Raw genomic sequence first — 112,268 nt, 5'->3', positions numbered from 1 at the left:
TGCCGCCACGCCACACGCGAAACACGTCAGTCGAGTCTGGCCCCTGGTAAGCGGTTTTGTCGCGTTGGGCCTGGTGATCGCGTTGGGGGCCCTGATCGTTGTGCGCGACCATGGGATGCCACTCTCCATCGATACCCAGTGGATGACGGAGCTGATCGAGAATCGGGCGCCGGTCTGGGGGTTCCTGGCGCTCGTCATGAACTACCTGGGCGGGGGCGTGATCGCCACCTTCATCGTGCCTGTCGCCAGCACCGTCATATTGCTCCTGGTGAAGCGCCCGTGGGCTGCCCTGTACTTCGTTGTGGCCACCGTGGTGACCGGTGGCGCCGTGCAGCTTCTCAAACACCTGTTCGGGCGCGCACGGCCAGAGACCATCCTGGTCACCGTGGATTTCGGTTCTTTTCCGTCCGGACACGTCGCCAATGCGGCGACCATGGCCCTTATCCTGTCCATTGTGTTTCCCCGGTTGTGGGTGTGGATTGCCGGTGCTGTCTATACCGGGGTGATGATGGTCAGCCGCACCTATTTGGGGGCCCACTGGCTGACCGACACTTTCGGCGCGTTGTTGCTCGGAGTGGGCGTCGCAATCGTCGTGTGGGCGCCATTGGCCGCGAAACTCGACGGTGAGCGCCGAATCCGTGGTGGGCTCACTAGCCGAGGTTGGCGACGTTCACAGTCGAGCGCGCCAGGCCCTGACGAAACAATATAGCCCGTAGGCGATCAGGCCGATCCCGATCACGGTGAGGATGGCGACACCGAAGGGAAGAGCAGCCAGAGTCCTCAATGCCCCATCGAGCCCGGTGGACTTGCTGGCGTCGTGGGTGAGCGCGGCGGCAACGACGAGGATCCCCACAACACTTATGGCTATCCCTTTTGAGACGTACCCCGCAACGCCGAGGGCGAGCACGAACTTCCGGGCCGGCTCGCCGGGCAGGGAGATATCGTCGGTGAATTTCTGGGCCACGCCCTTGCGCACGAAATAGGCGCCGATGGCGAGAACAATGACACCGGCGACAATCAGCACGAAGACACCGCCGGGGGATGATAACAACGTCGCGCTGGCATCGCTCGTGCTGCTTGCCGAACTCGCCGTGCCGCCGAGTGCAAACGTCACCGCTGTCGCTCCGATTGCGAAATAGGCCGCTGCCTTGGCGACTTCTGTGCCGCGGCGGGTCCACTTGCGTTTGGGATCCGTACCCCGCATCAGGAACGCGGAGATGAGCAACCACAAACCGAGGGCGAACATGCCGATGACGACCGTCCAGAGGAGGAACACTCCGCCCGGGTTGGAGGCCAGTTGCCCGAACGCGCCGGATTGGTCCGCCGCGCCGCTCCCACCGCCTGCCGCGACAGCGATGGCCAACGAGCCGATGAGGATATGCACCAGGCCGTTGACGGCGAAGCCCAACCGGGCCAGGCCCCGAAGCGGGGCACTGTCCTGCGCATTGCGGGCAGCGCCCGTCACTGAGGCATCATTCATGAGACATGAGTGTATGCGAGTCGCCTAACGAGATACCATCACCTATGCCAAAGACAGTGTGGTCGGAAGCGCCCAGTGAGATCCATCGGGTGGATACGGGTTTCCAGCTGAAAGTGGTCGACCCGGCGGCGATTCCCGGAATCGACGCCTCGAAGGGCACGGGCACGGCCATCCTTCTAAACCAGAGTCGAATGCTCGACGAGTCGCAGGGCAAACTTTTCGCCGACAGCACGGTCGGGGGGACCGGATCCTTGGTGATCGTCTTGCAGGGGATCGACACCTCCGGTAAGGGAGAGATCGTCACCCACGTCCTCGCTGGAATGAGTCCTTCGGGCATCATCGTGCACCGATTCACAGCGCCCACGGCGAAGGGGCAAGCGCCCCGGCATGTCATCCCGGCCGACCACAAGTGGTATGCCCGACTGGCGGTGCAGCAGATCGTCCTTATGAAACTACGCGAGGTGAAACTGGACTGGCCACGACCCAACTACGGTTTGAAAAAGGAACTCAGACGGGTCGTCGGAGCATGAGCGGCCCAGCGCCCGAGCCGAGCAAGACCCCCAGAACGAAGGTGTATGAGAGGCTCTTCGTGGAGGATCGAATCGTCCCGGCCGCGACGAGGTTGAGGCTGTACGTGATCGCGGGGTCCCTCATCCTTCTTGGTCTTGCCAGTCTCCTGGTGCTCCTGTGGGAGGTTCTTCACCTCGACGTCGTCTCCACGATGGACACCACGATCCAGACGTGGCTCAATGGAAGCCGAACGGAGACCCTGACTCCGATCATGGTGGCCCTCACGGTTCTTTTCGGGCCAGTGGTCCTTCCCATCGTCGTGCTGGTGGTCACGCTGGCCTGGGGTATCTTCGGCACGCATGCCTGGCGGCCGCTTCTCCTCGGTGCCGGCACTCTCACCGGGGTGGTGGTCGTGCAGATCATCACCCGCATCGTCGGGCGAAGCCGACCACCAGTGGACCTGATGTTGAATGGCCCGGACACGACGTTCTCCTTCCCGTCCGGTCATGTTCTCGGCGCCTGCGACTTCCTCCTCATTCTGACCTTTGTGGTGTTCTCCCGACTGAGCAGCCCCCGCATGGCCGTGGCAGCATACGTTGTGGCGGCGCTGCTCATCGTCGCCACCGCTTTGAGCCGGCTCTATCTGGGCTACCACTGGGCCAGCGACGTCCTGGCCTCGATGGCGCTCTCACTGGTCATTCTCGGCACGGTGATCGCTGTTGACACCCATCGGACGGCGCGGGTCACTCTCGGTGCGCCCGGGAGTGTGCCGTAGCACGCGCCCGCGCGGGATTCTCGGTCGGGACAGGGCAACGAGGCGGATGCGGGCGGGGGTGTCGGCTGCCATGGTCACGCCCCGTCATCGGGACTGATCGGGCGTATGTGATTCCGTGACCTGTCGTACCTACCACCTGGTCATCTGTGCGGTGATTTTGGAGGTCCACGTGGCCACGACGTGGGCGGTGCGCCGGGCCAGGCGGTGTGAGGGGCGCTCGAGCGCCTGGTGGAATCCCCATGCGGCGAGGAGGGACAGGGGGATCGTGAGCAGAGCTACCAGCCACCATTTATCGTCACCTAGCAGAAAGGCCAGGGTAGCCAAGATGGGGACGTGAATGAGGTAGAGGCTGAAAGACATTCGCCCGAGCCACTGGCTGGGGCGTGAGTCCAACGCCCGGCGCAGGAAAGGCACGCCGATTGCGGCTAGGACGAGGCCGGCGGCGCCGAGCACGGCCAGCTGGGTGAGAATGCTGCCGGGAAGGGTTCCCGGTGCCGCGATCGGCCTGGCCAACCAGTGCAAGACCAGTAAAACGAGCGAGCCGACGACCAGGGCGATTCCAAAGCGACGCGCGTGTGGTCGCCGGATGCGTCGCCTCGTCCACTCCTGGATGGAGTCCAATCGGACGGCCATGACTGTTCCGATGAAGAACACAGGAAGGTAGCGGAGTGCGTCGATATTGCTGAGCAGCCCCAGTAGGCTCAGGGCGAACGCGGCGGCCACGCTGAGCAGCCAGCGGCGTCGAACCAAGACAGCCACGGCCGCGAACAGGGGAAGCAGAACCGAGAACGCCAGTTCCCATCGCAGGGACCAGAGCACATTGTTGATGTCATACGATGCGGTTGTGAGGCTCACCTGGTTGAGCAGCGTTGTCACCGTGGTTGACGTTGCGTTTGAGCTGGCAACCCAGGAGCCGGGTGTCACCGCGGCAAGGTCGCGGGGGAGGAGCCAGATGAGCGCGGTGCCGATCGTCAGGGAGGCCCACACCGGCAGATAGATCCGGGCGAGTCTGCCGCTCAGGAACCCTGACCAGGAAAACCGGGACGTGCGCAGCGCGGGCAGGGCAACCACGAGTCCGCTCAGCACAAAGAAGACGAGGACGGCTTCTGAGCCTGCGGTGAGGATCTTGAGGGGTGTCTCGGACATCCACCAGTAGAGGCTTCCCGGCGCGGATCCGCCGCCGCGCCGGAGAGACGGCACCGCGACCAGGTACACGTGGTGGAACATGACGACAAGGGCCGCGATGCCCCGCAGGCCGTCCAGGGCGGTCAGGCGTTTCGTCGGCGCGGGCATTGGCGCGGGCAGTGTTGACGCCGGTCGAAGGGCTGCGGTCTGTAAGGTCACTTGTTTGAGGGTATTGCCAATTTCTGGGCGTTCCGTGGAGAGCGCACAAAAGAACGGCGATCGTTTCGGGGCGGATGTCGTCAGATGCGCCTTGAGCGTCAGAGTTCGTGTGCGATTTCGCTCAGTCGTGAGGGCGATTGCCGAAGACCACGTCGACACGGTGTTTGCGGCCCATTTCGGTATCGCCGGCGAGGACTTTCAGACCAACCTGAGCCATCGACGCTTCTGCCGAGTGGCCCCTGGCCCTGTGACGGCCTGCGGAGAGGAGCGAGAACCCGCCGCGGCCCAGGCTAGCGGGGATCTCGGCGCTGGCGAATCCGGTCAATGATTTCGATCGCCAGGCAGCCAGGGACCGCCGCGCCCAGGCAGACCAGAAGGAGGTCGGCGCTCGGAAGTTCGAAGTCAAAAAAGTCCCGGACGGGAGGCACGATCAGGCAGCCGAGGAGCCCCAGGTACATTCCCGTGAGGATCAGGCGACGCTTTCCATTCAGCGGTCGGCAGAGGACAAGGAGCACCCACAGGCCCACGATTGAGACCGCGAGTGCCGTCGCAGTCTGGGCGGCGTCCTGGTTGTTGCCGACACTGAAGCGGGCGGATGCATCAACCGCCAGGATCACGACGGCGATGACTGCGCCGGCCGGGACCGCGAAGCCGAGTGCGCGCCGGAGGAACCCGGGCACGTACCGGTGCTGATTGGGCAGCAGGGCGAGGAAGAACGCAGGGATTCCGATCGTGAGACCGTCAACGGCGGACAGTTGGCGGGGAAGGAAAGGAAATTCCCACAGCAGTCCGCCGAAAGCCAGCGCCAGCAGGATGGCGTAGGCCGTCTTGGTGAGGAAGAGCTTGGACACGAGTTCGATATTGGCGATCACGCGGCGACCCTCGGCCACGACGTCGGGCAGGTGCGAGAATTTGCCGTCGAGCAGAACCAGTCGTGATACCGCCTTGGTGACGTCGGATCCGGATCCCATCGCAACGCCGATGTCGGCCTGTTTGAGAGCCAGCGCGTCATTGACCCCGTCGCCGGTCATGGCAACGACGTGGCCGCGCTGCTGCAGGGCACGGACCATGTCCCTCTTCTGGGTTGGAGTCACCCGTCCAAAGACGTGCTGATCTTCCAGGATCGCTCCCAGCAGGTCAATGTTCGCGGGCAGGTCTCGGGCGTCATACCCGTCGCCCTCGAAGTCGAAGCCCACCTGGCGGGCGACCGCTGCGACCGTGTCTGGATTGTCTCCCGAGATCACGCGGAGCCCAACCCCCTGCTCACGGAAATAGGTCAGGGTCTGCAGCGCGTCCGCACGGATATGTTCACGAAAGGTAACCAGAACGACGGAGCGCAGGCCTGTGGGCAGTTGTTCCTGGGCGGCTTGTTCCGGAGTCATCGTGTGCGCGGCGTGTGCGAGAACGACGGTCCTGAGCCCGGAGCGTGCCAGCTCCGACGCACGCGCGAGGGTTTCGACGTCGTCACTGCTGCCGTGGCCCAGGACCATTTCCGGGGCGCCGAGAACCCAGGACCCTGAGGCCGCGTCCGGGCCAAAGGTGACAGCGCTCCATTTTCTGGCCGACGAGAACGGCACGATCGATAACGGTCGGAGCCGGTCTGATGACGCAAATTGCGTGCGCAGGGAGCGGGCGGTGGCATTGGCGTCGGCGTCCGCCCCGAACCAGCCCAGGACCTCACGCCACTCCGGGGTATCCTCGGCCGCGGTTTCGTGTGTCGCATCGAATGCAATGTCGCCCTCGGTGAGGGTGCCGGTCTTGTCCAGGCAGATCACATCGACTCGGGCAAGGCCCTCGACCGCCGGGAGTTCCTGGATGAGAACCTGGTTTCGGGCCAGCTTCACCGCCGAAAGTGCGAAGGCAACACTGGTGATGAGCACTAGCCCCTGGGGAATCATGCTGACTGTGCTCGCCACCGCACTGACGATGCCCTGTCGCCAGGATCCGGATTCGATGGCAGTGGTCCATCCGCCCAGGGCCTTCATCTGACCATTGAGGACGAGCGCCATCAGGGGAATCAGCGCCCAGGTGATCCACCGAACGATGCGGTTGAGAGCGTTGCGCAGTTCCGAGTTCACCAGTGAGAAACGCCGTGCCTCCGACGTCACCTGGTGCGCGAATGAGTTCGCGCCGACCCGGATCACTCGGGCCGTGCCGCTCCCGGCGACGACGCCAGACCCGGACAACGTCTGGTCTCCGGGCCGCTTCACAACAGCCTCGACTTCGCCGGTCAGCAGCGACTCGTCGATTTCGAGTCTGCTGGCCTCCAGAATGGTGGCATCGGCGGGTATCTGATCCCCTGCGCGAAGTACGAGAATATCGTCCATCACAACGTTCGCCACGGCAATGTCAGCGGGGGAGCCCGACCTCAGAACCCGAGCCGTGGGCGAGTGTACGACAGTGAGCCTGTCGAGGGCGCGTTTCGCCCGGAATTCCTGCACGACGCCGATCAGTACGTTCGCGATGACGGCGAAACCGAACACTGCGTCCTTCCACTGCCCGAGTGCAAGCAGCAGGAGAAAGCATCCGCCGACAACCGTATTGAAAAGTGTGAAGAGATTGCCGCGAAGGATTTGTCCCAGGGTTCGGCTCGACTTGCCGGGAGGCGGATTGTCCAGACCGGCCAGGACCCGATTTCGCACGTCCTCCAGGCTGAGGCCGACCGGCTGCGTCGCACCCGAGGCGGGCAGTGCCCGGTCGTCGTCCGGTGTCGTCGCCCCGAAGTCCGATCCGTGTCCAGTCATCCTGTCCGCCCGTCAGTGCATTCGATACCGTTCAATCTGCCACTGATTCGTTGGGGGCCTGCCTCCAATCGGACGACATTCCGGCCGTCCGTCCACCACGCCACGATCGCCTAGCGATCGCCCGCAGTGACAGGACTCTGGGGCAGGCGCATGGTGATCGTCGTGCCTGACCCCGGGGGTGACTCGGCCTCAACGGTTCCGCCGTGACTGATGACGATCTCGCGCACCACGGCAAGACCGATGCCGGACCCCGCGACGTGCGCGGCCGCGCGGCCGCGCCAGAGCCGGTCAAAGATATGCGGGAGCTCGCCGGGCGGGACGCCGGGACCGGAATCAGCCACGCGGAGTATCGCTTTGCCGGTCTCGCTGCAAACGGTCAGGGCGACGGTGTCACCTGGCCGACAGTATCGGGCCGTGTTGGCGAGCAGGTTGCCAACGGCCTGGTGCAAACGGTCGGCGTCGGCGCGCACGAACACAGGGCCGGCAAGCGCCGCGGTGACGTCCAGTCCTGCGGCCCGTAGTTGGGGTTCTCGTTGCGACAAAGCATCCCGGGCGACCTGTGCGAGATCGACCGTTGACGGGTGCACGGATAGTCCGGTCCTCTCGACCGCCGACAGTTCGGCCAGGTCGGCTACGATGCGTCCGAGTCTCAAGGACTGGTCATGCAGGGCGGCGAGGCCTTCCGGTGTCGGTTCTTCGAGGCCGTCGCGAAGCTCCTCCAGGCCGGCCTGGAGCGCGGCGAGGGGGGTGCGCAGCTCATGCGCAACGTCGGCGGTGAGGTTGCGTCGATCTCGGTCAGAGCCAACCACTGCGTCTGCCATTCCGTTGAAGGCGTCAGCCAGTTCGCCGAGCTCGCCGGGCGCTCGCCCTGTGGCGCGCGCCTGCCGGTCACCATTAGTGAATGAGCGGGCGGCATCCGTCATCGAACGGATCGGCCGGACGAGCAGCTGGGTGACGAGCCAGCTCGCGCCGATGGCTACGATGAGCGCGACGATGGCTGCAACAGCAATCCACAACCAAGCGACGTCGCGCACGCTGGTGCCGGTCATGGCGAAGAATTTCATCCTGATCGTCCCGACTCGGCTCCCGTCGACGTCGACCGACGCGGTGACAACGGTCTGGCTCATGCCAGAGCCAGATCCGGACCCCATGCCCATGCCTTGCTCGTCTGTATTTCCCATGCGCATGCCGCCGGTGCTCAGTGTCGTTCCGTTGGCATCCAGAACAGTCAGCGTGGCCGACGCGGCGTCCCCGATCGCCAAGGTGCGACCCAGGTCGGCCGCCGGCCATCCGCCGGCCGTGCGGTAGGCGTCCGCCGCCGCCGCCGCGGCGGCGCTCGCGATCTGCGCACGTTCGGCCTGCTGCGACGCCTGCATGCCGCGATCCACGCCGATCAGTGCCGCCCCGCTGAGCACGAGCACCGAGCTGATGGCGACCAGCACGAAGGCGAGTAGAAGGCGCCGCCCGAGCGGGCCGAGGCTGAGCCGGTTCACTGCGGGCCATCCTGGCGAAGCCCGAGCCGGTAGCCGACGCCGAGCACGGTTTCCACGACGTCAGCGCCGCCCGTGCCGAGCTTACGTCGAAGGTTTCTGATGTGGGAATCGATGGTGCGCTCATAGCCCGCGTATTCGTAGCCGCGCACTCGATTGACGAGCTCGTAACGCGAGTACACCCGCCCCGGCGATGCGGCGACGGCGGCGAGGAGCCCCCACTCGGTGGGGGTCAGATCGAGCACGGTGTCATCGAGCCAGGCCTGGTGCGCGCCCTCATCGATCCGCAGCCGGCCCTGGCCGTAGCTGACCGGGCCGCTCTCGGCCGGCAGGTCGCCGTAGCGGTGAAGCACCGCCTGGACACGCAGCACGACTTCGTGGGGGCTGAAGGGTTTGGTCACGTAGTCGTCGGCCCCTAGTTCGAGGCCGCGGATCCGCTCGTCGGTCGACGTGCGGGCGGTCAGCACGATGACGGGAAGGGCTCCCAGCGCATGGATCTCGCGTAGGACATCCGCACCGTCGATGTCGGGCAGTCCGAGATCCAGGATCACCAGGTCGCTAGCGGACAGCAAACGGAGCGCCTCGATACCCGACGCGGTGGTCAGCACGGAGAAGCCGGCCCGTTCCAGATACCGGCGCAACAAGTCTCGAATATCGCGCTCGTCCTCGACGACCAACACCGTGGGCATACTTCACCCTAGCTCCGGCCGGCCCGGGCAGGAGGCGTCGGCTCGGGATCTTCACACGAACTGCACACGCCCGGCAGAGAGCCTGCACACCGAAGCGACACAGTGGGGAGCATCAATCAATCGTGGGAGGAACACACCATGCGCAGGAAAACAACCATCGCCACCGCAATTGTCAGCGGGGTCGTGGCCGTCGTCGGTCTCACCGGCCTCTCGGTCAGCGCCCTGACAAGTGACCCGACGGGTGGGGGAATTCGTTCCGCCGTTTCGAGCAACTCGCCGCAGCTACCCGGAACGGTGGTGAACGTGGCCCTGATGGACATGGGAGGAAACATGATGGGCGGCGGCGGCAACGGGATGATGGGCGGCGGCGGCAACGGGATGATGGGCGGCGGTGGCAACGGGATGATGGGCGGCGGCGGCAACGGGATGATGGGCGGCGGCGGCGCGGGGACGAACTCCGGTGCAGCCATGGGCCTGCGCCTTGACCGTGCGACTGCAGGAAAGGGGACAGTGTCGTTTCTGGCCCTCAACCGTGGCAGCATCAGTCATGAACTCGTCGTTCTGCCCCTGTCCGATACCCAGACAGTGGGCACGCGACCCGGCGGCGGCGATAACAAGGTCGACGAGACCGGCAGCCTCGGCGAAGCATCCACTACCAACGGGAAGGGCACCGGTGAGGGCATCGCCCCCGGGGCATCCAGCTGGGTGACGATGGATCTGGCACCCGGACGATACGAGGTGCTCTGTAACCTTCCCGGCCACTACGCGGCAGGAATGTACAGCGAACTGACCGTCTCCTAGGCGCGGACCGAAATATTTGATCGAGGGCATCGGCGTCCCACCAGGTGCACCAGCCCAGATCTAATTACCCCGTGGGGTATGGGAGTAGCGTTGATACAGCTTGGTCGGGCGTCGCCCGATCGGACAGAGAAGGAGAAAGCAATGATGTGGGGAAATGGATACAACATGGGGTGGGGATGGGGTTGGCCGGTCGGTCTGCTCCTACTCATCGGCATTGTTCTGTTGGTGATCTGGGCTGTCCGAGCCGGAGCGGCTAACCGCGACGGTCGGCGCGATGATTCGATGGCCGATTCGCGTCCGCCGGGACCGAGCACGGCGCGCCAGGTTCTCGATGAACGCTTTGCAAAAGGCGAGTTGGACGCTGATGAATACCGCCAACGGTTGACAGTGCTGGGCGAGAAGGGCAAGTAAACGCCCCTCACCCGGCGGACCACGCCGGTCCGGGCCGGCATCGGCGTGGCCGATGTCGGCGGCGGGGGGATCGGTCTGGGCTAAAGCGCCGGCATCCACGGATCCGCCGAGGACATGTCTGATGCGCGCGACAGGAAGCGTGACGGCCCCGCAGGCGCGTTGGTGCTTCTGTAGTCATCACCTCGCCGCTGAATGACGGAAAAATAGTCTGTAGATCCACGACCCGAGACACCAATGGGTGGTGGTGAGGATTGTGCCTCCTATCGCGACCGCTCCTCCCAGGATGATTCCCAACGCTGACAGCCCGTAAGAGAACGACAGGGCAGAGCCCGTGATCAGCACGGTGGACAGTAGGTACGAAAACCGTCGTGGTGTCGGTGTGGGCGGAAGCGCCGGCCCATGAAACAGGTGTCGAATGCCCAAATTGTAAACCAGATCGAGAATCATCCCGCGGGGGAACAGAGCCCCGCTGAGTGGAACGATTGCCCCAATTCCAAGAAAAGTGGGCGACTGCAGAGTCAATCCGACAACGATGAGGACGGTTCCCACTCCGGGCGTGAATCGCAGGGGCCACGCATAGCAAGACTTGGCGTCGTCATCAAGATTTCCAAATCCTTGCTTATCCAGATTGTTCTGTGTGCGTGCACTGATTGCTGCCATTTTCGGTTTCCTTATGGTGGATGGAGAATTCAGTGGATCCGACGTGGATGTCTGGCTGCGTCGGTTGGTTCTCCTGGCGGGAGGCTCGAGTAATCCGGTCGACAGGTCAGTTCAGCCTCCCGGGTCCGTCGATGCCTCCGGTGCAGGGCGCGCCCGGTTCCGGCGCGGTGGAGGCACCCCGGTACTTGGCCAGGAATGCGGCAAGTCGAGGATCATCTGGAGTGCTGACGTCGAGCTGGACGCCCCACGCGGATGCGACGATCGGAGACGGTAGTCCCGGGAACGGTGACAGCAGCGCATAGGTGGACGGGATGTCCTTCCTCAGGGCGGAAAGCTGGTCTCCGGTCACGGCGGCAGCATCGTAGGTGACCCACACTGCTCCGTGTTCGAGGGAATGCACCGCATTCTCATTGGGGACATCCTTGGAGTAGACACCGCAGTTCAGGACGGCGGCCGAGTGGTCGCCGCTCACCGGTGGCAGTTGCGAGTATTTCACGGTGCCCGTGACGTGCTGCGAGGTATTATTCGGGAAGGTCTGCACCCCATCAACGGCCGCGGGCGCCGCAGTATTCTTGGACGTTCCGTTGGTGGTCACGACGAGGATGACGATCAGGAGAATAACCGCGACGCCAGACCACGCGGCCGTGATTCCGATGGTTCGGTTTCGGCGGGCCCTGGATTGTTCACGTTTCATCGCGGCGACCTTGACTGCTCGGCGGGCCGTTCGCTGCTCTTTGACGGTGGGATCAGGGGCGTTGGATTCTCGGGCCATTCTCGTTGTCCTTCGGATTGGGGTCTGCACGCTTTATCGGGGCGGACGGTGTGCGCCCACAAACGGAGCACACCGAACCAGCTTAGGTGAGTGTGGCGTCGCTGGTGGTGGGCGCGGCGGTTCGAAGTTCCGCCAATTCGGCGTGGGTGCGGCGAAGTTCGTCCTGAATGTCTGGAGCCTGGGGCGCGCAGCAACGGGCTCCGCCTGTCGTGGTTCGGCTGCGCAACATCGGGAGCATGCAGAATCGCCAGGTAAGGGTTCCGACAGCCACCGTGCCCCCGAGGGTTATCAGGATCGGGATCATGCCGAGGGTCCCGTGCCGGGATGGCGCTCGTCGAATGCTGCGTTCGCGGGTCGTAGCGCCGCGACCTCGGCGCGCAGACGCGCAAGCTCCAGTTCGGCCGATCCGTCGTCTGCCGTGTTGTGGCCGCGGCCGCGCATCATGAACCACATCATCAGGCCCATGCCGAGGGGGCAGATCAGTGCCGGGATGAGATAGAGGAACTGTTGCATGTTAGGACCTTTCTGGACCCGTTGAGGTGATGATCTTGGTGAATTGGCGGCGGAGGGCGCGTTTGGACAAGCGTCCGTGGGCGATGAGTTGGCCGTTGGCGATGAGGCCGGGGGTGAACGCCAGACGTTGCGCCAGGGCAAGGGCGCGACCGCTTTCACTGCCCAGGTCCACCTCCTCGACGTGAAGGGGAAACTCGGCGGCCAACTCGGTCAGGACCCGCTTGCCCGCCACGCACGAGGGACAATCGGCCTGAGTCAGAAGGGTGAGGGCGATCATGACTTCGTATCGGTTTTCAGATCGAGGAGCAGCTGATCGACCGGCACGAACATTGTGTATTCGGGTGCACCGCCGTAGTCGGCGCGCCACTTGATGGTGCCATCGGGGCCCACCAGGATGAAGCTGTGTCCGTCGGTGCTGGTGCCCATCATGCCGAACTCATTGGCCTGATACTTCTTCGAAGTGGCCAGGTCGGGATCGGACAGGACCCGGGTCGTAAGGCCCATGTCGGTGGTTTTCCGCGCGATCTGCTCGGCCGGATCCGTGGTGATGGAGACGACAGCGTCGATTCCCGCTGCCTGGAGCCTGGCGGCATCCGTCTCCAGGCTCGTGATCTGGGTCCAGCACGGCTCACAGGCCAGGCCCTCCTGGAAGAACAGCAGCACGTTCTTGCCGGAATAGTCGGTCAGTGAGACGTTCCCGCCGGCGTTGTCGGTGAGGGTGAAGGCAGGTGCACGCTGCCCGATGCCCGGTGTTCCCACGTCGTAGGAGGACTGTTGGGTGGCATCCCCCGCGGCGGGTTTCGGCGCGTTGGCGGTGGCGAAGACGCTGTACAAGCCGGCCAGGACGATTCCGGCGATCACCAGACCGGTGATCCAGCCGAACCAGCCCGGTCGTCGGGATTGTGACTGTGCGGAATTCATGTGGTGGCTTCCTCTTCTGCGCGTTCGGTCGTTTCGGTCGACGATGGGGTACAACAGTTCGGGTCGGCGTCGGCGTCGGCGTCGGTGTTGGCGTTGGCGTTGGAGTCGCGATGTCGGGTGGCGCGCCAGACGAAGTATCCGAGGCCGGCCAGAAGGAGGATGGCCACGGGCCAGCCGGGCAGCCAGGCCAGGGCCTTGGTCGCGATCGAGACACTGTGCTGCAGATCCGCGCCGAATTGCGCGAGCCATCCACCTGACGTCATACCGGGACCGACCGCGGCCTGAATGTAGGTGAGGATGGCCATCGCGATGAGCAGGAAGGCGGACGCGGCGCTTCCGATGGCCAGGGTGCGGCTGAGCCGGCCGAGCCGCAGCGTGACCTGACGGCCCTGCAACCACTTGCTCGCGCCCCAATCCTTACGGTCCCAGACCAGGGCCAGGACCGCAAGAGGCGCGACCATGCCGGCAACGTAGGTGAGGCCCACGGCCAGCGCCGCGGGGAACGAGGCCGTGGCCCCGGAGAGCACCGCCACCCCGATCAATACGGGGGCGCAGCACGAGCTCGCCGCTCCGGAGAAGACGCCCAGTCCGTAGACCGACCCGAGGCCGTGCCCAGCGGGGACGCGCCGGGCGAGCATGGGCAGTTGAAGCTTCCAACCGAGCAGCATCGCAACTCCACCGGTCAGCATTGCCGTGGCGGCGATCGTGAAGACGATTGCGTGCTGGCCGGAGATCAATCCGATCAGGGCGGTCGCACCCAATCCGATCGGCACGATGATGGTGGCGACCCCGGCCGCGAAGACGAGGGTCGCGCCGACGATGCCGGACCTGCGGCGCATCCCCGACGCGAGGTAGGCGGGCAGCATCACGGACACGCAGCAGGGCGCGAGCAAAGCGACCAGCCCGCCGAGGAACGCGGCGAGCAGGGTGCCGCCGAACAAAAGATTCTCCATTGTGCTTCGCCTTCACCTCGGCCGCGACTCGCGGACACGTTCACCTATTCTCCTAAGGAGATTAGGTGATAGGGAGGTGTTTGTCCAATGAGTGAGCCGAAGCTGGCAGTCAGCTGGTGAAGCGGGCCTCGTCCATGCCGTCGACGGCACAGGGGACGTGGTTCTCCGGGTTGCTCGGAACGGGTTTCTGAGCCCCGAACCTCGCGCCTACCGAGACGGGAACGGCAGAGCAGAGCGCATGATCGCCGGTCGTCGCGGCGGGCACTCCGAGAACCACAGCGGGAGCGGCGAGAAGGAGGCCGACGCCCAGCGACAGGACGATGAGCGAGAACCGTCCGACCGGCTTGCCGGGTGGCAGGAGCCGACGAACACGAGCGGCGGCACCCTCCCCGCCGGCGCCGAGGGACGCAGCAGGCGCTGTACGCGGGCCTGCGGATACGACGGCGAGCAGCGCTGCCGCGACGGTCAACCGGTGGGTGCGCGCGGCGGCGACGTCGTCCGCGCGCAGTTCGACCAGGCGTGCGGTCTCTGCCGCTGCGGTACGGAACGGGGGCAACCCAAGAAAAGCGACGCATAGGGCCACAGAGAAGGCCAGGGCCAGGTCGTGGCGTTCTGTGAGGTGAGCGCGTTCGTGAGCCAGGACAGCGGCAAGTTCCTCGTCGCTCAACGCGTGCAGGGCGGCCGTTGTCACGACCGTGCGCCGGTGCAGTCCGGGCATGCAGTACACGGCGGCACGTGCCGAGTCCAGAATGACAATTCCTCGTTCGGGATCGGGGCGACCGATCAGGTCGAGAACCCGGCGGTGCGCGTTTCTTTCCCGAGTCATCTTTGAGCCCGTGGCGCCCAGGCACCAGAGGCACCGTGTCACGACGAGAACCGCGATCAGTGCGCCGCCAAACCCGATCGCCGCTCCGATCGGCGTGGAGTACTGCTGGCGGAGTGCCATCGCACACGCGGCGAGCAGTTCGCCGATCCCCTTGCCTTTGAGCCCGGCAATCGGGAGCGCCCAGGCCACTCCGGCCAGGGCGAGGGAGCCGACGACCGCGACGCTCAGGGCCTGCCATGTCGCGATGGCGAGGCGGGGCGCCCGATCCACCCACGCGGCGCGGCCAAGCAGCGGCGGCACGGCCAGCGAGAGTGCGAGCGCGTACGCGGCAAGGATCAGAGCAATGGTCACGGAGTGTTGCCTTCCGCGCGCGCCTGGGCGAGCAGCTGGTGGAGTTCGTTCGCTTCGTCGCTCGGCATGCTCTCGACAAATCCCACGAGGGCAGCCGCACGATCGTCAGAGAAGGAGAGTGCCTCTTGGATGAGGCCAGCCACGTAGTTGCTCTGTGTTGCCGCGGCCGCGTAGCGGAAGGCGCGCCCGTCGCGTTCTTTCTCAAGCCAGCCCTTGCGGCTGAGGATCTCGGTCACAGTCTGGACCGTGTTGTACGCCAGGCCACGGTCCAGGCGATCGAGAATCTCGCGCACGAGTAGGGGACCTTCGGCCTGCCAGACCTCCGTCATAATCGCACTTTCCAGATCACCGAACTTCGGCATGGTCGATCCCCTCCTCGCGAAGTCGATCCTGTCGCCTGCGCGCCGCCGTCAGGTAGCGGTGCGGAACAGTCACCGCCCAAGCTTAGTCACCTAAGACCATTAGGTGAAACGAGGCGTTCCTGCCCCCACCGAGCGGGGAGTGCAGTCCAGCTGGCCCGCTGCACTCCCTCGATGGGCAGTGAGCGCTACAGGGTGGCGAGGATGGCCTGCATTTCCGCGATCTGCGCGGTCTGGTCGGCACTGATCTTGGTGGCGAGATCTCGGGCGTCGGGGTTCTGGCCGGACTTCAGCTCGACGGTGGCCATAGCAATGGCTCCCTGGTGATGCTGGATCATCTGCTGCAGGAAGAGCTTGTCGGCGGCCGGGCCGGTCGCGGAGTCGAGTGCGGCCATATCAGCGTCGGACATCGAGCCCGTGCTCATGTCCATTCCCGACATGTTGTCTTTCGTCGCGCCCCAGGCGGCGACCCACGAGTCCATCATGGTGATTTCGGGTGCCTGGGCGGCCTTGATCTTCTGGGCGAGGCTGGTGACCCGAGGGTCGACCCCGGTTTTGGCGAGCATGGTCTCGGCCATGGTGATGGCCTGCTTGTGGTGGTCGACCATCGGCATGGCAAAGGAAACGTCGGTGTCATTGAAGACTGCGGTCGACGCCGCCGGGGCGGATGCCGTGGGCGGTGTCCCGGTCGTGGAGCCGGTTGAGCAGGCGGAGAGAACCAGTGCGGCGGCGATGACGCCGGTAGTGGCGAGGGGGAGGCGCAGTGAAAACATGAGAGAAATCCATTCGGTTGACGTGGAAAGCGGAACTGAGCGGGATGAGCGATCGACGGGATGAGCGATCAGGAAGGGGAATGCCAGCGCGCGCGTGAATGCACCAGTGTCGCGTCGCGGTTCGTGTGATCAGACTCGGCTGATGGACAGAGCCGTGAGCGATGGTGGCCTGGCGGGAGGCGGAGTTCGTGCGGCTGTGTCAACGTCAAGCAGGGCGGCAACGGGTGGAGTGGAGAGTGTGGGGGTCGCGTTCGCCGTCGATGTTCCAGAGAGGGTGCCGGGCTCGACGGTGCAGCTTGTTCCCAGAGCGCATCCTGTGGGGCAGATGGCGCCGCAATTCGGATGAATCGGTCCGTCGGCGCTGTCGGCTGACGGAATCGACTCGGAAGGCTCCGGGGTATCCGTCAGGTGGACCGCCATCGTGACGACCGTCACCTCGGAATGGGGAGCAGCACCGAAGGGAGCAAGCATCGCTGCATGGGCACTCGTCAACCCGCTCACTGCGACGATGAATATCAGCGACGCGAAGACCAACCGCGCCAGGGTCGATGGGCGGAGGTGGGACGTCGTTGGTGTCATCAGGGCCCTCTCTCGCTCGAGTCGGACTTTCACGACCTTGGAATCCTGAGTGTAAATGGCGGCCCTCGCAATTCGCTGGGAAGATACCCGGAGGGGGTATACAGTGGAAGTGTCGGTGTCGCTGCGGCATCCGATGGACAGGGGAGAGTTCCTATGAGCCAGACAATGGAAACCACGATTTTCGAAGTGAAGGGCGTTCGCTGGGCGTCGTCGAAATCCGTCGCGGACGCGATGTTATCCCGTCGACCGGGCGTGCTCAGTGTGGACACGAACGCTGTTTCTCAGACGGCCACGATCACGTTTGACCCGGCGCAGACGTCCATTGCCGACCTCACGGATTGGGTTCGGGAATGTGGCTATCATTGCGCGGGCCGCTCGGTGCCCGACCACGTCTGTGACCCGATGGAATCCAGCGGCAGGTCGGACGCTCCTGCCGACCGCACGGTGCAGGACGCGATGAGGCCCGGTAGCTCACCGGACCATGGACACAATATGGGTCACGGCGGATCGGCGACCGGGGCGCCTGCCGCCCGGACGATGCAGGACGCGATGGGGCACGGCGGCTCACACGGAGCGATGTCGATGGCAGGCATGATCCGGGACATGCGGAACCGGTTCATTGTCGCCGCCGTGCTGTCCGTTCCGATCACGCTCTTCTCGCCCATCGGGCGGGAGGTCATCGGATTCACCGTTCCGGCACCGTTTGGACTGCGCGATGACGTCCTGGCCCTGATCCTGTCCCTGCCGGTGATCTTCTACGCGGCCTGGATTTTCTTTGACGGCGCCTACCGGGCCCTGCGTGCGAGAACGCTCGACATGATGGTGCTCGTCGCTGTCGGAGTCGGAGCCGGCTGGCTGTACAGTCTTGTCGTCACCCTCACCGGCGGTGGCGACGTGTTCTACGAGGCAGCGACCGTTCTGGCCAGCTTCGTTCTCCTGGGCCATTGGTTCGAGATGCGCGCGCGCGGAGGAGCGAATGATGCCATTCGCACCCTGCTGGAGTTGGCACCGGCTCAGGCTTTCGTGATCCGGGACGGCGAAACCGTGGAAATCCCGACCAACGAGGTCGTTCCCGGTGACGTGATGCTTGTGCGACCGGGGTCGAAGATCGCGACCGATGGCATCGTGGAGAGCGGGGACTCGGACATCGACGAATCCATGGTCACGGGGGAGAGCCTGCCCGTGGCAAAGTCGGTCGGCTCCGCCGTGATCGGGGCCACGGTCAACACGACCGGGACGCTCCGGGTCCGCGCGACCAAGATCGGCGCGGACACCGCCCTGGCCCAGATCGTCGCTCTCGTCCAGGAAGCCCAGAACTCCAAGGCGCCCGGTCAGCGTCTGGCGGACCGTGCGGCGTTCTGGCTCGTTCTCGTCGCCCTCATCGGCGGAGGCCTGACCCTCATCGTGTGGCTGCTGGTCGGCGCAAGCGTTCCCACTGCGATTCTCTTCGCGATCACCGTTGTGGTCATCACCTGCCCGGATGCGCTGGGACTGGCCACACCGACGGCGATCATGGTCGGCACGGGACTCGGCGCGGGGCGTGGCGTCCTCTTCAAGACCGCCACGGCGCTCGAGACGTCGGCGAAGATCGACACCGTCGTGATGGACAAAACCGGCACGCTCACCCAGGGCAAGCCGGAAGTGACGGACTTTGTTGCCGTCGGGATTGACGAAGATGAACTTCTGGCCCTTGTCGCGGCCGTCGAGCGTGAGTCCGAGCATCCGCTTGCTGCCGCCGTTGTGAGCTTCGCCGTCGACCGCGGCGCGAAAACGCTCGCGGCCACGCAGTTCCAGAACGTCCCCGGGCACGGGGCAGGAGCGACCGTGACCGGGCGGCGGGTGCTCGTGGGCAACCGTAAGCTCATGATCGCCCAGGACATCGATATTGCCCCGGTTGCCACGCAACGCGAGGCACTCGCCTCGACCGGTCGAACGGCCGTGCTGATTGCCGTGGACGGGAAGGCCGTCGGCCTGGTCGCCCTGGCCGATGCGGTGCGGCCCACCGCGGCGGCGGCGGTCGCCGCTTTGCATGAATCCGGCATTCAGGTCGTGATGCTCACCGGCGACAACGAGGCGACGGCCCGGCGCATTGCCGCGCAGCTGAACATCGACACCGTTATTGCGGAGGTGCTGCCCGAGGACAAGTCGACGAAAATCCAAGAGTTGCAGTCCGCGGGCAAACGCGTAGCCATGGTCGGTGACGGCGTCAACGATGCGCCGGCACTGGCCCAGGCCGACCTCGGCATTGCCATCGGCGCGGGCACCGACGTCGCCATCGAAACGGCCGACGTCGTCCTGATGCGTTCGGATCCGCTGGACGTGCCAGTCGCCCTGCGGATCGGCACGGGAACCGTGCGGAAGATGCGGCAGAATCTCGGCTGGGCGATCGGCTACAACGTGATCGCCCTGCCGATCGCCGCCGGCGTGTTCTTCCCCGCGTTCGGCATCCGGCTCAGTCCTGAGATCGCGGCGATCTCAATGTCCGGATCCAGCGTGATCGTCGCCGTCAATGCGTTGCTGTTGAAGCGACTGCGACTGCCCCGCCCGGCGGAGGAAACCGGGAAATCCACGGAACCGGTGTCGGCGCGCGGAGGTGAGTGACAGTGCCAGTCCGGCGAGACCGACGCCGGAAACCGTCAGCTCGATGGCCTGGCCGGCGATCGTGGCCAGGGTCGTGGTCGTACTGAGCGGAACATCCTGAACGAGCGCTCCCGCTTCGAATGTCGGCAACTGGTCGATGATTCCCCCGTTGGGCCCGACATTCGCCGTCGTGCCCACCGTCGACGCATTGACCACGCTGCGACCTGTCTCGATCGCGCGAATCCGGGCAATGGCGAGTTGCTGGACACTTTCGTCAGAGTGCCCGAAGTCTGCATTGTTGGAGGGGGCCAGGATGACATCGGCTCCGCCGGCGATCATCTGCCGGATGAGGTTGTCGTCCACGATGTCGAAGCAGATGGCGATTCCGGCGGCGACACCGTTGATGTCGAAAACGTTGCTCCGGGTGCCGATCGTGAAATCTCGGGGAATCAATGAAAAGAGTGCGGGAGCCAGCGGATACCAGAAATCACGATCGGGGATGTACTCGGCGAACGGGACCGGGTGAATCTTGTCGTACTGTTCCACCGCCCCGTGACCGTTTTCCCACTGCAGGATGCTGTTGAACACCTGGTCGTTGCGGGTCGTGAGCGCCCCGGTGATCAGCGGTGCTCTCATGCGCCCGGTCACCTGGTCCAGGGCTGTGGCGGACTGCCGATTCACGAGTGGATTGAGGTCAGAGGCGTTCTCTGGCCACACGACGACGTCCACGGTCCTTCCGTAGAGCGGCTCGGTCGCATCGAGGTGGTTCTGCAGGATCTCACCCGGTACGTAGGCGGCGAACAGTCCGGCATCGGCATTGCCCTGCACCGTTGCAACCCTGATCGTCCCGGATTGGACGACAGGGAAGGTCGGTATCGCGACGAGAAGGCTGATCATGCCGACCGGAATGAGTACCCAGGTGAGGCGCTGGCGCCCGGTGCGTTCGCGAAGCACTTGTACGGCGGCGGCACTCACCCAGGCGAGTAGGAAGGTCAGTCCCGAGACGCCCACCCAGGCCGTGAGCCCGCCGAAGGGGCTCTCCGATTGGGAGAAGGCCAAACGACCCCAGGAGAAACCGCCGTACGGCCAATTGCTGGTGACGAACTCCCGGAACGTCCACAGTCCGGCCACGATCATCGGGGTGATCCCAAATCTTCCCCATCTGCCGGGGAACGTTCCTGCCGTGAAGCGCCAGGCTAGTGAAACCAGCACACCGCCCAATGCGAAGAAGATCGTTTCGAGAGCGGTCAGGGCCAGCCAGGGCACGATCCCGAGGTAGACCGTGAGCCAGTAGATGTGGGTGCCCCAGAAGGCGAACCCAGCGGCCGCGCCCACAAGAAGGGATGACCACACGCTGCGGCCGACAAGTGCGGCGAGGATCATCGGTGTTCCCACCAGAATCAATGGCCACCAGCCCAAGCCGGGGAACGCGAGGGCATTGAGAACTCCGCCTGTTGTGGCGAGCAGCACTGATCCGCGAGGCGGCAGACCGCCCTTTTTCAGACCCATCAACTCTTCAGACCGCAACACGGTGCCCGGTCAGGCACGGTGCTCGGTCCCTCGGTGGCCGCGGGTCACTGCGTGTAGGCGAGGGCGCCGATCATGCCGGCTTCGCCGTGGTAGAGGTTGTGGCAGTGGGTGAGCCATCGGCCCGGGTTGTTCGCGTCGAAGTCGACGCTGAGGGTCCGTCCGGGGAGAACTATGGAGGTGTCCTTACGCGGGCCGCCGTTGGCGTGCTGGTAGGTGTGCCCGTGCAGGTGCATCGGGTGCCACATGGTCGTTGTATTGACGAAGTTGATGCGCACGCGCTCACCGGCCGTGATCGGGTGTGCGTTGTCCATCGGGGCATCGGGCGAAAACGGTTTGCCGTCGAGGGACCAGTTGTATTTGGCCATGTTGCCTCGCAAACGGATGGTGATCTCCAGGTCCGGGTCTCTGATCGGCAGGGCGACCTCGGCAGCGGCGCGGAGCGTGTCGGCGGTCCCCAGTCGCCCGCTCAGTTCACTGACGGTGAGGTCGACAGGCGGCGTCGCGCCGGAACCGGTGCGAACGACGGCGAACGCCCGTGCACCTTTCCCCTCCGCTTCGGCGACGAGAGCGAAGGCCCCGTCACCGAGGGTGACGATGACGTCGTAGCGTTCGCCCATGCCGAGCAATACCGAGTCCACGTCGACCGGGTCCACCGGGAAACCGTCACTGTGGGTGAGGGTGAGACGGTGGCCGGAGAGTGCGACCCGGAAGGCGGTATCCGCACCCACATTGATCATCCGGATGCGCACGCGTTTTCCTGGCGCGGAGGTAAACGTCTCCGGGTCTGCCGGTGGACGCCCGTTGATCAGGTAGTGGGGATAGTAGACGTCACCCGCATCACCGCCGAGCGGCTTCGAGGCGGACTCCATCAGGAGATTTCCCATCCGCCTCCCGGTGCCGCCCATTCCCTTCATGTCCCCCATTCCCTGGGATAGCTCAGCGAACACTTTTGGTGGGGTGGACGTGACCCCGTCGAGCCAGTCGTCGAGGATGACGACCCACTCGTCGTCATAGGCGAGCGGTTCCTGTGGGTCTTCCACGATCAAGGCGCCGTACAGACCGCGGTCGAGTTGGGTTCCCACATGCGGATGGAACCAATAGGTACCCGCATCCGGTGCCGCGAATGTGTAACGATACGATGCTCCCGCAGCGACGGGATCCTGAGTGACGCCCGGAACCCCATCCATATCGTTGCGGAGCGCCACTCCATGCCAGTGGATCGTAGTGGCCTCAGGCATGGTGTTTTCGAGGGTGGCATCGAGAGTATCCCCCCTCTTCAGCCTGATCACGGGCGCAGGAACAGCTCCATAGCTCCAGGTTTGAGCGATAGTGCCGGCCAGATCGAGCGTTCCCGTGCCGGCCCGCAAGGCGAGGCGCGTCGTGGCGCCGGAAACTTTTCGGGCTGCCTCAGCATCTGCGACGGCCCGTGAGGTCGGAGACAGGAAGGGCGCCGTGGGTGCACAGGCAGCGAGCGCCAGGAGGGCAGCGCCCGATAACCCGGCCCCGATGAAGGATCGTCTGGTCAGAGGAGACGGGCTCCGAAGGTGATCCATTGGGGGTTGTCCTTTCGAGAGGTGGGGCTGAGTCACGGTTGATCCGTTTCGCTGTCCGACGCGGATCCGGAGGTCGATTTCGATCCGGGCTCAATGATGGGCGCCTCCTCGTGTGCGACGACGGGTGTCGGTGACCACGCCCGTCCTGGGAGGTAGGGGCTGTTCTCCGGTCCGGGATGCCGTCGCGTTTGGACAATGATCAGGGTGAGTCCGATCAGGGCCAGAGCCAGGGCGGTGATCATGTTGATCTTCACACCGGCGAGTTGGAACTCGGTGGGGTCGAGCCGGAGCGCTTCCAGCCAGGTGCGGCCGATCCCGTACCAGATCAGGTACAGTCCGATGGTTCGACCCCAGCGCAGAGTGAACTGACGCTCGGCCAGCAGGATGACGACGACGCCGATCAGATTCCAGATCATCTCGTACAGGAAGAGCGGCTGGAAGAGGGTTCCGGCGGGCAGGCCGGCAGGGAAGGCCGGGTTGCTCGATTCGATCTGGAGGCCCCAGGGCAGGGTTGTCGGCGCTCCGAAGAGCTCGTGGTTGAAGTAGTTGCCGAAGCGCCCAAGTGCCTGGGCGATCAGCATCCCGGGTGCCAAGGCGTCGGCGAAGGAGAGGAAGCGCAGGCCGGCCCGGTGACAGGCGATGTAGGCGCCGACCGCGCCAAAGAGCACCGCGCCGAAGATCGCGAGTCCCCCCTCCCAGACGTAGAGGGTCTTCCAGAGGTCCGCGCCGGCGTAGAAGTAGTCGGTGGGGTGAGTGATGACGTGGTACAGACGCCCGCCCACGATGCCGAGTGGCACCGTCCAGAGGGCGATGTCCAGGACAATCCCCGGTTCGCCTCCGCGGATGGTGAGACGCCGGGACGTCAACCAGACTGCCGTGGCGACTCCGGCGAGGATGAACAGGGCGTAGAAGTGGATGCGCAGGGGTCCCACGTTGAAGAAGCTGATATCGGGGCTGGGGATGCTGGTGAGGAGGATCACGAACGGATGCGGCTTTCTCGAGGTCGAGCTGATTGCGAGGGAGTTGTTCCGGCTGAGGCCGGCGCGGTAGTCCTAACCAAGGCTGACACCGCGTGCGTTCATGAAGGGCTGTGGGTCGATACGGGCGCCGTCGACGCGAACTTCGAAGTGAAGGTGACAGCCGCTGGAGGCGCCGGTGGTGCCCGCGTCGGAGATCACCTCTCCGGCCGAGACACGCTGGCCGACGCCGACGCGGATGACGCTGTTGTGCGCGTAACCGGTTTGGACCCCGTTCCCGTGGTCAACGAGGACCCAGTTCCCGTAGGAGCCGAGCCACCCGGCGTAGACGACCGTGCCGCCAGTCGCCGCACGCACGGATCGACCGCACGGGGCCGCAAGGTCGGTCCCGGAATGGAACGGCCCCACGCCAGCCACGGGTTTGTTGGGCCGGGGGCCGAACGAGTCACTGATCCACCCGGAGACCGGGAGGGCCCAGCCCTGATCGCTCAACTGTCCCGAATCCTGGCCTCCGCCCCCCGTTCCCACGTTCGCGGCGGCGGCTGCGGCTGCTGCGGCAGCCGCGCGGCGAGCGTCTTCACCCTTCTGGAAGTCGGCTTCGGTAGCCTGCCGATTCTCTTGCAACACAGCCAACTGGGCTGCCAGGGTCGTCGCATTGTCTTGCTGTTCCCCGAGTTTGGCTTGCAGAGCCGCGTTCGCTGTGGTGGCCTCCGCGAGTGCCGTTTGGGCCTTCTGTGACAGGTCAGCGAGGATGCTCCGGGCGAGTCTCGCCTGATCGGTCAGTGATTGTGCCGAGTTCCGCTCGTTGGCCGCTTTCCGATACACGCGATCTGAATGTTCGGTGAGCTTGCTCATCGAGCCCAACTGCGACAGCAACGCATCTGCGTTTCCACTGTTGAGCAAGAGTGTCAGGCTGAGGTCCGCTCCTCCAGACCGGGCCAGGGAGGATGCGATACGGCCCGCCTGTTGCTGGGACGCGTTGGCTTGCTGGGTTGCAGTGGTGGCCTGGCCCTGCAACTTATCGGCCCGGTAATTGGCTTCGTCCAAGGCGATCTGGGCGGTTTCGAATTCGCTGCTGCGTTTGGCTTGCAGGGCTTGTGCGGTGGCAACCTCCGCGTTCAAGGCCGAAATGAGGGACGTGAGTTGGCCGATCTGTGCTTGCTTGGCGGCCTCACTGCTCCGAGCGTTCTGTACGTCACCCCAGGAGGGGTACTCGGTCGCTTCGGCAGGAGAGGAGACCCCGGCAAAAGCAGCCAACGCCAGAGTCGCCAGGCCGGCGATCCATCGGGATCTCACGGGGTGCGCGGCCAGGTCGTGGTCCGTGGCGCGGGGGCGGTGTGGATTAGCCAAGGGTGATACCTCGCGCGTGGGCCGACGCGGTGCTGACGCCGTTGCCGTGATCGATCAAAATCCAGTTCCCGGAGCTGCCCTTGTAGCCGGCGTACACGACCGTGCCGCCGGTGGCGGCACAGACCGGTGTCCCGCCCGCGGTTTCCACGGACACCGCCATCGCTGGGCGGGAGGCGGTCACAGCCAATAGCGCGATGGCAGCCATCGCGGATGGGGCACGCAAGCGACCGCGCACGGGAGAGAGGTCCCGTCGCCCGTGCCCGGATGAACCGCGGTCGTGCAGAGAGGAACCGGCCAGGTGTTGGCGGGCAGGGGGACGAAGCGGGGGCATTGGGCGGGTCCGAAATCTCGCCGAGGCGGCGAATTGTCAAGCTCAAGTGAAACTGGCGGGCTGATCGTTCGACGATGTCGAATGCGAAGATCTGACACTGAAGTCGGCGTGTGCCGAGAACGATCGAGATGGCTGCGACACAGGAACCAGGTTCCAGTGGAGGCAGCTGGGCAGCAGGGATCGTGCCCGATCTCAGTGCAGGGTCAGATGCGGCTGATCGACAGGAACGTCAAGGACGGCAGGTAAACATGGCCCTGCGCCTCGGGAATGAGCTGCCTGATGCGGCGGCCACTGTCCTTGAGTCGCGTGAAAAGAGCCGGATACCGAGTGAGGAAGACGAGGGCGACGAGAACGGCGAGGATGCCACAGCCGGCGACCAGGACGGCGCAGTCCACTGCACAGCGTGAATCGCAAGCGGCAACCGTGGAGACGGGACCGATCCAACCCGCAGTCGACACGGTTGCATTATTGGCGGTCACAGCGAGCGTTCCCTGGGCCGTCGCGAGGTCAGTCGCGTCGGCTATCGAGGGAATTGAAGCCGAGTGTGTGCCGGCGATCGGATGAAGAGCGAACGCCCCCACCCCGATCGCCAGGACGGCAAGGAATATGGCGACCATGCGGCGAAGGGCCTGCATCGGTGAGGAGAACACGGTCGCTGGACGCAAGATCATGCGTATTCTCCCTTCTGCCGGTATTGCGCACTTTCGCCCGGGCATACCCCCCTAGCGTACTCGTGGGCATCGCTTGTGGCTGGTAGCTCGCTGTGTGCCGGGGACTGGACACACCTCGCAATTGCCCGGGGGTGGGGCGAAGCGCGCACGGTGTACCATGGGGGGGTATATTGAATCGACGAAAGCTGAGGGGCGAGAAGTGGTGAACACAGGATTAGAACCGGAGCGTGCGAAGGAGCACAGCGGCCCGCACGGGTACATCTCCAACAAGGATGACTACCTGAAGCGCCTGCGGCGCATCGAGGGTCAGGCCCGAGGACTGCAGGGCATGGTCACTGACGAGAAGTACTGCATTGACATCCTGACCCAGGTGTCGGCCATGACGAGCGCCCTGCAGTCGGTTGCTCTCGGTCTGCTCAACGACCACCTCAATCATTGTGTTCTCGACGCGGCCGCCCGAGGCGGGGACGAAGCCGACGCCAAGATCCAGGAAGCGTTCGACGCCATCAAGCGTCTCGTGCGTTCATGACTGCCCTCGCTCTTCGCGCGGTGCGTTTCTATATCCCATCTTTTTATACCCCATAGGGGTATACTGACACTAATCCCCATACGGGTGATTAAGAATGCTTCGTGGGCATGCCCACGAAGCGAGAGGAAGTACTTCTCATGCATGGAACCACGCACCACGACCTGGGCCTGACTGACGCCTCCTGCGCTTGCGGCACGCATTCGCACGCATCAGCGGCTGGAGTCGCACCGATCGCCGAGACGCCGAACACCACGTTCCAGGTGACCGGGATGACCTGCTCGCACTGCGTCGCGAGTGTCACGAAGGAGGTTGGCAAGCTGGCCGGACCAGAGAACGTGACCGTCTCCCTTGTGCCGGGCGGTGTCTCGGTCGTGACCGTGACGGGCGCCCCGCTCGACCGCACGGCGGTTGCCGCCGCGATTGACGAAGCGGGTTACGCATTGGTCGCTGAGGCCCGATGACCCTCGAACGCGTCGACCTGCTCGTGGGCGGGATGACGTGTGCATCCTGCGCGACACGGATCGAGAAGAAGCTCAATCGGATGCCCGGAGTTGAGGCATCCGTGAATTACGCGACCGAGAAGGCCAGCGTCTATCTGCCGGAGGGCACCACTCTCGAGCAGGCCATCACCGTTATCGAGGAGACCGGCTATACGGCCGAGAAGCCGCAGCCGCCGGCGGCGGTCGTTCTGGACGCGCCCAGTCAACAGGACCTGGAGGTGGCCGGCCTCCGGCGTCGCCTCATTCTGTCGATAGTTCTGGCTGTGCCCGTGGCGGCAATGTCCATGATTCCTTTGTTGCAGTTCACCAACTGGCAGTGGCTTGCGCTGACCCTGGCGGCGCCGGTCGCCGTCTGGGGTGCATGGCCCTTCCACCGCGCCGCTTGGACCAACCTCCGGCACGGTGCCGCGACGATGGACACCCTGATCAGCCTGGGGGTTCTCGCCGCCTTGGGCTGGTCCCTGTTCGCGCTCTTCTTCGGCACTGCCGGCATGCCGGGAATGCGGATGACCTTCAGCCTCACCGCTCACGCGGGCGGCGGCGCGAGCGAAATCTATCTCGAGGTCGCGTCCGCAGTCACCGTGTTCATCCTGGGCGGGCGGTATTTCGAGGCCCGTGCGAAGAAACAGTCAGGCGCAGCACTCAAGGCGCTCCTCGAGCTGGGTGCTAAGGAGACCGCAGTTCTTCGTGACGGCGTCGAGGTCATCGTGCCAACGGCGTCCCTCGTGGTCGGTGACCGGTTTGTCGTGCGTCCCGGAGAGAAGATCTCCACCGACGGCGTCGTCGTTGAGGGCGCGTCGGCGATCGACGCGAGCATGCTCACCGGCGAAGCTGTCCCTGTCGAGGTCGGACCCGGCGACGCAGTCGTGGGGGCAACTCTCAACTCGGGCGGCCGACTCGTGATCCGCGCCACTCAAATCGGCGCGGACACCCAACTCGCCCAGCTCGGGCGCCTGGTCGAACAGGCCCAGACCGGCAAGGCCGACGTACAGCGCCTCGCCGACCGGGTCTCGGGCATCTTCGTTCCGATCGTGATCGGTCTCTCCCTCGCGACCCTCGTCGTCTGGCTCCTCATCGGGGCCAGCCCCGTCATTGCCTTCACGGCCGCCGTCGCAACGCTGATCATCGCGTGCCCCTGCGCTCTCGGACTGGCCACGCCGACGGCACTGCTCGTGGGAACCGGGCGCGGTGCGCAACTCGGCATCCTGATCAAGGGCCCGCAGGTCCTCGAATCCACTCGGCGCGTCGACACCATCGTGCTCGACAAAACCGGCACCGTCACCACCGGACGGATGACAGTCGTCGCCACCGTTGCGATAGCCGGACTCGACGAGGTGGAACTGCTCCGGTTCGCCGGGGCAGCGGAGTCCGGCTCCGAGCATCCGATCGCGAAGTCCATTGTCACCGGAGCGCGTGACCGGGTCGGAGCACTCCCCGATCCGGAGTCCTTCGCGTCGGCCGACGGCCTTGGCGTTCAGGCCGTTGTCGACGGTCGCGCCGTTGTCGTCGGGCGGCCACGCTGGCTCATCGAACAGTGGGGCATCGCCTTCCCGCCCGAACTCGAGGAGGCGCTCGCGGCCAGCGAGAACAGGGGCGAGACCCCTGTCGCGGTGGCCTGGGACGGGCGGGCTCGCGGCATCCTCGCCGTCGCGGACACCGTCAAGGACACCAGCACCGAGGCAATCGTTGAGTTCCGCCGCCTCGGCCTGACTCCGGTACTTCTGACCGGAGACAACGAGACCGTGGCTCGCCGCGTCGGTGCCGTGATCGGCATCGACGACGTGCGGGCGGGCGTGCTCCCCGCCGAAAAGGCCGAAGTGATCCGCGCACTGCAGGCGGAGGGCCGGGTCGTGGCGATGGTCGGCGACGGCGTGAATGACGCGGTCGCGCTCGCCACCGCCGACCTCGGCATCGCGATGGGCACCGGCACCGACGTCGCGATCGAGGCGAGTGACCTGACCCTGATCCGCAGTGACCTCGTGGCGGCGGCGGACGCGATCCGGCTGTCCCGGCGCACCCTCGCAACCATCAAGGCAAACCTGTTCTGGGCCTTCGCCTACAACGTGGCCGCGATCCCGCTCGCCATGCTCGGCCTGCTCAACCCCCTGATCGCCGGAGCCGCCATGGCACTCTCGTCGGTCTTCGTCGTGAGCAACAGCCTCCGGCTGCGTGGCTTCCGCGGGCTGACGGTCAGCACCCGGATGCACGCGCCGTCCTGAGGCCCGGTGATAGCGCCGGCTCAGACACTTTCGCGGCACAGGTCGGGGCGATGGATGAGCCCCAGCCTGGAGAGGAGGCTCGCCGCGTAGCGGTTCCAGAGCCCGCTGAAGAAGAGGATTGCCGCGAGGGATGCCACGAAGGATGCGGCCACATCGCTCGGGTAGTGGGCACCGAGATAGATCCGGGATGCCGCCACCGATATCGACAGCAGGCCGCCGCCGATCATCGTCAGCCGCTGCCATCGGGTTCCTCTGGCCAGGAAGTAGAGCGCGATCGAGAGGGAGACGGCCAGGCAGGTGTGCCCGCTGGGGAAGCTGTCGAAGCCGCGCTCCGTGACGAGAGGGTGCGCGAGTAGCGACGCGTCGGGTCGGTGGCGGCCGACGACGGCCTTGAGGACCTCGCTGCTCAACCAGCCGACGAGGCTGACCGCACCGACGGCGGCGGCATTCACGGGACTCCGACGTGCGACGGCCAGGAACAGGCAGACCACCGCGAGCAGGAACGACCCGCCGAGCGGACTGAACAGGGCGTTCAGCGTGAGGGCGATCGCGGTCAGGAAGGCGGTGTGGTTGAGGCTGAGCGTCTGGTCGATGCCGAGGTCCGCGGCGGTGAGCGCGCGCACCGCGGAGAGGGTCAGGCCCACAATAATGAGGCCCGCTGCGAGGCCGGCCGGCCACAGCACCCAATGTCGAATCTGCGGCAACACGGCCAGTCGGGTCGTGGAGTCGATGAGGGGTGATGGCTGCGATGGTCTCATGGTGCTTTCTACCGACGGCTCGTCGGAACTCCTCGGGGGCTCGGTTGTCTCTTCACGGTACGGGCGGGAACCTGCCTGCCGCCTGACTGGGCGGCCGGGCCAGGACTTCGGGGCAGACGGGAATGCGTAGCATTGGCCTCATGCCCACGGTCGGAGTCTGCGAGGACGATCCCCAGATTCGACGTGTGCTCGAGGAAGCATTGCGCCAATCGGGACACACGGTCGTGCTCGCCCACAATGGCGCTGAGGCTCTTGCGCTCTTCTCCGAGGACGAAGCCCTCGACGTGCTCATCCTTGATATCGGCCTGCCGGACTCGGATGGACGGGACGTGTGCCAGGCGTTGCGCGCCGCCGGGCAGTTCGCCCCCGTGCTCTTCTTGACCGCGCGGGAGGCACTCCAGGACATCGTGACAAGCTTCCACGCCGGCGGGGACGACTTCCTGACCAAGCCGTTCGCCGTCGTCGAGGTGCTCGTGCGGGTCGAGGCCCTCTCGCGTCGCCGCCGGCCCGAACCGGAGCAACACTCGACGCTGCGCCTCGACCCGCAGCGCTTCTCGGTTCGCTGGGGGTCCGCCGAGGTGTCTGTGACGCCGACCGAATTCCGGATGTTGGCCTCCCTGACCGCGAGACCCGGCGAGGTCGTGCGGCGCAGGGACGTCGTCGCTGCCGCCTGGCCGCACGGTGCGATCGTGCAGGAGAACACGATCGATTCGTATATCCGGCGGCTTCGTACCAAGCTGGTCGAGCTGGACTCGCCCGTCGGGATCGAGACGGTTCGAGGCGTCGGGTACGTGCTCCGATGAACCGGGTGCCGACACCCAGGGTCGCGTCGCTGCGCCGGCGGATGGTCGTGGCGACCGCGGTGCTGACGACCCTCGGCATGGGCGCCCTGCTGTTCCTCGTGGTCGTGGTCCTCGGTCACGTGGTGAGCGAGGACATCGACGGTCTCCTTCGCGCTCGTGCCACGATCGTCCTGGCGACGGTGGAACCGAGCGGTGACACGATCCGGGTGCGGACCACCCCGGACGCGGCACTCGATAACCTGGCCTGGGTCTACGACCGTTCCGGGACGCTCGTCGACGGAATCGCCCCGCCCTCCGCCCTCGCACCGGCCCTGGACACCCTCCGAGGTGCCACGCAGGCGACCGAAATGGAAGCCTCCGGCTGGCGGTTCCGGGCGATCCCCATTATCCTCGACGGAGGATCGGACCCGTCAGGGGCGGTTGTCGTGGGCGTCGACCTGGCCCCATACGACACGACGGAACAACGCACCCTGACCGTCGGCATCGGGCTTGGCCTGCTGGTGATCCTCGGGGTGAGCCTGATGGCGGCCTGGCTTGTTCGCCGGGCACTTCGGCCCGTTGCGATCATGGCCAGGCGGGCGTCGGAATGGAGCGAAGAGGACCTCTCGCGGCGTTTCGACCTGGGTGAGCCCCGAGACGAGCTCACCCAACTCGGTCAGGTGCTCGACACCCTGCTCTCGCGCGTCTCCCGCACGATTCTCGCCGAACAGCGCCTCACCGCCGAGCTCGCGCACGAGCTGCGAACCCCACTCACCGTTGTGCGCGCCGAGGCCGAACTCGCCTCCCTCGACCCGGCGGTGTCGAGGGCGGATGCCGACCGTTATGCCCGCATAATCGCATCCGTCGACCACATGGCGGAGACCATCACGACGCTCCTGTCGGTGGCACGCGGGCAGGTGAGCCTGGACGACCGGGTGCCCGTCGACGGCATCCTCGTGATGGCGACCGCGATGACTCGCGCCTCAGGGCCCAGGGTTGTCGTGGAACCGGCCCCCGGGCTGGAACTCGGGGTGCCACAATCTGTCGCGATACGAGCGCTCGCCCCGCTTCTGGACAATGCGGCGCGGTTCGGCCGATCCGTGATCACGGTGTCGGCGCAATCGCGGGGTGACGTCATCGAAATCTCCGTCGTCGACGACGGCCCGGGCATCGGCGACAGCGACCCCACCGAGCTGTTCGCGCCGGGGTTCCATACTGCGGACAGTTCCGGTTCCGGCCTCGGGCTGTCCCTGGCCCGTCGATTGGCCCGTGTGGCCGGGGGAGATGTCGACGTGCGGATGGGCGCGAGACAGACCACATTCGTGCTCAGCCTGCCGCGCGCCCGCGCACCGCGCCCAACCGCCCCTGGATCAGCGGCGTCCTAGGCGGCGACGTTGGCCGGCTCTCCGGCCGCCAGCCGGGTCCTGCGCTCGGCAACCGAGAACGACGTCACCACGGCAACGATGACGACCAGGAACAGGGCGCTTGTTCCGATCGTGCCGAGTCCCAGCCCGCCATCTGCCGGGGCCTGGGACAACAGGTCGCCGACGGATGCGCCGAGCGGCCTGGTAAGGATGTACGCGAGCCAGAACGACACGACGACGTTGAGCTTGAAAGCGTACCGCGCGAGCGCCACGAGGGCGATCATGCCCGCGAAGACGATCACCGCGGTGAAGTAGCCGAGGTTCATGCCCTCTGACAGGAGGTCGCCGGCCGCCGTCCCGAGCGCGAAGGTGAACAGAATCGCCAGCCAGTAGAAGGACTCGCGTCGCGACGTGACGATGCTGTGGATGGAGAGGGTTCCCTCGCTCGCAAACCAGGCCCAGAATGTTGCGGCGAGAGCGGCGCCGAAGAGAACGGTCGTGACCCAGAGCGGAACACCGAAATTGTCGACGAGATTGTCCGTGAAGAGAGTGCCGACAACGCTGATCAGCACGACCGAGGTCCAGTAGAGCGACGGAAGGTACCGCTTCGCCCGGAATTGGAACACGAGGGACACGACCAGAAGGACGGTCATGAACCAGGTCGTGGCGGTCAGACCCCAGTGCAGGCTCGTCGACAGCAGGTCTGCACCCGTCTCACCGACCGTCGTGGCCAGAACCTTCACGATCCAGAAGAAAACCGTGACCTCCGGGACCTTGTTGAGCATCCACGCCGAGCGGCCCGAGCCGGCCAGGTCGATGATCCGCGTTCCCGGACGGACGGCAATTGCCTCGTCCAGGGAGTTCTGGTTGTCTGTAGTCATCCTGCGAGCATGACCGCAATCACCTGAACCGCACCTGACTGCATCCGGCTCGGACCGGACGAGGCCTGGACCAGACGCTGTTCATCGCTCGTGGCGCGAGCGCGACCTGGGCGGGGCGAGGGCCGCAACTTCAGAAACGATATCCAGAACGTCAGACTCGGGTGCGTCACCGCTCTGCAACTGGTTAGCCTTAAGAAATGGCCATCCCACTGCATACCGCTCCAGCCCGTGTCCGGCGACAGGTTCGCAGGCTGCTTCGGGCTTCGGCCTATGAGGTCTACGCTTTCTGGCGGCGGCGCCCGGTCGACCCGGACGTTGTCCTCTACGAGTCGTTCGGCGGGAATGGGATGCTCTGCAACCCTGAAGCCATCTTCCGCGGGCTGCGTGCGGCCCCCGACTTTGGTCACCTGAAGCATGTGTGGGTTCTCAGTGACAAGAGCGACAACGCCTCCGTCGTGCGCGAATTCGCGAGTGATGCGGCGGTACGGTTCGTCAGCCCCGGTTCACAGGGGTATTACCGCGCCCTGGCCACAAGTGGCTACCTGGTCAACAACGCGACATTCCCCACCGAGTTCAGCAAGCGACCCCAACAGGTGTATCTCAATACCTGGCACGGCACGCCCTTGAAACGGATGGGGTACGACATTGGAGACCCGGCGTCGCGGGTCGCCAATGTCATTCGAAACTTCCTTTCCGCCGACTACCTCCTGGCGGCGAACAGGTTCATGGTCGAGCAGATGTATGAGAAGGCGCACCTGCTTCGGAACATCTACCGCGGCGAAATCATCGAAGAGGGCTATCCGCGCATCGACGCCCAGTTCACGGATGTCGCGGGTGTCAACTCCGTCCGTGACCGACTCGAGGCAGCAGGCCTGCCCCTCACTGGGCGAAAGATCATCCTGTATGCGCCGACCTGGAAGGGGGAGTCGTTCGCTCGGCCCAATGACGATGCCGAAGAGCTGATCCGCCGGGTGATCGAGCTGGAAACCCTCATCGACACCAGCCAATACGTCGTATTGCTCAAGACCCACCAGGTGGTTCACCAGTTCGCCGCGCGTCGGAAGGAGTTCCGGGGCCGTCTGGTGCCGAACGAGATTCCGACGAACTCCGTGCTCTCCGCGACGGACATCCTCGTGACCGACTACTCCAGTACCTTCTTCGACTTCTTGTCAACCGGTCGGCCGATTGCATTCCTCACCCCGGATATTGACGACTACGCCGGGTACCGCGGCCTGTATATGGAACCCGAGGAATGGCCCGGACCAGTCGTACGAACCGTTGCCGAGCTTGCTGTCGAACTGAATGTCATCGCGCGTTCCGGACAACGAATCGAGGTCGCCGAGGGGTATGCCGCGATGCAGGAGAAATACGCGGCTCACGAGGACGGCCATGCGACCGACAGAATCATTGACATCGTATTCCGCGGCAAGCGAGCCGGCTACCGTGTCGGTCCCGTTGCCCGTGACGATCGCCGGTCAATTCTGATCAACGTCGGCGGGATGACGCCGAACGGGATCACGTCCTCCGCTCTGAATCTGCTCAACGCGATTGATCACAGCAAGTTTGACGTTTCCGTGGTCTTCCCGTACTCGCGGCGTCCGCGCGTGCTGGAGAAGCAAGCCGAGATCAACCCCGCGGTGCGCCAATTCGCCCGGGTCGGTGGAATGAGCGGCTCCAAAATCACGCATGCGGTGCGCCGGGTGGCGTGGTTCCGCGGGGACCTGAGTGCCCACGAGCACGATCCCGTGCAGGAGAGGCTTTGGGATGACGAATGGACCCGCTGCTTCGGCAGCAGCCGCTTTGACTTCGCCATCGACTTCAGCGGATACGGGCAGCTCTGGGCTACGTTGATGCTCCACGCACCCGGTGCAGAGCGTTCGATCTGGCTGCACAACGACATGGCCGCCGACGCGCAGCGCAACGTCCACGGCAAACGCCGCCAATTCAGGAGCCTGACCGGGGTTTTCTCGCTCTACCGCGGCTACGATCACCTGGTGTCCGTGTCCCCTGCCCTGGCGGCCATCAACGCCCACGCGCTGGACGAATATGCCTCCGTCGAAAAGTTCGTCGCAGCGAAAAACCTGGTGAATGCCCCTCACATCCTCCGTGCCGCGAAATTGGATGTCAGGCAGGCCGCCACGGACATCACCACCGGCGTGGTGCCCGGCTGGGCGACGGACCTCACAGCAGCATCCGCACCGACGACCTTCGTCACGGCGGGAAGACTGTCTCCGGAGAAGAACCACGCCCGCATGATCCGGGCTTTCGCCGCGGTGCATTCCGACCACCCCGAAACCCGCCTGATCATCGTCGGGGACGGGCCACTGTACGAGCAGCTCAGCCGATTGATCACCGAACTGGGCCTCTCCACGGCCATCGTGCTGACCGGCCACCAGCACAACCCCTACGCCGTCATGGCGGCATCCGATTGCTTCGTGCTGTCCAGCGACTACGAGGGACAGCCCATGGTTCTGCTCGAAGCGCTCATCCTTGACCTCCCTGTCGTCACCGTAGCGTTCGGATCCGCCGGGGATGCGTTGCCGACCGGCGTCGGGCTGACCGTGCCGGCCACCGATGACGGGCTGGCGGACGGGATGCGGGCCTTCCTCCGCGGAGAGGTACCCACCGCACCGTTCGACAACGCCGCCTACAACCAGGATGCAATGGAACAGTTCTACGTCGCGATTGGGACGGCCCAACCACGCGGCTGATCCGACACCGGTGCGCCGCTGACCCGCTGACCGACAAGACCCGCTGACCGCCACGACCGTAGACGAGGGGGCACGGATGAGAACAACCGGTGCCCTCCTCCTCGCGAGCATTGCCGCGGTGGGTATTGCCGTTCTGGTCGTCCCCGCGGTGACGCAAAGCACGCCCGCTGCGGAATTAACGCCCGTGAGCGCACCCGCCAGAACTCTCGCACTCACACCGCCGATGGGGTTCAACGACTGGAACTCCTTTGGCTGCGATGTCAGCGAAGAACTGATCAAGCAGACAGCGGACTACTTCGTCAGTTCCGGGATGCGAGACGCAGGCTACCGGTACGTGAACATCGACGATTGCTGGATGGCTCGCCACCGAGATGCGGACGGAAGGCTGACCCCCGACCCGGATAAATTCCCCAGCGGCATCGCCGGGACCGCTGACTACGTCCACTCGCACGGTCTCAAACTTGGCCTCTACGAGGACGCCGGCACCAGGACCTGCGCCGGATACCCAGGTAGCCTGGGCCACGAACAGCTCGACGCGCAGACCTTCGCGGCCTGGGGCGTGGACTACCTGAAATACGACAACTGCAACAACGCCGGACACAAAACACCCGCGCAGTACATCGAGCGCTACACGACCATGGCGGACGCCCTGGCGGCCACCGGCCGCCCGATCGTCTACAGCATCTGCGAGTGGGGCGTGCACGAACCGTGGACCTGGGCCGGCAACATCGGCCATCTGTGGCGCACAACCCACGACATCAAGGACATCTGGTCCAGCCTGAAGTCGATCATCAGGCGAAATGCCGCGCTCTCTTCGCATGCCGGCCCCGGAGCATGGAACGACCCGGACATGCTCGAGATCGGCAACGGCGGCATGACCGACGCCGAATACCGAACCCAATTCTCGCTCTGGGCGGAGATGGCCGCCCCGCTCCTGGTCGGCACCGATCTGCGCCGGGCATCCCCGTCGACCATGACCATCTACCTGAACCAGGATGTGATCGACGTGGACCAGGATCCCCTGGGCAAGCAGGGACGCCTGGTCAGCACTGACCACGACCGTCTCGTCTTCGCCAAGCCACTCTCCAACGGCGACGTGGCCGTTGCCCTGTTCAACGGCAGTGACACAACCGCCACGATCTCAACAAGTGCCGCACAGGCCGGCCTGGGTGCAGCACGCAACGGCTACCTTCTCCGGGACCTCTGGTCACGGGCGACCATTCTGACCACGGGCGACATCACGGCCACGGTCGCACCTCACGCGACCGTGATGTACCGAATATCGTCCACGCGGTTCGGAACATAACCTGGCCTCGCGCCCAGTCGTTCCAGGTTCCTGCACTCAGTTGCCGAGGACCGCCACAATCGACTGCGCATCGGCCCAGAAGGCCTCGTAGTGGTTCGGGTCGGCGTTGACTTGGACCGAGTGGGCGAGCAGGGTGGGGCTCATCGTTTCCCAGCCGGCAACCTGTGTCAGTTTGATGAAAAAATTCTGAGCAGAAACGTACGGATCCATTCGATCGGCGAGCGTGCCCCACGCGCCGTTGTCTCGCTGTTGGAATAGGCCACGGCTGTCCTCGCCGGCGACATCACCATGGTTGAGCACCCGCAAGCCTGACTCCCCAATTGCCGTCATCACGCCAACCGCCTGCGTGTGCGTCCCAATACCCTGGTCTCTCGCCGCGTTCATGATGTGCGCGGCGTTCACCAAACGGCCCTGACAATACCCGGCCACCGGACCGGCGGGGACGACGATCTGACCGACTTTCACCGGGGCGACGATGGGACAGATGGCCGCCGGCAGCGACCTTCCAGCCAGACTCTGACCCCACACGCTCCACGCCGCTCCGACCGCGCCCACACAGATCACCGCGCCGACACAGGCGATGACGATGGCAGACACAGCCTTCAACGCAGAACCCTTCGCCCGGGATGGTTCGGACCCTGAGCCCGAACCTACTTCCAACAAAGCGTATCCAGCCGCGATGTGCATCACCTAAGCGCGACGAGAACGCGCTCACTGCGGCGACGCGCAACAATCCCAGTCTCATGCTCAACCCGTTCTCACTCCACGCCGCTGAACCTCATGAATGATGCGCAGGAAGTCGACACGGGGCCGAACCGTCAGGACCGCGGGCTAGATTCGCAGGGTGCCCAACGAGTTCCCGTACCCCGTACCCCGTGTCGCAGCTGTCCGCTTGAGGTCTCTGCACCAGAGAACGCCCGACGCTGGAGGAGCCGGAGGTGCTCCGGTCCGCCATTCCTTCGCCGTCCAGCCGGGATCCTCGGCGCTTGACGGGATTCTTCTGAGAATCTTCCAATGAAACGCGGGCTGGCCGTTCGCGGTAGCAGAGGTGGCGGGCGCTCTGGGGTCCATCGTCCGGCGCCGAACCGGGTGTACCGGGGCATCGCGGCGTTGTCACGATGGAACGTTCGAGAGCAGGCGCGGGCGAACGCCATCGAGTTGACGTTCGTGGTGGCACTCACGGCCCTCTACTCCGCCTTGGCCTTGAGACTGCATCTGCGTTTGGAGACCGCCGGCTATGACCTCGGGATCTTCGAGCAGGCAATCCGGAACTATTCGGAGTTTCGGCCGCCGATTGTGGAGATCAAGGGCCCGGGATTCAACCTGCTCGCGGATCATTTCCATCCGATTCTGGTGCTCCTGGCCCCGTTCTACGCCCTCGTTCCCACGTCGGCCACACTCCTCGTCGCTCAAGCGTTTCTCTTTGCCCTGGCTGCTGCGCCCTTGGTCGCCTGGGCTCGGCGGTCGCTGGGCATCCGGGCGGCTCTGGCTGTCGGCGTCATCTACGGTTTCTCCTTCGGAATAGCATCTGCCGTCGGATTCGACTTTCATGAAATCGCGTTTGCGGTGCCGCTCCTCGCCTTCTCCCTCGCTGCTCTCGGGCAAGGCCACCTGCGCCAGGCGGCAGCCTGGGCGATTCCCCTCATTCTTGTCAAGGAAGACCTTGGTGCGACGGCAGTTGCCGTCATTGGGGCGCTGATCTTCCTGCGCGGTGCGCGGCGCCTGGGTTCTGTCACGGTCGTGATCGGGATCGGGGCGTCCCTGCTGGAAGTCCTGCTTGTCCTTCCGCTGATGAGTTCTTCGGGTGCGTACGCCTATTGGAGCCGTTTGGGCAGCGGACCATCCCTTCTGCAGTCCGCAGTGGCCCACGCCGACGTGAAACTCTCCACTGTGATTCTCACCCTCGCAATCACTGGCTTTGCTGCCTTGGCGTCACCACTCGTGCTCGTAGCGGTTCCGACGCTCATCTGGCGATTCATCAGCACAGACCCGTTCTATTGGGGTACCACCTTCCATTACAGCGCGGTACTCATGCCGATTGTGGTCGCGTCCCTCATCGATGCGCTCTCTCGGCTGCGGACCCGGGACACGCGCCGCAGCCGGTTGTTGGGTCGAGCCGTACTCACAGTCAGTTTGGCGGTGACGGTTGCAGCTGTTCCGAGCCATGCCTTCGCTCGCCTGTTCGGACCGACGCTCTGGGAACCCAATCCTCGGATCGAAGCGGTTGATGCGGCGCTGGCACTTATTCCAGGAGGCGCGACGATCGCGGCGTCGGACAATATCGCTCCGCAACTGATCAGCCGGACGACCGTGACAGTCTTCGGCTTGCAACCGTTGGCCAGAATCCGGCCGGACTGGATTCTCGTCGACCCATACTCGACGCGCCATTTCCGGGTCTCTCGCGCCGCGGAGCAGCAGGACGTCGCTGGGGCGCTGAGACACGGTTATGTCGTCGCGCTGGAACGCGACGGCATTGCGCTGCTCCGCAGAACAGAGTGAACCTCAAGGCCCCCGTTCGGGTGCCGTGTGTATCGTGAACGGATGACTTCGTTGGAAAGGCTGGGACGCCGCGCCCCTCGTTTCGGCTACCTCCCCGCCCTCGATGGTCTGCGCGCGGTTGCGATTTTGGCCGTGATCGCCCAGCATTCCGGGATCGCCGGCCTGCATGGCTACCACGGGGTGACGCTTTTCCTCGTGATCAGCGGGTACTTGATCACGCGGCTGTTGTTGCAGGAGCGAGCGTCGACGGGACGCATCGCATTGAAACGTTTCTATGCCCGCCGTTTCGCGCGTCTCGGCCCAGCGCTGGTAGTGGTGATCCTGGCCACAGCGGCCTGGTTGAGCGCGACCGGAGTTCCGGTAGCGTCCTACTGGGCCGGGGTCGTGGGCAGTCTGACATACTCGACCGACCTGATCGAAGCAGTGTCCGGAAACTCGGCCGTCGGGTCCACCTTCCAATGGTCCTGGTCCCTCGGAGTTGAGGAACTGTTCTACCTGTTCTGGCCGGTAGCGCTTCTGCTGATGGTGAAATGGCGCCGGTTCACGTGGTCGGCTGCCGTACTTATCGCCGGGATTGCCGGATGCTGGATTCTGCGCTCCCTGCTCATCGCAATGGAAGCCGGACACAACCGCTACTTCTTCGCCCCGGACACAAATGCCGACGCGTTGCTGCTGGGCGCGCTCGTCGCATTCATCGTCGTGCGTCACCCGCACTCGCCCGCACTGAAAATTGCGGGGCAATGGGCCGGGCCGATCGGACTCCTTGGTCTCATTGCCCTCACGTGGCCGTACCTGGCCGACCCAATCACGCAATTCGACAAGGGCAGCCTCGGTCTCACCGCCCTGGCGTCCGCGGCCGTCCTGCTCTGGATGGCGACCGCACCCGACAGCCGTGCGGCAGCCCTGCTGAGCCTGCCTCCCCTCGTCTTCATTGGGCGTCTCTCCTACGGCATCTACTTATGGAACATGCTCACTATCGTCGTGTTCACGACCCTCACGGGGGAACAACCTGCCCAATCGGCGATGGGAGTCGTCTGGCTCATCGGGCTCGGAGCCATCGCGTACGTGTCGTGGCGTTTCGTTGAAACCCCCCTGCGTGATCATTGGTCACGGGCTCGCCCCGATCGGGTGGCCATCGCTCCGCCGGCCCAGGCCTTTGATGCTCGCTCGGAGCCCGCCCTGGTTCACACGCTCCCCGCCTCGGCCACGCAGAGTGCGAAGACGGCCCTCTAGCCCCGCGACCACGCAGGGCACACCGTCCAGCCGGAAACTCATCCGTCAGCACCGGCCCGCTCAAGACCCTCGCGGGACGCTGAAACACACGGCCCGTTGAACGGCGAGCCGTCAAAAAAACGGCGGTTTGAGTACCGGGACGGTTCATTGCCCGACCACCCGTTGTGGCCATTGTGCTTGTGATCTCCGGGAGAGATTCGGCCCAGAGCCTTCTCATCGTGGTCTCACGGTGACCCGGTTAGGGTCAGACCCATGACCACCTCAGCCATTACGACAGACCAACTTACCAAGTCCTACGGTCCGAAGCTTGCGCTCGATGCGCTCACGCTCGATGTTCCGGTGGGAGAGGTCTTTGGACTGCTGGGGCACAACGGGGCGGGCAAGACGACGGCTGTCAATGTTCTGACCACACTTCTGGAGCCAACACGTGGGAGTGCTGAGGTTGCTGGTGTCAGTGTCACGGGCGACCCCCGCAGCGTTCGCCGGGCGATCGGCTATCTTCCAGAGAACGTGCAGTTCTACGACAATCTGACTGTGATGGAGAACCTGAGGTTCTTCGCACAGTTGTCTGGTCTGCGTCGCCCGGATGGGCGCATCCGCGACGTGTTGCGCATTCTCGATTTCGAGGGTCACGACCGTCAACGGCTCGGCACCTTCAGCAAGGGGATGCGGCAGCGGGTGGGGATTGCACAGGCGATTCTGCACTCCCCATCTGTCTTGTTCCTCGACGAACCAACGTCGGGCCTGGATCCCGAAGGTGTCCGTACCCTTCGGGAGACGATTGTGCGCCTGAACTCCGAGTTCGGGATGACGATTTTCATGAACACTCACCTGCGCTCTGAGGTGACGAAGACGTGCACGAGCATCGGAATTCTCAAGGCCGGGCGCCTCGTGCATCACGACACGCTCGAGCGCGCCCTCTCTGCCTTCCCTGGCGAAGACTCGCTTGAAGCGATCTATTTCCAGGTCGAGTCGGAGCCGGCCTCGTGAATGCCTTCATGGTCAGCGCCCGGCACGAGATGCTCAACGCCAGGCGCACGCGCACGGCGAACCTGCTCCTGGTGGTGTTCATCGGAATGGTGATCGCATCCTCGGTGATCGGGTGGGTGACCAACCAGACGGTGACGAGCGTGTATCAGAAGGTTGTCGCTGACGGCCTCAGCTCAGCGCCCAATCCCTTCAGCGGTGTTTCGCCGCTCTACTACTCCCGAAATGCCGTCATCTATGTGCTCCTGATCGGTTCGCTGATGGCCATCGTCCTGGGGGTCCAGGCGACCCTGCGGGATCGAAAGGCGGCAACCGCGGACCTCGTGTTGAGTCGGCCCGTAGGCTCCGTAGCACGACTTCTCGGCCAGCTGGCCGGCCTCGGGGTGGTGCTGGCGGTGGTCATCGGCGTCAGCATGTCCATCAGCTGGGTGATCATCAGCATCATCAACGGCGCACCTCTTGGCTGGGGCGACACGGGTCGACTGGTTGCTTTCAGTGCGTTGTCATGGATCCTGCTGGCGACTTTTGCGCTATTGGGGATGCTCACCGGGTTACGCAGCAGGCAGGAAACGACAGCGCTGCTCGTTCCGTTCGTGATCTGGAGTGTCGTGGCCTTCGTCCTACCACAGATCGGTACAGCAGCACGCCCGGTGTCATTACTCAATCCGGTTCCTGCGGTCAATCCGACCGGTGGGTACTTCGATCTTGTGTCGGCTCTCACCGGGCCCTTGTCGGTCACCGAGCAATTCAAGCGAGCGTCCGGCATCATCCTGCAGGACTCCACCGTGACCGGTGACGCCACTCCCAGTGTGCTGATACTGCTTTCTTTCCTGGTCGTGATGAGCATCGTTGTGGTCTCGACCCCACGTGCCCGAATGAGGAGTGGTCTGGATGGGTAACCCATCGACACACGCATGGGTCATCGCCCGGAAGGAACTGCTGGACCTTCGCCGGGATCGCCTCTTCGCCGTTCTTGTGGCGTTCCTGATGATCGCCACGCTGATCTCGGTGGGAGTCGCTGCGGCCAGTTTTCGCACCCAGATCGATGCATACAACCTGTACGTTCAGCAGCTGATCGCGGCCGGCAGCACAACCAAGCCGGCAGCACCGACGTTCTTCCCATTGCAGTTGCTGCGCGGGGGAGTGGAGTATCTGGAGATTCTGGGCGCATTGTTCGCGATCGTGCTCGGCTACGGCACGATCGCGAAAGAGAAGTACCGCGGCACCCTGCAGCTCATCCTGAGCCGACCCATTGGCCGCTTTGCCATGCCATTGGGAAAGATCGGCGGCCTCGCCATCGTGTGGGCCGCGGTGGTGCTGCTACTGACTGCGGCAACGACCATCGCAATAGTTGCGATCGGGAACGCTCCGCTGCAGCCTATCGACGGGGCCCGAATCCTGATCGCAGCGATCGTCGCCTGGCTCTACCTCGTCTTCTGGAGTGCACTGGCGATTGGCACCACAGCCCTCTCGCCCCGGCTCAGCACCGGCCTGATCGTGGCAATTGTGATATGGCTAGCATTTGTGCTGATCATTCCTCAGATCGGCGACACGATGGATCCGGACAATCAGGTTCCGGGCGGACTCTTCGCAACGCTGCAGATCCAGAAAACCGACGAACTGAAGGTTCTCGCGAATTTTGCCGGCTTCGACGCGATACGCAATGGCTTGGAGATCTCGTCGATAACCAAGCACTTCGAGAGGCTCACGTTCGCTTTCCTGGGAATAAAGGACAAGTACAACCAGCAGACTCTGGACTTCGTCTGGACAGACTTGTGGGGCTACGCCATCACACTCGCGGTAGCGGCCTTCGCTTCCGTGGCCTTCGCCGTCGGCGCCACCACTCGGCGCACCCTACAAAGGAAGATCTCATGAAAGTACGACTCATCACTCCCGTCGCCCTGATCGCTTCGCTCGCGGTTGCCGGGCTTGCCGGCTGCCAAGCAGCAACACCGGCACCCTCGAGCTCGCACGCACCGGCCGGGGCCGGAACCTCAACGGCCGCGGTGTTGCCGGTCAATTCGAACCCGATCGTGAACGCCAGCACGACTTCGGGTCTGACGATCGTGTCTGCCGCGGTTGAAGACAACGTGGATTCGACGACCCACGCTGCCATCAAGGATCGTCTGCAGGTGACCGTGCGCAACGACACAAGCACCGAGCTGACGTCGCTCGAGATCTACTACGTGATGACCGACGTCACCACCAAACACAAGGAGGCCTACTACCAGGCTCTCACCGGTATGACGCTGGCCTCGAAGTCCGAAACAACCATCTCGTTCGATTCAGAATCAGGTCCGGGCCACTACCCCGAGAACGCATTCAGCATCTACCGAAGCTCCAAGAACCAAGTGGATTTCACTGTCGAGGTCAGTGCGGCTGGCGTGCAGATCGCGCACGCAACGGCAACCAAGGGTTCCGGAGCTGGTGATGCGGCGGACTAACTGCCATCCTTGGGCTGGAGCGTAAACCCAATGAAACTACTTGTAGTCGAGGACGACGTTCGGATCGCCGACATCGTCCGTCGCACGCTCGCCGAAGCCGGCTACGCCGTTGACGTCACACACACGGCGCCGGCCGGCGTGGAGGCCTTCGAGATCGAGACCTACGACCTGGTCGTCCTCGACCTGATGTTGCCCGGGTTGCCTCGGGGTGGGATGGATGTGTGCGCCCGAATCAGGGAACTCAACACAGACATCCCCATCCTGATGCTGACCGGGTTGGATTCCGCGCGTAAACGCGTGGAAGGCCTCGACGCGGGCGCCGATGACTATCTCGTCAAGCCGTTCCACCTCGTCGAACTCCTTGCCCGTGTGAGAGCGCTGCTGCGGCGAGCACCTCGCGCACTCGCGCCCGTGCTCCGAGCCCAAGGCGTCACCCTGGAACCGGCGACCAGGACCGCAACGCGAGCCGGACGCACCATCGTGCTCACCGCCAAAGAATATGCCGTGCTCGAATATCTGATGAGTAACGCCGGAAAGATCATCAGCTCATCTGAACTGATCGATCACGCCTGGGACAGCAACTACGAGGGCTTCAGCAACGTGGTGCAGAGCTACATCCGCTATTTGCGCCAGAAATTGACCCTCCCGGGAGAAGTGGAGATCATCGAAACCCGCCGTGGGGCCGGCTATGTGATCGCAGCGGACGAATGATCTTTCGTCGGGCGCTGATCCGCCTCACCCTCACCTACACCCTCGTGCAACTGCTGCTCTTTGGCGGCTTCGCGCTCGGGATCTACGCCTACGTCACCGGCACCTTCGACTTCGACCCGGCGGACAACGCGACCATTAATGCCGCCGAACAGGGCTTCGCCAATCTCCGTGTCGGACTCATCACGGGCTACGGCATCCTGGTGGCTCTCCTGCCACTTTCGAGTTATCTGATGGCGAGAACTGCGCTCGTACCGATTCGGCGCAGTTACGAACTCCAGCAGCGCTTTGTCGAGGGGGCGTCCCACGAGTTCCGCGGCCCCCTCAGCGTGGTCCAGGGCGAGCTTGAGCTTGGACTTTTACGGGCACGAACACCCACGCAATACCGAGCCGCAATGACGACCTCGCTGGATGCGGTTGGCGGTCTCGTTCGCCTCACCAACGACCTGCTTCTACTCACGCGCGACGACCCGGGTGAACTCGAGGCCACCTTCGAGCGAGTGTTGTTGAACGAGATCGTGAGCTCAGCCGTCGAGGCGCGCGCATCCGCGCATCGGGGCATCACGGTGACCGTCTTCGAGCGCTCGTGGGTTACGGGTTCGGCGGAGCTGCTCGGTCGGGCGATTGCCAATGTCCTGGACAACGCCGTCAAGTTCAGGACACTCGACCAGCCCATCCTGGTCTCCGTCCGGAGGACAGGGAAGCTTGCTCAGGTCCTTGTTGAAGACCACGGCGTGGGCATGACTCCCGCTGAAGTTGACCACGCGTTCGACCGCTTCTGGCGGGCCCAGGACGCACGGAGCACACCCGGATACGGCCTGGGACTGCCGCTGGTGAAACAAATCAGTCAGGCACACCACGGAAGCGTCACCCTGAAATCGGCACCAGAAGAGGGAACGACCGTGACGCTGACCTTTCCTGCGTCCGCGCTGTGAGCGCTCGGAAGATTCCTTATTCTCACCTTCGTCTCACGGTCACATTTCTCGCGTGTAAGTAACACTATGAAGCGCATGGCGGAGCTACCCGAAGAGACAAGACCATGGGGAAGAAAGCACAGGGCGCCGCGGACTGAGCCGGGCGCTGGAACAGCTCTCAACCCGTACCGGTGGATCGTGGCTCAGATGCTGCGGTGGTCACGCACCGCGAGTTCAAGGGCCTCGAGGTCGGGTGCAAGGGCGGCATCAACGGCCATCGGGTCGGTGATGTTGAGCTGCTGCATCGCCCGGCGGCCCTCCGGTGCGGTATTGATTTCATGCTCGCCAGCTTCCAGCGCGGCAATCAGGTCGGTGATGACGTCATCCAGCGGCCGACGTCCCCAACCGAGTTCGGCACCGGCGTTTTGCGAAGTCATCATCGCCGTGTCGGTCGCGCCGGGATAGACGGTCGCAACATGCACGCCCGTGCCGATCAACTCGCGGCGAAGCGATTCGCCGAACTGCGCAACGCCCGATTTCGTTGCCGCGTACACCGAGTAGAACGGCATCCCGACGAGCGCAATCCCGCTGGCAACGTTCAAAAGGATGCTACCGCGGCCCTTCCCGCTCTGGCGAAGGGTGGGAAGCAGGGTCTTGGTCAACAGAATCGGGACGGTGAGATTCAGATTGATCATCGAGTGGACATCCGCATCGCTGATCAATTCGAGCCTACCCGCGCGCACATTGCCGGCGTTGTTCACCAGGAGATCAACGACGCTCCAGGACGCCACCGTCTGCGCAATCCGCTCAACGGCGCCAGGCTGAGTCAGGTCTTCGACCAGGATCTCCGTCGTTCCCCCCGCGGAGGCGACGAGCCGCGCCGTTTCAGTGAGCGTCGGCAGCTGCCGCCCGACAAGCAGCAGGTGACCTCCGCGTCGACCGAATTCGAGCGCAAGTGCCCGACCGATGCCCTGTCCCGCGCCCGTGATGATTCCGCGTCGATTGGTGAGATCCAGATTGGTGAGGTCCATATGAGCGAGCTTCTTTCCGTTGATTCCGACGGGATGACGGCGGCCGGACTCTCCCGACCGCCGTGATAAGGGCCTGCACAAGACAACCGGGGACCACGACAGAAATTCCCGGATGGGCTCGACGGGCGGCGTGGCTGGTCCTGCCCTGAGCGAACGGGCCGGATGTCCAGAGGCCCAGACTTTCAAGCGCGGGCCTCGGACATCGACAGCGTTGTGGTCCAGGATGGAGCGGCGGATGAAGCGGCGGATGAAGCGGCTACGGAAGCACGTGACCGGCGGCCGTGAACAGGCGGTACCACTCCGGGCGGGTGAGCGGAACGTCGGCGCCGGCTGCGGCATCCGTGAGGTGTGAGATGTTCGTGGTGCCCAGCACAACCTGGATGTTAGCGGGGTGCCGGGTGATCCACGCGACGGCAATCGCCGCGGGTGCCACGTCGTACTTCAGCGCGAGTTCGTCGATGACGTCGTTGAGGGCCGGATACGTCTCCCGATCGCCGAGGAAGACCCCGTCGAAGAACCCCTTCTGGAAAGGCGACCACGCCTGCAGGGTGATGCCGTTGAGGCGGGAGTAGTCGATGATGCCGTTGCCGCGGTCAACGGACTGCTCGAGACCGGCCATGTTGGCGGACATTCCCGCGGTGATCATCGGCGCGTGGGTGAGGCTGAGCTGCACCTGGTTCACGACGAGGGGCTGGCTCACCGAGCTCTTGAGCAGCTCGATCTGCCCCGGGGTGTGGTTGGACACACCGAAATCGCGCACCTTGCCGGAGCTCTGCAACACGTCGAACGCCGCGGCCACCTCGTCGGGTTCCACGAGGGCATCGGGGCGGTGCAGCAGCAGGAGATCGAGGTAGTCCGTCTGCAGTGCCGCCAGGGACTCGTCGACGGTGCGCAGGATGTGTTCCGTGGAGAAGTCCCAGAATCCCGGGCGGATACCGACCTTCGACTGAATCGTGACGGCCGCGCGGTCCGCAGCGGAGAACGTCACGGCGTCACCGAAGCGTTTCTCGCACTCGTGGGGTTCGGCGCCGTAGATGTCGGCGTGGTCGAAGAAGTTGATGCCGGCATCCTGCGCGGCACGCACGAGGGAGCGAATGTCGCCATCGGTCATCGATGAGATCCTCATCAGCCCCAGGATGACGCTGGATGTTTCGAGGTTCGTGTTCGGTAGAGTCTGCGATTTCATGTTTCTATCCTGCCGGGTGCTTCCTGCGGAACCCATCCACGGCAGACGGAACGGACCGGTCTGCGTGATCTGCAACACCATGACCCAGCGCGGCTCGACCGCCGTCGACGAGCATTGCGCAGAGGACGGTGAGTGCCGCCCGGTTCCGCACCCGGAAGGGAGAGGCCGTGCTGCGGGGAATGTGCCGCAAGGCAGACGCGAGGCCTTCACTGCCTGTTCTGCGGACCATGGGCTCGACCTTTCGGCCGGATTTCAGGACGTTTCGTTGGCTCGCCTCCCACTGTTGAGCGCGAGGTCGGCCGCGGCGGGAGACGCATCGATGCCGTCGATGAAGATCTTGCCGATCTTGACGATGTTCAGCGGAAGGTCGCGCAACATCGACAAGGAGGAGTATCCGGTGCCGTAGTCGTCGAGGGCGATGCTGATGCTGATGCCCATCTCCCGCTGCTCACGGAGTTGTCCGATGGCTCGGCGAAGGTCGCTGATCGCGGCGCCCTCGGTGATCTCAACCTGGAGCGGGCCGGCGGGGATGCCGTGCTCCCCAAGCGCAGTTCGGACATCGGGAACAATGGTTCGGGCAGCGAGCTGCAGCGCGAGCACCCGGGTTTCGAACGCATCCGTCAGCCGGCGATGAATGCGCGCGTTGCGGGCGATCGGCGCGGCCCCACCGTGCCCGTTCCGGCGTGAAACCTGGCGTTTTCCCGCTTGTTTGGCCCTGATCATCGCGCCGTCGGCCTGGCGGAGCAACACGTCCAGCCCGCTCAACCCCCGCGCGACGGCGACTTCGCCGGCCATGACGATCCCCACTGACGCGGAGACGCGCAGGAGCTGCCCGTCGCAGACGAAGGGGACGGACGCGCTGAGAACCACCCGGTTGGCGATGGCCAGTGCCTGCGCCTCGTGCACATTGGCCGGCAGCACCGCGAACTCGTCCCCGCCGAGCCGGGCCAGGACATCCCCAGGGCGCACGATGTGACGCAGCCGGTCGGCGAACCCGATCAGGACCTCGTCCCCAATCTGATGGCCGACGGTGTCGTTGACGGCCTTGAAGCCATCCAGGTCGCTCTAAAGTACGGCGACGCCGGCCAGATCGGGGTCGCTCTGGATGAATACGACGCCCCGTTCCTCCAACTGCCGGCGGTTCGGCAGCCCGGTCATGGAGTCGTGCAGTGCTGCGTGCCGGAAGTCCGCTGAAAGCCGTTCAAAGATCTGGGACACTGATGCCACGCGGGGGCCCTGGGCGGTCAGCACGAGCACGTCGCGGTCGCGGTGGTTCTCCGGTAACCCCCGGGCGTGGAGCCCGTAGCCGAGCCGACCGGTCAACGTGGACTCGACATGCTCACGCGAGGGCAACGAGAAGGTGCCGGCGTTTTGAACCACGAAGGAGCGGAGCTGCCGGTCCGCGCGGAATTCCCGGTCGATCTCGCTCGCCGGTGTCGCCGCGGTCACCAGCCGCACTTCAGTCGCCAGGTCGGCCAGGCACGACCCACGGCCCGCCCGGAGAAGGTCAACGCGGACCTCAGAACAGTGCTCATAGTTCATCAGCACCCGGTCGCCGTCGAAGGTCCAACAGGATCCGCCGCCGTTTGCCCAGCGTTCAGGTTCTGCGCCGCCTTCCTTGACCTGCTGCCCGGCGCGCGCCTGGCGAGGGAGCTGCTTGGGTGGGTCCGGCGCCAACGCGCCGAAGAAGCCCCGGTCCTCCGACCGGGGCTTCTCCGTTGCCAGTCAGCGGGAACGTCTCATCAACGGCTGCTGACTGCCGGTTCCTCGAACTGGTTCATCGTGTTGTTCTTGCCGCCGGCCTTCAGTGCGGCCTCGCCGGCGAAGTACTCCTTGTGGTTGTCGCCGATGTCGGACCCGGACATGTTCTGGTGCTTGACCGTTGCGATTCCCTCGCGGATCTCGCGACGCTGGACGCCCTTCACGTAGGCGAGCATTCCCTGGTCGGCGAAGTAGCCCTTGGCCAGATCGTCGGTGGAGAGCGCGGCCGTGTGATAGGTCGGCAGGGTGATGAGGTGGTGGAAGATGCCGGCCTCGGCTGAGCCGTCACGCTGGAAGGTGCGGATGCTCTCGTCGGCAATCTGGGCGAGCTCGGTCTCGTCGTAGACGACGCTCATGAGCTTGGCGCGGTCGTACGCCGACACGTCCTTGCCTTCCGCGAGCAGGTTGTCGTACGCCTGCTGACGGAAGTTGAGGGTCCAGTTGAACGACGGGCTGTTGTTGTAGACCAGCTTGGCGTTCGGGATGACCTTGCGCACCTCGTTCATCATTCCGGCGATCTGGGCGACGTGCGGCTTCTCGGTCTCGATCCAGAGCAGGTCAGCGCCGTTCTGCAACGAGGTGATGCTGTCGAGCACGCAGCGGGCCTCGCCGGTTCCCTGACGGAACTGGAACAGGTTGCTGGCCAGGCGCTTCGGGCGCAGCAGCTTGCCATCGCGCTTGATCACGACGTCACCGTTGCCGAGGTCGGCCTCGGTGATCTCGTCGACGTCGAGGAAGGAGTTGTACTGGTCGCCCAGGTCTCCGGGCTGGTACGTCACGGCGAGCTTCTGCGTCAGGCCGGCGCCGAGCGAGTCGGTGCGGGAGACGATGATGCCGTTGTCGATGCCGAGCTCGAGGAACGCGTAGCGCACGGCGTTGATCTTCGCGATGAAGTCCTCGTGGGGCACGGTGACCTTGCCGTCCTGATGGCCGCACTGCTTCTCGTCCGAGACCTGGTTCTCGATCTGGATGGCGCAGGCGCCGGCCTCGATCATCTTCTTGGCGAGAAGGTAGGTCGCCTCGGGGTTGCCGAAGCCGGCGTCGATGTCCGCGATGATCGGTACGACGTGGGTCTCGTAGTTGTCGATCTGGTCCTGGATGGCGGCGATCCGGGCGTCGTCGCCGAGGGTGCGTGCGTCGTCGAGTGCGGTGAAAAGCAGGTCCAGCTCGCGGGCGTCTGCCTGGCGGAGGAACGTGTAGAGCTCCTCGACCAGCGCGGGAACGGCCGTCTTCTCGTGCATGGACTGGTCGGGCAGCGGACCGAACTCGCTCCGCAGCGCGGCGACCATCCAGCCGGACAGGTACAGGTAGCGCTTGTTCGTCGTCTTCAGGTGCTTCTTGATCGAAATCATCTTCTGCTGGCCGATGAAGCCGTGCCAGACGCCGAGCGACTGGGTGTAGACAGAAGAATCGGCGTCGTACTCCGCCATGTCCTTGCGCATGATGTCTGCGGTGTACTGGGCAATCTCGAGGCCGGTCTTGAACCGGTTCTGTGCACGCATGCGAGCGACGGACTCTGGGTCGATGGCATCCCAGCTGTGACCGACGCCCTGCTTCAGTGCTTCGATGGCCTCGATATCGTTCTGATAGATGGTCATGTGCATTCCTTCGACGTTGAATTGTGCGGGGCCTGGACGGCTGTTTCGGCGGCCCAATATCGGCTGCTACATGAAGACTGCGGCAGGTGCGGCAGGTTTTCTTCAGACTTCGGCGCAGAACTATTGCGATTCTTCTCCGCACGAGAAGATCGTCAGGTCCTGGGGGCAACGGACAGCAGGCACCGGGACGGTGCGCCCCTGGTGGGGTGCCTAGGCTGTACCCATGGCCACTGTTCTTCTCGTGCGGCATGGCCGCACCACCGCGAATGCCGACGGCGTGCTGGCCGGACGTGCCGGCGGGGTCGTCCTCGACCAGATCGGGCGTGACCAGGCGACGCTCACGGGCAGACGACTGGCCGTGGTGCCGCTGGTCGGAGTGGTCTCGAGCCCCCTGGAGCGCTGCCTGCAGACGGCGCAATTGATCCTCGACCGCCAGAGCGGTTCACCTGCGACGCCGGTGGAGGAGGGGATCACCGAGTGCGACTACGGGCAGTGGCAGGGCCGAGCACTCGGCGACCTCGCCAAGGAAGATCTGTGGTCGGTTGTGCAGTCGCAACCGTCGGCCGTCATGTTCCCGGGCGGCGAGTCGATGCCGGCGATGCAAGCCAGGTCGGTAGCCGCGATCCGGCGCCTCGATGCGGCCTTCGAGGCGCAGCACGGACCCGGTGCCGTGTGGGTGGCGGTGAGCCACGGCGATATTATCAAGTCAATCCTGGCCGACGCGCTCGGCATGCACCTTGACCTGTTCCAGCGCATCAACGTCGGTCCCGCTTCGGTCTCGATCGTGCGCTACGGCGCGAGCCGGCCGAGCGTCTACGCCACCAACACCGACGCCGGCGACCTCTCCTGGCTCGGCGCCGGGGCCCCTCCGGCCGACGCGCCGGTCGGCGGCGGGGCCGGTCAGGCGACGCACACATCCGGCGCCTAAAATATCCGCATGCCCACTATTGTCCACGCGTTTGACTGGCCGGATCGGGTCGTCGTCGGCACCGTCGGTCTCCCCGGGGGCCGCACCTTCTACCTGCAGGTGCGAGCCGGGGCGCAGATTGTCAGCGTCGCCCTGGAGAAGCAACAATCCGCGCTGCTCGCCGAGAAGATCGACGAGATGCTCGACCAGCTGATGCATCACGAGGGCAACCCGTTCAGCATTCCCACCAGCACTCCCGTCGAGCTCGTGGACAATGACCCGCTGGAGCAGCCCGTCGCGGAGGAATTCCGAACCGGCGCATTGAGCCTCGGTTGGGACCCGTCTACGGTGCAGATCGTGATCGAGGCATTCCCGATCGTGGACGATGAAGAAGGCGACGCGCTCGATCCGGACGCACTGGTCGCGCCGGAGGTGCTTCTGGTGCGGATGCCGGTCGGCACCGCCCGCGCATTCGCGAAACGCACGCGAGAGGTGGTGGGGGCCGGCCGGCCGATGTGTCCGCTCTGCGGCGACCCCATCGACGCGAACGGGCACACCTGTACGCTCCCCGGCAGCCCCTGATGTTGCCCGCTGCCGATCCCGGCGACGGTGAGCTCGAGCTCACGGGACGGATCACGACGGCCTCGAACGCGACCTTCCTCGGCAGCATCGACGGTGTCACGGTCGTCTACAAGCCCATCACCGGGGAGCATCCGCTGTGGGATTTCCCCGACGGCAATCTCGCCAGCCGGGAAAGGGCGGCGTTCCTGGTCTCGGAGGTCTTCGGCTGGGACATCGTGCCCCGCACCTGGCTCTGCGACGGCCCGATGGGCAGGGGGATGGTGCAACTGTGGCAGGAGGCTGACCCAGAACAGGATGCCGTCGACCTGGTCGCAACGGAAGCCGTGCCCGCCGAGGGGTGGCGCCCTGTGCTCGACGGCAGAGACGAGCACGATCACCACGTCACACTCATCCATGAGGACTCCGCCGCGCTGCGCCGGATGGCCGTGTTCGACATCGTCGTGAACAACGCCGATCGCAAAGGCGCTCACATCCTCCCGATGAAAAACGGACACCGTCACGGCGTCGACCACGGACTCACCTTCCACGTCGAGCACAAGCTGCGCACAGTGCTCTGGGGGTGGCTGGGCGAGCAACTCACCGCGGAGGAGCGTGATGGGGTCGGACGGGTCAGCGAGCAGCTGGACGGTGAGCTCGGCGACGCACTCGCCGGATTGCTCAGTGCCCCCGAGATCGCCGCATTGGCCGCACGCTGTGACCGGTTGCGCACAGAAGGCAGGTTCCCGGCCCCGCACGGGGAGATGCCCGCGGTGCCCTGGCCCCTGTTCTAGGCACCCCGCCCGGAGGCTGGACCGAGCACCGTGGCGGGATCGCGGTGAGACGCGGCTGCGCTGCGCGGTCCGCTTCGGCCTGATTTACGGGCGACACGGGCCAGCGACGATACTGGAGTGAGCCCCCGCCGCGATTGACCCGAGCGAAGCATCCGCGCGGCGCGCCTGGAATGCCCCTAGCAACTGAAAGGCACCACCACCATGAATCACCGCACCACCTCCATTCCATCCGCGATCGGCCGGCTCGCGCGGCCCGCCGCCGACAGGACCGCACTGTGGGCCTCGGACATCGACGCAGCATGAGCGGGCAGATCCACTTCGTCCGGCACGCGGAAACCCTCTTCAACGTCAACCGGCAGCTGCAGGGCTGGTGCGACTCGCCACTGACGGAACGCGGAGAACGCCAGGCGGCGGCACTCGGCGAGCGGATGCGCGACGTGCCGCTCGCCGCGGCCTTCGTGAGCGATCTCACCCGCACCCGCACGACGATGGCGGCGGCGCTCGCCGGGCATCCGCACCTCGACCCGACGCCCCTGAAAGAGCTGCGCGAATGGCACTTCGGTAGCTGGGAGGGGCAGCCCAATGCCGATCTCTGGACCCCGGTATTCGCCGAGCACGGCCGCCAATATGCCCCGGGTCCGGCCGATTGGCCGGCGCTGACCGCTCACGGCTTCGACGGTGTCATCGACAGCATCAACCGTCTCGACCCGATCGGCCGCGCCGAAACCGGGGCCGACGTGAACGCCCGCGTCACGGCCGCGCTCGAGATCGTGATCGCCGCTGCAGAGTGCGCAACGCAACAAGATGCGGGGGACGTGCTCGTTGTGACCCATGGAAGTGTGCTCGGGAATCTGCTCCGGAGCATCGTGCCCGAGTACCGGCTCGGCGCAAGCATCCCGAATTGCGGCGTGGTCAGCGTGACCTTGCAGGGTGGGGAGTGGGCCGCCGCCGGCGTCGACCTCTCCTGCGGCCAGGTGCACTGAGCACCAGCCGGTTCGATAGCGGCTCATCGCACGCCGCGACGTACGATCGGGTGATGCCCCCGCGTTCACCCCTGCCGCAACGTCATGGGCTCGACGCCGCGTGGGTGCGCACTCCGGATCCTGACCGCTCCCGGCCTGATCCCTGGCCGACCATGGGGGCCTGGCTGCACGAGCGGTTGTCCGAGTTCGTTGACGTGACGGGATTCCTGGCCCGGGGACGCTTCGTCTCTGAGACAGGCATCCCCGTCGTCGGCAGCGCCCCCTACCTGCCCTGCACCTTCGTCTGGTTTCACCGCGATCGCCCGGACGAGACCGTTGTGCCCGGGCAGATCCCCGTGATTCACCACGATGAGCGGATCGTCGTGGTCGACAAGCCGCCTTTCCTGTCGACGATCCCGCGCGGCCGTCACGTGCTGCAGAGTGTGGTCGTGCGTCTGCGCGCAGAGTTGGGACTGCCCGAGCTCTCGCCGTTGCACCGGCTGGACCGCGTGACCTCGGGGATTCTCCTCCTGGCGACGGAACGGCGCTGGCGTGGGGCGTATCAGTCGATGTTCCAACGCGGGGAGGTCGGCAAGACCTACCGGGCCCTGGCCCCGTTTCGGCCGAGACTTGATTTCCCGGTCACCGTCCGCAATCACCTGATCAAACCTCGCGGCCAGTGGCAGGCCGAGGTCGTGGCCGATGCCCCGGTCAACGCCGTCTCGCTGATAGAGATTGACGAAGTCCTCGACGACACGGCCGTCTATCGGCTGACGCCGCAGACCGGACGAACCCATCAACTGCGGATGCACATGCTCGGCCTCGGGATACCGATCCTCGGTGACCCGCTGTACCCCGTCGTGGAGGAGGTGGCGCTGGACGATTTCGCCCGCCCCCTCCAACTCCTGGCGAGCGAGGTGCGGTTCACCGATCCCGTGGACGGGAGACCGCGCCGATTCGAGAGCGTGCGCAGGCTTCCACTGCGGGGTGAGATCTCCGTCCCGCCCGCCTGAGGGCAGCCCCCTCGGAGGGTACGGATCCCAGGTGATCTCCCGCCGCTCCGACGTGACCGCAGAGGGTAGCCGATGACACGTTCGTCGCATGAGAGGCATCAACCGGTCTCGGTTCGTGCCACGCTGGGGTCATGGATCTGGAGGTCTCACCCGCGCTCACGATTCCCGCGTCGGAACTCGGCTGGCGATTCTCGCGGTCGTCCGGCCCGGGTGGTCAGCATGTGAACACCTCGGACAGCCGCGTCGAGCTCTTCTGGAACGTCGCCGAGTCGGCGGTTCTCGCCGACGAGCAGCGGATGCTGCTCCTCACCCGTCTCGGACGGCGCCTCATCGGCGGGGTGTTCACCGTGACCGCCTCCGAGCGGCGCTCCCAGCTTCGCAATCGCGAACTCGCCCTGGCCAAGCTTGCCGACCTCGTGGCAGCGGGTCTTGCTCCCGACGCGCCGCCCCGTCGCCCGACCAAACCCACCCGAGGCTCTGGCCGGCGTCACCTCGCCGCAAAGCAACAGCGGTCGGCAACCAAACGGCAGCGCCGGCGCCCGCCCGCCGAGTAGCGAATCAGGGACGGCACAATTTCTCATCCTCTCTCTTGAGTTCATTCGCGGCGCACAGATCGCGTTTGCCGCAGTCATGCCCGTGACGGCGGCCTCGTCCAGGAGACCTCGTTCGGCCGGTAGTCCCGTGGTCGGGCAAATATTACCGACGACATTTCTCTGGTCGTTCGTATTTTTGTTCTAATGTCGGTGGCTTGTGGCACTCTGTGTGTGACGAGCGTTGAGGCTGTTATCGAGGAAGTGGCCGGGTGTTTGGCCCGGTCGCCGGTGTCCGCGAGTGTTTTCGCGGGGCTCTCTGATGAGGAGTCGGAGCGTGCTCATACCGTTATTTCCGTGTTTCTTCGCTCGGTGACGATTGTTGCTGCTTTGTCGGCGGCGAATATTGATCGTCGTTCCGGTTGGGAGCGTGGTGGGGAGGGTCTGGCGAGGAGGCAAGGGTTCTGTAATTCTGAGGAGTTCGTGCAGCATCTGGGTGGTGGGCTTGCCGGCACGCGAACGGATGCTCGCCGCCTGATCGAGGCGGGCACGTTGGCCACTGTGGCCGAGGACGCCCGTCGCCGCCAGGCAGGCGCGGGACAGGATCGATGTGGTGGGCATTGCGTCTCGTGCTGATGCGATGCGGGCCCGGCAGTACTTGCGGGTGTATGACAAGCCTGATGGGACTCGGCACCATTTTCGGCCGCACCCGCGCCAGCGTCAAGATCGTCGTCCAGGCCGGCACCGCAGCCCAGGCCGGCGCAACAGTTCAGGCCGGGACTGCGAAGCCGCATCTGGGTCTGGTGCTCCTGGGCGGTGGTCTCATCGAGGGAGCCATCGACCCGGCGCCCACCGAGACCGTGTTGGAGCGAAGCGCACCACCTCGATGGCTGGGCGGTCGACGGCGGCTTGACCAATCTCGCCGACGGTATCCTGCTCTGCGCGCCTGACGACCTGAGGGTGAACAATGAGCGCTGGAGAATAGTGCGCACCGGCAGCGACTACTCCCTTATTCCGCTGCCGACCATCGACCCGTCCCAGACACCGATCCGGCTGGCCAGCAAGTCCGCCCTGAAACTCGGGTCACCGCTGCGATTCGACTCCGAACCCGGTCGCCGGGGCGCCGCCGGGTAACAAGCGTTCCGCGGTGCAATCCTGATCGCGGTCGATATCGCTGATTCGTTCTCATCCGGGGCGTCCAGGGGTGACGCAGGGTCGCCCCGTGGGTAGCCTGACACCAGAACGAAGGGATGGACGATGGCCACTGGAACCGGCACCAAGGAACACCCGTGGGTGCTCACCACGCCACCGGGCACGTCGTCGTTCACGATGTATCGTGACGACACTGCCGCCCCGGAGTCGCTCGTGTGCCAGGTGGGATCGACCACCTTGACATACCTCGCCCGATCGATCGAGGACCTACACGCCTGGCTCGCCGAACAGGGCAGATGGGTGCCCCTTGGCGCGGCCGATGAGCAGAAGCCGGTGACGGATGGCACGGTCGAGGCCTGGGGCCGATCCGAGGGCAACCCCGTGGGTGGCTGGTACGGGACACGCAACGGGTACCGTGGTCGATTCGGCATGTACCTGCCGCCGCTGCTCGAGGCGCTCGGTCTCGCCGAGCTCACCCACACCCCCAGGAACAACCAGATGAGGGCTATTTGAGGCGGCAGCAGAGTGGCGGATGACTGGATTCACAGCGTGCATCCAGTGGTTCAGAACTGCTCTGATGGGTACACTCTGGGGGAGTCCTGGCACCGCGAATCGCTGCGGCATGGCGAGGCGCAATCCAGCCGCGGGTGAGATAGATTCCACCCAACTGGTTTTGCCTTGGGGGTCTCGATGAACGATGTGCTCGCACGGTGATGCTCAGGCCCAGTGAGGCGATCAGCGCGGATGCCGGGGTTGTGGATGACGAGGTCACCGACGCCCGGGATCTCGGCGGCCTGGACGACTCCGGCATCGACGACACGGGCACGACGCTCGAGCGGATGAGCGAGTTCGGGCCCTTCGACTACCTCGCCGATCGCGCCCACCGGCTCTACCTGTCGGGATACTCAGACCGTGCCGTGCGCGCGTGCCGCGCCTGGGCGCCGGTGACCAGAAGCGCCGGCGACAGGGCCACCACCCGGTTCCTGTGTTACATCGAGGGCGTCGCCCTGCAGGAGCTCGGCCGGGACCACGAGGGTGTGACGGTGGCCATGGACCTACTCAGCGAGCTGGATGATGACCCGGACCCGTTGTGGCGTGCCAAGGCCCTTGCGCTTCTTGCCCAGTCCTCCATCCAGGTCAAGGAGGTCAGCCGGGCGATGGACGCGCTGGCCGAGGGGACGTGGCTCGTCGCGATCGCGCCGCCCGGCAGCTACAGCCATCTCTCGGCGAGCACCGCGGTCGCGCTGGCCCTGCGCGCGGTGTTCCTCTTCGAACAGGCTGACGAGCTGATGAGCGGGATCCGGCTCGGCGAGGATTGGAACATCGATCTCCTGGTGGTTCAGGAGCGGGCGCTGCTGAGCGCCTTTTGGGGTACGACGCTCCTCGTTGTGGGGCGCGCCGATGAGGCCGGGCCGCATCTGGTCAGGTGCGCCGACCAGGCGCTGCGGATGCGAAGAACTGCTGAGCTGGCGGACGATCCCGAGATGTCGGCTCGAGCGGAAGTCATCGAGGCCTATGCGCTCAGCCGACTCGGCTATACGGCCCTTGCGGCGGCGCGGGTCAACGCCGCCACCCAGCGGTTCCGGCTCCGCGAGGACCTTGTCGAGACTCACCTCGCTCGCCTCGTCCTCGGCCAGGCGGCGACGGAGTCCGGTGACTTCGCCGAGGCTCGCCGGCAGCTGTGCGCGGCGTTGGCGGCTGCCGACCGCGCGAGGCGGGAAATCTGGGCGGCCGCCGCGGTGGAGTCCCTGGCCGACCTCGATGTGGCCGAACACGGCGAGCATCCGGCCATCGACCTGTGGAAGCGTCTCGCACGGGAGGCGCTCGAGCGGGTGTGGGTCGAACGCGACGGTCGATTCACGGCGCTGCAGACGCGCAACCAGGTGCGCGCGCTGACCGCGGAGACGAGCCGAATGGGCGAGGCAGCGTTGCTCGACCCGCTCACGGGTCTCGGCAACCGACACATGATGACCAGCACGGTCGACCGCGCGGGGGCTGATCTCTCTGCCGTGTTCGTCGACGTCGACGAATTCAAGCAGGTCAACGATCGCTTCTCGCACGCCGTCGGTGACGAGGTGTTGCGGCGGATCGCCGTCATCCTGCGCACTCACTGCCGGTCCGACGACATTCCCGTGCGCTACGGCGGCGACGAGTTCGTCATCCTCGTCTTCGGCGAGGGGGCAGCGGCCAACGGCGTCGCAGCCCGACTGCATGAGGCCGTGCGCAACGCCCCGTGGGGGCAGGTCGCTCCCAGGCTGACGGTCACGGTCTCGGTCGGTGTAGGCCGCGCGGCCCCCACCCGCGGCGCGATCGCCGCCGCCGACGCCGCGCTCTACGAGGCCAAGCGAGCCGGTCGCGATCGCGTCGTCACGGCCTAGCCGCACTTCCACACCGGGTGTGGGCAGGGCGGCTACCGAACAGACAGCATCTGCCGGAAGAACGCGGCCAGCTCCACGGTCGCGGTCAGAGGAAGCACGTTGGCCACGTACTGGTCCGGGCGCACCACCACAACGGCACCGCCCCGGTTGATCCCCCGGAGTTCGAAGATGTCGTGGTCTGGGTCGGCGGCATACAGCTTCTCGTAGTCGATCAGCTCGAAAGGGCCCGTCTTCGGCAGGAATGCGTCGGGGACACGGCCGAGGTCCACACCCGCGTGGGACTGCTGGTAGACGACCTTGACGTCGAAGATGCTGTCGATGTCGCTGCCTGCGGAAGTGTGCACGCGAAGCGGTGAAGCGGGTGAGGTCTGAAGCCAGTGCGCCCAGTCCGCGAGCGCCGAGGGCTCTCCGGATGCCGCGGCATCCGCAAACGCGTACACGCGCCACCGTCCGTCGGCGCGGTGGTGGTGTCCCAGCTGCACCGGGTTGGCGTCGGCGACCCGAACCACCGGGGCGGACATGAAACGCTTACCCACGGGGAACCCGGTGGCGAGGTTCTGGTGGGTTGCCTCGCCGACCAGCATCGACGGCGGGTATTGGGTCATGAATCCGGCCGGGAACTCGGCAGTGCGGGTGTAGAAGTCCTCCAGCGGGACGTCGAGGTCCTCCGGCTTCGTCGCCATCAGGGTCGACCACTCCTTGTCGAAGTCGATGAGGTTCTTGGCGATAACCTGGCGCTCGGCGGAGTAGGTGCCGAGCAGCGTCTCGGGGCTGCGGCCGTCGAGCACATACGCGAGCTTCCAGCCGAGGTTGAAGCCGTCCTGCATCGACACGTTCATGCCCTGGCCCGCCTTCGCGCTGTGCGTGTGGCAGGCGTCACCGGTGATGAAGACACGCGGAGTGCGGGTGCCGATCTCGTGGGGGGGAACGTCGTCGAATCGGTCGGTCAGGCGATGGGCCACCTCGTACACGCTGTGCCAGGCCACGTTTTTCACGTCCAGCGTGTAGGGGTGCAGGATTTCGTTCGCCTTCGCGATGATCTCCTCGATCGTCGTCTTGCGCACGGCCCCATTGTCGTCGGGCGCCACCTCGCCAAGGTCGACGTACATGCGGAACAGGTAGCCGCCCTCCCGGGGGATGTGCAGGATGTTCCCGCCCGAGCCGGACTGGATGGCGCACTTCGTGCGGATGTCCGGGAAGTCGGTGACCGCGAGAACGTCCATGACTCCCCAGGCGTGGAATGCCTGGTCTCCGGCCAGCGTGCAGCCGATCGACTCGCGCACGGCGCTCCGCGCCCCGTCGGCGCCGACCACGTACTTGGCGTGGACGATGCGTTCCTGGCCCGCCCGTTCCCCGGTCGTGTGCACGAGTGTCACGGTGACGGGGAATTCGCCCTGGTCGGTGCTCTCCAGGCTGCGGAAATCGAAGCCGAAGTCCGCCTTCATTCGCGTGGGCGCGTTGGCCATGAACTCGGCGAAGTAGTCCAGCACGCGCGCCTGGTTGACGATGAGGTGTGGGAACTCGCTGATGCCGGTGGGGTCGTCCACCGCGCGAGCGGTGCGGATGATGCGCGTCGGATCGGCGGGGTCCGGCTTCCAGAAGGCCATCTCGGTGATCCGGTAGGCCTCCGCGATGATGCGCTCCGCAAAGCCGAAGGCCTGGAACGTCTCGACGCTTCGGGCCTGGATTCCGTCGGCCTGGCCGATCGCCAGGCGTTCGCCGCGGCGCTCGACGATGCGAGTCGTGATGCCGGGGAACTGTGAGAGCTGGGCTGCGGTGATCATCCCGGCGGGGCCGGTGCCGACGATGAGCACGTCGACGTTCTCGGGGAGTTCGTCGGGGCGGTCGATGCCGACGCCGGCGGCGTCCTGGATGCGCGGGTCTGTGGACACGTATCCGTGGTGGTGAAACTGCACGGGTTCCTCACTTCTCTGTGTGGGTGAATCGTGGGCGAATCGGACGTCACTGTGGATTCGATAATGGAACGCGCAGTTCGATTATCGCTTTTTGAATCATATATCATTTGTTCGTGAAGTGGTGGGTCGCAGTTTCGTCTGCTACATCAGCCACACATCGCGATTCGATGAGGCGATTGCGCTGGCGCCTGCACTTAGGGCGGCCATCACATCTTCCTTGTCACAGACCAATCCTCCGGCGATCAGCGGGAGGTCGGTGTCGTCTCGGACCCAGGAGATGACCCGGGGCATGCATCCCGGCAGGATCATGATGGCGTCCGGTTCCGAAATCTTTACCTGCTTGGATACGTTGCTGTAGCTGAACGAATCGACGAGGAACAGTCGATGAACGGCCATCAGGCCAGCTGACTTTGCCGCCCGCACCATGATGGATTTTGAACTTAGGACTCCGTCGGCCTGTGTGTGTGCCTTCAGGAAATCGACTGTAATTGGTTTGCTGGAGAAGCCATCAAGCAGATCGACATCCACGAAGACTATTTTTCCTGCCCGTTTCAGGGTCGCCACGATGCCCTGAATCGTCATCACCGATCCGAAAAGAACGAAAACAACGGGGCAGGGTGCACCCAAGACCGCCCTCAACCCGTCGTCATCCTTGATACTCGCTATTACGGGGTGAAGCGACATGACGTCGCTGGTCGGGGACGATTCGTCAGCCATGCGCTGAACTCTACCCGGCGATTCTGGAGCGGTTTCACTGGCTCCATTCGAGACCTGGGTGTTCAGGAGACGAGCGGGCGTGTTAGTGTTCGAAACAACGTACAACTTCATACTTGTTCCGGGCTCGGCCCGGGACTGTTGCTTAAAACTTAGAGAACAGCGACCCCCTTTGTGAGGGGATCGCTGTTCTCTTTTTTGTCGTTAATCCACGAAGAGGTGGATCGCATGCCCAACACCGGAAAACAAGACAACCTAGAACGAACGGAATCAGTCGAATAATGCGCCTTACCCGTGAACAGATTGTTAGTGCCTATGTGGAGATCCTCGGTAGTGAGCGGGTGATCACCGACGAGCAGACGTTGAAGGACAACAGCGCTGATCGGTACTACAAGGTCGAGAACATCTTCGGCATCTACGCATTGCCGCTGCCCGCGGCCGTCGTGAAGCCCGGCACCCCGCAGGAGGTGGCACGGGTGCTGAAATTCGCGAACGAGAACGGCATCAACGTCGTGCCGAAAACCGGTGGCTCTGCAACCGAGGGTGGCCTCGAAACGGTTGTCGAAGACTCGATCGTCGTTGACGGATCGGGCATGAATCAGATTCTCAACATTGACATCGCCAATATGCTGGCTACCGTGCAGTGCGGCGTCTGCCTCGAGGACCTCGAAAATGAGCTTCGCGAGATCGGCTACACCACCGGACACTCGCCGCAGTCCAAGCCCCTGGCGCAATACGGCGGGCTGGTCGCAACCCGCTCCATCGGCCAGTTCTCCACTCTCTACGGTGGCATCGAAGACATGCTCGTCGGCGTCGAAACGGTCTTCCCGAACGGCGAAATCTGCCGCATCAAAAACGTGCCACGGCGCGCGGCCGGACCAGACATCCGCCACCTTGTGATCGGTAATGAGGGTGCCCTCAACTTCATCACCGAAGTGACCGTAAAGATCTTCCGCTACTACCCCGAGAACAACAAGTTCTACGGCTATCTCTTGAACGACATGAAGACCGGCCTGGAGATTCTCCGGGAGGTCATCACCCAGGGCTACCGACCGTCCGTTGCACGCCTCTACGACAAAGAAGATGGCCTCTACCACTTCAGGCACTTCTCCGATGGCCGCTGTGTACTCATCTTTGTGGCCGAAGGACCCAAGCCGATCGCTGACGCAACGGGAGCCGCGATCGAAGAGATCGTTTCCACTTTCGGCTCGGCCGATCGAGTGGAGGACAAACTCATTGAGGACTGGTTCGACAACCTCAACTGGGATGTCTCGAAGATCGAGGAAGAACGAGTTGAGATTCGCGAAACCCTGATCAACGGCTTCACCACCGAGATCTCAGGCAATTGGAGCGTCATCCACGACATTTATACGAACGCGCTTGCTCGCATCCGGAATGAGATCTCGGCGGAGTTCAGCCTGCTCGGTGGCCACTCCAGCCACAGCTACCTCAACGGAACCAATATGTACTTCGTCTACTACTACAAGATCGACGTTGATCCCACCGAGGAACGCTCCACCTACCACGACCCGATCCAGAACATCATCGTCGAGGAAACCCTCAAGCTGGGCGGGTCGATGTGCCACCACCACGGCGTCGGAAAGCACCGCACGCACTTCCTGGCCGAGGAATATGGCTCGTCGCTGTACATGCTCGAAACCCTCAAGGCCGCTTTCGACCCGAACGGAATCATGAACCGCGGAACCATCTTCCCGCTCAAGAAGTAGCCACCCATTCCGGCGCGGCTTCGCGAGCAGGTATACAAAGACTGTGTGCCCGCTAGCGCAACCGCGCACAACCCCACAGAAAAAGAAACAGAGAAAACGCATGACTGACGTCAACATCTCGGACTTCCAGATGGACTTCTTCTCAATCAAGGGCAAGACCGCCATCGTCACCGGCGGCAACACCGGGCTCGGGCAGGCGTTCACGCTCGCCCTGGCGAAAGCAGGTGCGAACGTGTTCGCGGTCAGTATCATGCCCGACGACGGAAAAACCGAGGTGATGGTCGAGGCGACAGGCTCAAAATACGCCTATCTCATGGCCGACATCACAGCGGAGGGAAACCCGAAAAAAGTTGTTGAAGCCTGCGTCCGGGAATTCGGCAGCATCGACATCCTCGTGAACTGCGCCGGCCGCAGCATCAACGAGCCGGATGTCACAAAGTACACGCGCAAGCAGTGGGACCCGATGGTCGCTCTCAACCTCACCGCGGCCTTCGAGATGTCACACGAATGCGCCAAGCACATGATCCCGCAGGGCAGTGGCAAGATCATCAACATCTGCTCGGTGTTCACCTTCCTCGGTGGCCAGTGGTCACCCGCGTACGCCGCCACCAAACACGGCATCGCCGGATTCACCAAAGCGTACTGCGACGAGCTGGCGCAGTTCGGAATCCAGGTGAATGGAATCGCCCCGGGCTACTACGCCACCGAACTCACGTCCGCAACCCGGGCGAACGCCGACACCAACCAGCGCGTCCTCGACCATATCCCGGCCAACCGTTGGGGCCAGACGCAGGACCTGATGGGGGCGACGGTGTTCCTCGCGAGCCGCGCTTCCGACTACGTGAACGGGCACATCCTCAGCGTCGACGGGGGATACCTGGTGCGCTAGGCGCCGGCAAATCAATATGAATCTCACAATGACGAAGAAGTACATTCTTGGGATCGACGGTGGCTCGCAGAGTTCGAAGGTTGTCATCTTCGATACCGAAGGACGAGTCGTGTGCGAGGCCAGCCAGGCCCTGAAGCCGCTCTACACACCCGAACCGGGCGTTGTCGAGCATCCAGACGACGACCTCTACGACTCCATCGTTGCCGCCGCGTCGCGCGCAATGCAGGCATTCCAGGGCGATCCGGCAGACATCATCGGCGTGGGCCTGTGCAGCATCCGGTGTTGCCGCGCCCTCACCCGCGCGGACGGCACTCTCGTCGAGCCAGTGCAGAGCTGGATGGACGAACGCCTCTCCAGACCCTACGAGCAGACTAACGACGACGTCGTCTACGTGACAACGACATCGGGCTACCTGATGGGACGGATCACGGGCGAGCTCACCGACACCGTCGCCAACTACATCGGTCCATGGCCGATGGATGTCGGCACGTGGGACTGGTTCAGCGACCAGGAGACTTTCGACTCGTACAACGTCGGCCGAAGCATGTTGTATCGGCTGCAGATGCCGGGCGATGTCGGCGGCTACGTGAACGAAGACTTTGCGGCCAGCACCGGAATCCCACAGGGCCTTCCCGTGGTGCACACCGCAAACGACAAGGCCGCCGAAGCACTCGGGGCGGGCCTCCGCGACGAAACGACGGGTCTCGTATCGCTCGGAACCTACATCGCGGGCATGATCGTCGGAAAGGAATTCGTTGCCGAGCCGAAGTCCTATTTCTCGAATTTCGCGTCAGAACCGCACCGGTACATCTACGAGTGTGGCGGCATCCGTCGCGGAATGTGGACCGTTTCCTGGCTCCGCAACCTGCTCGGGCGGGAAATCACTGACGGAGCAGCCGCCGCCGGGATGACCGGAGACGACTTCCTCAACGCTGTCGCGTCTGACGTTCCTGCGGGCAGTGACGGCCTGCTGTGCGTCCTCGACTGGCTCGCGCCGCCCACCAAGCCGTACAAGAAGGGGATGTTCCTCGGCTTCGATGAGCGCCACGGCTACGCCCACATGTACCGCGCGATCCTTGAAGGCATCGCCTTCACCATGAAGCAGAACATGGTGAACATGGAGGAGGAGCGCGACATCAGCATCGAAACGCTCGTCGTCTCCGGCGGCGGTTCCTACAGCGACCTGTGCATGCAGATCTTCGCCGATGTCTTCGGCATTCCTGTGGTGCGCAACAAGGTGCGCAACGCCGCCGGCCTCGGCGCAGCCATCTGCGTCGCCGTGGCTTGCGGCGTGTACCCGACCTTCGATGACGCCTCCAGCAGGATGGTACATCGCGAGGACGCCTTCGAGCCGAACGTCGAAAACATCGACCTTTACACCCAACTCCGCGCGGTCTCCGTCGACATCACGGCGCAGACCGACGTCATCCTCCAACGCACGCACGGTATCCTTCTCGATCGCAAAGGGGCAATCGCACATGTCTAAGACCGGCCACTCAAAGAAGATCTTCCAACTCGTCCTGCTGATTCTGGCGGGAGGTTCCATCTACCCGTTGGTGTACCTGCGTCAGAACTTTGAGGCGACAATTCTGCAGGTCTTCGACATGTCGAACGCCGAGTTGGCAAATCTGTACTCGATGCTCGGCATCATCTTCGTCATCGGCTACCTCCCCAGCGGATGGCTGGCCGACAAGTTCCCGACGAAGTACATGATCACCTTTTCCTTGGCGCTCACAGCGGTCACGGGATTGTTCTACGCCCAGATCCCGGACAAGGCTACTTTGGTCTACGTCTTCCTCGTCTGGGGCTTCGCCTCCGTCTTCACCTTCTGGAGTGCGCTCCTGAAGGCAGTCAACCTGCTCGCCGAGAAAAACGAGGAAGGCAGATTCTTCGGCGCCCTCGATGGCGGGCGCGGAGTGGTTGAGGCGGCCCTGGCCACCGTGGCGGTCGGGATCTTCGCTGCGTTTGTCGGCAACGGCGGGTCGAACATCACCGACACCACGGCAGGATTCCAGGCGGTCGTGTACATGTACTGCGCTGTGCTCATCGTGCTCGCCGTTATGCTCTTCTTCGTGCTTTCCAGCGACGAGAAGATGAAAGCCGAGGAGACCCACGCCGAGCCGGTCGAGTCGACGTTCGCCGCCGTTCGCCGCATCCTCAAGATCCGTGAAGTGTGGGTCTTGATGTTCGCACTGTTCTGCGGGTACACCCTCTTCTGGGCGTACTACTACTTCTCCGGATACCTTACGACGAACCACTCGGTTACCCCGGTTGCCGCCGGAGTCGTCACCGTCGTCGTGATGTGGATGCGGCCCATCGGTGGATTCGGTGGTGGATACCTCGCCGACAAGCTCGGAAAGTCTCGGGTGTTGTCGGCCGCCATGCTGGCCGCGGCCGTCGGGCTGATCGGGTTGGCGCTCATGCCGGGTGGTATTGCCATCGGTCTGGTCTACGTACTGGTCGTCCTTGTCGGCCTGTTCGTCTACGTCATCCGCGGTGTCTACTGGTCGCTGCTGGAAGACTGCCGTGTTCCTGTGGCGGCGACGGGCATCGCGATCGGGCTCATCTCGCTCGTCGGGTACCTTCCCGACATCGTCCTGCCTCAGATCAGCGCCGCGATATACACCGCCTACGGCGACGACGTAGCCGGCGCCAATAACCTCTACTTCCTCATCACGGCCGGCATCGGCTTGGTCGGTGCGGTTGCAGCGGGATACTTCGCGGTTCTGGTGAAGAAACGCGCAATCGCCGAGGCCGGACAAGCAGACGCAAGGAACTCCTCCGTTTCCGCCAGCCCGGTTGGCATCTAGGGACCGGCCACGCGCCTCATATCGCACTCCGTAAGGCTTGGAGCGGTGGTTCCCGTCGGTCAACCGCCGACGTAGGCCGCGAGGTGCTGGCCGGTGAGGGTGGAACGCTCGGCGACGAGGGCGGCGGGGGAACCCTCGAAGACGATCCGGCCGCCGTCGTGCCCGGCGCCGGGACCGAGGTCGATGATCCAGTCGGCGTGCGCCATGACCGCCTGGTGGTGTTCGACGACGACCACCGACTTGCCGGAGTCTACGAGCCGGTCGAGCAGGCCGAGCAGGCGTTCGACGTCGGCGAGGTGCAGGCCGGCCGTCGGCTCGTCGAGCACGTAGACGCCGCCCTTCTCGGCCAGGTGGGTGGCCAGCTTAAGTCGCTGGCGCTCGCCGCCCGACAGTGTGGGGAGAGGCTGGCCGAGGCTGAGATACCCGAGTCCCACGGCCGCGAGCCGGGCGAGAATGGCGTGCGCGGCCGGCGTGCGCGCCTCACCGGCGCCGAAGAACTCCCCGGCCTCGGTCACTGACATCCCGAGCACCTCGCTGATGTTGCGGTCGCCGAGGTGGTATTCCAACACGGAGCTCAGGAACCGCTTCCCGTCGCATTCCTCGCAGGTGGTGGCGACGCCGGCCATCATCGCCAGGTCGGTGTAGATGACGCCGGCGCCGTTGCAGGCGGGGCAGGCACCCTCGGAATTGGCGCTGAACAGTGCCGGCTTCACCCCGTTGGCCTTCGCGAACGCCTTGCGGATCGGGTCGAGCAGCCCGGTGTAGGTCGCCGGGTTGCTCCGCCTGGAGCCGCGGATCGCGCCCTGGTCGATCGAGACCACATTGTCGCCGGCGGGGATCGACCCGTGCACGAGCGAGCTCTTGCCCGAGCCTGCGACACCCGTGACGACGACGAGCACCCCGAGCGGCACGTCGACGTCGACGTTTTGCAGGTTGTGCGCCGTCGCGCCCCGGATCTCCAGCGAGCCGGTGGGCAGCCGCACCGTCTGCTTGAGGACGGCCCGGTCGTCGAAGTGGCGGCCGGTGAGGGTGCCGCTGGTGCGCAGCCCCTCGACCGTGCCCTCGAAGCAGACCTCGCCCCCGGCTGCACCGGCGCCGGGGCCGAGGTCGACGACGTGATCGGCGATCGTGATCGTCTCCGGCTTGTGCTCGACGACGAGCACCGTGTTGCCCTTGTCCCGCAGCCGGAGCAGCAGGCCGTTCATCCGCTGGATGTCATGGGGGTGCAGCCCGATGGTGGGCTCGTCGAACACATAGGTGACGTCGGTGAGGGAGGAACCGAGGTGGCGGATCATCTTCACTCTCTGCGCCTCACCGCCGGACAGCGTGCCGGTGGGCCGGTCCAGGGACAGGTAGCCGAGGCCAATCTCCACGAACGACTCGAGGTTTCCCCGCAGGGCTTCGAGTAACGGTGCCACGGATGGCTCGGCGAGGCCTCGCACCCACTGGGCCAGGTCGCTGATCTGCATGGCGCAGGCATCGGCGATGCTGATGCCCTGGACCGTGGAGGAACGGGCGCCCTCGCTCAGCCGGGTTCCGCCGCAGTCGGGGCAGGTGGTGAAGGTGACGGCCCGGTCAACGAAGGCCCGGATGTGCGGCTGCATCGCCTCTCTGGCCTTGGAGAGCATCGACTTCTGGATCTTCGGGATCAGACCCTCGTAGGTGAGGTTGATGTTGTCGACCTTGATCTTGGTCGGTTCCTTGTAAAGCAGGTTGTGAAGCTCGGTCTTGGTGAATTCGCGGATCGGCTTGTCCGGATCGAAGAAGCCCGAGCCGCTGAAGATGCGGCCGAACCAGCCGTCCATGCTGTAACCGGGGATGGTGAGGGCCCCGCCGCCCAGGGATTTGCTGTCGTCGTAGAGCTGGGCGAGGTCCAGGTCGGTCACGTTGCCCATGCCCTCGCAGCGCGGGCACATACCGCCGGTGATGCTGAAGCTGCGCCGCTCCTTGACGGTCTGCCCGCCGCGCTCGATCGAGACGGCGCCCGCTCCGCTGATCGAGGCGACGTTGAACGAGTAGGCCTTCGGCGAGCCGATGTGCGGCTGCCCGAGCTGGCTGAAGACGATCCGCAGCATGGCGTTGGCGTCGGTGACGGTGCCGACGGTGGACCGGGGGTTGGCGCCCATCCGCTCCTGGTCGACGATGATCGCCGTGCTCAGCCCGTCGAGCACATCGACGTCGGGCCGCGCCAGCGTCGGCATGAAGCCTTGCACGAAGGCACTGTAAGTCTCGTTGATCATCCGCTGCGATTCCGCTGCGATCGTGCTGAACACCAGCGAACTCTTGCCGGAGCCGGAGACGCCGGTGAACACAGTCAGCCGGCGCTTCGGGATCTCGACGTTGATGTTCTTGAGGTTGTTCTCGCGCGCGCCCCGCACGCGAATCCGATCGTGGCTGTCGGCAACGTGTCCAGGCGACTGCGTGTCCGTCCGGGTGGCGATGCTCATCGTGTCTCCATCTGTAGCGCTGGGCGTGTAGCACCGGGCCGACTTCTTGGTGCGCGTCGGCATCCTCTGGCTCGATCTAACCAGCTTCGAGCCTACGACTGGTGGTTTGGAGCTCGGCCGGCTAGGGGAGGCTCGTCACCCGCCCGTCCTGCAGGTGCGGCAAAGCGGCAAGGATGCTGCTGATCACGCCCGCCTCCGAGTTCGATGGGGCGATATTCCGGGCGCGCGCCCGGATGCTCGGGTGCGCGTTGGCGACCGCGTAGGAATGCTCGGCCGCATCGAGCATCTCGGCGTCGTTGAGATAGTCGCCGAAGGCCATCGTCTGCGCCCTGCTGATCCCCAGCTGCTGCTGGAGCCGCACCAGCGCCCGGCCCTTGTTCGCTCCCCGGCTCATCACGTCGACATAGTTCTCGCCCGAGACCACAACGTCCGCAGCGAGGTTGAGCCCGCGCAGCGCCGGCCCGGTTCGTGTCTCGGCCGAGCCGACGTCGTAGATCGCGAGTTTGAGGACCACGTCATCGAGGGCGGCGGCGTGGACATCCGCGACGACTTCGAGCGCAGCGTAGTAGCGGGAAACGTGGCTGACGAAGTCGGGATCGGAGCGCTCGATGTAGGCGGAGCGGACGCCGCAGACGATGATGCCCAGGTCTGCACCGGCGGCCGCGGTGGTGCGCACCCAGTCCACGATGGGCAAGATGATCGATGGATCAACGGGTTCCTGAACGATGCTGGCGCCGTCCTTCACCACGTTTGCTCCGTTCTCCGCGATGTAGACCAGGCCTTCGTGCTCGCCGAAGACCTCGTGGAGGGTCTGATACTGGCGACCGCTTGCGGGAACGAACATGACTCCGGCCTGCGCGAGTTCGTCGAGGAGGGGCCAGAATGCGTCGGGAACGCGGCCGTTGTCGTCGAGGAGGGTGCCGTCCATGTCCGAGACGATGAGGCGGATGTCGGCTGGTTCTGTTGGGTGGGTCACGCGGCGGCTTTCCTGTCGATGTCCGTGCAGTGGAACGTGGAGATGCTTCGGGGCGACGGCGCTGTCCTCATTGATGATGTCACCCTTGACCGAGAGAGTCCCGGTCCAGGCCCGCGTTCGAGCAGGCCGGTCGGAGCTAGAGCAGGCCGAGGTCCTCCGCGCGGCGGATCGCCGCCGGTCGGCCCGCCTTGACTTGGAGTTGCTTTCGTTCGGGAGAAGGCACGGCTATGTTGGGGTCAACTGAAGGAGGCGGTTGTGAGCGCACGTCCGCACGACCTGGCCGATCTGTACCTCGCTCCCGTCGCCCTCGATCTAGACCATCGCCTCGAGGAGCTGTCCGGCCTCTCGGTCGATGAGGTGGCGTACCGCGTGATCCTGGGCGCGGACCGCGAACCGCGCAATGCCACGGAGCGTGAGGAAGCGTGGCTTGAGACTCTCACGCGCGGCCTCGACCTGCACGGCTGGCAGGTGTCCCGGCATCCGAGGGGTCTCCTGCTTTCGCACGACGCCTACGCGTTGGTGCTGGGGATTCCCGCCAATCTGGCCTCCTACCTCGACGCCTGAACTGGCCCGGCACCTGGGGGTCCCTCCCGGTCGGGTTGCCACTGTAGTCTGTGCGAGACATACGAGCATGCACGGTGTTCGCCCGGTCAGGGTCACGTGTCGACGCACCGAGGGAGTTCCTATGCGGGCCCGTGGAATCGCCGTTGTCGTGCTGTTGTTCGCCGCGTTCATGGACCTGTTGGACACGACGATCGTCAACGTCGCCCTGCCGTCCATCCAGGCGGATCTGGACGCCACGCCCGCCCAGCTGGAGTGGATCGTGTCGGGGTACGTCCTCGCCTTCGCGGTTGTTCTGATCACCGGCGGGCGGCTCGGCGACATCCTCGGGCGCAAACGGATGTTCCTGGTCGGTGTCGCGGGCTTCACCCTGGCCTCGGCGTCCTGCGCAGCGGCCTCCAGCGGCGACACGCTCGTCGGGTCGCGTCTGGTCCAGGGCCTGTTCGCGGCCCTGATGACCCCGCAGGTACTGTCGATCATCCAGGTGCTGTTCGCGCCGAAAGAGCGCGCTGGCGTGTTCGGGGCCCTCGGGGGCATTTCCGGGCTCGCAGCGGTGGCCGGGCCGCTCCTCGGCGGCATCCTGGTCACCCACAATGCCTTCGACCTGGGCTGGCGCACGGTGTTCCTGATCAACCTCCCGGTGGGGGTGCTGCTGTTCATCGCGGCGGCCGTCGTGATTCCCGAGTCGCGTTCGACCGAACGGGTTCGCCTGGACGTGCCCGGGGTCGTTCTCGTCTCCGCCGCGCTCTTTCTCGCGGTCTTCGCCCTGATCGAAGGTCGTCAGGAAGGCTGGCCCGTGTGGATCTGGCTCATGCTGGCCGCCGCTCCCGTCGTGCTGGTCGTCTTCGTTCTCTACCAGCGCTCCCTCGGCAAACGCGGAGGATCGGCCCTCGTGCCGCTCTCGCTCTTCTCGAGCCGCGGCTACTCGGCCGGCGTGTTCACCAACTTCTCCTTCGGCGCCTCGATCGGTGGTTTCTTCCTCATCCTCGTGCTCTACCTGCAGATCGGACTCCGATATTCCGCGATCGACGCAGCCCTGGCGACCCTGCCCTTCAGCATCGGCGCGCTGGCGGGCAGCGGGCTAGCCGTGCCCCTCAGCCCGAGGCTCGGCCGCACCCTCATCCTCGGCGGCGCGTTGGCCCAGATCGCCGGCCTCTCCTGGATCGCCGCGATCGTGACCGGGCAGGCCGATGCGCTGAGCGGCTCCGACATGATCCTGCCCATGGCCCTGGCCGGGTTCGGCCTCGCACTGCTGGTCGTGCCGCTGACCGATGTCGCGCTCGCCAAGACCTCCGTCGCCAACGCGGGTGCGGCATCCGGGGTGTTCGGAACCTTCCAGCAGGTCGGTTCCGCGATCGGTATCGCGGTGGTCGGGGTCATCTTCTTCGGGATCGCGGGAACCGCCTACACAGCGCAGAACCTGCGGCTCGCCTTCCTCGGCGGGCTGTGGGTGCCGCTCGTCGCGCTCAGCCTGGCGGCGATGGGAACCTTCCTCCTGCCCAGCGTTGCCGATGTGCAGACGCACAAAGCGGATACCGAGGCGCTGGCCGAGTCAGATTTCAAGAACAGTCCGGCATCCGTCGGCGGGCGGCCCGGCCGAGGGTGGCACCGCCCGGCCTGACCGGGGGCCGTGTCAGGCGCGGTCGGCCAGGAGGTTGACGGCCAGGAGGTTGACGGCCAGGGTGTAAACGGCGCCACCGCGGCGCGGTCGGCCCATGGGAGGTGCTGGCGCATTGGACCCTCACCTCCCCGAGGACGGGTCTGCGTTGTTCATCCCGTTCACGGACGGGAAGACGCCGCTGATGAGCAGCGTCTGCTCGGCGCTTCGAAACCGCATCCCGCACCGGGCCCGCCCTGACTACGGCAGACTGTAACCACACGCGAGTGGCCCTGCCCCGGCAGGATGGTTGCATTTTTCGATTGGCGTTAACGACGACACCTGGAGAGACAATGAACAAATACGCAGTCACGAACCCGGCTACCGGAGCCAGCGAATCGAGCTTCACCCTCGCAACCGATGCTGAGGTGATCGCCGCCATTGAGGCTGCGGATCGTGCCCACAGCGAGTTCTCCCGCGGCACGTCGGTTGGCGAGCGCGCGGCCCTCATGCAGCGGGTCGCGGACCTGCACACCGAGCGCCGGGAGCACCTGGCCGAACTCATCGTGCGCGAAATGGGCAAGCCAGTCGAGCAGGCTCTCGGCGAGGTTGATTTCTCGGCGGACATCTACTCGTACTACGCCACCCACGGTGAGGCGTTCCTCGCAGATGAACCGATCGAGCTCCTCGGCGGCGAGGGCTCGGCGTTCATCCGCAACGCCTCCCTGGGGGTGCTTCTCGGCGTCATGCCGTGGAACTTCCCGTACTATCAGGTTGCCCGCTTCGCCGGTCCGAACCTGGTGCTCGGCAACACGATCCTGCTCAAGCACGCCTCGCAGTGCCCCGAATCCGCCGCCGCCATCGAGGAGATTTTCGCGGATGCCGGCTTCCCGGCGGGCGCGTATCGCAATCTTTACGCGTCCAACGCGCAGATCGCCGACATCCTCGCGGATCCCCGCGTCTGTGGTGTTTCCCTGACCGGTTCGGAGGGCGCAGGCGCGGCCGTCGCCGAGGTCGCTGGCCGCAACCTCAAGAAGGTGGTGCTCGAACTGGGTGGATCCGACCCGTTCATCGTGCTGAGCGCCGACAACCTCGAGGAGGCCGTCGACGCGGCCGTCGCCGCGCGCCTGGACAACTCGGGCCAGTCCTGCAACGCCGCCAAGCGATTCATCGTGATCGACGACCTGTACGACGCCTTCGTGGAGAGCTTCACGGCGAAGATCACCGGCAACGTTCCGGCCGACCCCACGTCGCCCGAGACCACGCTGGGCCCGCTCTCCTCCCTCGGCGCCGCCGAGGCCCTGGAGGAGCAACTCCAGCGCGCCGAGGCCCAGGGTGCAACCGTTCACGCCAGGGGGAGCCGCACGGGCGCCTTCTTCTCGCCCACGGTTCTCACCGGCGTCTCCGCGCAGAGCGACGCCTACCGGGAGGAGTTCTTTGGCCCTGTCGCCGCGATCTACCGCGTGCAGAACGAGGCGGAGGCGGTGGAGGTGGCCAACGACATCCCCTACGGCCTCGGGTCCTACCTGTTCACGACGGACCCGGAGCAGGCCCTGCGGGTGGCCGACCTGATCGACGCCGGCATGGTCTTCATCAACGGGTCGCTCCTGGACAGCCCGGAGCTTCCCTTCGGTGGAGTCAAACGGTCCGGGTTCGGCCGAGAACTGGGGCGCTTCGGCATCGCGGAATTCGCCAACAAGAAGCTCATCCGCATCCTCAAGTGACGTTCGGGCCCGGCAACCGCGTCTTGGTCTGCCGGGCCCGTCGGCTGGACAGCGCCCGGCTCAACTGAGGGGTCAGCCGTTTCCGGGCCAGGCGACGCGCGCCCGGTGTCAAAGGCGACCACACAGCCCAGGATCAGCAGGGACAGCGAGACGGATGCCAGCGCATCCGTTGCCCAGTGGTTGCGGAGGTACACGCGGCTGACGCTAGACGATATGAGGGTGTCCGGCTCTTGAGGCTGGGGTCTCCGTTCAGATATACGTGGGTTACCGACCTTGGAGGGTTGGCCTGTCCACAGCTGAATTTTGGAGGCCCCAGTTGACTCAATATCGTAGTTTCGTTGGTCTGGATGTGCACGCACGAACTATCGTCGGCAGCGCGTTGGACGTCGATACCGGCGAAGTCACCCGGCATCGATTCGGGTATGACCTGGCCGAGGTCGTCGTGTGGACCCGGTTGTTGCCGGGTCCGCAGATCGCAACGTATGAGGCCGGCCCGACCGGGTTCGGTCTCTACCGCCTGCTGCTCGCCGCTGGCACGGAGTGTGTGGTGGCGGCGCCGTCGAAGTTGCAGCGTCCCAGCGGTGACCGGGTCAAGACCGATGCCCGGGACGCGTTCCATCTGATGCGGTTGATACATCTGGATGAGATAACGGCGGTGAAAGTTCCCTCGGTCGAGGAAGAAACCGCCCGTGATCTCGTCCGCTCCCGGGAGGATACCCGACAAGACCTGATGAGTGCCCGGCACCGACTCTCGAAACTGTTGCTCCGGCACGGGTTCGTCTATGACGATGGGGCCGCGTGGACGCAGAAACACGACCTTTGGCTGAGTTCCCACCGGACCGGTGACCTCGCGTTCACGACCGCGTTCGATGCGAACTACGAAGCCGTGATCCAGACTCTCGACCGGCGCGACCGTCTCGGTGAGGCGATCACCGCGATGGCCGCGGATTCACCATTCACTCCGATGGTGAACCGGCTCGGCTGCCTGCGGGGCATCTCGGCGTTGACCGGGTTCGCCCTCGCGGTGGAGATCACGGACTGGCAGCGCTTCACCGGCAACACAATCGGCGCGTTCCTTGGCCTGGTGCCGTCCGAGTACTCCTCAGGCCAATCCCGGCAACTCGGCGGGATCACCAAGACCGGCAACTCGCATGCGCGCCGGCTCCTCGTTGAGGCCGCTTGGCAGCACCGTCGCGACTACTTGCCGTCGGCTCGGTCCGTGCTGCAGGCCTGGTGGGAGGAAGCACCCGCCCCGGCGCGGCTCCGCGGTCAGGCCGGCAACGAGCGGTTGCATCACCAATGGGTCTCGTTCACCGCGAGGACGAAGTGGCCCGCCATCGCGAACGTCGGCGTCGCCCGGGAACTCGCCGGCTGGTGCTGGTCCCTCGCCGTCATGGACGGATAAGTCCCCTCAGACCGCTGATCGCCCCGGACCGAAGTGACGACGAACACGATGGAGTGACCCGCTTTGCCGCTATGAGCAACCTGACCAGTCGGTCGGGCGACGCCCGATTTCTAGACCTGCGGCTTCACTCCTGCCGAACACTTCGCCCTGCGGTATCCAACCCGCGTATATCAGTCTGACCGTGTGTCGAACAGACAAACTCGACCACTCCGGTCCCCGGCGACCAGCCTCCCGCAGCACCCGAGACTCAGCCTCTCGTGTTCTGACGGGGAAGCGGGAAACTAGGCCCGCGTCCCCGTCAGAACACGACTACCAATCATCCCGGGCGCCGCTCAAACATGCCCCCTTGACAAAACCCCTACATATCAGCGGCAACGATGCAGGCCGCGGCGAAGCCGATCCCGGCGTCCACTCCGGGAATTCTCCGACGGCGAAACGGACCCGGCGACCCAGACCCAGGCCCGAGGCGATCGAAGAGGGTCTTGAGCAACTGCACGAGTCTCCCCGCCAGCAGTTGGTTGCGGCGTTCACGACGGGCAGGACCAGAATGGCGATCGGGTCACCGCCGAGGACTCCCGCAACGAACAGTCGCTTTCTGGGGCGGCGGTGGGGTCGGCTTTTTGTGACGACCTCATCGATGGCCGCACGAAGCCGATCGCCTCGCGGTGCGACCGTAGGTGCTGAATTCGCCAACCGGCCGAACAGATCTTCGTCATCCATGTGCGTCTCCCCGTCAGTGATGCTTTCCCTACACACCTGTCCGCAGGGGGACGAAACGTCCGAGTCGGCAGAACTCGATTGATTTCATGAACGCCAGTTTCGGCCCCGGATCTCCAGATCGCGCCCGGAAGCCGAATCGAAGAGCAATACAAACATTGAGGGGAGCTGTTCTTGGATTTATCTGCTCCACTCGCCTCGTTCATGAATGGCCTCGACGCTGTCGCCTTGCGCGTCGTTGCCAGGGCCGGTTCAGAGCTCACTGGTCGACAGATCGCCCGTCTGGCGGAGACTGGAACACCGGCTAACGTCCGATTGTCTCTTCTCCGGCTCGTCGACATTGGTCTGGTCATTTCGGTCCCAGCGCCCCATGCAACTATGTTTTCTGCCAACCGGTCGCACGTCCTCTGGCCTGCTGTTGAGATCGCGATGAACGCACGCCAGGAATTAAACAGGCGCGTAGCAGCACTCGCAGATGCGAGCGCACCTGAGGGCGTCACGGTTGCCCTCTACGGCTCCGTGGCACGAGGTGATTCCACCAGGACGAGCGACGTCGACCTGCTCGTCGTCTTTCCCGACGAGGTCGCACTCGATGACCGGGACGAATTCGTCACCGGGCTCCGGGACAACGTGCAGCTGTGGACCGGCAATGATGCCCAGATCTATGACCTAACCGAATCGGCCCTGACCAGGCAGAAGGAAGACGGAGACCCGATCGTCGATAGCTGGGCGTCGGAGGGGATCGTTGTCTACGGAAACAGCGCCCTGGGAATGAGAAAGGCGCTGTGAACGCGCGGCTCAAACAGATGACGGCGGCGGAGGTGCGAATCCGTGCCGAACATGCCCGCGATTCTCTCCTCACTGCTCAAGCTCGATTCGAGCCTGGGGGACCGATGGCGTCGAACACTACGACTGGGCTGAATGCCGTCAACGCCGGCATCGCCGCGGCCGATGCTATTTGCGGATCCAAACTCGGATACCGGTCCAGCGGTCAGGATCACAAACAGGCCATCGGCCTCCGAACCCAAGCGCTCCCTGAAAAGAGAACCGCGGCACGGGACTTGGGTCGACTCTTGGAAGCTAAGACCCTCACCTCCCATGGGGCGAGCCACATCACCGAGGCCAGGGCGAGCGAGCACCTAGAATACGCAAGCCGGTTGGTAGACGAGATGGAAGCCGCCCTCGCCTCCTAACTGCAGGCACCTCCCGAGGATTCTTATACGACCCTTGACTTCTCAGCGTCAAGACCAGGGTCAGCGCCCGATATCGAACCCTATGCGGAACGTTCGAGGACCTTGTGGCGGCGTCGACGTTGGTGGATACCATGCCATCTTCTCCATTCCTGAAACCCGATCGGCCATCAACAGCGACGCCCCGTAACACTCCGAGCGCCTGTGCGAGCCAATCTGGCTGTTGTACGTCTCCCGGAGTGACGATGTAGGCGTCGTCCACGGTGACGATGGGTTTTAGCGCGCTCGGATTTGGTTTCCGGCCGTCGGCGGCGTCAGGCTGACGATGTCCGGATAGACGAATGGCCCGGCGTGCGATCTTTGCGGATCACGCCGGGCCATTCTGACGCGTAAAGGCCGCGCTGATGCTCACGGCAAGTCATGATCCTGTTGTTGTCGAGTTGAACCTCCTGGCCGGGCGCGTGGTCTGCCTAGATTGTGGTGGTCGGTTGCGCCCCTGGGGGTGGGCCAGGGACCGCGTCATCCGCGACGGCCTCGGCACAGATTGGGCGGGCCGCAGGCTCCGGCCGCGCCGGTCCCGGTGCACGGCCTGCCGGGGCACGGATGCGCTTTTGGAGGTTCGGTTGGCCGCCCGCCGGGCCGATGCGGCCGAAGTGATCGCGGCAGCCGTCGAGGCGAAGACCGTGCTGGGGTGGGGCCACCGGAAGATCGCCGCGGGCTGCGGCAGGCCTGCCTCAACGGTCCGCGGTTGGTTGCGCGCTTTCGCCGTCTCGGCCGGTGCGATCGGCGAGCGGTTCACGGGGTTGTTGGTGCGGGACGCTCCCGATTCTGTGGTGCTGTGGCCCAAACCTGCCGGCACCGCTCGGGGTGAGGCGTTGTCGGTCAACCGGACACCGGTCGCGCCAATCAACGCTGCGAAAACCACGCCATCTACCGATGCGATTCACAGCCACAGAACCTTAGCGTCGGATATTCGACGAATTCACAAGCCACCCCCTCACGTTCGTCGTGGACTCATTCCGAGGCATCTCCTGAGCTGTACTTTTTATACCCTGGGGGGTATCCTGATATTTCCGTCGGACGAATGAAGGAGCGACCCATGTGCAGTGCAGTCCGTTGTAACCGTTGCGGCAAGATCACCTGGGCCGGATGTGGCGAACACGTCGCCAGCGTCATGGCCGATGTCCCGCCCGCGCAGCGTTGCACCTGCAACTAGCCTCCGGCGAGGGCGGTGGCCTCGGGGCGCTAGCCGCGGGCATTGCGGCTCGCCAGAACGAAGCGCTCGAGCGCCTGGCCGCCGCCACCGGCGGACAGTCGCTGTGCTCGTTGTCCCGGGGACCCGGCGCGGTTCCAGCGGCGAAGTACTACGAGGGAGAGGCCGCGGTCCTGGCCGAGGTGCGCCGGGCCATCCGTCGCCTCCCACCCGCCCCCGATGGTGACGCGGCTGCCCGTGGGATGCTGCTCGACATCCGCGATCGCTGGAGGTCCCAGGGTGAGGGGCCCGGTCGCGCAGGCGTTAGTTGGGCCGGATACCTCGCCGGCGGTGTGGACGCCGTGGAGCGCCTGACCGCCCGGTATCTGTAGCGTGCCCAGGGCGCAGTCGCGGGCCGCTCGGCCCGCCTGCACCCGGATACCGCCCTGCCGTGTCCGGGTGGCGGGAGGCCGGACACGATCGGCGACATCGACATGGCCGCCGCGGTGCCGGAGCGCATTCCCTTGCCCGTAGAGGCGATGCAGGCGGCCGCCATTTCGCCCATCGACGCGGTGTGGGTCGGTTCGGTCGCAACGTTCAGGATCATGTCGGTGAACGCGATCCCGATACCGAACACGTTGGGGTAGCTCGGGTTCTGGTAGGTGTTCGGCCAGTCCGCTGTTGTGCCGGTAGTGGATCAGTCTGGGTTCGATCTCGGTCACCGCGGCCTGGGTGATCGCCTTAATCTTCCTTTTGCGGAAGAGCGATTCCATCCAGGCTTCGCTCGTGATCCGGCGGCCGGCCTGGCTGAAGGTCATTCCGCCGCCGCCGAAATCGCCCAGCTCGTGCTCGTTGGCCAGGTGCCTGGCTGCTTCAACGGCATGGTTGGGCGTGCAGACCGAGACGGTGTGGCCGGAATCCGGACCGAGCCCGGGGGTTGCGGCGAAGTTCAGCTTGGGGCCGGTGGCGTTGATCAAGTAGTCGTAACGGATGCGTTCGGTCGGCGAGGCTCGCGTCGGGTCGGTGTAGACCACGTCCACGGCCCCCGGGCGTTGTCGGCGTCACCCTCCGGGCGCAGGGCGACCGCCCTGGCCTGGCGGAAATCGATCTTCTTGCGCCGGTAGATCGGGGCAAGCGGGAAGACCACTTTCGCGGGACTCATCTTGCCCACGCCGACCCAGATGTTAGAGGGGATCCAGTTCCAGTTTGAGTTGGGTGACACCACGACGACGTCGTGGCTCCTGCCCAGGCGCCGCGTGAGGAACAGCGCTGCGGTGTGGCCGGAAAACCCGGCCCCCAGAATGACGACTCGTGCCAGGTCAGACCTCTCGATTCCAGCATCGATTCTGGGACCGACGGCTCCCACAAGGCCTGGCTGGATGGGACCCTGCTCGGCCTGACCCCGACCGAGTGGGGCTCCTGGCCGCGGTCGCAGCCGCGCCGGGGCGGGTGGACTCGCGCTACGAACTCGTCAACCGGGTTCGCGGCTACGAATATGCGGGCTACGAGCGCACCATCGACTTCCACATCAAAAACCTCCGGCGCAAGCTCGATGCCTCGGGAGCCGACGGGGTGGAGACCGTGCTCGGGGTCGGCTACCGGCTCGGGCTGCGCCAGGACGAGACGCCATGACCCCTGCCGGACTGGAACTGGGACTGGGCCCAATCGAACGTCGGCTCCTGTTCGCCTTTGTGCTGCTCGCCGTCTCGTCGGTGCTCGTGCTCAGCGGAGCCGCCCTGATCGGTGTCGATCGGGGAGTGCAGGTGGCCCAGCAGGCCGACCGCGAAGAGTTCGCGGGCGCTGCTGTTAACGCTGCGGCCGACGCCTTCCGGCAGGGCGGTGGTTGGGACCGGGCGGATCTGAGTCGGGCCATTGCGATCGCCGCCGCCGCATCGGCCAGACTCGCCGTCCTGTACGCCGACGGCACGACGATCCAAACCAGTGGCAACGGTGGCGGAAGCCCCAACGGCGAGGGAATGGGTGAGGGAATGGGTCACGGAGCCGTCATGGCCGGAACCCGGGTGGTCGACGTTGCCTGGTCCTGGATCGCCGTGGCGGCTGCCGTCGCGCTCGTCGTGGCGCTCGGCGCGAGTTGGCTGGTGACGCGGTTGGTTCAGGGATCGGCCTGGCCCTGGTGCGCGAAATCGTGCGCAGCCACGGCGGGACCATCGAGGTGACGTCGGCGCCGGGCGAGGGAACTACGATCACCATCCGGTTGCCCGCCACCGGCACCGCCGCTCCCGCGGGCTAGGAACGGCGGGGGCGAATGATCAGCATCGGGCAGGACGGTGTGCACGCTCATCGGCTCATCCCGGGTGTCCCGGTGCTGGATGAGCGTCAACGTAGTCGGTTCCTCGCATGCGCACGGCCACCACTGCGCCGGATGCTGCGGTCAGTGCTGCCACGACCAGGATCGCGCTCGGAATGCCGAACGCGTCGGCGAGTAGGCCGGAAAGCAGAGCGCCGATTGCGAACCCACCGTCACGCCACAGACGGTAGATTCCCACGGACCGAGCGCGCCATTCGGGGTGGGCGACGTCGCCGATGGCGGCCAGCAGGGTCGGATAGACCATGGCGGTTCCGGCCCCGAGCATCACCGCGGCGGCCAGCCAGGTGTCGAAACCGTGGCCGACACCGACCAAGCCCAGTGCCACCGCCTGCACCAGCATCCCACCGACGATCAGCCACTTGCGGCCGATCCGGTCGGAGAGTGCGCCCGTGATGAGCTGGCCGGCACCCCAGACCGCAGGGTAGACCGCGGCGAGGATGCCGACTCGTTCGATGCTCAGGCCGGCCGCCGCGAAGAGGATCGGGAACAGGCCCCAGGCCAGGCCGTCATTGAGGTTATTGACCAGGCCCGCCTGACTCACCGAGGACAGCGACCTGTCCCGGAAGCTGGTGAGGGTGAAAACCTGACGGTTACTGAGAGCGGAGCCGGCGTTGGCGTGCACGGGCACGTGGGTGGCCGCCTCGACCTTGGCGTAGTGGTGCGTCTCACGAACGAAGAGGACGGAGAGTCCGAGGCCGACGGCGATGAAGGCGGCGCCGAGCAGGAACGGGCCGGGTCGAAGCCCGGAGGTGGCGGCAATGAAGCCGGTGGCCAGTGCCGCGCCGGCGACGCCTAGGTAGCCGGCGGCCTCGTTGAATCCCATCGCGAGTCCGCGGCGTTCCGGACCCACGAGGTCCATTTTCATCATCACCGTGGTGGACCAGGTCAGGCCCTGGCTGATCCCCAGCACGACGTTGGCCGCCACGATCCAACCCCAGGAGGGCGCGAAGATCAGCAGCAGCGGCACGGGAATGGCGATCAACCAGCCGGCGATGAGCACGGGTCTGCGACCGTGGCGGTCGGAGAGAATCCCCGCGAAATAGTTCGTGCCTGCCTTGGCCAGGCCAAAGGCGACGATGTAGGTCAGGGCGCTCGTATAGAGGTCCAGGTGGAAGACCTTGTCCGCCAGGAGCGGTAGCACGGTGCGCTCCTGGCCGAGCGTGCCACCGACAAACGCATTGACGGCAACGAGCAGCAGAAACTGGGCCAGATTCTGCTTCAGGCCCAGCGCAACCGGCAGGGATGCGCGGTCAGCGCGGGGCCTGGGGATGGCCGGGAGGCTCACGGGGCTGCGTGACGGACCAGTGGTCAGGCGGACGCTTGCCGGGCGGCGACGCCGGCGTGCACGGCCGCCATGTCGAGGTTCTGCACTGCAGTGATCACCTCGTCCAGGGACGACGCGTTGAGCGCTCCGGGCTGGGAGAATACGAGGATCTTGTCTCGGAACGCCATCAGAGTCGGGATGGAACGGATGCCGGCCGCAGCGGCCAGGCCCTGTTCGGCCTCGGTGTCGACCTTGGCGAATACGATCTCCGGGTGCTTCTCCGAGGCCGCGGTAAAGGTCGGCGCGAACATGCGGCACGGGCCGCACCAGCCGGCCCAGAAATCCACGAGAACGATGCTGTTGTCGGTGATGGTCTCGTCGAACGTCTTTTCGGTGATGTCAGTGGTAGCCATGCACCCAGAATATACCCTAGGGGGTATTAGTGCAACCACCCTCTGGGGGATCTGTCGGCACATGGATGGGGAGCGCCGGGTGCCACGCTCCGATTTGTCGATTGATACCCAGGGGGGTATATTATCAGTGGTAGAACCGATCCGCATTGAGACCTGGAGGACTTCGAACCATGGACATCATCGTTATCGAAACCCCGCAGCTGGGAGACCGCAGCTATCTGGTGCATGACGGCGCCGTTGCACTGATCATCGACCCGCAGCGCGACACCGACCGGCTGGATGCCGCCGCCCGTGAAGCCGGGGTCTCGATCACCCACGTCGCAGAGACCCATCTGCACAATGACTATGTGACCGGGGGTTACGAGCTTGCCAGGGCACACGGCGCGAAGTACCTGGTCAACGCCGCCGACCCCGTGAAGTTCGACCGGGAGCCCATAGCGGACGGCCAGGTCATCCAGGTCGGCACCCTCAGTGTCACCGTTGTCGCCACCCCGGGGCACACGCACACCCATGTCTCCTATATCGTCAGCGACGGCACCACGGAGGCCGTGTTCTCCGGCGGCAGCCTGTTGTTCGGATCCGTCGGCCGCACCGACCTGGTCGCCGCCACGGATACGGTCGGGCTCACCCACGACCAGTACGCGTCGGTGCGTAAGCTCGTGCACCAGGCCGAGCACGACGCCGCGCTCTACCCGACGCACGGTTTCGGTTCATTCTGTTCCAGCGGTCCTGCCACCGGAGCCGGCGCATCCACGATCGGCGAGCAGGTCTCGGCGAACCACGCCCTGACCGACGCCGATGAGGATCACTTCGTCGCCGACCTGATCGCCAACCTCAGCGCTTACCCGTCGTACTACGCGCACATGGCGCCGGCCAACACCCAGGGTCCCGGTCCGGTGAACCTCCAGGTGCCCGAGTCGCTGGACGGTGCGGAACTGACTCGCCGACTGGCCGACGGTGAATGGGTCGTCGACCTGCGCAACAGGGTCGCGTTCTCCAGCAACCACCTACAGGGTTCGGTGAGCTTCGAATACGGCAACGGTTCCAACTTCACCACCTACCTCGGCTGGGTGCTGCCCTGGAACGAGAAGCTCACCCTCGTCGGCGCGCACGCCGACGTCGAAGATGCGATCCGTGACCTGTCCCGGATCGGCATCGACTCGCCGGATGCCGCCATCGGGACCGAGCCGCACGCACTGGCCCCGGATGCCCCTGTCGCCTCGTACCCCCGCGTCGGCTGGGCGGAACTCGTGCGCGATCGCTCTGTTGACGACGTGCTCCTGGACACCCGACGCACGGACGAGTTCGCCGACTCGCGCCTGCTCGGCGCGGTGAACGTGCCCCTGCACGAGATCCTCGCCCGGATGGATGAAATCCCGGCAGGCACGATCTGGGTCCACTGCGGATCCGGGTACCGTGCCGGGGTTGCCGCCAGCCTCCTGCAGCGCGCCGGCCGGAGCGTCGTGCACGTCGACGCAGCCTTCGGCGATGCACAGGTCGCCGGGGTGCCAATGGCAAAGCAAGCGGTCTAAACCAGTGCCGGTGCTCCGAACCGCAGGCCATCCGGCCGAGAAGCGAAGCGTTCTCGGCCGGGTGCGACCGTGAGCGCCCTCCATCGACTCGGCCGGGGCGCTGCTCGTCTTCATCCTGCCGGATCTGGCCCGATCGGGCGGATAACACCCCGGTGATGCTCGGCCAGGCCGTCAGCACGGCCTGATGTCCATGCTCTCCGACCTCGGCGTCGGCGGGGGAGCCCTCGACGTCGTCGGGGCGCCCGACCTCAACTCCCCGGGGCGATCTTGATCGGCCTCTGTGCTCTGGCCTGGCTCTCCGGGGTTCTCGGCTGTGAACACCGCACTTCTCCCTCTTCAGAAAGGCACTCATGACGGAACTCACCCCACGGCAGGTCTCCACCCGAGCGGACGAGCCCCAGATCGTCGACGTTCGAGAAACCGAAGAGCTGGGCGACGGAATGATCCCCGGGGCTCGCCACATCCCCTTGGCACTGATTCCGGACAGCCACGCGGCGCTCGATTCGACTCGGCCCGTCATCGTCGTCTGTCGCAGTGGGCGACGCAGCGCCGCAGCCGCGGAGCACCTGGCCGAGGGCGGGTTCGACGCGCACACGATGACGGGCGGCATGCTCGAGTGGGCGGCCGAGGGGCTCTCCATGGTTCTGCCCCCGGCGCCGTGATCGTCACGGCCCTCGTCCTCGGCCTGATCATCGGGGCGCTGCTGGGCCTGGTCGGCGGGGGTGGGTCGATTCTCGCCGTCCCCGCCCTCGTCTACGGCGTGGGCCTGCCGCTGTCCGAGGCGATCCCGACCTCCCTGATCGTGGTGGGAGCGGCCTCGGCCGTTGCGGTGCTTCCCCGCCTCCGCCGCGGCGTGAACTGGCGCCTCGCCCTGCTCGTCGGCGCCGCCGGCGTGGCCACGGCGTATCTGGGCACCGTGGTGAACCGGATGCTCGACCCGCGCCTGCTTCTCGGGGTCTTCGCCCTGATCATGGTCATCGCCGGCGTGAGGATGTTTCTTCCGACCAGGTCGGTGGGTGGTCCCTGCGCGCTCCCCGGTGGAGGCGTCAACTGGCGCAGCTGCCTGCCCAGGGCGCTGGCCACCGGTGCGGTGGTCGGATTTCTCACCGGGCTGCTCGGCGTCGGTGGGGGATTCCTCATCGTTCCGGCGCTCACGCTGGTCCTCGGCCTGCCGATGGGCGTGACGGTGGGGACCTCGCTGGTCATAATCGTCATCAATTCCATCGCCGGGTTCACCGCGCACCTTAGCGACGTACAGATTGACTGGGCCGTCACGGGTGCCTTTGCCGGGGCTGCCATGACGGCGTCCCTGATTGCGGGCCGGTTCGGACGTGGTCTGTCCGACACGGTCCTCAAGCGGGGCTTCGCCGTGCTGGTGGAGGGCGTCGCGGTCTATGTGGCCGTTCAGGCGTTGGTCGGCTGACCGGTCAGACTCCAGCGCCGGCCTAGGAGAGGGCGAGGAACAGTTTCTCGAGTTCCTCGACCCGAAGGGGCTTCTTGGCTCCGTCCGTACCGGTCTCGGTGAGACATTCCTTCATGGCGGTGGAGATGATCGTGAAGCCGGCGCGGTCGATCGCGCTGGAGACCGCCGCCAGCTGCGTGACGACGGCCCGGCAGTCTGCTCCGGATTCGACGGCGGCGATCACTGCGGCCAACTGTCCCTGGGCGCGCTTGAGCCGGTTGACGGTCTTGCGCAGGTCGTCGAGCTTCGTCGATGCGGCTGCAGTGGCGGTCGGCTCGTCGCCGGGGGACGCCGAGGGCGCAGTGAGGTGCGGCGCAGAGTCTGGTGAGGAGATCATTTCGTGTGTTCCCGTGCTGGTGTGAGGTGTCGACGGGAGGGGTGCCCGATCGAGTTTGACCCTCAACAGAATACCCCGTACGGTATAAAAATACCTCCTTGGGTATTCGTCCTTTCCGGATTTCACCTCCGCCTTATGAAGAGGCCAGCGATGCAGCGTGAACGAACGTCCGCAGTCGATCCGGGGCGGCCGCCGGCCTCACGGCTGGCAGGATCCCTCGCGATCGCGGGTGGGTCGCTTCGACGATGGCCCGCTCGGCGCTGGTGGATCGCCCTGGCCACCGCGGTCGGTACCTACCTGGTGATCGCGATTCCCACCGACCTGATCGACACGCCGTTGTTCGCCCGCGCGGTTGCCCCGACGAACTGGTCCTGGCCGGTTCTCGCGGTGAGCGCCATTCTCTCCGGACTCGTGTTCGCCACCTACGTGGCCTACCCGGAGGGGGCGGCGCCCAGCCGCTCGGAGGGCCGTCTCGGCCTCGCCGGCTGGATGATCACATTCTTCGCCGTGGGCTGCCCCGTCTGCAACAAGATCGTGCTCCTGGCCCTCGGCGCCAGTGGGGCGCTACAGCTCTTCGGACCGGTGCAGCCGTACCTTGCAGGGGCATCAATCATTCTTCTCGGCTGGGCGTTACACGCCCGCCTCAGCCGGGAGAGTTCGTGCGCCCTCACAGTGGTCGAGTCGACCACGGAATCAGTCTTGCCATGAACATCGCGGGCACCCTCAGCGAATTGCGAACCTGGCCCGTCAAACGACGGATGATCTCGGCCGGCGTCGCCGTCGGGGTCGTCGTCGCGCTCGTGGTCGCCTCGGGCACCGTCGGGTACGCAGGCGGAGCCATCACGTTCCCGGGTACGTGGTGGGGCTACCTCCTCGTCGTCCCGGGCGCTGGGCTGGTCGGCCTGGTCGTCGCCAGCTACTTCGATGCCCCGATCGGCGCGGAAGCGACCATGTGCGACCTGCGCTGGCCGATGCTCGGTGTGATCTCGCTCTACCTGTCGACGGATCTGCGCACGGTGGTGCCTCTGCTGGACGGATTCGGGCGCCCGGTCGTCGCGGTCGCCGCGATCGCCCTGCTGTCCTGGGCGCTGCTCGAACGGCTGGCGAGCGAGTACCGTGCCCTCGCCCAGTGGGATCGTTCCGCGGAAGGTGAAGACGGAGAGGTCTGCAGGACCTGTCGGCCGCTCTTCCCGACCTCGTCCGGCTCATAGCCACTGGCAGGTCTACTCGATAGGGTTGTCGGAATAGTAATTCTCCATGCGGAGAAGAAGCGTTGTTCGGGAGATCACCTGTCGTCACGCTCGGGCAGGTTCGTTCGTGGCTGGCTCACGGCGACATTCGCGGTGTTCGTCGCGGCCCTCTCCCACGTCGTGGCCGGTGGCGCGGCGCCGCGACCGGTGAGAATTGCGCTCGCGCTGGCGTTTTCCGGCATGGTCACTGTCGCATGGGCGGGAAAGGCCCTCTCTCTGCTGCGGTCGTCGGTCTCCGTGGCCTTCAGCCAGATTGTCCTCCACGTCGTGTTCTGGCTGGCTCCGGTGCCGCGGCACCGATCCTGACCTCATCCGGCCATCACGGCTTCGTGTCGATCTCCCCGAGAATCGGGGCCACGGTCGACTCCATGGGGATGTCTGCGGCCGCGTCTTCGGGCCGTGACATCTGGATGTGGGCAGCCCACGGCATCGCTGCGGTCCTGACGATCGCCGCCCTTCACCGCGGTGAGAAGGCGGTCTGGTTCCTCGTCGACCTCACGGCATCCGGACTCGCGGGGGTGCTTCGCTGGGGCGGTGACCTCGTGCCGGTCGTCGTTCGCGCAGTGCAGGGTTCGGTGGTCGCAGTCGATGTGTACCCTCTCCGTTCGCGGTCCTTCGGTCTTGCCTGACCCGCCGTGGACCGCCGGTCGGCCGAACCGCATTCTGAGCCACATTCGCAGCACCCCCGTTCCCGTGCCGCCGCGACAGTCGTAGACGTCGCATCCGCGCGGTTCCGGGCTTCACATCCGTCGGTCAGTCGGAATGGTCGACCCGTCGACCCGTCGACCTGTCTGACGCGTCGAAGCGCCCGGCGGGATCGCACCGACGACGCTCCAAACCCACATGACCGTGTGCGAGCCGCTCGCACCATAGACCCGGAGGCCAGACCATGTCCGACCCGAAATGCTCCCGCTGGGTAGTCGGCGCCCTTGCGGCTGCCGCTCTCGCACTCGTCGTCGTAGTGAGTTCCACGGTGCCGACGGAGGTCAGCCCCGTCTTCACCGAGGACGTTCTCAGCCTCGGCGCCATCGTTGTCGTTGCCGACAGCACGGGCAAGGACTGGGCAGACGGAACCGTTCTGCTCGACGGGACCGAAGCCACCCAGACGCTCAAGAAAGGGATGCCCGATGGCGACTACCAGGTGCGCTGGCGGGTCGTCTCGGTCGACGGGCACCCCGTCTCCTGGTCGCTCACCTTCGCGGTCGGCACGCGGGCGTCGGCGGCCTACGCCCGGCCGACCTCGACCGCGGCTCCCACCCCGACTTCGGTCGCCGACGCCGCGGTCGCCGGCCACGGCGTCATGAGCACCCTCGTCCTCGTCGTGGATGAGAAGGTCGTCGTCTCCGGCCGTGCACCGATTCTGGCAGAGCTGCGCACGCTCCTCAGCGCGGCGGCGAGTTTGGCGCTCAGGCCTCCGACGCCGGAGCGCTCGCGACGACGGAATCCTGCGGCTTCAGGTAGATCGACGTTTCCGGGCCGGGGTGACGCCTCGTCTGGATGATGATGAGCACGATTCCGGCCACAGCGGCCACGAGTGCGATGTCAGTGTTGATTTTGAGACCGAGGAAGTAGAACTCCGTCGGATCAAGACGCCACGATTCGAGGAACGCGCGGCCCGCGCCGTACCAGAGCAGGTAGAAGCCGAGTGCCTTGCCCCAGCGCATGGTGAACCGGCGCTCGAGCACGAAGAGGAGCACAAGTACGCCGAGTGTGTTCCAGATCATCTCGTAGAGGAACAAGGGCTGGAAGAGGGTTCCAGCCGGCAGGCCCGCGGGGAACGCGGCATTGGTCTGTTCGATCTCAAGTCCCCAGGGGAGCGTCGTCGGGCCGCCGTACAACTCGTGGTTGAAGTAGTTGCCGAACCGGCCGAAGGCCTGGGCGAGGAGGAGACCAGGAGCGAGCGCATCGGCGAAGGAGAAGAACCGGATGCCAGCCCGGCGACATCCGATGTACGCCCCGATGCTGCCGAAGAGGATCGAGCCGAAGATCGCCAGGCCGCCCTCCCAGACGAAAAGCACCTTCCACAGGTCGGCGCCGGGGAAGAAGTAGTCGGTCGGATGCGTCACGACGTGATACAAACGGCCACCGACGATACCAATAGGGACGGTCCAGATGGCGATGTCCAGGACCATGCCCGGTCTGCCCCCACGCGAGCTCAGTCGTTTCGACGACAGCCAGGTCGCCAGGACAATGCCGGTCAGGATGCACAGCGCGTAGATGTGGACGCGCAGGGGACCGATGTCGAAGTAGCTGATGGACGGGCTCGGAATGCTCGAGTGAACCAACGCGTTCACCTTTCGATTGTGGGCTCGTGCGCGGCCCCCGACGATTCGGGATCGTGATCGTGCGGGAGACGCCCGGCGCATGGGACAGACCAGAGCCTACGCGTCCCGCGACGCCCCTGGCGCAATCCACGCAGCGGACGCCGGTCGCTGTGAATGCTCTCAGCGACCGGCAGCCGTGGACGGCGCGCGCCAAGGCGGTCTCAGTGCCCGCGGTTACGATCGACGAGTGAGACTCGCGTGGAAATCGGTCACTCCGTCGTGGGTCGTGCGGCTGGTCGTCGTCACCGCGCTCGTCGGCCTGGGGGCGGGCATCAGCGGTCTCGCGGTCACCGTGCTGCTCCGGGCCCATCCTTGTGGCCTGCGGCGCCGGCGCCGGCCTCGCCGCCGTCTACAACGTGCCGCTCGGGGGTGCGGTGTTCACGGTGGAAATTCTGCTCGCCGAGCTGAGCCTCGCCACCGTCCTGCCTGCCCTCGCGACCTCCGCGATCGCGACGCTCGTCGCGAGGCTCGTCGTTCCCACCGCCCCTTCTCTACGCAGTGCCGCACCTCACTTCGACCCCGTCCCTCCTCGTCTGGTCCGTCCTCGCCGGTCCGGTGCTCGGGATCGCGGCCGTCGGCTTCGTGCGCCTGGCCCATATGGCCGAGGACCGGCGGCCCCGTGGCCGGGGAATCCTGATCGGCATGCCCCCGGTGTTCGCTGCGGTTGGTCTCGTCTCCGTCGCTCTGCCGGCAATCCTGGGCAACGGGCGCTCCCTGCGCCAGATCGCGTTTGATGCCACCGTGCCAATCGGATTAGTCGCGCTCCTGCTTGCGGGGAAGGTCGCGGTGACCATCGCGACCATCGGCAGCGGCGCTGCCGGAGGTACGCTGACGCCCTCCCTCGCGTTCCGCGCCGTGACCGGAGGCCTGTGGGATCTCGTCTGGCCGGGGATTCCGCCGGCGGCATTCGCGTTCATCGCCGCCGCCAGGTTCCTCGCGGCAGCCATGCGCGCACCGCTGACGGCACTCGTCCTGGTGCTCGAGTTCACGCACGAGGGACCGTCGCTGGTCATCCCGATGCTGCTAGCCACCTCCGGCGCCGTCCTGGTGGCGTATCTTCTCGGTCGCCGGCGGAACGTCGAAGTGGACTGACCGGAGTTCCGGCCGGGGCGACGCCCCGGACAGAGCGATGCCCCGGTCGCTGGCGGCAACCGGGGCATCGTCCGTTCGGTGCGGAACGGGCTGGGTGGGTGCCTAGTCCCGGTCGTTCTTGCCGTCGTGCCGGTCTTCGCCGTGCGAGTCGGCGGCGGCCGCGCTGTGCAGTTCCCAGGTCACATTGTCGCCGTGCTGCTGGGTCCAGAACGTGCGCCATTCGCCGGTCATCATCTGCGGGAGCTGGGTGCCGAGAATTCCGGCGGCCGTCGGGTCACCGTTGGACACGTGGATGCCGGTGATCTCGTTGTCACCGTCGTTGTAGCCGGGGCTGGTGGTGTGGTCGTAGGTCGCGGATGCGTCACGGCCCTCAGCCAGCCAGCGCACCGCTTCCGGACCCGTCTTGCCGCTCTTGGCGAGGTCCAGCAGGTAGCCCGAGTCGAGGGCGTCGCGCTGGGCGTGGAGCGAGTCGCCGGCATCCTCGACCACGAGAAGCTTGTCCTTGGTGGCGAATTGGATGTTGTCCAGTCCCGTGTGCTCCAGGTCGCCGAGGAACGCGGGGGACAATGTGCCGGTCTGTGCCGTCGGGGACGACTGGCTCAAGCGGAAGACGCCGCCAAATGCGCCGGGGAGGGTGCTGTTCTTGTCGGTGTCACCGGTCTCGGTGAAGTAGAACTCACCGAACGAGGTACCCGGGCGGAAGACACCGTTCTCGGGGCGCTTGAACGGGGTGGCATCGGCGGCCGCGGCGGCGGCGGTTGCACCGTTGTCGGCGCCGGGGGTGACCGTGACCCACTTCGTGTTGAACGACGCGCCGTAGCTGTGCAGGTCGGTGACGAACTGGTCGGACGGGTTGTCGGCAAGCTGCTTGGCCGTGACAGGGGAGCCGTCGGTGCGGCTCACCTGCAGGGCCTGCAGGGTGCCGGTGGACAGGTCGCCGGCCTTCGCCGGGGTGAACCGGTAGACGTAGCTGTTGGGCACCTTGCCGCCAGACTTCTTGGCTCCGCCGATGTCCTCCACCAGCCAGACGTTCCCGGCCGAGTCGTTCTGGATGCCCTCATAGCCGCCGGAACCCAGCGCCGACAGGGGGACGATCTTGCCGTCGACCGGGTCGCCGTTGTCGTCGAGCGTGACGCCGAAGACGCCACCCTTCGGTGCCGCGGCCTCGGCGGCCAGGAGGAGCTGGTGCGTGAACGGGTCCCAGGTGATGCCGTCGAAGGTGGGAACCGCGGCTCCGTCGGACCGGGTATCCGCAATCAGGGTCACCCTCTTGGTGAGGTCCTTTTCGTCAAGGTTGACCCGGGTGACGTATCCCTGCGGTCCGCCCTCGTGGCCCTGGAACAGGAAGTGCTTTCCGCCGAGGGTGAGGTAGACGTTCTTGTCCGGCTCGGTCTTGAAGGCCTCTTTCGCATCCTGGGTCAGCGGACCGCCGTTGGCGGTGTTGTACCCGTAGTGCGAGATCCCGCCGTGCGGGTTGGCCAGCGGCAGCTGGCCGTAGGCCACGGGGCTCTGCTCGAGCCCGGCGGCGAGAACATTGTTCTGGATGCCGAAGGCCGAGTTCGCTGCCACACCGGCAGTGCCCGAATCCGGGGTTGCGGCCGCGGGAAGTGTGGCTGCGGTGAGAACGGCCAGGCCCAGTCCCAGGCCCACCGCCGTGGTCACGCCGATTTTCGTGTACTTCATCGTGTCCTCCATATGGGGGGCCGGTGCCCAACCCGCAGACCAGACAAGCCGCCCCAGGTGTCCGTGAGGTGACGGGGGAATGAACGTGGTCTGCATGCGGGCGGAACAGCGCCGCCCGGCCGGCAGACGACGCGCCGAGCCGGTCGAGCCGGATCGGCGCGGGACTGCAGACGACACACGTCAGGGCGCGGTGTCCGATCGTTCGCGGATTACGTCGGCGAGATCGACCGCCGAGGGAACTCCGGCCGGTCCCTGACCGCTTCGGTAGACCCGGCAGGCCAGATCCGTGACTCGCGCACTCGGCGGGAACGCGTCGACCCCGTCCAGCAGGATCGTGGGTGATCCGGCAAACGGAACCTCCGCGGCCTGCTCGCTCGAGGTCAGCAGTCGGAACTCGATCACGACATTGGAGTGCCCGGTCTCATCCAGCGCGTCCCGGAGCACAACCCCGGCGGCAGCCGAGTTCGGGCAATCGGCGATGTACAGGATCTCGGCTCTCATGCGCCCATTCTGACGCTGAAGTCGCCTCCCCGCTGTAGCAAGGCGGGCGGCATCCGCTTGCCCGGCTCGGAGACCAGGGCGAGAACAGCCGGACCTCGGAGGCCGCACCGCGCTGGATCGCGAAAAGGCAGGCGGTGAGCCACCCGACGGGCTGGTCGGTGCGGAACCACGAGGAACTGGCGAGCCGGGTCTTTCATTGACAAGCTTACAACGTATCGATATATTACTTACATTATAAGCTTACGACGAAAGGAAGTTCTGATGACCGCAGTCCGGCAGACCGCCAACGAGACCGTCGGGGAACGGCGTCCGGCCAGACTGAATTTCACGACTTGGCCGCCCCGCACGGCAAGCCTGGTCGCAGGGACCGCCCTGGCACTGATGGCCGTGCTGGCCGGCCTCGGCAACTTCGGCGCCATCGTGCCACTCGTCACGCCGGGGAACGCGGTGAAAACCGCCCAGGACATCTCCGAATCGGGGTCGCTGTTCCTCGCCGGCATCGGCAGCCTGTTCGTCGTGACGATCCTCGACCTCATCGTCGCCGGCGCACTGTACGCGCTGTTTCGGTCGGTGAGTCCGGTCCTCTCGGCCGTGGCGGCGTGGGCGCGGGTGGTCTTCGCGGGCGTCTTCATGGTAGCCATCGGCCAGCTGGTGAACGCGTACACGCTCCTCGATCACCCCGTCGCGTCCCTTCGCTCGATCGAAGCGTTCACCGCCATCTGGGTGACCGGACTCGGCGTCTTCGGCATTCATCTGCTCCTGGTCGGCTACCTGGCCTACCGATCCGGGTTCATGGCGCGGATCTTCGGCATCCTGCTCGCTGTTGCGGGCCTCGGCTACCTGGCAGACGCGGTCGGAACCGTGCTCGTTCCCGGCTTCACCGCCGTCTTCGGCCAGTTCCTCTTCGTAGGCGAGGTGGCGCTGATCTTCTGGCTGTTGATCAGGGGCCGCCGGCTTCCGTGGCGAGCGGAATAGTCCCCCGGTCCCGGCAGTGCCACCACGTCGAAAACAGTGTCTGAGGGTGCCACCGCCGCGGCAGTCGGGTACGGATCAATGCATTGCCTGGTGGGACAGCGCCAGTGTGATCGAATTCGCGCTCACTCCGACGAGCCCGAGATGGACTTTCAGCAGCGACGGTGGCAGCTCGTCGCCCGGGGGAGGGGTCTCCGCACCGAGCGTGAACGCCGTACCGTCAAGCAGGGTTCCGGCGACGGAATCGAGGTAGACCCTCACGTTGCCGCGCAGTTCCATCCGCCCGGAATTCGTCACCAGGGACGGGCCGGTCGCCGTGCGCACGTCGAGAAGGAAGTCGTCGATGACGATGTCATCGGCCTCGAGCTTGAGAACCGGGGTTCGGCTGCCGTTGGCGAGGGGAACCGTCACGATGGTCACGGCGGTGATCCCGGAGAACGAGATCGCCGATCCGCCGAGCTGGGCGGCCGGCAGCGTGAACGTGGGGGCGCCGGCATCGTCCACGGCCGTCGGGGCCGTCGGGGCCGGGCGGGGGCGTGCCGGGAACCGCACCGAAGCCACCGGGGAGGTCGCCGGTCGGACTCGGCTCCGGCACGCGCGTGGGCTGCGGCGAGGGAGCGGGCGAGCTGCATCCCATCAGCGTCAGGTGGCAGAAGCCGGGCGACGCGGGGGAGCGCGCCGCTCCGATCCCGAACAACGACACGACGAAGACGATGGTGAGCAGTCCGCTGCCGGGTGCGCGGGCGCGGCCCATTCCGGCGGTCACCGTCGGCGCCGCACGAGCGGGCGCGACTCTGCCGACGGGTGGTCGGCGTCGTCGCCGGCCACCACCGAATCGGCGCCTGGCTGGAGCGGTGCGACCGGCTTCGGCAGCCACACCACCGTCAGCACTCCGCCGATCGCACCGAGGAGCATGCCGATGAAGAACCCGCCGAGGTTGACGCCGATCAGGGAGTAGACCGATACCGACAGCGCGATCACGCCGTAGAAGACGCGGTGCACCGGCATCGTCGCAGCGAGGATGCCGAGCAGCACGAGCAGCGGGATGATCGTCGCCTGCAGGCCCTCGATTCCGACCTGCACGTGGATCTTGCCCACGTCGAGCTGGCCGGAAAAGAACATCTCCACACCCGCCAGCGAGGTGAGCACGCTTCCCGCGAACGGCCTGCCGCGGCGCCACGCTCGGAACGCCGCCCGCGGCGAGGTCGTCACGCGCTCGGCCACATCAGAGTCAGAGCGGCCAGTCCTGGTCAGAAGCATCCTGTGGACCCGTCCGTGAGTTCAAGGTGCATGCCGGTGAGGGTGAACACCGAGGCCTGAGTGCTCCACGCGGTCTGTTGCAGGCCCGCGATCTTGATGGTGTCGGCATCCTGGGCGAAATCGCCCGCCGTGCCCTTGGGCGCGGTATTGACCGTCGACGCGTCCACGCCGATGCGGATGTTGCCGAAGGTCGAGTCTCCCTTGAGGTCGGTCATGCCGATCTGCAGGTCGGGCGCGGTCGCCGGCTTGCCGCCGCCGCCCGCCGTAATGAGCATGCCGACCTTGCCGAGCGGGGTGTCGGTCACCACGGACTGGCACAGGTCGGCCAGGCTCGCGGAGGTGATGTTGGCGATGGCGACCTGATGCGGGTCGCCGGCCGTGTCGTCGGTGACGCCGGCGTACTGCGAGAAGCCGGTGCCGTCGAGCTGCGAGGCGCTGATCTGGAGCTGGCTGCCGGACACCGCGAATGACACGGGCACCGCGCCCTGGGCGACCCCCGCCAGCAGCAGCGTGGACGCCACGGCCACAGGCACCGCGGCTAGGACGATCCGGCCGGGATACGAGCCGGTGAGCTGGGGAATGGTCATAGATCCTCCTTGATCCAGGCCAGGGTGGCCGACTCGTCCTTATTGACGAGGATGCTAATAAGAGTTGCCTGGATCAGGGCGATCTGTCACGCGAATGGGGCTAATTGCTTTCGCGCGGCGTGGGAAGGCGGGCGGAGGTCGGCACGGCGGCACGTGCTCGCGCGGCCGTGGCACCGACCACCCGGGCCGGTAGGCTCGACTCATGCAAGCGGATCGGCGCACCCGGCTCAACCCCGAACAGCGGCGCGCCCAGCTCGTGTCGATCGGTGTGGCGTCGCTGGCCGACCACCCCCTGGAATCGCTGACGATGGAGTACCTGTCCGCCGAGGCTGGCGTGTCGCGCGGGTTGCTCTTCCACTATTTCGTCTCGAAAAAGGGGCTGCACCGCGAGGTCGTGCGCACCGCCAGGGACAGCATGCTCCGGGCGACGAAGCCGTCCGCCGACCTCCCGCCCGACGACCGTCTACGGGACACCCTTGAGCGGATCGTGCGCTTCGTGCGCGATCACCGGGGAACGTTTTACTCCCTCGTTCGCGGCGTCGCGAGCGGTGACACGGAGGTACGGGACGTCGTGGACCAGGCTCGTGCCCTGCAGGCGCAGCGGGTCATCGACGTCCTCCTCGAACTCGGTTTCACGGATTCCGACCTGCTGCGCATCGCCATGCGCTCCTGGGTCGCCTTCGTCGAGGAAATCCTGGTCGAGAGCGCGCTCAACACCGAGATGCCGTCTGCGGAGATTGTGGCGATCCTGGAACGTAGTGCGAAGGCGATCGCCGCATCCATCGCCCCGCCAGACTAGACGTCGCCCCGGCCGGCCGGAACGGCGGACGTTTCACCCGAAGGTGACGCGTCCGCCGCATTAACCCGCTGGTGGAGTCAGTCGCGGCGCGGTTTGCGCGGCGGCCGGTCCGCGCGGTCCTCGCGTCGCACCGGACCGCCGTTGTCGGCGTGGATCTCGATCAGCTTGCCGCTGATCCGCGTGTTCGCCAGCCGGCCGAGAAGGTCGCCGGGCAGGTCGGCCGGCAGTTCGACGAGCGAGTACTCGGGGTTGATCTGAATGTGGCCGAAGTCCTCCCGGCTCAGCCCACCCTCGTTGGCAAGTGCTCCCACGATCTGCCGCGGTTCCACCTTGTGGCGCTTGCCAACCTCGATCCGGTAGGACGCCATCGCCCGGTTGTTGTCGCGGGGGCGCCGCTCCGGCCGCTCGGCCCGATCGCCGCGGTCTCCGCGGTCGCCGCGAGACTGGTCGGCGCGGGCTCGCTCGGCACGGTCACCGCGATCGGCGCGTTCGGGCCGCTGCGCGCGGGCGTCCTCTGGGGTGAGTAGCAGTGGCGTTTCACCCTGGGCGACCACCGCGAGGGCGGCGGCGACGTCGGCCTCCGGCACGTCGTGGTGGGCGACGTAGTGACCGACGATGTCCCGGAAGGCGCTGATTCGGTCGGCCTGGCCGAGGGCCTCGGTGATGGCGTCGTCGAAACGCGCCAGACGGGTGACATTGACGTCCTCGAAGCTCGGCAGCTGCATCTGGGTCAGCGGCTGGCGGGTCGCCCGCTCGATCGCGTTGAGCAGGTGGCGTTCCCGCGGAGTCACAAAGCTGATCGCGGCGCCGCTGCGCCCGGCGCGGCCGGTGCGGCCGATCCGGTGCACGTAGGACTCGGTGTCGATCGGGATGTCGTAGTTGACGACGTGGCTGATTCGATCCACGTCGAGGCCGCGCGCCGCGACATCCGTCGCCACCAGGATGTCGAGCTTGCCCGACTTGAGCTGGTTGACCGTGCGCTCGCGCTGAACCTGGGCCACGTCCCCGTTGATTGCCGCGGCGGAATAGCCGCGCGCACGCAGCTTCTCGGCGAGCAGCTCGGTCTCGTTCTTGGTCCGCGTGAACACGATCATGCCCTCGAAGTTCTCCACCTCGAGGATGCGGGTGAGCGCGTCGACCTTCTGCGGGTAGGACACCATCAGGTAGCGCTGGGTCGTGTTCGCGGAGGTCGTGGTCTTGTTCTTGATCGTGACCTCTTCGGGGTCGTTCAGGTACTTCTTCGAGATCCGCCTGATCTGCGCCGGCATGGTAGCCGAGAACAGGGCCACCTGCTTGTCGTCGGGGGTGTCCGCGAGGATGGTCTCGACGTCCTCGGCGAAGCCCATCTTGAGCATCTCGTCGGCCTCGTCGAGCACCAGGTACTTCAGCTGGGACAGGTCGAGGGTGCCCTTTTCGAGGTGGTCCATGATGCGGCCGGGCGTGCCGACGACGATGTGCACCCCGCGGCGCAGCGCGGAAAGCTGGACGCCATAACCCTGTCCGCCGTAGACGGGGAGCACGTGCACACCGCGCATGTGGGCCGCGTACTTCTCGAACGCCTCGCACACCTGCAGGGCGAGCTCTCGGGTCGGGGAGAGAACGAGTGCCTGCGGCGTCTTCTGGGCCAGGTCGAGGCGGGACAGGATCGGCAGCGCGAAAGCGGCCGTCTTGCCGGTTCCGGTCTGGGCGAGGCCGACGACGTCGCGGCCGGCGAGGAGCGGGGGGATGGTGGCGGCCTGGATGGCCGAGGGGGTTTCATATCCGACGTCTTTGAGTGCCTTGAGCATTGCATCATTGAGCCCGAGGTCGGAAAAAGTCTTCGCTACGGGGGCAGTGTCTGCCTCACGCGGCGGGGTGGTATCAAGGGGCGTCATACTACCAACGGTATCGCGTCCCGGTGGGCGACCGGTTCCTCCGCTCGAATTCGCGCGATCCGGGTGCATAGTGAACGATGGGTCCATGGCGAACACTGAGCAGCAGCCCTGGGTGAAGAACTACCAGCCCGGCGTCCCGGCCGAGATCGAGTTGCCCACGGAATCGCTCGTGGCGATGTTGGAGCACTCGGTGGCGGAGGCCGGCGATCATCCGGCGCTCGAGTTCTTCGGCCGCCGCACGAGCTACACCGAGCTCGGAGATCAGGTCGACCGTGCCGCGGAGGGTTTGCGGCAGCTCGGGGTGCGGGCAGGGGACCGGGTTGCCCTCATCCTGCCCAACTGCCCCCAGCACGTCGTTGCCTTTTACGCGGTCCTGCGCCTGGGTGCCGTCGTCGTCGAACACAACCCGCTCTACACCTCCCGGGAACTCCGGCACCAGTTCGAAGACCACCAGGCTCGCGTCGTGATCGCCTGGGACAAGGTGGCGGCATCCGTTCGCGCCTTCCCGGCCGACATCGAAATCGACCATGTGGTCTCGGTCAACCTGCTCAGCGCGTTCCCCGCGGTCAAACGGCTCGCCCTCTATCTGCCGGTCAAGAGCCTGCGGGAGTCCCGCGAGGCGCTCACCGGCGCTGCGCCGGGAACGACGCCCTGGAAGGACCTGCTCGCCCACGGCCACCTCGACCCGGAGCATCCGCGCCCCTCGGTCGACGAGCTCGCCGCTATCCAGTACACCTCGGGCACCACGGGGCGGCCGAAAGGCGCCAAGCTCACCCACTTCAACCTGTACGCGAACGCCCTGCAGGGGGAGGCCTGGATGCACGGGGCCGAGTACCGTCGGGAGATCTTCTACGCGATCCTGCCGATGTTCCACGCCTTCGGCATGACGCTGTACCTGACCTACGGCATTCGCAAGCAGGGCCTGCTCGTGCTGTTCCCCAAGTTCGACCCCGATCTGATCCTTGACGCCATGAAGAAGTCCCCCGCGACCGTGTATTGCGCGGTGCCGCCGATCTATGAGCGCACCGCGCTCGCCGCTAAGGAGCGGGGGATTTCGCTGCGCTCCTGCAAGTACTGCATCTCGGGCGCGATGAACCTGCCTGAGCATGTTGTCGAGCTGTGGGAGTCGGTGTCGGGTGGTCTGCTCGTGGAGGGGTACGGCATGACCGAGTCCTCCCCGGTGGCGCTCGGCAATCCGTTCCACCCCAGCCGCCGCCCCGGCACGATCGGCGTGCCCTTCCCGTCGACCCGGATGAGGGTCGTCGACCTGGACGACCCGACGGTGGAGGTGCCGCACGGCCAGCCGGGGGAGCTGCTGCTGCAGGGCCCGCAGGTGTTCCAGGGCTACTGGAACAATCCGGAAGAGACCGCAAAGACCCTGCTGCCGGGCGGTTGGCTGCGCACAGGCGACATCGTGACCGTGGACGAAGACGGCTTCACCACGATCGTAGACCGGGCCAAGGAACTCGTCATCACCGGCGGTTTCAACGTCTCACCCTCCGAGGTCGAGGCGGTGCTCCGCCTGCACGCGGATGTCGTCGATGCAGCCGTCTTCGGCAAGCCGCTCGAGCGAGGTGGGGAGATGGTCGTCGCGGCCGTGGAACTCAAGCCAGGGGCCAGGCTTGACGAGGATGCGCAGCGTGCCCACTGCCGCGAGCACCTCGCGGCGTACAAGATCCCGCGGAGGATCGTGCAGATCGAGGACATGCCTCGGTCGATGCTGGGCAAGATCCTGCGTAAAGAGGTGCGTGCGCACGTTCTGCCGCTGCTCTGACGGCGCCTGGGCACCGCACAGGGAGGCACTCAGAGAAGGGGTGACCCGGGGTAGGCGCCTCAGTCTGCGCGTTCGCTCGCTGCCGCCTCGCGGGCCAGTAGGGCGGCGCGGCGAAGCCCCGCGTCACCGTCCGTTGCCCAGCGGCCCCGTACGATCTCCGCCCGGGCCCGGTCGGGCGGGTCCAGCCGCCCGAGTAGCGGTCCGACCACGCCGATGGCGAGCAGGTCGACCAGGACCGGCAGGCGCGCGGCGCGCACGAAGCCTTCGATCCGGGTCAGATCCGAGTTGCGCAGCATTCGCACCCTCGATTGCAGCAGCACGATCGCCGCGAGACGGCGTTCGAACACCGGCGCCGCCCACAGTTCCGAACTCAGCGCGGTGATCTCGTCGTGGCTGAGTCCCGGGTAGCGGCGGAGGGTGTCGCGGATCGTGCCTCGCACCGCGCCGACGGATGCGCCGTAGAACCGCAGTTCGCTTCGCAGCCGGGCCTTCTCGACGTTCGCCCGGTCGGGATCACCCTCGTGCCGCAGGGTCGCGTCCACGAATTCGGCGGCGTCACTCATGCGTTCATTCTCTCAACCTGGCGGGACCCGGTTGGCGTCGCAGCTTCGGCACAGCCGGTCGTGCCAGCATGGATGAGTCTCTGCAGTCCCGATAGGAAGAAGCCCCGATGTCGATCATCAAAATCAACGCGATCACGGTTCCCGACGACGGTGGTGACGAGTTGGCCCGCCGGTTCGCCGCACGGGCCGGAGCCGTCGACGACCGCCCCGGCTTCGAGGGCTTCGAACTGCTGAAGCCCACCGACGACCGCAAGACCTGGCTCGTCGTCACCCGCTGGGCCGACGACGAGTCGTTTCAGGCGTGGCTGAACTCGCCGGCCTTCGGCCACGGACACCGCAACGAGGCGGCCAAGGAGGGCGAGCCCGCCGCGCGTCCCGTCGGAGTCAGCAGTGAGCTGTGGTCCTACGAGATCGCCGGCGGTTCGCCAGCCTGATCGGGCGGTGGGCAGGTCCGACGGCGGGCGACTAGGACCGGATAACGAGCACCGGGCAGGAGGCGTGGTGGACGAGCTGGCTGGAGACCGAGCCGAGTAGCAGGCCGCTGAAACCGCCGAGCCCGCGCGATCCGACGATGAGCAGGTCGGCGGGGGCGGCGGCGTCGAGCAGAACGGATGCCGGCGGTCCCTGGACCACGTGGCCGGTGACGTCCACGCCCTCGGAGGGGACCGCGGCCAGCGCACTGGCCTGCATCCGCTCAGCGCCGCGCTCGGACCGGTCGTCGATGAATCCGCCGTCGATGTCGATGGTGCGCGGCGGATACGACCAGGAGGTGATCAGTCGCACCCGGCCATGGCGGACTCGCGCCTCGTCGACGGCCCAGCGCAGGGCCGTAACCGATTCGGGGGAGCCGTCGACGCCGACCACGACCAGGAACGAACTCTCGTGCTCCATCGGGCCGTCCTTCCCTCTCATCCGGTGCCGGCGGTGTCAGTGTGTGACGGTTCGCCCTGGTGGTCAAGGGCGGCCCCACCCGGTCGTCACTATCCAGCACCGTTTAGCACTCGCACGGGCGTAACCTCGAGCCATGAAACGTGCGCTCGCGTTCGGCCTGGTCTCCGCCCAGTTCGTGCTGCTCGCCGCCCTCGCCATCCTCCCGCACGGGTATCTGTGGCCCGTCAGCGCCGCCGTCCTGGCCGCGGTGATCGCGCTCGGCGCGCTCGGCGCCCTCCTCGCGGTGCTCGGCGTCGCGGGTCTGGGGCCGGCGCTGACGGCGAGCCCGATCCCGCGGGAGCACGCGCCGCTGGTCACCACCGGCATATACGGCCTCGTGCGCAGCCCGATTTACACCGGGCTGATGACCGGCGGGTTGGGACTCGCGTTGTTCGGCCGATCAGTCTGGCACATCGCCGCCTGGCTGGCCCTGGTGCTACTGCTGGCGGGGAAGGCTCGCTGGGAGGAACGGATGCTCCTGGCCGAGCATCCGGACTACGCAGGCTACGGCGCGCGGGTGGGCCGCTTCCTGCCGCGCGTCGGCAGGCTGCGCAGGTCCGCCTGACCGTGCGGTGGTCCGGTCCCCGGTCGCTGTCCCCGGCTCTGCAACGGATTTCCGGCCGCCGGGTAACGATTCGGGGGCGGTTACCGTTGCCCCAAGCATGACGATTCCGCTTTCCATCCTCGACCTCGCCCCCATCGCCCCCGGGCAGACCGCGGGGGAGAGTTTCGCGGCCAGCGTTGCGCTCGCCCAGTCCGCCGAGACGCACGGCTACACCCGGGTCTGGTACGCCGAGCACCACAACATGCCGACGATCGCATCATCGGCAACGGGCATCCTGATCGGCCACGTCGCCGGGCACACCTCGACCATCCGGCTCGGCGCCGGCGGCGTCATGCTGCCCAATCATTCGCCGCTCACCATCGCTGAGCAGTTCGGCACCCTGGCGGAGCTCTACCCCGGCCGGATCGACCTGGGCCTCGGCCGCGCGCCCGGCAGCGACCAGACCACTGCACGGGCGATGCGCCGTGACCCGCGGGCATCCGACCAGTTCCCGCAGGACGTGGTGGAGTTGCAGGCCTACCTGCGGGGCGACTCCGTCGTCCCCGGCGTGCGGGCAGTGCCGGGTGCCGGCACCGACGTGCCCCTCTACATCCTCGGATCGTCCCTGTTCGGAGCCCAGCTCGCGGCCAGGCTCGGCCTGCCCTACGCGTTCGCTTCGCACTTCGCGCCCGACTCCCTCTTCGACGCCATCGCCACCTACCGTCGCGACTTCGTCCCGTCGCAACAGCTCGCCGCCCCGTACGTGATCGTTGGCGTCAACGTGATCGCCGCCGACGACCAGGCGGATGCGATGCTTCAATTCGAGACGACCCGGCGCGCCAGGGTGCGGGGCATGATCGCCCGCGGGCCTGTCGCACCCGTGTACACCGACGCGCAGATCGATGCCTTCCTCACGACCAACGAGGGTCGCCAGATCGCGAACATGATGCGGTACTCCGCCATCGGCACGCCCGGTGTCGTGCGCGAGTTCCTTGAGGACTTCGCCGCGGCAACCCAGGCCGACGAGCTGATCATCGCGCACGCCTCCCGCGACATCGCCGCCCGGCTGCGCTCGGTCGCCCTGACGGCCGGAGCGATGAATCCGGTGACGGTCTAGTCTCGACCCATGACCCCGGATGCCCTCGCCGACTTCTGCCTGAGCTTGCCCCAGGCGGTGGAGACGTTCCCGTTCGGCGAAGTGACGAGCGTGTTCAAGACCCAGGGTAACGGCAAGATCTTCGCTCTCACCGCCCTGGCGGGGGAGCCGCTGACCGTGTCGCTCAAATGCGATCCGGAGGAGAGCCGTGCGCTGCGGGAGGAATTCCCCGGGCAGATCACGCCGGGCTACCACCTGAACAAGAGGCACTGGATCACGATCGTACTGGATGGGCAGGTCGAGGACGCGCTGGTGGAACAGCTGCTCAGCGACAGCCATGCGCTCGTGCGGCCGAAGGTTCCGCGGGCCCCGGTGAGGTGAGGTGAGGTGAGGTGAGGTGAGGTGAGGTGAGGTGAGGTGAGGTGAGGTGAGGTGAGGTGAGGTGAGGTGAGGTGAGGTGAGGTGAGGTGAGGTGAGGTGAGGTGAGGTGAGGGGCGTTCGCTCAGCAGCCGGAGTTGGTGGTGTTCTGGTCCAATTGCAGCACCACGATGATGTTCTTCACCGTGGCGGAGTTCGGATCGTAGCCGACGGGTCGATAGCAGCTGACCAGGACCAGGCGGTTCGGTATCGCATTCGTCAGCTCGTCGTTGCTCTTGTACTCCGCCTTGTCGAGGGTGAGCGTTTTCTGGGCCGCGTAGCAGAGGGTGCCGCTTGCGGTGTCGACGGCCGCCACATCCCCGGCTTTCATCTCCTTGAGGCCATTGAAGACCGCTGCGTCGACCCAGGAATGCCCGTACAGGTAGACCGTGTTGGTCGAGTCGGTTCCGGCCAGTCCGCCCGGGATGGTGGTGTCCCAGGCGATGGTGCTCAGGGCGGGCGGATCGAATCCGCCACGCTTGTCGATCATCTGCTGGCTGTACTCCGACACTGCGCCATCGAGTGAGATTGCCGGGATCCGGAGCCGCAGCGGTGCTGAGGCCGCGATGACGGCGTTCGCGGTCGGTTCCGGCGCCGCGGACGGCGACGGCGAGGAGGGCGCGACAGTCTGGGCCGCGGCAGGGGTACGCCGAACGGCGGCCAGGGGGCTGGGATCCGGCCCGGTGACGGCCAGAGCAGTCAGTCCGCCGGCGACCAGACAGAGCAGGACGGCGGCCCCGACGAGCAGTTTTGTTCTAACGACGGGCGTCAGCCTTGCGGGTTGCGACGGCCGCGGCCAGCAGGCCGGCGGCCAGCAGAATGAGGACACCGGCGCCCAGGAATGCCGTTCCGCCGAGGTTGCCTGCGTCCTGGCCGGCGACCAGGCCGAACCCGTCTGTCTTCGAGTCGTGCAGGACGTTCTTCACGGGGGTGGTCGCAACCGGGGTGGGGGTCGTGCCTGCGCTGGCCGTGGTGATGTTGTTGGTCAGCGACGCCGAGCAGGTGACCACGGAACCGCCGCCATTGGCGGAGTCATTGCACTGGTTGATCGAGACGGGAAGCAGCGCGCTCGCGGTGGAAGGAAGCACGGTGCAGTTGACCCGGTCGGGGGCGCCTCCGCCGTTCACGGAATAGTTGCACTGCGTGATCGTCGCGCCTGAAACGGAGGCGGGGAAGGGGTCACAGTTGATGGTCGGAGCGGTGCCGCCACCGGTTCCGGCGTAATCGCACTGGTTGACCGTAGCTCCCGTTGTGCCCGAGTTTGCGGGCGCACCCGTGATGTTGTTGACCACGGTCACCCGGCAGGTCAGAATGGAGCCTCCGCCGTTCACAGAACCATTGCACTGGTTGACCGACTTGGTGAGCAGCGCATAGTTCAACGCCACCTGCTTGCCGCAGATGGCGGCGGCGGGCGACCCTTGACAGACTTTGGTCGTAACCGTCGAGGTTTCCTCGCCGGTCCTCAGGTTCAAATTGTTGACGATATCGACGTTGCAATCGAGTTCTTTGCCGCCGCCGCCCAGGAGGCCGTTGCACTGGGTCAGGTCCTGCGTCGCGGCGAACGCGTTGGCGCCGGCAGGTCCGAAAGTGAGGGCGAGAACGGCGATGGCCAGCGACGCTGTCAGTGCCAGGATCCTAAGGAGCGAGGTCGGGAAACGCGAGGTGCCTGCTTTCACAGGGGAAGACGAAACTATTAGCACAGCACTCCTTGGCTAGAGCCTGACCCTAACACGGGGGTGCACCCGGCGTCCTATCAGCCGCGCCGCCGCGACGGGCTAGGAAACGGCGCCGGTTCCGCCCAGGACCTGGCCGAGCGCCTCCCCCATCGGGTCATCGGCCGAGTCATCGAGGAGCGGTGAGCCGCCCGCCGGGAGCCCGGCCCAGGAGACGAGTGTCCAGCCCTCGTCTGCGGAACCGGTCAGTTCGACCATTCCCGTGTTGGCGAGTTCGGTCGTTCCGGCGAAGACCGAGGTCACGTTGCGGGCGCGGGCCGCGGTCCAGACCCGGATAGCCGCCCCGTGGCTGAAGACGGCAACACTCTCTGCGCCGGTGGTTGCCGCTTCGATGTCGGCGTCGAAACGGGCGAAGAAAGCGTGCCCGTCAGGGCCTCCCGGCATGACGGCGCCGAGGTCGTCGGCACCCCAGGCGAAGACCGTTTCGAGGTAGGCCTGAATGGACGCCCGGTCGCTGCGACCCTCGAGGGCACCGGCCTCGATCTCGTGCAGACCGCCGGAGACCTGGATCTCGAGTCCGCGGTCGACGGCCAGCGGCCGGGCGGTGATCTGGGTGCGTACCAGGGTCGACGCAAAGATGGCGTCAATCGGCTCGTGGCGGAGGGCTCCCGGCAGCGCGGCAGCCTGCCGGTTTCCGAGGTCGGTCAGGCCGGGCCCGGGGTGGATGGTGTCCAACTGCCCGAGAACGTTGCCGGGAGTCTGGCCGTGACGGATCAGGAAGAGTCGCATATTCATTCCAGCTTAGGCCGGGCCGGCCTCGGGTTGGCTGGGGGTGCAGGGTCAGGGACGCGGCGCGCGCGACGGGGTGGTCGGGAGGTCGTCGTGCGCGACCGAACTGAGCAGGAGGCTGGTCTCGCTGTTCACGACGCCCTCGATCGACCGCACCTGCCCGAGCAGCCGATCGAAGTCGGCCAGGCTGTCCGTTCGGAGCTCTGCGACCAGGTCCCAGCCGCCGTTCGTGGAATGCAGGGCCTCCACCTCGGGGAAACCGCGCAGGGAATGGATCACCCGGTCGGTTGCGCGGCCCTCCACCTCGATCAGTGTGATCGCGCGGATCGCGTTCGGGTCGCGGTCCTCGCGGATCCGGACTCCGAACCCGACGATCGTGCCTGAGTCGGTCAGTCGTTTGAGCCGGCTGATGATCGTCGACCGGGTCACCCCGAGGCCACGGGCCAGGCCGGCCACGGGTTCCCGCCCGTTCACGCGTAGCACGGCCAGGAGGCGTCGGTCGAGATCATCGAGAGGAAACATCAGGCAAAGTGTACGCCTGAACTGCACAGACTGACGGAATGTCTGTTCGGATTGGCACGCATAGCGAATGGTGGGCTCACATCGATCCCTTCTAGTGTTGGAACCTGATCGAGAGGAGCCGCATATGGTGCGATTTGTAGACGTGGGAAACATCAACCGCTGGGCCGCAGAGACCGGTGTCGAGCGCATCCTCACCGACATGGTGGAGTACATCGAGCGTGACTTCCGTCGCTGGCCCTCCTTCGACAAGGCGCCCAGAGTCGCCAGCCACTCCCCGCTCGGCGTGATCGAGCTGATGCCCACCAGCGACGGCGAAACCTACGGCTTCAAATACGTCAACGGCCACCCCTCGAATCCGTCGCGCGGCCTGCAGACCGTCACGGCCTTCGGCGTGCTCGCCGACGTGCAGAGTGGCTACCCCACCTTCTTGTCCGAGATGACCGTGCTCACCGCGCTGCGCACCGCCGCGACCAGCGCCATGGTCGCCAGGGCGCTGGCCCGTCCGACCTCCCACACCATGGCGATGCTCGGCACCGGCACCCAGTCCGAGTTCCAGGCCCTGGCCTTCCGCGGGGTGCTCGGTCTCAACCGGCTCCGGGTCTGGGACACCGACCCGGCGGCGCTGGACAAGTTCCTGCGCAACCTGGCCCCGCTCGGTTTTGAGATCGTCGTCGCCACCAGCGCGGCGGACGCCGTGGCCGGCGTCGACATCATCACCACCTGCACCGCGGACAAGGCGAACGCCACCGTGCTCACCGATGAGATGGTGGAGCCCGGCGTGCACATCAACGCGATCGGCGGTGACTGCCCGGGCAAGACCGAGCTCGCCGCCGCCATCCTGCTCCGTAGCGATGTGTTCGTGGAGTTCACGGCGCAGACCAGGATCGAGGGGGAGATCCAGCAGATGGATCCGAACTTCCCGGTCACCGAGATCTGGCAGGTGCTCGCCGGCCAGGCCGTCGGGCGTCGTGACGACCGCCAGATCACCGTTTTCGATTCGGTCGGCTTCGCCATCGAGGACTTCTCCGCGCTTCGCTTTCTGCAGGATGCCGTCGACCGCACCTCCTTCTATACCGACATTGATCTCGTGGCCGACCCCGACGACCCCAAGGACCTGTTCGGCCTCGTCACCGCGGGCTCGCCTGCGCTCGTCTGAGCCGATGTCGGTCCAGGCTCCGTCGGCCGTTCTCTTGATCAGGCCCCGGTTCTTCACCCCCAACCCGGAGACCGCTCTCGACAACGTCTTCCAGACCCGCGCCCTCGGGGACGACGCGGACGCCGTCGCCGCGGCGGCCTACACGGAGGTGTCGGAGGCTGCCGCCGTGCTCGATGCCCGCGGCGTCACGGTGCACCTCTTCGACGACGACGGCCCAGGTCGGCCGGACAGCGTGTTCCCCAACAACTGGATCTCGACCCACGCCGGGGGACACGTGGCGCTGTATCCGATGCACACGCCGAACCGGCGCACGGAACGCCGCGGAGATATCGTCGAGATGCTCAAACAGAGCTACCGGGTGCAGGACGTCGTCGACTACTCAGGGTTGGAACTCGACGACGTCTTCCTCGAGGGCACCGGGGCGATGGTGCTCGACCACGGCGCCCGAATCGCCTACGTCGCCCGGTCGAGACGAGCGGATCCGATCGCACTCGAACGGTTCTGCACCAATTTCGGCTACGAGCCGATGGCATTCGACGCCGTCGACGAGACCGGCACCGCCATCTACCACACCAACGTCATGATGTGCATAGCCACCGACTTCGCCCTGGTGGGGCTGGACCTGATCACGTCGCCCACCCGGCGAGCCCAGGTTGTCGAGCGCCTCTCCGCCCTGGACCGGGAGGTGATCGACCTGAGCCCGGACCAGATCCGCAATTTCGCCGGCAACGCCATCGAACTCCACGGCAGGAACGGCCGGATGCTGGCGCTCTCCGAGCGTGCACTGGCCAGCCTCACTGCCCCGCAGCGGCGGATGATCGAACGCAGCTGCGAGATCGTCCCGCTCGCCGTGCCCACCATCGAACTCGCAGGCGGCTCCGTGCGGTGCATGGTCGCGGGCATCCACCTCGACCGTCGCTCCGTGCTCGTCGGTCCGGCCGCTTCGGTCTGATCCTGCCGGGAACCCCGACTTGCCGGAAGCACGGCGGGCGCGCGTTGGCATGACATTGCCAGCAACAAGTGAGGTTTTGTCCAGAAACATATTGCAGACTGGTCCTTTCGCCCGCGCGCACCCCTGCCCGTGGCTGCCCAACAAGAACCGCTCCGCACCTGCCTGACGACGCGCACGTGCCCGGGCGTTTCGTGTCGCAAGGGATTGTCTATTTCTTCCTCGTTTGATTCCCCCGTGTCCACCCGCACCACCGACACCGGGTCTACCCGTCCGCGGACGGCGCAGCGCCGCCGTAGTCGCTTCCTCCTCGTCGGAGCCATCATCGCCGTCGGAGCGACGATCGGAACAGGCGTTGTAATCCAGTCCGCGTCGGCAGCCTCGAACGACCGCGTCAACGCCACGGCGGAACTCGCGGCGAGCACCGGACGCCACCACGAGCAGCTGGGCGCCTACGCCGGCATCGCCAACGCCCAGGCAGCCCAGGCAGCCAAGGGCACACTCGACGGTGCCAACACCGTGATCGCCGCGGCCCAGGGCAAGTCGGATGTCGCGGCGCTGACGGTCTCCGTCGCCTCGCTCAGTCGCTACACACTGCTGGCCCCCGACCGCGTCTACGACCTCGTCGACGAAACCAAGGCGAAGACCGCCGCCGTGCAGGCCACCACCGCGGAGGCCGACCGTGTCGCCGCCGAGCAGGCCGCGGCCGCCGCTGCCGAAGCTGCGAAGGCTGCCGCTGCCGAGGCGGCGAAGGCCACCGCGGCGTCGACCAGTTCGTCCTCCCGCCCGTCCGCGCCGACCGACCCGAGCGGCGCCCAGGCGATCGCCAGGGACCTGATGATGTCCAAGTACGGCTGGGGCGCCGACCAGTTCGGCTGCCTCGTCAGCCTCTGGAACAAGGAATCCGGCTGGAATGTGAACTCGTACAACGCCTCGAGCGGTGCCGCGGGTATTCCGCAGGCGCTGCCCGGCAGCAAAATGGCAACGGCCGGCGCCGACTGGCAGACCAACCCGGCGACCCAGATCACCTGGGGCCTGGGCTACATCGCGGGCAGCTACGGCACTCCGTGCGCCGCCTGGGACAAGTCACAGTCCGTGGGCTGGTACTGACCCCCCACCGCTGAGGAATCCGATCGCGGCCTGCCGGAACGCCCGGGCGGTCGGCGCATTGAAGTGGTTCCGACCCGGGATCTCGAAGAACGTCGCATCCGGGGCGGCGTGGGCGAGTGCCCGCGACGCCTCGAGGATGCGGTCTTCGCTCCCGGTCGCGAGCAGGAGGGGTTGATTCGGCGCGTTCTCCGCCCCGGGCTGGGAGCCGCCGCGCATCCCTTCGACCAGGGCCACCAGCGCCCTCAGGTCGTTGCCCGGCAACGCGCGGGCCATACTCAGGTAAGCCCCGGTGAGCCTGTCGTCGACGTCGGTGCCGTGTTCGATGTGGGCGCGGGCATCCGCGACCCGGAAGCGCCGCAACGGATCGCCGTCGGGGATACCACCGAGCACCGCCCGGCGGATGCGCCCCTCCAGCTCGCGGGCGGCCTGCCAGCCGACCCGTGCCCCGAGGGAATAACCCACGCAGTCCACCTCATCGAGCAGGTACGCGTCGAAAACCCGTTGCAGATCCGCGACGAGAATCTCCATCGTGTAGGCGGCCGGGGAATGCGGCTTCTCGCTGGCGCCGTGGCCACGCTGGTCGATCGCGATCACGTGCAGCCCGGCCCGGGTCAGGTCCCTCGTCCAGCCGGTCAGGTGCCAGTTCGCCACGGCGCTGGACGCGAAACCGTGCACAACGACCACCGTGGGGGCGGTCGGATCGCCGAATTCGTAGGTCGCCAGCTGCATTCCGTCGGCGGAATAGACGAAGCGGTGCGGAGGTGCGGTGCGTGGTGACATCACCACCATTGCACCACGAGGGCGGAAGCTCCGGGTCGCCCACAGGGCCGGCGGGCACTCTCGCCTGCCAGTACTTTGCCAGTGGAAAATGAGGATTCTTCCAGTAAGCGGGGTCATTCTGGCAGCTTCGCCCGGGCGGAACCCCGCCTAAGGCTCATCGACCCAGAACCGTTGGCGCCAGTGCACGAGCGATTCGACCCGAGAAAGTCATGCCACGGATTAAAAAAACGTCGTCCTTCCCGCCTTCCCGTACCCTCGGTAAAGGTCACACTCGCCATCGGGACACGCCTCGCCGCCAGGATCGGAAGCGTATCCTCGTTGCCGGCGCGTTCCTCCTCGTCACCGCCATCGTCGGAACCGGATTCGTCGCGCAATCCGTCGCAGCAGCACAGGATGTACGCATCACCGCCACCACCGTCCTCGCCGAGAGCACCGGTGTTCACCCTGACCAGCTGGTCGCCTACGACAATGTCGTGCCGGCCCATGCCGCGTCGAAGGCCAAGGGCGCGCTGAACGAAGCGGTCGTCGTCATCGCCGCAGCCGAAGGGAAGGCGGATACCACTGACCTCGCGACATCCGTCGCGTCACTCACCCACTTCACCCTGCTGGCCCCCGAGCGGATCTTTAAGCTGGTCGATCTGACGAAGGCCGAATCGGCGACCGTGCAGGCTTCGACGGCGGAAGCCGACCGTGTCGCCGCCGAGCAGGCCGCGGCCGCTGCCGCTGCAGCCGCCGCGGCCGCCGCGGCAGCCCAGGTGGCCGCTGAGGCCCAG

Annotated in this window: 113 protein-coding genes and 2 pseudogenes (1 of these 115 running past the window's edge); 65 read left to right on the top strand and 50 right to left on the bottom strand. The window is 65.7% G+C overall.

What is annotated here, in order from left to right:
* On the top strand, window positions 1–709 hold the 3' portion of the coding sequence (locus E3O19_RS15765; RefSeq protein WP_134569190.1) for a phosphatase PAP2 family protein. It extends 23 nt beyond the left edge of the window; the window shows 709 of its 732 coding nt (coding positions 24–732); its start codon lies off the left edge, out of view; its stop codon occupies window positions 707–709.
* Here E3O19_RS15765 and E3O19_RS15760 read toward each other — a convergent pair.
* Window positions 671–1,480, bottom strand: a complete 810-nt coding sequence (locus tag E3O19_RS15760; protein ID WP_134569188.1) for a DUF1206 domain-containing protein — start codon at window positions 1,478–1,480, stop codon at window positions 671–673. The genes E3O19_RS15765 and E3O19_RS15760 overlap by 39 nt on opposite strands.
* Window positions 1,481–1,524: 44 nt before the next feature.
* Here E3O19_RS15760 and E3O19_RS15755 point away from each other — a divergent pair, with 44 nt between their 5' ends.
* Entirely contained in the window at window positions 1,525–2,010 is a 486-nt protein-coding gene (locus E3O19_RS15755) for a polyphosphate kinase 2 family protein (RefSeq protein WP_134569186.1), read from the top strand.
* Entirely contained in the window at window positions 2,007–2,765 is a 759-nt protein-coding gene (locus tag E3O19_RS15750; protein ID WP_134569184.1) for a phosphatase PAP2 family protein, read from the top strand. The genes E3O19_RS15755 and E3O19_RS15750 overlap by 4 nt, the downstream gene beginning before the upstream one ends.
* A 129-nt stretch (window positions 2,766–2,894) precedes the next feature.
* Here E3O19_RS15750 and E3O19_RS15745 read toward each other — a convergent pair whose 3' ends face one another.
* The 4 genes from E3O19_RS15745 to E3O19_RS15730 form a co-directional block, all read right to left on the bottom strand.
* Complete coding sequence (locus E3O19_RS15745) at window positions 2,895–4,109, bottom strand: acyltransferase family protein (protein WP_241981428.1); 1,215 nt, start codon at window positions 4,107–4,109, stop codon at window positions 2,895–2,897.
* A 290-nt stretch (window positions 4,110–4,399) separates the two neighbouring features.
* Window positions 4,400–6,853: a cation-translocating P-type ATPase gene (locus E3O19_RS15740; RefSeq protein WP_134569180.1), complete on the bottom strand. Its 2,454-nt coding sequence runs from the start codon at window positions 6,851–6,853 to the stop codon at window positions 4,400–4,402.
* Between the two features lie 110 nt (window positions 6,854–6,963).
* The gene (locus tag E3O19_RS15735; RefSeq protein ID WP_134569178.1) at window positions 6,964–8,346 is read right to left on the bottom strand and encodes a HAMP domain-containing sensor histidine kinase; all 1,383 of its coding nucleotides are present in this window, start codon (window positions 8,344–8,346) and stop codon (window positions 6,964–6,966) included.
* Complete coding sequence (locus E3O19_RS15730) at window positions 8,343–9,032, bottom strand: response regulator transcription factor (protein ID WP_134569176.1); 690 nt, start codon at window positions 9,030–9,032, stop codon at window positions 8,343–8,345. Before E3O19_RS15730 ends, E3O19_RS15735 begins: the two co-directional genes overlap by 4 nt.
* 138 nt (window positions 9,033–9,170) lie before the next feature.
* Between E3O19_RS15730 and E3O19_RS15725 the strand changes: the two genes are divergently transcribed.
* Entirely contained in the window at window positions 9,171–9,833 is a 663-nt protein-coding gene (locus E3O19_RS15725; protein WP_134569174.1) for a sulfocyanin-like copper-binding protein, read from the top strand.
* Window positions 9,834–9,974: 141 nt separating this feature from the next.
* The gene (locus tag E3O19_RS15720) at window positions 9,975–10,244 is read left to right on the top strand and encodes an SHOCT domain-containing protein (RefSeq protein ID WP_134569172.1); all 270 of its coding nucleotides are present in this window, start codon (window positions 9,975–9,977) and stop codon (window positions 10,242–10,244) included.
* A 177-nt stretch (window positions 10,245–10,421) separates the two neighbouring features.
* Here the strand turns inward: E3O19_RS15720 and E3O19_RS18885 are convergent, their stop codons facing one another.
* The 9 genes from E3O19_RS18885 to E3O19_RS15675 form a co-directional block, all read right to left on the bottom strand.
* Window positions 10,422–10,904 (bottom strand): DUF4395 family protein, encoded by a 483-nt coding sequence (locus E3O19_RS18885; protein WP_134569170.1) that lies wholly within the window; start codon window positions 10,902–10,904, stop codon window positions 10,422–10,424.
* 106 nt (window positions 10,905–11,010) lie between these two features.
* Complete coding sequence (locus tag E3O19_RS15710; protein ID WP_134569168.1) at window positions 11,011–11,676, bottom strand: DUF3105 domain-containing protein; 666 nt, start codon at window positions 11,674–11,676, stop codon at window positions 11,011–11,013.
* 300 nt (window positions 11,677–11,976) lie between these two features.
* Entirely contained in the window at window positions 11,977–12,189 is a 213-nt protein-coding gene (locus E3O19_RS15705; RefSeq protein WP_134569166.1) for a hypothetical protein, read from the bottom strand.
* Window position 12,190: 1 nt separating this feature from the next.
* Entirely contained in the window at window positions 12,191–12,466 is a 276-nt protein-coding gene (locus tag E3O19_RS15700; protein ID WP_134569164.1) for a thioredoxin family protein, read from the bottom strand.
* Window positions 12,463–13,110, bottom strand: a complete 648-nt coding sequence (locus tag E3O19_RS15695) for a peroxiredoxin family protein (protein ID WP_134569162.1) — start codon at window positions 13,108–13,110, stop codon at window positions 12,463–12,465. The genes E3O19_RS15700 and E3O19_RS15695 overlap by 4 nt, the downstream gene beginning before the upstream one ends.
* Complete coding sequence (locus E3O19_RS15690; RefSeq protein ID WP_134569160.1) at window positions 13,107–14,063, bottom strand: cytochrome c biogenesis CcdA family protein; 957 nt, start codon at window positions 14,061–14,063, stop codon at window positions 13,107–13,109. Before E3O19_RS15690 ends, E3O19_RS15695 begins: the two co-directional genes overlap by 4 nt.
* 109 nt (window positions 14,064–14,172) lie before the next feature.
* A complete protein-coding gene (locus E3O19_RS15685) occupies window positions 14,173–15,240 on the bottom strand; it encodes a M56 family metallopeptidase (protein ID WP_134569158.1) in 1,068 nt (355 codons plus the stop codon).
* Window positions 15,237–15,602, bottom strand: coding sequence for a BlaI/MecI/CopY family transcriptional regulator (locus E3O19_RS15680; RefSeq protein WP_134569157.1), 366 nt, complete (start codon window positions 15,600–15,602; stop codon window positions 15,237–15,239). Before E3O19_RS15680 ends, E3O19_RS15685 begins: the two co-directional genes overlap by 4 nt.
* A 185-nt stretch (window positions 15,603–15,787) precedes the next feature.
* Window positions 15,788–16,372 carry a DUF305 domain-containing protein gene (locus E3O19_RS15675; protein ID WP_134569155.1) on the bottom strand — a complete coding sequence of 195 codons (585 nt, stop codon included), beginning with the start codon at window positions 16,370–16,372 and terminating at the stop codon, window positions 15,788–15,790.
* A gap of 732 nt (window positions 16,373–17,104) precedes the next feature.
* Here E3O19_RS15675 and E3O19_RS15670 point away from each other — a divergent pair.
* Window positions 17,105–19,552, top strand: coding sequence for a heavy metal translocating P-type ATPase (locus tag E3O19_RS15670; protein ID WP_198413931.1), 2,448 nt, complete (start codon window positions 17,105–17,107; stop codon window positions 19,550–19,552).
* Window positions 19,553–19,630: 78 nt separating this feature from the next.
* Here the strand turns inward: E3O19_RS15670 and lnt are convergent.
* From lnt to E3O19_RS15640, 6 genes and pseudogenes are all read right to left on the bottom strand, one after another.
* Window positions 19,631–21,040, bottom strand: a pseudogene (gene lnt / locus E3O19_RS18500) (apolipoprotein N-acyltransferase); the annotation flags it as partial.
* Window positions 21,041–21,105: 65 nt separating this feature from the next.
* Window positions 21,106–22,614: a multicopper oxidase family protein gene (locus E3O19_RS15660; protein ID WP_134569151.1), complete on the bottom strand. Its 1,509-nt coding sequence runs from the start codon at window positions 22,612–22,614 to the stop codon at window positions 21,106–21,108.
* Window positions 22,615–22,646: 32 nt separating this feature from the next.
* Window positions 22,647–23,594, bottom strand: a complete 948-nt coding sequence (lgt, locus tag E3O19_RS15655) for a prolipoprotein diacylglyceryl transferase (protein ID WP_241981427.1) — start codon at window positions 23,592–23,594, stop codon at window positions 22,647–22,649.
* Between the two features lie 72 nt (window positions 23,595–23,666).
* Window positions 23,667–24,941, bottom strand: a complete 1,275-nt coding sequence (locus tag E3O19_RS15650; protein WP_134569149.1) for a M23 family metallopeptidase — start codon at window positions 24,939–24,941, stop codon at window positions 23,667–23,669.
* Window positions 24,934–25,146, bottom strand: coding sequence for a M23 family metallopeptidase (locus tag E3O19_RS18495; protein ID WP_241981426.1), 213 nt, complete (start codon window positions 25,144–25,146; stop codon window positions 24,934–24,936). Before E3O19_RS18495 ends, E3O19_RS15650 begins: the two co-directional genes overlap by 8 nt.
* 329 nt (window positions 25,147–25,475) lie before the next feature.
* On the bottom strand, window positions 25,476–25,943 hold the full coding sequence (locus tag E3O19_RS15640; protein WP_134569145.1) for a hypothetical protein: 468 nt from the start codon (window positions 25,941–25,943) through the stop codon (window positions 25,476–25,478).
* A gap of 202 nt (window positions 25,944–26,145) precedes the next feature.
* Between E3O19_RS15640 and E3O19_RS15635 the strand changes: the two genes are divergently transcribed.
* The 3 genes from E3O19_RS15635 to E3O19_RS15625 all read left to right on the top strand — a co-directional run bounded on the left by E3O19_RS15635 (window position 26,146) and on the right by E3O19_RS15625 (window position 29,191).
* Window positions 26,146–26,472: a metal-sensitive transcriptional regulator gene (locus tag E3O19_RS15635; RefSeq protein WP_277613044.1), complete on the top strand. Its 327-nt coding sequence runs from the start codon at window positions 26,146–26,148 to the stop codon at window positions 26,470–26,472.
* Between the two features lie 107 nt (window positions 26,473–26,579).
* Entirely contained in the window at window positions 26,580–26,933 is a 354-nt protein-coding gene (locus tag E3O19_RS15630) for a heavy-metal-associated domain-containing protein (protein WP_241981425.1), read from the top strand.
* Window positions 26,930–29,191, top strand: a complete 2,262-nt coding sequence (locus E3O19_RS15625; RefSeq protein WP_134569141.1) for a heavy metal translocating P-type ATPase — start codon at window positions 26,930–26,932, stop codon at window positions 29,189–29,191. The genes E3O19_RS15630 and E3O19_RS15625 overlap by 4 nt, the downstream gene beginning before the upstream one ends.
* Window positions 29,192–29,211: 20 nt before the next feature.
* On the opposite strand, the gene E3O19_RS15620 is transcribed toward E3O19_RS15625, so the two are convergent.
* Window positions 29,212–29,949 carry a phosphatase PAP2 family protein gene (locus E3O19_RS15620; RefSeq protein WP_241981424.1) on the bottom strand — a complete coding sequence of 246 codons (738 nt, stop codon included), beginning with the start codon at window positions 29,947–29,949 and terminating at the stop codon, window positions 29,212–29,214.
* A 140-nt stretch (window positions 29,950–30,089) separates the two neighbouring features.
* Between E3O19_RS15620 and E3O19_RS15615 the strand changes: the two genes are divergently transcribed.
* Both E3O19_RS15615 and E3O19_RS15610 read left to right on the top strand, forming a co-directional pair.
* A complete protein-coding gene (locus tag E3O19_RS15615; RefSeq protein WP_134569139.1) occupies window positions 30,090–30,752 on the top strand; it encodes a response regulator transcription factor in 663 nt (220 codons plus the stop codon).
* A gap of 5 nt (window positions 30,753–30,757) precedes the next feature.
* The gene (locus E3O19_RS15610) at window positions 30,758–32,116 is read left to right on the top strand and encodes a sensor histidine kinase (RefSeq protein WP_166804599.1); all 1,359 of its coding nucleotides are present in this window, start codon (window positions 30,758–30,760) and stop codon (window positions 32,114–32,116) included.
* Here E3O19_RS15610 and E3O19_RS15605 read toward each other — a convergent pair.
* Window positions 32,113–32,976, bottom strand: a complete 864-nt coding sequence (locus E3O19_RS15605; protein ID WP_198413930.1) for a COG4705 family protein — start codon at window positions 32,974–32,976, stop codon at window positions 32,113–32,115. The genes E3O19_RS15610 and E3O19_RS15605 overlap by 4 nt on opposite strands.
* A 197-nt stretch (window positions 32,977–33,173) precedes the next feature.
* On the opposite strand from E3O19_RS15605, the gene E3O19_RS15600 reads away from it, so the two are divergent.
* The gene (locus E3O19_RS15600; protein WP_134569135.1) at window positions 33,174–35,687 is read left to right on the top strand and encodes a glycosyltransferase; all 2,514 of its coding nucleotides are present in this window, start codon (window positions 33,174–33,176) and stop codon (window positions 35,685–35,687) included.
* Window positions 35,688–35,763: 76 nt separating this feature from the next.
* Entirely contained in the window at window positions 35,764–36,993 is a 1,230-nt protein-coding gene (locus E3O19_RS15595) for a glycoside hydrolase family 27 protein (protein ID WP_134569133.1), read from the top strand.
* 36 nt (window positions 36,994–37,029) lie between these two features.
* Here E3O19_RS15595 and E3O19_RS15590 read toward each other — a convergent pair whose 3' ends face one another.
* Window positions 37,030–37,590, bottom strand: a complete 561-nt coding sequence (locus E3O19_RS15590; protein WP_134569131.1) for a hypothetical protein — start codon at window positions 37,588–37,590, stop codon at window positions 37,030–37,032.
* A 417-nt stretch (window positions 37,591–38,007) separates the two neighbouring features.
* Between E3O19_RS15590 and E3O19_RS15585 the strand changes: the two genes are divergently transcribed.
* From E3O19_RS15585 to E3O19_RS15550, 8 genes are all read left to right on the top strand, one after another.
* Window positions 38,008–39,492 carry a DUF2079 domain-containing protein gene (locus tag E3O19_RS15585; protein WP_134569129.1) on the top strand — a complete coding sequence of 495 codons (1,485 nt, stop codon included), beginning with the start codon at window positions 38,008–38,010 and terminating at the stop codon, window positions 39,490–39,492.
* Window positions 39,493–39,534: 42 nt separating this feature from the next.
* Window positions 39,535–40,725 carry an acyltransferase family protein gene (locus tag E3O19_RS15580; RefSeq protein ID WP_134569127.1) on the top strand — a complete coding sequence of 397 codons (1,191 nt, stop codon included), beginning with the start codon at window positions 39,535–39,537 and terminating at the stop codon, window positions 40,723–40,725.
* 252 nt (window positions 40,726–40,977) lie between these two features.
* Complete coding sequence (locus E3O19_RS15575; protein ID WP_134569125.1) at window positions 40,978–41,715, top strand: ABC transporter ATP-binding protein; 738 nt, start codon at window positions 40,978–40,980, stop codon at window positions 41,713–41,715.
* An 8-nt stretch (window positions 41,716–41,723) separates the two neighbouring features.
* Window positions 41,724–42,611: an ABC transporter permease gene (locus E3O19_RS15570; RefSeq protein WP_198413933.1), complete on the top strand. Its 888-nt coding sequence runs from the start codon at window positions 41,724–41,726 to the stop codon at window positions 42,609–42,611.
* A complete protein-coding gene (locus tag E3O19_RS15565; RefSeq protein WP_134569121.1) occupies window positions 42,604–43,587 on the top strand; it encodes an ABC transporter permease in 984 nt (327 codons plus the stop codon). The genes E3O19_RS15570 and E3O19_RS15565 overlap by 8 nt, the downstream gene beginning before the upstream one ends.
* Window positions 43,584–44,156 carry a hypothetical protein gene (locus E3O19_RS15560; protein ID WP_134569119.1) on the top strand — a complete coding sequence of 191 codons (573 nt, stop codon included), beginning with the start codon at window positions 43,584–43,586 and terminating at the stop codon, window positions 44,154–44,156. The genes E3O19_RS15565 and E3O19_RS15560 overlap by 4 nt, the downstream gene beginning before the upstream one ends.
* A 30-nt stretch (window positions 44,157–44,186) precedes the next feature.
* Window positions 44,187–44,867, top strand: a complete 681-nt coding sequence (locus E3O19_RS15555) for a response regulator transcription factor (protein ID WP_134569117.1) — start codon at window positions 44,187–44,189, stop codon at window positions 44,865–44,867.
* A gap of 44 nt (window positions 44,868–44,911) precedes the next feature.
* Window positions 44,912–45,799, top strand: a complete 888-nt coding sequence (locus E3O19_RS15550) for a sensor histidine kinase (protein WP_166804598.1) — start codon at window positions 44,912–44,914, stop codon at window positions 45,797–45,799.
* Window positions 45,800–45,981: 182 nt separating this feature from the next.
* On the opposite strand, the gene E3O19_RS15545 is transcribed toward E3O19_RS15550, so the two are convergent.
* From E3O19_RS15545 to E3O19_RS15525, 5 genes are all read right to left on the bottom strand, one after another.
* Window positions 45,982–46,809: an SDR family NAD(P)-dependent oxidoreductase gene (locus E3O19_RS15545; protein WP_241981433.1), complete on the bottom strand. Its 828-nt coding sequence runs from the start codon at window positions 46,807–46,809 to the stop codon at window positions 45,982–45,984.
* A gap of 256 nt (window positions 46,810–47,065) precedes the next feature.
* Window positions 47,066–47,995 carry an aldo/keto reductase gene (locus tag E3O19_RS15540; protein ID WP_134569114.1) on the bottom strand — a complete coding sequence of 310 codons (930 nt, stop codon included), beginning with the start codon at window positions 47,993–47,995 and terminating at the stop codon, window positions 47,066–47,068.
* A gap of 252 nt (window positions 47,996–48,247) precedes the next feature.
* A complete protein-coding gene (locus E3O19_RS15535; protein ID WP_277613045.1) occupies window positions 48,248–49,054 on the bottom strand; it encodes a diguanylate cyclase domain-containing protein in 807 nt (268 codons plus the stop codon).
* 6 nt (window positions 49,055–49,060) lie between these two features.
* On the bottom strand, window positions 49,061–49,672 hold the full coding sequence (locus tag E3O19_RS15530) for a GGDEF domain-containing protein (RefSeq protein WP_134569110.1): 612 nt from the start codon (window positions 49,670–49,672) through the stop codon (window positions 49,061–49,063).
* Window positions 49,673–49,737: 65 nt separating this feature from the next.
* Window positions 49,738–51,354 (bottom strand): isocitrate lyase, encoded by a 1,617-nt coding sequence (locus E3O19_RS15525; protein WP_134569108.1) that lies wholly within the window; start codon window positions 51,352–51,354, stop codon window positions 49,738–49,740.
* A gap of 223 nt (window positions 51,355–51,577) precedes the next feature.
* Here E3O19_RS15525 and E3O19_RS15520 point away from each other — a divergent pair, with 223 nt between their 5' ends.
* The 10 genes from E3O19_RS15520 to E3O19_RS15475 all read left to right on the top strand — a co-directional run bounded on the left by E3O19_RS15520 (window position 51,578) and on the right by E3O19_RS15475 (window position 59,648).
* Window positions 51,578–52,282 carry a histidine phosphatase family protein gene (locus E3O19_RS15520; RefSeq protein ID WP_134569106.1) on the top strand — a complete coding sequence of 235 codons (705 nt, stop codon included), beginning with the start codon at window positions 51,578–51,580 and terminating at the stop codon, window positions 52,280–52,282.
* Window positions 52,283–52,291: 9 nt separating this feature from the next.
* Window positions 52,292–52,843, top strand: coding sequence for a DUF3090 domain-containing protein (locus E3O19_RS15515; RefSeq protein WP_134569104.1), 552 nt, complete (start codon window positions 52,292–52,294; stop codon window positions 52,841–52,843).
* A complete protein-coding gene (locus tag E3O19_RS15510) occupies window positions 52,843–53,613 on the top strand; it encodes an SCO1664 family protein (protein ID WP_134569102.1) in 771 nt (256 codons plus the stop codon). The genes E3O19_RS15515 and E3O19_RS15510 overlap by 1 nt, the downstream gene beginning before the upstream one ends.
* A 299-nt stretch (window positions 53,614–53,912) precedes the next feature.
* Window positions 53,913–54,596 (top strand): histidine phosphatase family protein, encoded by a 684-nt coding sequence (locus E3O19_RS15505; protein WP_166804597.1) that lies wholly within the window; start codon window positions 53,913–53,915, stop codon window positions 54,594–54,596.
* 53 nt (window positions 54,597–54,649) lie between these two features.
* Window positions 54,650–55,588 (top strand): pseudouridine synthase, encoded by a 939-nt coding sequence (locus E3O19_RS15500; RefSeq protein WP_134569098.1) that lies wholly within the window; start codon window positions 54,650–54,652, stop codon window positions 55,586–55,588.
* A 131-nt stretch (window positions 55,589–55,719) separates the two neighbouring features.
* The gene (arfB, locus tag E3O19_RS15495; protein ID WP_134569096.1) at window positions 55,720–56,142 is read left to right on the top strand and encodes an alternative ribosome rescue aminoacyl-tRNA hydrolase ArfB; all 423 of its coding nucleotides are present in this window, start codon (window positions 55,720–55,722) and stop codon (window positions 56,140–56,142) included.
* A 644-nt stretch (window positions 56,143–56,786) separates the two neighbouring features.
* Window positions 56,787–57,068: a hypothetical protein gene (locus E3O19_RS15490; RefSeq protein ID WP_134569094.1), complete on the top strand. Its 282-nt coding sequence runs from the start codon at window positions 56,787–56,789 to the stop codon at window positions 57,066–57,068.
* A 10-nt stretch (window positions 57,069–57,078) separates the two neighbouring features.
* Complete coding sequence (locus tag E3O19_RS15485) at window positions 57,079–57,252, top strand: hypothetical protein (protein ID WP_166804596.1); 174 nt, start codon at window positions 57,079–57,081, stop codon at window positions 57,250–57,252.
* Window positions 57,253–57,375: 123 nt separating this feature from the next.
* The gene (locus tag E3O19_RS15480) at window positions 57,376–57,783 is read left to right on the top strand and encodes a DUF6855 family protein (RefSeq protein ID WP_134569090.1); all 408 of its coding nucleotides are present in this window, start codon (window positions 57,376–57,378) and stop codon (window positions 57,781–57,783) included.
* A 200-nt stretch (window positions 57,784–57,983) separates the two neighbouring features.
* On the top strand, window positions 57,984–59,648 hold the full coding sequence (locus E3O19_RS15475; protein WP_134569088.1) for a GGDEF domain-containing protein: 1,665 nt from the start codon (window positions 57,984–57,986) through the stop codon (window positions 59,646–59,648).
* A gap of 32 nt (window positions 59,649–59,680) precedes the next feature.
* On the opposite strand, the gene E3O19_RS15470 is transcribed toward E3O19_RS15475, so the two are convergent.
* Both E3O19_RS15470 and E3O19_RS15465 read right to left on the bottom strand, forming a co-directional pair.
* The gene (locus E3O19_RS15470) at window positions 59,681–61,564 is read right to left on the bottom strand and encodes an FAD-binding monooxygenase (RefSeq protein WP_134569086.1); all 1,884 of its coding nucleotides are present in this window, start codon (window positions 61,562–61,564) and stop codon (window positions 59,681–59,683) included.
* A gap of 141 nt (window positions 61,565–61,705) precedes the next feature.
* Window positions 61,706–62,281 carry a glycerol-3-phosphate responsive antiterminator gene (locus E3O19_RS15465; RefSeq protein WP_134569084.1) on the bottom strand — a complete coding sequence of 192 codons (576 nt, stop codon included), beginning with the start codon at window positions 62,279–62,281 and terminating at the stop codon, window positions 61,706–61,708.
* 278 nt (window positions 62,282–62,559) lie between these two features.
* Between E3O19_RS15465 and E3O19_RS15460 the strand changes: the two genes are divergently transcribed.
* The 4 genes from E3O19_RS15460 (at window position 62,560) to E3O19_RS15445 (ending at window position 67,704) form a co-directional block, all read left to right on the top strand.
* Window positions 62,560–64,005, top strand: coding sequence for an FAD-binding oxidoreductase (locus tag E3O19_RS15460; protein WP_134569082.1), 1,446 nt, complete (start codon window positions 62,560–62,562; stop codon window positions 64,003–64,005).
* Between the two features lie 100 nt (window positions 64,006–64,105).
* On the top strand, window positions 64,106–64,894 hold the full coding sequence (locus tag E3O19_RS15455; protein ID WP_134569080.1) for an SDR family oxidoreductase: 789 nt from the start codon (window positions 64,106–64,108) through the stop codon (window positions 64,892–64,894).
* 28 nt (window positions 64,895–64,922) lie between these two features.
* Window positions 64,923–66,380 (top strand): FGGY-family carbohydrate kinase, encoded by a 1,458-nt coding sequence (locus E3O19_RS15450; protein ID WP_134569078.1) that lies wholly within the window; start codon window positions 64,923–64,925, stop codon window positions 66,378–66,380.
* Window positions 66,373–67,704 (top strand): MFS transporter, encoded by a 1,332-nt coding sequence (locus tag E3O19_RS15445; RefSeq protein WP_134569076.1) that lies wholly within the window; start codon window positions 66,373–66,375, stop codon window positions 67,702–67,704. Before E3O19_RS15450 ends, E3O19_RS15445 begins: the two co-directional genes overlap by 8 nt.
* Window positions 67,705–67,763: 59 nt before the next feature.
* Here E3O19_RS15445 and E3O19_RS15440 read toward each other — a convergent pair whose 3' ends face one another.
* Window positions 67,764–70,151, bottom strand: coding sequence for an ATP-binding cassette domain-containing protein (locus E3O19_RS15440; RefSeq protein ID WP_134569074.1), 2,388 nt, complete (start codon window positions 70,149–70,151; stop codon window positions 67,764–67,766).
* 121 nt (window positions 70,152–70,272) lie between these two features.
* A complete protein-coding gene (locus tag E3O19_RS15435) occupies window positions 70,273–71,127 on the bottom strand; it encodes an HAD family hydrolase (RefSeq protein ID WP_241981422.1) in 855 nt (284 codons plus the stop codon).
* A gap of 255 nt (window positions 71,128–71,382) precedes the next feature.
* Between E3O19_RS15435 and E3O19_RS15430 the strand changes: the two genes are divergently transcribed.
* From E3O19_RS15430 to E3O19_RS15405, 6 genes are all read left to right on the top strand, one after another.
* Entirely contained in the window at window positions 71,383–71,691 is a 309-nt protein-coding gene (locus tag E3O19_RS15430) for a hypothetical protein (protein WP_134569072.1), read from the top strand.
* A 121-nt stretch (window positions 71,692–71,812) separates the two neighbouring features.
* Window positions 71,813–73,309 carry an MFS transporter gene (locus E3O19_RS15425; RefSeq protein ID WP_134569070.1) on the top strand — a complete coding sequence of 499 codons (1,497 nt, stop codon included), beginning with the start codon at window positions 71,813–71,815 and terminating at the stop codon, window positions 73,307–73,309.
* 329 nt (window positions 73,310–73,638) lie between these two features.
* Window positions 73,639–75,009, top strand: a complete 1,371-nt coding sequence (locus E3O19_RS15420) for an NAD-dependent succinate-semialdehyde dehydrogenase (RefSeq protein ID WP_134569068.1) — start codon at window positions 73,639–73,641, stop codon at window positions 75,007–75,009.
* Between the two features lie 316 nt (window positions 75,010–75,325).
* A complete protein-coding gene (locus E3O19_RS15415; RefSeq protein ID WP_134569066.1) occupies window positions 75,326–76,414 on the top strand; it encodes an IS110 family RNA-guided transposase in 1,089 nt (362 codons plus the stop codon).
* Between the two features lie 1,146 nt (window positions 76,415–77,560).
* Window positions 77,561–77,920, top strand: coding sequence for a nucleotidyltransferase domain-containing protein (locus E3O19_RS17885; protein ID WP_166804595.1), 360 nt, complete (start codon window positions 77,561–77,563; stop codon window positions 77,918–77,920).
* A 1,024-nt stretch (window positions 77,921–78,944) separates the two neighbouring features.
* Entirely contained in the window at window positions 78,945–79,409 is a 465-nt protein-coding gene (locus E3O19_RS15405) for a hypothetical protein (protein ID WP_134569062.1), read from the top strand.
* A gap of 157 nt (window positions 79,410–79,566) precedes the next feature.
* Here the strand turns inward: E3O19_RS15405 and E3O19_RS15400 are convergent, their stop codons facing one another.
* On the bottom strand, window positions 79,567–80,553 hold the full coding sequence (locus E3O19_RS15400) for an NAD(P)/FAD-dependent oxidoreductase (protein ID WP_134569060.1): 987 nt from the start codon (window positions 80,551–80,553) through the stop codon (window positions 79,567–79,569).
* 370 nt (window positions 80,554–80,923) lie between these two features.
* Here E3O19_RS15400 and E3O19_RS15395 point away from each other — a divergent pair, with 370 nt between their 5' ends.
* From E3O19_RS15395 to E3O19_RS18880, 3 genes are read left to right on the top strand one after another with little or no spacing between them, the layout of a single operon-like run.
* A complete protein-coding gene (locus E3O19_RS15395) occupies window positions 80,924–81,145 on the top strand; it encodes a winged helix-turn-helix domain-containing protein (RefSeq protein ID WP_198413928.1) in 222 nt (73 codons plus the stop codon).
* Window positions 81,142–81,690, top strand: coding sequence for a hypothetical protein (locus tag E3O19_RS18490; RefSeq protein WP_241981420.1), 549 nt, complete (start codon window positions 81,142–81,144; stop codon window positions 81,688–81,690). Before E3O19_RS15395 ends, E3O19_RS18490 begins: the two co-directional genes overlap by 4 nt.
* Window positions 81,648–81,764 carry an ATP-binding protein gene (locus tag E3O19_RS18880; RefSeq protein ID WP_420898630.1) on the top strand — a complete coding sequence of 39 codons (117 nt, stop codon included), beginning with the start codon at window positions 81,648–81,650 and terminating at the stop codon, window positions 81,762–81,764. The genes E3O19_RS18490 and E3O19_RS18880 overlap by 43 nt, the downstream gene beginning before the upstream one ends.
* A 55-nt stretch (window positions 81,765–81,819) precedes the next feature.
* Here E3O19_RS18880 and E3O19_RS15385 read toward each other — a convergent pair whose 3' ends face one another.
* Both E3O19_RS15385 and trxA read right to left on the bottom strand, forming a co-directional pair.
* Window positions 81,820–83,127, bottom strand: a complete 1,308-nt coding sequence (locus E3O19_RS15385; protein ID WP_420898629.1) for an MFS transporter — start codon at window positions 83,125–83,127, stop codon at window positions 81,820–81,822.
* 23 nt (window positions 83,128–83,150) lie between these two features.
* Complete coding sequence (gene trxA, locus E3O19_RS15380; RefSeq protein WP_134569058.1) at window positions 83,151–83,519, bottom strand: thioredoxin; 369 nt, start codon at window positions 83,517–83,519, stop codon at window positions 83,151–83,153.
* A gap of 170 nt (window positions 83,520–83,689) precedes the next feature.
* Between trxA and E3O19_RS15375 the strand changes: the two genes are divergently transcribed.
* The 3 genes from E3O19_RS15375 (at window position 83,690) to E3O19_RS15365 (ending at window position 86,474) form a co-directional block, all read left to right on the top strand.
* Window positions 83,690–85,051 carry an MBL fold metallo-hydrolase gene (locus tag E3O19_RS15375; protein WP_134569057.1) on the top strand — a complete coding sequence of 454 codons (1,362 nt, stop codon included), beginning with the start codon at window positions 83,690–83,692 and terminating at the stop codon, window positions 85,049–85,051.
* A gap of 350 nt (window positions 85,052–85,401) precedes the next feature.
* Window positions 85,402–85,713, top strand: a complete 312-nt coding sequence (locus E3O19_RS15370) for a rhodanese-like domain-containing protein (protein ID WP_134569055.1) — start codon at window positions 85,402–85,404, stop codon at window positions 85,711–85,713.
* Window positions 85,710–86,474 (top strand): sulfite exporter TauE/SafE family protein, encoded by a 765-nt coding sequence (locus E3O19_RS15365; protein ID WP_134569053.1) that lies wholly within the window; start codon window positions 85,710–85,712, stop codon window positions 86,472–86,474. The genes E3O19_RS15370 and E3O19_RS15365 overlap by 4 nt, the downstream gene beginning before the upstream one ends.
* A gap of 22 nt (window positions 86,475–86,496) precedes the next feature.
* Here the strand turns inward: E3O19_RS15365 and E3O19_RS15360 are convergent, their stop codons facing one another.
* Window positions 86,497–86,850, bottom strand: coding sequence for a metal-sensitive transcriptional regulator (locus E3O19_RS15360; protein ID WP_134569051.1), 354 nt, complete (start codon window positions 86,848–86,850; stop codon window positions 86,497–86,499).
* A gap of 150 nt (window positions 86,851–87,000) precedes the next feature.
* Between E3O19_RS15360 and E3O19_RS15355 the strand changes: the two genes are divergently transcribed.
* The 5 genes from E3O19_RS15355 to E3O19_RS15335 all read left to right on the top strand — a co-directional run bounded on the left by E3O19_RS15355 (window position 87,001) and on the right by E3O19_RS15335 (window position 89,601).
* The gene (locus E3O19_RS15355) at window positions 87,001–87,558 is read left to right on the top strand and encodes a hypothetical protein (RefSeq protein ID WP_241981419.1); all 558 of its coding nucleotides are present in this window, start codon (window positions 87,001–87,003) and stop codon (window positions 87,556–87,558) included.
* Window positions 87,555–88,061, top strand: coding sequence for a hypothetical protein (locus tag E3O19_RS15350; protein WP_134569049.1), 507 nt, complete (start codon window positions 87,555–87,557; stop codon window positions 88,059–88,061). Before E3O19_RS15355 ends, E3O19_RS15350 begins: the two co-directional genes overlap by 4 nt.
* 132 nt (window positions 88,062–88,193) lie before the next feature.
* Complete coding sequence (locus E3O19_RS15345; protein WP_134569047.1) at window positions 88,194–88,406, top strand: hypothetical protein; 213 nt, start codon at window positions 88,194–88,196, stop codon at window positions 88,404–88,406.
* Between the two features lie 23 nt (window positions 88,407–88,429).
* The gene (locus E3O19_RS15340) at window positions 88,430–88,729 is read left to right on the top strand and encodes a hypothetical protein (RefSeq protein ID WP_134569045.1); all 300 of its coding nucleotides are present in this window, start codon (window positions 88,430–88,432) and stop codon (window positions 88,727–88,729) included.
* A 260-nt stretch (window positions 88,730–88,989) separates the two neighbouring features.
* A complete protein-coding gene (locus tag E3O19_RS15335; RefSeq protein WP_134569043.1) occupies window positions 88,990–89,601 on the top strand; it encodes a copper resistance CopC family protein in 612 nt (203 codons plus the stop codon).
* Here the strand turns inward: E3O19_RS15335 and lgt (E3O19_RS15330) are convergent.
* A complete protein-coding gene (lgt, locus tag E3O19_RS15330; RefSeq protein ID WP_241981418.1) occupies window positions 89,507–90,394 on the bottom strand; it encodes a prolipoprotein diacylglyceryl transferase in 888 nt (295 codons plus the stop codon). The genes E3O19_RS15335 and lgt (E3O19_RS15330) overlap by 95 nt on opposite strands.
* Window positions 90,395–90,738: 344 nt before the next feature.
* Here lgt (E3O19_RS15330) and E3O19_RS18875 point away from each other — a divergent pair.
* Both E3O19_RS18875 and E3O19_RS15320 read left to right on the top strand, forming a co-directional pair.
* A pseudogene (locus E3O19_RS18875) lies at window positions 90,739–90,858 on the top strand (chloride channel protein); the annotation flags it as partial.
* A 64-nt stretch (window positions 90,859–90,922) separates the two neighbouring features.
* Window positions 90,923–91,516: a chloride channel protein gene (locus E3O19_RS15320; RefSeq protein WP_166804594.1), complete on the top strand. Its 594-nt coding sequence runs from the start codon at window positions 90,923–90,925 to the stop codon at window positions 91,514–91,516.
* 102 nt (window positions 91,517–91,618) lie between these two features.
* Here the strand turns inward: E3O19_RS15320 and E3O19_RS15315 are convergent, their stop codons facing one another.
* Entirely contained in the window at window positions 91,619–93,199 is a 1,581-nt protein-coding gene (locus E3O19_RS15315; protein ID WP_134569037.1) for a PhoX family protein, read from the bottom strand.
* A 180-nt stretch (window positions 93,200–93,379) separates the two neighbouring features.
* Window positions 93,380–93,700, bottom strand: coding sequence for a thioredoxin family protein (locus tag E3O19_RS15310; RefSeq protein ID WP_134569035.1), 321 nt, complete (start codon window positions 93,698–93,700; stop codon window positions 93,380–93,382).
* 261 nt (window positions 93,701–93,961) lie between these two features.
* Between E3O19_RS15310 and E3O19_RS15305 the strand changes: the two genes are divergently transcribed.
* Window positions 93,962–94,675: a DUF4386 domain-containing protein gene (locus E3O19_RS15305; protein WP_134569034.1), complete on the top strand. Its 714-nt coding sequence runs from the start codon at window positions 93,962–93,964 to the stop codon at window positions 94,673–94,675.
* A 75-nt stretch (window positions 94,676–94,750) separates the two neighbouring features.
* On the opposite strand, the gene E3O19_RS15300 is transcribed toward E3O19_RS15305, so the two are convergent.
* The 3 genes from E3O19_RS15300 to E3O19_RS15290 form a co-directional block, all read right to left on the bottom strand.
* On the bottom strand, window positions 94,751–95,233 hold the full coding sequence (locus E3O19_RS15300) for a hypothetical protein (RefSeq protein WP_134569032.1): 483 nt from the start codon (window positions 95,231–95,233) through the stop codon (window positions 94,751–94,753).
* A gap of 201 nt (window positions 95,234–95,434) precedes the next feature.
* Window positions 95,435–95,884 carry a DUF6114 domain-containing protein gene (locus E3O19_RS15295; protein ID WP_174776948.1) on the bottom strand — a complete coding sequence of 150 codons (450 nt, stop codon included), beginning with the start codon at window positions 95,882–95,884 and terminating at the stop codon, window positions 95,435–95,437.
* Window positions 95,885–95,922: 38 nt separating this feature from the next.
* Window positions 95,923–96,519 (bottom strand): DUF6230 family protein, encoded by a 597-nt coding sequence (locus E3O19_RS15290; protein WP_134569030.1) that lies wholly within the window; start codon window positions 96,517–96,519, stop codon window positions 95,923–95,925.
* 202 nt (window positions 96,520–96,721) lie between these two features.
* On the opposite strand from E3O19_RS15290, the gene E3O19_RS15285 reads away from it, so the two are divergent.
* A complete protein-coding gene (locus E3O19_RS15285) occupies window positions 96,722–97,318 on the top strand; it encodes a TetR/AcrR family transcriptional regulator (protein WP_134569028.1) in 597 nt (198 codons plus the stop codon).
* Between the two features lie 77 nt (window positions 97,319–97,395).
* Here the strand turns inward: E3O19_RS15285 and E3O19_RS15280 are convergent, their stop codons facing one another.
* Window positions 97,396–99,192, bottom strand: a complete 1,797-nt coding sequence (locus E3O19_RS15280; protein ID WP_134569027.1) for a DEAD/DEAH box helicase — start codon at window positions 99,190–99,192, stop codon at window positions 97,396–97,398.
* 85 nt (window positions 99,193–99,277) lie between these two features.
* Between E3O19_RS15280 and E3O19_RS15275 the strand changes: the two genes are divergently transcribed.
* The gene (locus E3O19_RS15275) at window positions 99,278–100,966 is read left to right on the top strand and encodes a long-chain-fatty-acid--CoA ligase (RefSeq protein ID WP_134569025.1); all 1,689 of its coding nucleotides are present in this window, start codon (window positions 99,278–99,280) and stop codon (window positions 100,964–100,966) included.
* Window positions 100,967–101,025: 59 nt separating this feature from the next.
* Here E3O19_RS15275 and E3O19_RS15270 read toward each other — a convergent pair whose 3' ends face one another.
* Complete coding sequence (locus tag E3O19_RS15270) at window positions 101,026–101,529, bottom strand: DNA alkylation repair protein (RefSeq protein ID WP_134569023.1); 504 nt, start codon at window positions 101,527–101,529, stop codon at window positions 101,026–101,028.
* A gap of 107 nt (window positions 101,530–101,636) precedes the next feature.
* Here E3O19_RS15270 and E3O19_RS15265 point away from each other — a divergent pair, with 107 nt between their 5' ends.
* Window positions 101,637–101,963 (top strand): antibiotic biosynthesis monooxygenase family protein, encoded by a 327-nt coding sequence (locus E3O19_RS15265; protein ID WP_134569021.1) that lies wholly within the window; start codon window positions 101,637–101,639, stop codon window positions 101,961–101,963.
* Between the two features lie 31 nt (window positions 101,964–101,994).
* On the opposite strand, the gene E3O19_RS15260 is transcribed toward E3O19_RS15265, so the two are convergent.
* Complete coding sequence (locus tag E3O19_RS15260; RefSeq protein ID WP_134569020.1) at window positions 101,995–102,420, bottom strand: universal stress protein; 426 nt, start codon at window positions 102,418–102,420, stop codon at window positions 101,995–101,997.
* A gap of 133 nt (window positions 102,421–102,553) precedes the next feature.
* On the opposite strand from E3O19_RS15260, the gene E3O19_RS15255 reads away from it, so the two are divergent.
* The 3 genes from E3O19_RS15255 to E3O19_RS15245 all read left to right on the top strand — a co-directional run bounded on the left by E3O19_RS15255 (window position 102,554) and on the right by E3O19_RS15245 (window position 104,480).
* Window positions 102,554–103,024: a methyltransferase family protein gene (locus E3O19_RS15255; RefSeq protein WP_134569018.1), complete on the top strand. Its 471-nt coding sequence runs from the start codon at window positions 102,554–102,556 to the stop codon at window positions 103,022–103,024.
* 97 nt (window positions 103,025–103,121) lie between these two features.
* Entirely contained in the window at window positions 103,122–104,120 is a 999-nt protein-coding gene (locus tag E3O19_RS15250; RefSeq protein ID WP_134569016.1) for an LLM class flavin-dependent oxidoreductase, read from the top strand.
* A 9-nt stretch (window positions 104,121–104,129) separates the two neighbouring features.
* Window positions 104,130–104,480, top strand: a complete 351-nt coding sequence (locus tag E3O19_RS15245; protein ID WP_134569014.1) for an MmcQ/YjbR family DNA-binding protein — start codon at window positions 104,130–104,132, stop codon at window positions 104,478–104,480.
* A 121-nt stretch (window positions 104,481–104,601) separates the two neighbouring features.
* On the opposite strand, the gene E3O19_RS18640 is transcribed toward E3O19_RS15245, so the two are convergent.
* The 4 genes from E3O19_RS18640 to E3O19_RS15225 form a co-directional block, all read right to left on the bottom strand.
* Window positions 104,602–105,345: a class F sortase gene (locus E3O19_RS18640; protein WP_134569012.1), complete on the bottom strand. Its 744-nt coding sequence runs from the start codon at window positions 105,343–105,345 to the stop codon at window positions 104,602–104,604.
* Window positions 105,272–106,192 (bottom strand): hypothetical protein, encoded by a 921-nt coding sequence (locus E3O19_RS15235; RefSeq protein ID WP_134569010.1) that lies wholly within the window; start codon window positions 106,190–106,192, stop codon window positions 105,272–105,274. Before E3O19_RS15235 ends, E3O19_RS18640 begins: the two co-directional genes overlap by 74 nt.
* A gap of 99 nt (window positions 106,193–106,291) precedes the next feature.
* Complete coding sequence (locus tag E3O19_RS15230) at window positions 106,292–106,978, bottom strand: histidine phosphatase family protein (protein WP_134569203.1); 687 nt, start codon at window positions 106,976–106,978, stop codon at window positions 106,292–106,294.
* A 51-nt stretch (window positions 106,979–107,029) separates the two neighbouring features.
* A complete protein-coding gene (locus E3O19_RS15225) occupies window positions 107,030–107,500 on the bottom strand; it encodes an Lrp/AsnC family transcriptional regulator (RefSeq protein WP_134569008.1) in 471 nt (156 codons plus the stop codon).
* Between the two features lie 124 nt (window positions 107,501–107,624).
* On the opposite strand from E3O19_RS15225, the gene E3O19_RS15220 reads away from it, so the two are divergent.
* The 3 genes from E3O19_RS15220 (at window position 107,625) to E3O19_RS15210 (ending at window position 110,715) form a co-directional block, all read left to right on the top strand.
* Window positions 107,625–108,656, top strand: coding sequence for an ornithine cyclodeaminase (locus E3O19_RS15220; protein WP_134569006.1), 1,032 nt, complete (start codon window positions 107,625–107,627; stop codon window positions 108,654–108,656).
* A 4-nt stretch (window positions 108,657–108,660) separates the two neighbouring features.
* Window positions 108,661–109,608, top strand: a complete 948-nt coding sequence (ctlX, locus tag E3O19_RS15215; RefSeq protein ID WP_134569004.1) for a citrulline utilization hydrolase CtlX — start codon at window positions 108,661–108,663, stop codon at window positions 109,606–109,608.
* 234 nt (window positions 109,609–109,842) lie between these two features.
* Window positions 109,843–110,715: an aggregation-promoting factor C-terminal-like domain-containing protein gene (locus E3O19_RS15210; protein ID WP_134569002.1), complete on the top strand. Its 873-nt coding sequence runs from the start codon at window positions 109,843–109,845 to the stop codon at window positions 110,713–110,715.
* On the opposite strand, the gene E3O19_RS15205 is transcribed toward E3O19_RS15210, so the two are convergent.
* A complete protein-coding gene (locus E3O19_RS15205; protein WP_241981416.1) occupies window positions 110,692–111,495 on the bottom strand; it encodes an alpha/beta fold hydrolase in 804 nt (267 codons plus the stop codon). The genes E3O19_RS15210 and E3O19_RS15205 overlap by 24 nt on opposite strands.
* A 209-nt stretch (window positions 111,496–111,704) precedes the next feature.
* Between E3O19_RS15205 and E3O19_RS15200 the strand changes: the two genes are divergently transcribed.
* Window positions 111,705–112,268 (top strand): hypothetical protein (locus tag E3O19_RS15200; RefSeq protein ID WP_194087924.1); only part of this gene is annotated, 564 nt, incomplete at its 3' end.

It is taken from the genome of Cryobacterium algoritolerans (genome assembly GCF_004402785.1).
Classification (GTDB): Bacteria; Actinomycetota; Actinomycetes; order Actinomycetales; family Microbacteriaceae; genus Cryobacterium; species Cryobacterium algoritolerans.
This window is presented reverse-complemented; position numbering and strand designations above follow the sequence as displayed.

Coding starts and splice junctions, on each gene's coding strand:
- E3O19_RS15350 (WP_134569049.1), top strand. CDS start 87,555: ATGAACATCGCGGGCACCCTCAGCGAATTGCGAACCTGGCCCGTCAAA.
- ctlX (WP_134569004.1), top strand. CDS start 108,661: ATGTCGGTCCAGGCTCCGTCGGCCGTTCTCTTGATCAGGCCCCGGTTC.
- E3O19_RS15640 (WP_134569145.1), bottom strand. CDS start 25,943: ATGATCTTGCGTCCAGCGACCGTGTTCTCCTCACCGATGCAGGCCCTT.
- E3O19_RS15315 (WP_134569037.1), bottom strand. CDS start 93,199: ATGAAGTACACGAAAATCGGCGTGACCACGGCGGTGGGCCTGGGACTG.
- E3O19_RS15280 (WP_134569027.1), bottom strand. CDS start 99,192: ATGACGCCCCTTGATACCACCCCGCCGCGTGAGGCAGACACTGCCCCC.
- E3O19_RS15615 (WP_134569139.1), top strand. CDS start 30,090: ATGCCCACGGTCGGAGTCTGCGAGGACGATCCCCAGATTCGACGTGTG.
- E3O19_RS15570 (WP_198413933.1), top strand. CDS start 41,724: ATGGTCAGCGCCCGGCACGAGATGCTCAACGCCAGGCGCACGCGCACG.
- E3O19_RS18490 (WP_241981420.1), top strand. CDS start 81,142: ATGACCCCTGCCGGACTGGAACTGGGACTGGGCCCAATCGAACGTCGG.
- E3O19_RS15555 (WP_134569117.1), top strand. CDS start 44,187: ATGAAACTACTTGTAGTCGAGGACGACGTTCGGATCGCCGACATCGTC.
- E3O19_RS15460 (WP_134569082.1), top strand. CDS start 62,560: ATGCGCCTTACCCGTGAACAGATTGTTAGTGCCTATGTGGAGATCCTC.
- E3O19_RS15510 (WP_134569102.1), top strand. CDS start 52,843: ATGTTGCCCGCTGCCGATCCCGGCGACGGTGAGCTCGAGCTCACGGGA.
- E3O19_RS15755 (WP_134569186.1), top strand. CDS start 1,525: ATGCCAAAGACAGTGTGGTCGGAAGCGCCCAGTGAGATCCATCGGGTG.
- E3O19_RS15520 (WP_134569106.1), top strand. CDS start 51,578: ATGGCCACTGTTCTTCTCGTGCGGCATGGCCGCACCACCGCGAATGCC.
- E3O19_RS15710 (WP_134569168.1), bottom strand. CDS start 11,676: ATGGCCCGAGAATCCAACGCCCCTGATCCCACCGTCAAAGAGCAGCGA.
- E3O19_RS15680 (WP_134569157.1), bottom strand. CDS start 15,602: ATGCCGAAGTTCGGTGATCTGGAAAGTGCGATTATGACGGAGGTCTGG.
- E3O19_RS15285 (WP_134569028.1), top strand. CDS start 96,722: ATGCAAGCGGATCGGCGCACCCGGCTCAACCCCGAACAGCGGCGCGCC.
- E3O19_RS15480 (WP_134569090.1), top strand. CDS start 57,376: ATGGCCACTGGAACCGGCACCAAGGAACACCCGTGGGTGCTCACCACG.
- E3O19_RS15450 (WP_134569078.1), top strand. CDS start 64,923: ATGACGAAGAAGTACATTCTTGGGATCGACGGTGGCTCGCAGAGTTCG.
- E3O19_RS15760 (WP_134569188.1), bottom strand. CDS start 1,480: ATGAATGATGCCTCAGTGACGGGCGCTGCCCGCAATGCGCAGGACAGT.
- E3O19_RS15455 (WP_134569080.1), top strand. CDS start 64,106: ATGACTGACGTCAACATCTCGGACTTCCAGATGGACTTCTTCTCAATC.
- E3O19_RS15620 (WP_241981424.1), bottom strand. CDS start 29,949: ATGAGACCATCGCAGCCATCACCCCTCATCGACTCCACGACCCGACTG.
- E3O19_RS15725 (WP_134569174.1), top strand. CDS start 9,171: ATGCGCAGGAAAACAACCATCGCCACCGCAATTGTCAGCGGGGTCGTG.
- E3O19_RS15270 (WP_134569023.1), bottom strand. CDS start 101,529: ATGAGTGACGCCGCCGAATTCGTGGACGCGACCCTGCGGCACGAGGGT.
- E3O19_RS15705 (WP_134569166.1), bottom strand. CDS start 12,189: ATGCAACAGTTCCTCTATCTCATCCCGGCACTGATCTGCCCCCTCGGC.
- E3O19_RS15360 (WP_134569051.1), bottom strand. CDS start 86,850: ATGATCTCCTCACCAGACTCTGCGCCGCACCTCACTGCGCCCTCGGCG.
- E3O19_RS15525 (WP_134569108.1), bottom strand. CDS start 51,354: ATGACCATCTATCAGAACGATATCGAGGCCATCGAAGCACTGAAGCAG.
- E3O19_RS15375 (WP_134569057.1), top strand. CDS start 83,690: ATGGACATCATCGTTATCGAAACCCCGCAGCTGGGAGACCGCAGCTAT.
- E3O19_RS15690 (WP_134569160.1), bottom strand. CDS start 14,063: ATGGAGAATCTTTTGTTCGGCGGCACCCTGCTCGCCGCGTTCCTCGGC.
- E3O19_RS15425 (WP_134569070.1), top strand. CDS start 71,813: ATGCGGGCCCGTGGAATCGCCGTTGTCGTGCTGTTGTTCGCCGCGTTC.
- E3O19_RS15260 (WP_134569020.1), bottom strand. CDS start 102,420: ATGGAGCACGAGAGTTCGTTCCTGGTCGTGGTCGGCGTCGACGGCTCC.
- E3O19_RS15245 (WP_134569014.1), top strand. CDS start 104,130: ATGACCCCGGATGCCCTCGCCGACTTCTGCCTGAGCTTGCCCCAGGCG.
- E3O19_RS15545 (WP_241981433.1), bottom strand. CDS start 46,809: ATGGACCTCACCAATCTGGATCTCACCAATCGACGCGGAATCATCACG.
- E3O19_RS15440 (WP_134569074.1), bottom strand. CDS start 70,151: ATGAGCATCGCCACCCGGACGGACACGCAGTCGCCTGGACACGTTGCC.
- E3O19_RS15420 (WP_134569068.1), top strand. CDS start 73,639: ATGAACAAATACGCAGTCACGAACCCGGCTACCGGAGCCAGCGAATCG.
- E3O19_RS15565 (WP_134569121.1), top strand. CDS start 42,604: ATGGGTAACCCATCGACACACGCATGGGTCATCGCCCGGAAGGAACTG.
- E3O19_RS15675 (WP_134569155.1), bottom strand. CDS start 16,372: ATGTTTTCACTGCGCCTCCCCCTCGCCACTACCGGCGTCATCGCCGCC.
- E3O19_RS15625 (WP_134569141.1), top strand. CDS start 26,930: ATGACCCTCGAACGCGTCGACCTGCTCGTGGGCGGGATGACGTGTGCA.
- E3O19_RS15305 (WP_134569034.1), top strand. CDS start 93,962: ATGACCGCAGTCCGGCAGACCGCCAACGAGACCGTCGGGGAACGGCGT.
- E3O19_RS15560 (WP_134569119.1), top strand. CDS start 43,584: ATGAAAGTACGACTCATCACTCCCGTCGCCCTGATCGCTTCGCTCGCG.
- E3O19_RS15750 (WP_134569184.1), top strand. CDS start 2,007: ATGAGCGGCCCAGCGCCCGAGCCGAGCAAGACCCCCAGAACGAAGGTG.
- E3O19_RS15740 (WP_134569180.1), bottom strand. CDS start 6,853: ATGACTGGACACGGATCGGACTTCGGGGCGACGACACCGGACGACGAC.
- E3O19_RS15475 (WP_134569088.1), top strand. CDS start 57,984: ATGCTCAGGCCCAGTGAGGCGATCAGCGCGGATGCCGGGGTTGTGGAT.
- E3O19_RS15265 (WP_134569021.1), top strand. CDS start 101,637: ATGTCGATCATCAAAATCAACGCGATCACGGTTCCCGACGACGGTGGT.
- E3O19_RS15225 (WP_134569008.1), bottom strand. CDS start 107,500: ATGTTTCCTCTCGATGATCTCGACCGACGCCTCCTGGCCGTGCTACGC.
- E3O19_RS15445 (WP_134569076.1), top strand. CDS start 66,373: ATGTCTAAGACCGGCCACTCAAAGAAGATCTTCCAACTCGTCCTGCTG.
- E3O19_RS15250 (WP_134569016.1), top strand. CDS start 103,122: ATGACGATTCCGCTTTCCATCCTCGACCTCGCCCCCATCGCCCCCGGG.
- E3O19_RS15370 (WP_134569055.1), top strand. CDS start 85,402: ATGACGGAACTCACCCCACGGCAGGTCTCCACCCGAGCGGACGAGCCC.
- E3O19_RS15515 (WP_134569104.1), top strand. CDS start 52,292: ATGCCCACTATTGTCCACGCGTTTGACTGGCCGGATCGGGTCGTCGTC.
- E3O19_RS15310 (WP_134569035.1), bottom strand. CDS start 93,700: ATGAGAGCCGAGATCCTGTACATCGCCGATTGCCCGAACTCGGCTGCC.
- E3O19_RS15605 (WP_198413930.1), bottom strand. CDS start 32,976: ATGACTACAGACAACCAGAACTCCCTGGACGAGGCAATTGCCGTCCGT.
- E3O19_RS17885 (WP_166804595.1), top strand. CDS start 77,561: ATGAACGCACGCCAGGAATTAAACAGGCGCGTAGCAGCACTCGCAGAT.
- arfB (WP_134569096.1), top strand. CDS start 55,720: ATGGATCTGGAGGTCTCACCCGCGCTCACGATTCCCGCGTCGGAACTC.
- E3O19_RS15490 (WP_134569094.1), top strand. CDS start 56,787: ATGACAAGCCTGATGGGACTCGGCACCATTTTCGGCCGCACCCGCGCC.
- E3O19_RS15585 (WP_134569129.1), top strand. CDS start 38,008: ATGAAACGCGGGCTGGCCGTTCGCGGTAGCAGAGGTGGCGGGCGCTCT.
- E3O19_RS15500 (WP_134569098.1), top strand. CDS start 54,650: ATGCCCCCGCGTTCACCCCTGCCGCAACGTCATGGGCTCGACGCCGCG.
- E3O19_RS15670 (WP_198413931.1), top strand. CDS start 17,105: ATGAGCCAGACAATGGAAACCACGATTTTCGAAGTGAAGGGCGTTCGC.
- E3O19_RS15540 (WP_134569114.1), bottom strand. CDS start 47,995: ATGAAATCGCAGACTCTACCGAACACGAACCTCGAAACATCCAGCGTC.
- E3O19_RS15730 (WP_134569176.1), bottom strand. CDS start 9,032: ATGCCCACGGTGTTGGTCGTCGAGGACGAGCGCGATATTCGAGACTTG.
- E3O19_RS15660 (WP_134569151.1), bottom strand. CDS start 22,614: ATGGATCACCTTCGGAGCCCGTCTCCTCTGACCAGACGATCCTTCATC.
- E3O19_RS15600 (WP_134569135.1), top strand. CDS start 33,174: ATGGCCATCCCACTGCATACCGCTCCAGCCCGTGTCCGGCGACAGGTT.
- E3O19_RS15505 (WP_166804597.1), top strand. CDS start 53,913: ATGAGCGGGCAGATCCACTTCGTCCGGCACGCGGAAACCCTCTTCAAC.
- E3O19_RS18885 (WP_134569170.1), bottom strand. CDS start 10,904: ATGGCAGCAATCAGTGCACGCACACAGAACAATCTGGATAAGCAAGGA.
- E3O19_RS15335 (WP_134569043.1), top strand. CDS start 88,990: ATGTCCGACCCGAAATGCTCCCGCTGGGTAGTCGGCGCCCTTGCGGCT.
- E3O19_RS15220 (WP_134569006.1), top strand. CDS start 107,625: ATGGTGCGATTTGTAGACGTGGGAAACATCAACCGCTGGGCCGCAGAG.
- E3O19_RS15580 (WP_134569127.1), top strand. CDS start 39,535: ATGACTTCGTTGGAAAGGCTGGGACGCCGCGCCCCTCGTTTCGGCTAC.
- E3O19_RS15575 (WP_134569125.1), top strand. CDS start 40,978: ATGACCACCTCAGCCATTACGACAGACCAACTTACCAAGTCCTACGGT.
- E3O19_RS15205 (WP_241981416.1), bottom strand. CDS start 111,495: ATGTCACCACGCACCGCACCTCCGCACCGCTTCGTCTATTCCGCCGAC.
- E3O19_RS18495 (WP_241981426.1), bottom strand. CDS start 25,146: ATGGCTGCCATCGCGCTATTGGCTGTGACCGCCTCCCGCCCAGCGATG.
- E3O19_RS15630 (WP_241981425.1), top strand. CDS start 26,580: ATGCCCACGAAGCGAGAGGAAGTACTTCTCATGCATGGAACCACGCAC.
- E3O19_RS15465 (WP_134569084.1), bottom strand. CDS start 62,281: ATGGCTGACGAATCGTCCCCGACCAGCGACGTCATGTCGCTTCACCCC.
- E3O19_RS15230 (WP_134569203.1), bottom strand. CDS start 106,978: ATGCGACTCTTCCTGATCCGTCACGGCCAGACTCCCGGCAACGTTCTC.
- E3O19_RS15355 (WP_241981419.1), top strand. CDS start 87,001: ATGCAGCGTGAACGAACGTCCGCAGTCGATCCGGGGCGGCCGCCGGCC.
- E3O19_RS15595 (WP_134569133.1), top strand. CDS start 35,764: ATGAGAACAACCGGTGCCCTCCTCCTCGCGAGCATTGCCGCGGTGGGT.
- E3O19_RS15695 (WP_134569162.1), bottom strand. CDS start 13,110: ATGAATTCCGCACAGTCACAATCCCGACGACCGGGCTGGTTCGGCTGG.
- E3O19_RS15255 (WP_134569018.1), top strand. CDS start 102,554: ATGAAACGTGCGCTCGCGTTCGGCCTGGTCTCCGCCCAGTTCGTGCTG.
- E3O19_RS15275 (WP_134569025.1), top strand. CDS start 99,278: ATGGCGAACACTGAGCAGCAGCCCTGGGTGAAGAACTACCAGCCCGGC.
- E3O19_RS15700 (WP_134569164.1), bottom strand. CDS start 12,466: ATGATCGCCCTCACCCTTCTGACTCAGGCCGATTGTCCCTCGTGCGTG.
- trxA (WP_134569058.1), bottom strand. CDS start 83,519: ATGGCTACCACTGACATCACCGAAAAGACGTTCGACGAGACCATCACC.
- E3O19_RS15290 (WP_134569030.1), bottom strand. CDS start 96,519: ATGACCATTCCCCAGCTCACCGGCTCGTATCCCGGCCGGATCGTCCTA.
- E3O19_RS15720 (WP_134569172.1), top strand. CDS start 9,975: ATGATGTGGGGAAATGGATACAACATGGGGTGGGGATGGGGTTGGCCG.